Source organism: Arthrobacter sp. sptzw42 (assembly GCF_059089685.1).
In genome coordinates this window covers 113,004-226,544 of sequence record NZ_JBNHEX010000002.1, presented here as the reverse complement: position 1 = coordinate 226,544, position 113,541 = coordinate 113,004, and the positions used below count along the sequence as shown (strand labels likewise).

Here is a 113,541-nt window from a genome sequence, read left to right as displayed (position 1 = left end):
GGTACGAGGTCAGCAACTGGGCCCGCACCCCGGAGCAGGCGTGCCGGCACAACCTGGCCTACTGGCGCGGTGATGACTGGTGGGGGATCGGACCCGGCGCGCATTCGCACGTGGGGGGAGTCCGCTGGTGGAACGTCAAGCATCCCGCCGCGTATGCAGGCCGTCTGGCGCAGGGTCTTTCGCCTGCCGCCGGCAGGGAAACGCTTGACCCGGAAACCCGGAACGTGGAACGGGTGATGCTCGAGGCCCGCCTGCAGGCCGGCCTGGAGGTTTCCGCCCTCGGTGCCGAAGGCCGCCACCAGGTCGCAGGCCTGATCGCCGACGGCCTGGTGGAGCCGGCCGCAGCCTTCCGGGGACGCCTCGTCCTCACCCTCAAGGGCAGGCTGCTGGCCGACGCGGTGGTCCGCCGCGTACTGCCTGACTGATGCGCGGCCTCCCGCAGTCCGGGGGTTAAGCCTATGATGTGCACAGCAACGAAGAGTCTGGGGGAGGACGTGGGAAGCAAGAGGGCCATTTTGCTCGTGCCCGACCGGGAGGAATGGGAAAGTCAGTTCAGACGGTACGCGCAAAGGCGTAAGCGCGTGGGGGCCTGGATAGGAATTGCGATCGGTGGACCGCTTTTGGCAGGATCTCTCTACTTAACCGGGCTGCTCTACCCTCTGCTCCGGGGAGACATCGCGGCCGGCCACCCCAGCTACGACTCCTACAGGACTGCAGCGGCCACCGCACTCCTCGTTGTTGTTGCTGCTTTGGTGCTTTACGCGGGGTCCAGCATCATGTTCAGCCGCTGGCTCAGGAAAACCCACGTACTTCTGGGCTTCAACCCCGATGGTTCCTTCGCGGAAGTCCGCTGTGCCCTCACTCCCGACAGTACGAATTCCTAATCCGCAGGACGGCCGCCCAGGGACGTGATGGTACGGGTGGAACTGTCCCAAAGACGGGCCTCGACGCACTGACCCTCAGTCCTGGCCCCCAGGGCATCCAGGGCCGCCCCGAGCCGGTGCCCGGGTAACCTGCGGGCAAGGGTGACGTGCGGCGTCCAGGCATTCGGAAGGGTGTTTTCGTAGGCGCCGGTACACCGCTGATGCAGCCGGGCGTGAAGTTGGAGTAGATCCGCCGCCGGCACAACCAAGCGCGCCAGAACGTATTTGCCGGCCCCGGCAGGAAAGACCACCAGGCCTGAAAACCTGATACTGAACGGCAGCCCGCTCCACAGGTCATGGATGTCCGGCCCAACATCGAGCAGGTTGCCTGCGGCCAGTGTGATGTGTGGCCTGTTGCTGGGGGAGGTGTGCGAGGCGAGGCTCGGCAGGCCGGCTTCCGAGAGCGTGGCCCAATCAGTCCTGATGGAAGAATCCGTGGATTCCCCGAAGGTCAACTCGACGCTGCGCATTTCCCCATCATGCCTGACGGACGCAGATGCTATGGCTTTTACCCTGGCGCAGAGCCCGGTTGCGTTACTTGATCCAGCGCAGGTTGTACGGGTAGCGGTGCGGCTGGCCGCGGTTGACATGGATTCCGGCAGCCACCGAAAAGCAGGTCAGACCAATCCAGATCAGGGTGGCGATAACGGCAAAAATGTTGCCGATCACCGGCACGAAGACCAGGATGTTGGCAACCACTGCGGCGATGGTGGGCGGCAGGCTGAAGTTCAGCGCCTCCTTTGACTCCTGCGCAGTGAACGGGCCGCGGTCACGGAAGATCAGGTAGATCAGGAGCGAAGGAACGCAGCCCAAGATGCCGCCGAAGTGGGCCAGCGTGGCCCACTGGCGGTCTTCGCTGGCTGTCAGGGGCAGGGCATTCGCCGGAACGCCGTGGTACTCCGAACGGGCCTGGCCCACCGGGCTGTCCCTGTGATCGCGTGCATTTTCTGCCACAGTCTGTTCCTTCTGGAGTGCAATGGTGCTGACTAAGAATGCCATGCCTGCTGACGGTCCTGCGATCGGCAGGCACCGCAGTACCAAGAATACTGGGTGCAACGCCGATGCCCGACCCTATCCGCCTTCCGGCAGCGCGACAGCCCGGCCCGCGGCGGGCTCAGGGGACGGTGAGGAAATCGATGACTTCCTCCACCCTCCCCAGCAGCGACGCCTCCAGATCGGCGTAGCTGCGGACGGCGCCCAGCAGCTTCTGCCACCCGAGGCCGATGTCCTCTTTGGTCTCGTGAGGCCAGCCGAAGGCGGACAGGATGCCGGTTTTCCAGTCCTGCCCGCGCGGCACCACCGGCCATTTCTCGATTCCCAGCACAGCCGGGCGGATTGCCTGCCACACGTCAACGTAGGGGTGCCCCACAATCAGCACATTGCCTGCAGCGCCGGGACAGGACATCACGGATTCGGCAATGCGCGACTCCTTTGAGTCGGGCACCAGGTGGTCCACGAGCACCCCCAGGCGCCTGGCCGGGCCCGGCTTAAAATCGGCCACAGCGGCAGCGAGGTCATCAATGCCGTGGAGGGGTTCGACGACGATGCCCTCCACCCGAAGGTCATCGCCCCACACCTTCTCGACGAGCTCGGCGTCGTGCTTTCCCTCCACCCAGATGCGGCTCGCCTTGGCAACCTGGGCCCGCTGCCCAGCCACCCGGACAGAACCCGACGCCGTCCTGCCGGCCGCGGCCCCGGAGCCGGCGGCCGGCCGCGGGGACGGGGGCATCAGCCGGATTGCCTGCCCTTCAAGGAGGAACCCGAAACCCAGCCGGAAGGACCGGGACTTGCCGCGGCGGTCTTCCAGGGCCACCACATGCATCCCACCCGATTTCTCTACCCGGGTTACCGCGCCCACCCAGCCGGACTGGACATCCTCCAGCACCATGCCCCGCTCCACGGGTACTTCAGGCAGTTGCGTCCGGGCAGGTGCGGACAGGTCCTGGGCTCCCCAGTTCTGGTAATGCATGGAATCACTCGCCTCGTGCTGGATGGTGGCCCGAAATTTCGCCTGGAGCGGTACCAATGCTAACAACGGGGCGAGTCATAATAGACTGTTAGCACTTGGGCATGTCGAGTGCTAACCCCTGGAGAGATACGGTGCGGGCAGAACGTCTGCCCTGAACCTGGATGGAGGTGGAGTGTGAGCGAGCCGCGCAAACTGGAAGTATTGCGGGCCATAGTGGAGGACTACGTCCACTCCCGTGAGCCCGTCGGGTCCAAGGCCCTGGTGGAGCGGCACCATCTCGGTGTCTCCAGCGCAACCATCCGCAACGACATGGCAGCGCTTGAGGACGAAGGACTGATCACCGCACCGCACACCAGCGCAGGCCGTATCCCCACCGACAAGGGCTACCGGCTCTTCGTCGACCAGATTTCCGCAGTAAAGCCTTTGTCCCAGGCTGAGCGGCGTGCCATCCAGTCACTGCTCGAAGGCGCGGACGACCTTGACGACGTGCTGGAACGCACCGTCCGGCTCCTGTCCCAGCTGACAAACCAGGTGGCGGTGGTCCAGTACCCACACCTCAACCGGGCACTGGTCCGCCACATCGAATTCGTTCTCCTTGCCCCGCGGAAGGTGCTGGTGGTACTGATCGCCGACAGCGGCAAGGTTGAACAGCGGGTCATCGACGTCGGGCAGGACCTCGCGGATGATGCCATCGCTGCTTTGCGCGGCCGCTTCCTCGGATCGCTCGCCGGAACTCCCCTGGCGCAGCTCGGACAGTCCCTGCCCGCAGTGGTGTCCGGGGCTGCCCCCGGTCAACGCCAGGCAGCCCAGGCACTTGCGCACGGGCTGGAGGCCCTGGCCCACAGCAGCCGCGAAGACCGGATGGTGATGGCCGGCACAGCAAACCTTGCGCGGTCCAACGTTGATTTTCCGCTAAGCATCGGACCTGTGCTGGAGGCGCTCGAGGAGCAGGTGGTGATGCTGCGCCTGCTGAGCGAGATGGCGCAGGACCACCGCGGAGTTGCCGTGAGCATCGGGCGTGAAAACCCCTACGACGGCCTGGCGGAGGCATCCGTCGTGGCCACGGGCTACGGCCCGGACAGTGTCGCCAAAATCGGCGTGCTGGGTCCCACCAGGATGGATTACCCCACCACCATGGCGGCAGTGAGGGCTGTGGCCCGTTACCTGTCACGGATCCTGGGACCCTGACCGCAGTACAGCGCCCCTGGGCGCACAGCAGTGTATGCAGCACGACTGCAGGCAGAACAACAAGGAAGAGATACAAACTTTGAGCAGCCACTACGAAGTCCTTGGAGTCGCACCGGATGCCACCGGGGAAGAGATCAAGAAGGCCTACCGCAAGCTGGCCCGAACCCTTCACCCGGATGTGAATCCCGGTGAAGATGTTGCGGACCGCTTCAAGGCAGTAACCCACGCCTACGAGGTTCTCTCGGATCCCCAGAAGCGCCGGGTCTACGACACCACCGGCAACGAGAACGGCACGGACAACGGATTCGGCGGCGGGGCCTACGCCGGCCAGGGCTTCGCTTTCCAGGACATCTTCGACACCTTCTTCGGCGCAGGTGGCACCACGGGCCCCGCCTCAAGGGTCCGGCGCGGGCAGGATGCGCTCATCAGCGTCAGGATCGAGCTCCGCGACGCCGTATTTGGGGTCAACAAGAAGCTCGAAGTGGACACGGCAGTACTCTGCCCCACCTGTGAGGGCTCCTGCTGCCGGCCCGGAACCCATCCTGAGCGCTGCGATATCTGCGGCGGCAGCGGCCAGGTCCAGAGGGCTGTCCGCTCAATCCTGGGCCAGGTCATGACCGCCGCGCCCTGCGGCACCTGCGAAGGTTTTGGAACTGTTATCAAGGACCCCTGCAACGAGTGCAGCGGGCAGGGCCGGATTCGCAGCCGCCGTTCCCTGACCATCAAGGTTCCTGCCGGCGTCGCCACAGGGACACGCATCCAGCTGTCCGGCCAGGGCGAAGCCGGTCCCGCCGGCGGTCCCGCCGGCGACCTGTACGTGGAAATCCGCGTCAACAACGATGCCACCTATGTCCGGGAAGGCGACGACCTGCACGCCACCCTGAACATTCCCATGACGGCGGCTGCCCTGGGCACCGACGTAACCCTGGAAACCTTCGACGGGCCCCAGGAGATCGACGTGAAGGCCGGCACCCAGTCCGGCGAAATCATCACCCTGCGCGGACTGGGCGTCACCCATCTGCGCGGGTACGGCCGCGGCGACCTGAAGGTCCATCTCCAGGTGGAGACTCCCGCCAAGCTCGATGCGCAGCAGGAGGACCTGCTGCGGCAGTTGGCCAAACTTCGCGGCGAGCAGATCACCGATGGCAAACTTGCTGCCGGCGGCGGCATGTTCGCCAAGCTCCGGGACCGGCTCGGTAACCTGTAGCGGTGAGCAACCCCGTCTTTTTCACCGCGCCCGGGTCACTGGACCGGATGGTGCCGGCAGGGACTTTTGTCCTGGAAGGACCCGAGGCGCGGCACGCGGTCACCGTTAAGCGGCTGGCACCGGGTGAGCCGGTGGACATTGTGGACGGCGCCGGGACCCGGATGAGCGGCAAGGTCACAGCTGCTTCGCCTTCCATGCTCGAAGTGGCTTGTGACTCAGTGGTTGTTGAGCACCGGCCGGACATCCGGCTGGTGCTGGTCCAGGCGTTGGCCAAGGGCGACCGGGATGAGCTTGCCATTGAAACGGCCACCGAACTTGGCATCGACGCCGTCGTCCCCTGGCAGTCCGAGCGGTCCATCGTGCGCTGGAAAGGCGACCGTGCGGCCAAGGCGCACGCCAAGTGGCAGTCGGTTGTTTCCGCCGCCGCGAAACAGGCACGCCGCGCCTGGATCCCCGAGGTGCGGGCTGCCGTCGACACTGCCGGCCTTGCCAACGCCGTGGAGCAAGCGGGCCTTGCCGTTATCCTGCACGAAGATGCCGTGCGCCCCTTCCGGGCAGTCCTGGCGACGTGGCTCGAAACCGGGGCCGCGGACGGGGTGCGGGAAGTACTCCTGATCGTGGGGCCGGAGGGCGGCATCAGCCAGCGGGAAGTGACGAGGCTGTGCGGCCGGGGCGCCGTCACGGCTCTCCTGGGGCACCATGTGCTGCGTTCGTCAACTGCCGGACCCGCCGCCGTCGTCCTTGCCAGCGACGTCTTGGGCCGCTGGGCCGCGCCGGCTCTCTGAGCCGGGAACAACAGCAGGGCTAACGGACCTTGAAGCTCCGGGTGTCTTCGCTGCCGTCCTCTTGGCCTTCCGGGCTGGAGGTCTGGGCCACGCGCAACTCGAAGTCCCCCTCCGGCAGGTTAAGGGCCAGGGTGAATACGCCTGCCTGTGCCGGGTCCGCAGCTGCTGTTGTCTCACCGGTCAGGAAGGGGGTCTTGTTTCCATTATTTTCGGACCGCAGGATCTGCCAGCGCAGCTTGCCCCCCGGAACTGTGCTCCGGCCAGTGATCTTGACACTGCCGTTCGCCATCTCCACGTTCTCCTGGGGGTCGATGACCCACACGGGAGCCACCAGCCCCGCCGTCCGGGCCATCGGCGAGCCCAGCTGCACATGGTTAAAGGCGACGTAGTCGGTGTGGCCATCCACAAGAATCCGGACGCGGATCTGCTGCCCGGAATCAATTAACCCCGAACTCGCCGCCGCCGCGGTCGCGGTATAAACCAGCTGCTGAACCGCCCGGGCTGCCATATCGGCGTCAAGATTGCTGTTAAAGGCATCCTCCGACACATCCACGGTGATGACGTCCTTGCCGGAGATCGACGTAGCAAGCTCGCGGGGATTCTGCCACGGCGTAAAGAAGTCGGGATCCAGCGGTTTTTCGGACATCATGGCGCGGAGGGCGGCCGTCACCGGATTCTCCTGACCGGGAACCTCCCGGAATTCCCGATAGAGGAAGACGCTGCTGTTGCTGCGGCCGATCCAGTAGACGGGTGCTTTGTTGGAGGACTGTGTAGTCTCCAGGGGAGCGCTGGTGGATGGGGCACTGGATGTGGTTCCCGGGCTGGAGGACAGGAGGCCGGTGGGCGCTGGCCCCGGTTCGGCGATGCAGCCCGTCAGGGCAGGGACCACGAGCAGGAGACCGGCGAAGACCGTTGAACGGGCGCCGCTGAAGAGGTCACGGGCGCGGCGGGGCGCTGCGGTTTCCGGCACCTTGATTGCCCTGTCCTTTCCTGGTCGGATAGGCCGATCCCCGGTCGGCCATGGTGTTCCAGCAGCGGGCTGGATTTCCAGCATTGCACAGCCCCGGGGAGCAGATGCGCCGGGATGCGCCGGGCCGGCCAACTGCAACGGGAACGATATGAGGCCGATATGAAGTTGATACCTAATAACGGGAACAAGTGCTGTGCCCGTTCCGGAAAGCACCGGAAGCCCGGATGCGGTATGGGGCCAGGAGTGCCTGCTGGCGTAGGATGGAAGGTACTGCTGGAGGCAACGGCAACATCCGCCGCATACCAGCTGACAGCTACTGTTTCGACATCGAGGGGATCACAGGCCTGCGGGCCAGCACTATGACTGAATCAGCTAACGGAAAGCGCAGGCTTGTCACCGGCGAGGGCGCAGCGGGCGAATTTCCCCACACACTTCCCGGCGTCCGTACCGAAGTGGTCCTCTTCGACAATTCCGACCAGATGGTTCAATCGCTGGGCAGCCACGACGAGGCGCTGCGGTTCATCGAGGAGCAGTTCCCCGACGTCAATTTCCACGTCAGGGGAAACGAGCTCTCCATCAGCGGCCCGGCGGCGGATGTCCCGCGGATCATGCGGCTCCTGCACGAGGTCCGCGGACTCGTTGCCCGCGGTACTGTCATCAGCCCGGCCGTGCTGCAGCAGCTCGTCGCACTCCTGCGCACGCAGTCCATGCAGAACCCTGTGGATGTGCTGACCCACGACATCCTGTCCAGCCGCGGAAAGACCATCCGGCCGAAGACGCTGAACCAGAAGAACTACGTTGACGCCATCGACGCCAATACTGTCATCTTCGGAATCGGCCCCGCCGGAACGGGCAAGACCTACCTGGCCATGGCCAAAGCGGTGCAGGCACTGCAGCAGAAGGAAGTCAGCCGGATCATCCTGACCCGCCCGGCAGTCGAGGCGGGGGAGCGGCTTGGGTTCCTTCCCGGTACCTTGAGCGACAAGATCGATCCCTACCTGCGCCCGCTGTACGACGCCCTGCACGACATGATGGATCCGGAATCCATACCGCGGCTCATGGCAGCAGGCACCATCGAAGTGGCGCCGCTGGCCTATATGCGCGGCCGCACCCTCAACGATGCCTTCATCATCCTGGACGAGGCGCAGAACACCACGCCCGAGCAGATGAAGATGTTCCTCACCAGGCTTGGCTTCGGCTCCAAGATGGTGGTCACCGGCGACGTTACGCAGGTGGACCTGCCCTTCGGTACCCGGTCCGGGCTGCGCATCGTCGAAGAGATCCTGCAGGGCATCGAAGATGTGAACTTTTCGGTCCTGGACGCGGCCGACGTCGTCCGGCACCGCCTGGTGGGAGATATCGTGAACGCCTACAGCGTCTGGGATGACGTCCAGCGGAACCGGGTCAAGCATTCGGCAAACCGGGAAAAACGTGGGGAGCACGCGTGAGCATCGAGGTGAACAACGAGTCCGGCGTCCAGGTGGACGAATCGGAGCTCGTGGCCTTATCCCGGTACATCTTCGAGCAGCTTTACATTCACCCGCAGGCCGAACTGTCCATCCTCCTGGTGGACGAACCCGCAATGGAGAACCTGCACATCGAGCTGATGGACGAGCCCGGGTCCACTGACGTGCTGTCCGTGCCCATGGACGAGCTGACTCCGGGCACCCCGGACCGGCCCACGCCGCAGGGCATGCTGGGGGATATTGCTGTGTGCCCGCAGGTTGCTGAGGTTCAGGCCCGGAACGCCGGTCACTCGCTGCAGGACGAGATGCTGCTGCTGACCACGCACGGCATCCTGCACCTGCTCGGCTACGACCACGCCGAGCCTGAGGAGAAGGCGGAAATGTTTGGCCTCCAGCGCGAGCTCCTGTCCGGCTTCACCGGCAAAGAAGCGCCCGCCGAGACCATTCAGTGACCCCCCTGCTCCTGGTCGCAATGGCCCTGGCTTTCCTGGCCGTTGCGGCTGTACTGACCGCGGCTGAGGCCGCCTTCAATTTCCTTCCGCGCCACGACGCTGAAGAGGCGCTCCTTAAGAGCCGCGGCACTGCCATGCGCCGGATCCTGGCACAGCCCGTGGCGCACATCCGCGCGTTGCGTTTTTGGCGCATCTGGTTCGAATCGGCGTCCGCCGTTGCCGTCGCTGTCCTGCTGTACAGCCTGCTGGACAATATTTGGCTGGCCGGACTGGCCGCAACCGGCATCATGGCACTCCTGGGATTCGTCATCGTGGGTGTCTCTCCCCGCCAGCTTGGGCGTCTCCACTCGGCCGCCGTCGTGCGTTTCACGGCACCGATGATCCGTTTCCTGACCTGGGTGCTGGGGCCCATCCCGGCGTGGCTCGTGGCACTGGGAAGCGCCGTGGCTCCTGGTGCGCCCGTTGGTGATGATGCATTCTTCAGCGAGCAGGAATTCCGTGAGCTCGTGGAACGGGCCACTGAGTCGGACATGATCGAGGACACGGAGGCCGAGATGATCCAGTCGGTCTTTGATTTCGGCGACACCCTGGTCCGAGCCGTCATGGTTCCCCGCACAGACATCCTCAGCATCGAAGCAGGTTCCAGCCTCCGGCGTGCCATGTCGCTCTTCCTGCGGTCGGGGTACTCCCGGATTCCCGTGATCGGCGAGGATACCGACCACATCCTGGGCATCGTCTACCTCAAGGATGTCGCCGCCGTCCTGCACGGGTTGGGCCCGAACGAGGAGCCGCCCCTGGTGGATTCGCTGGTCCGGGAGGTGCGGTATGTGCCCGAATCGAAGCAGGTCAGCGACCTGCTGCGCGAGCTGCAGAAGGAATCCACGCACGTGGCCATCGTTATCGACGAGTACGGCGGTACCGCCGGGCTTGTCACCCTCGAGGACCTGATCGAGGAGATCGTCGGCGAAATTGTGGACGAATACGATACCGAAAGCGCTGAGGCCGTGGAACTTGGTGACGGCACCTACCGCGTGAGTGCCCGGATGAGCATCGATGACCTCGGTGAGCTTTTTGACATTGAGCTCGACGACGACGAGGTGGACACCGTGGGCGGCCTGCTCGCCAAGGCGCTGGGCAGGGTGCCCATCGTCGGCAGCAGCGTCGAAGTTGACGGCGTGTCGCTGCGCGCCGACAGGCTCGAAGGGCGCCGGAACCGGGTCAGCCACATCATTGCGTCCCAGGTTCCAAAAGTAGACACTGACCTTGAAGACCTCCTCCAGGAGGCGGAAGCAACCCAGCAGGGAGTTCCACGTGAGCAAGAAAAATAAGGCCGCCGACGCAGATGATTTCGGCGGCTTCCGCGCCGGGTTTTCCGTACTGGTGGGCCGTCCCAACGCCGGTAAATCGACGCTGACCAACGCGCTGGTGGGCAGGAAGGTGGCCATTACCTCCGCCAAGCCGCAGACTACCCGCCACACAATCCGCGGGATCGTCCACCGCGAGGACGCGCAGCTGATCCTTGTGGATACGCCGGGCCTGCACCGGCCCCGCACACTGCTGGGGAAACGCCTGAACGACCTCGTGGCGGACACACTTGCGGAAGTGGACGCCATCGGGTTCTGTCTGCCCGCCAACGAAAAGATCGGGCCAGGCGACAGGTACATCGCCGCCCAGCTTGCCGCTGTGGGCCGCCAGCCTGTCATCGCCATCGTCACCAAGGCAGACCTGGTGGACCGGCAGGCGCTTACCGAGCAGCTCCTTGCCGTTGCCGCGCTCGGGCGGGAAGTGCTGGGAGAAGAAGGTTGGAAGGACATTGTTCCGGTGTCCGCCGCCGACGGTTTCCAGGTCAAGACTGTAGCTGACGTACTGATCAGCCACATGCCGCCGTCGCCCCCGCTTTACCCTGATGGGGAGCTCACCGACGAGCCGGAGGCCGTGATGGTTGCGGAGCTGATCAGGGAAGCCGCGATTGAGGGCGTCCGTGATGAACTGCCGCATTCCCTTGCTGTAGTTGTTGAAGAGATCGTGCCGCGGGAAGACCGTCCTGAGGACAGCCCCCTGTTGGATGTCCGTGTAAATCTTTACGTTGAACGCCCGTCCCAGAAGGCCATCATCATCGGCAAAGGCGGTAGCCGACTGCGTGAAGTGGGCACGAACGCGCGCAAGGGCATTGAGGCGCTGCTGGGAACCCGCATCTACCTGGACCTGCACGTGAAGGTGGCCAAGGACTGGCAGCGGGATCCGAAACAGCTGGTAAAGCTCGGCTTCTGACGCTTTAATACGTTCGTCCGCCGGGCCGCCCGGGGATTTCCCAGCCTGGGCCACTAAAATGGACCGGATTCAGAATCTAGAGGAAGGTTCACCACGTGGGGCGAGGCCGCGACAAGCGCGAAAACGGAGCTGACGTATCAGCAGAGGGACCGGTGTCCCGCCACGCGGATGAAGGCACCGATGGAGCTGCCCGCCACCTTGGCTCTGTACGCAAGATGCCGCTGTGGCTGAAAATCATCACAGGCGTGCTGTCAGTGGCACTCATCGCCGCCATAGCGTTCGCCGGATTCTGGTTTGTGCGTCTCCAGAGCAACATCTCCAAGGCTCCGTTGAACGCCGGCGGCGGCAACGGAGCGGTGAGCGGTGCGACCGGGCGGATGCAGATCCTGATCCTCGGCTCTGATACCCGTGATGGCAAGAACGCCGGGTACGGCTCGGCGGACGATTCCAAGGGCCACGGGAAATCGGATGTCATGATGCTGATGGACATTTCCGAAGACAACAAGCGGGTCAGTGTCATCAGTTTCCCGCGGGACCTGCTGGTGGACATTCCTGAATGCACGGATGCGGAGTCCAAACAGACTTTTCCCGCCCGCAGCGGTGTGATGATCAACGAAGCGATGAATGAGGCCGGCATCGGCTGCGCCGTTGATACCGTCAACCAACTGACCGGCCTGGAAGTGGACCACTTCATGATGGCGGACTTCAACGCGGTGAAGGAACTGTCCAATGCGGTGGGCGGCGTGCAGGTGTGCATCAGCGACGCCGTGTTTGACCCCGACTCAGGGCTCCGGCTTCCCAAGGGCACGTCCGCGGTTGAGGGCGAGATGGCCCTCGCATACCTGCGGACCCGGCACGCATTTGCCGACGGCGGCGACCTGGGACGCATCAAAGCCCAGCAGGGGTTCCTCTCTTCGCTTACCCGGAAGATCAAGGATGAAGGCACTCTGTCCGACCCCGGCAAGATGCTCAGGATCGCCGATGTGGTCACCCAGAACCTGACGGTGGACGAGGGGCTGGCCTCAGTGCCCAGCCTGCTTTCCATTGGTAACAGGCTCAAGGACATCGACATCAGCAAGGTTGCCTTCGCAGCGGTTCCCACCGCCCCCGCCGATCTGGACCCGAACAGGCTGCAGATTGCCGAACCGGCCGGCTCCCAGTTGTTCGCCGCTATGCGGCAGGACATCGACCTGACCGACCCCACAGCGCCTGCCACACCGGCGCCCAGCGAAACCCCGGCACCGCCCACGGCCGCTCCCACTGAAACTGCTCCTCCGCAGCCTCCCTACGACAAGGCACTCCAGCCCGTCACCGTCGCCAACGGCAGTGGCGTGCCAGGGCGGGCACAGGAAATTGTGCAGGCCCTCATAGGCGGCGGATTCACCCAGGCAGCCCAGTTTGAGGCCACCGCCGCGGCACAGTCCGCTGTGTACTTCGGCGCAGGGTTCGAGGACGTGGCTGTTGACGTGGCCGCGCTGCTGGGGATTCCGGCCGCGCAGGTGCTGCCCGCTCCGGCGGTTTCGGGAGTCCAGGTCTACCTGGGCACCGACTTCACCTCGGGTGCCACGTACGGGAGCCCTGTAGCGCTGCCGGAAGACATCGTCAACCAGACAGCCGGGGACACCCTCTGCCAGCAGGCCAACCCATACCTCATCGTGAACAGTTAGCCGGCATCGCAGCTGAGCGTTAAACGCAACCGGGGCCCGCCGTCGAACATCCAACGGCAGGTCCCGGTTTTGTTTGTCACCAGATGCTGACCCGCTCCTCCGGCGGCATCCACATGCCGTCCTGGTCCGTGACGTCAAAGGCTTCATGGAAGGCGTCCAGGTTCTTCGCGATCGCATTGGTCCGGAACTCATTGGGCGAGTGCGGGTCCGTTGCCAGCCGGCGTATTGCTTCCTCGCTCCGGATCACCTGCCGCCAGCCCGCTGCCCAGGATGCGAAGAAGCGCTGCTGCCCGGTGAGGCCGTCAAGGACCTCCGGTTCCTTGCCGTCGAGGCTGATCAGGTAGGCCTTGTAGGCGATGGCAAGGCCGGCAAGGTCGCCGATGTTTTCGCCGAGCGTGAGGCGTCCGTTGACGTTGTGTCCCGGCGCGGCGTACGGGGAGAGCGCATCGTATTGGGCCACCAGCTTTGCGGTGAGCTTTTCGAAAGCCTGGCGGTCCTCGTCGGTCCACCAGTTCCGCAGGGCGCCGCCGCCGTCGAACTGCGAGCCCTGGTCATCAAAGCCGTGGCCGATTTCGTGCCCGATGACTGCCCCGATGCCGCCGTAGTTCACGGCATCATCGGCGTCCGCCGTGAAGAACGGAGGCTGGAGGATCGCCGCCGGGAAGACGATTTCATTCATCATGGGGTGGTAGTAGGCGTTGACCGTCTGCGGCGTCATCAGCCACTTGTTGCGGTCCACCGGCTTGCCCACCTCGTCAAGGTGCCGGTCGACATCGGCGTTGTGTGCCCTTTCCACGTTGCCCAGAAGATCCGCCGGGTCAATTTCTACGGCGGAGTAGTCAATCCATTCCTCCGGGTACCCGATTTTCGCCCGGAACCCCTCCAGCTTCCGTAACGCTTCGGCCTTGGTGTCCTCGCCCATCCAGGTAACGCCGGTGATGCTGCGGCGGTATGCCTCGATCAGGTTGGCGACGAGCGTGTCCATGCGCGCCTTGTGTGTCTCGGGGAAGTGCCGGGCAACGTAGATCTGTCCCACCGCTTCGCCGAGGCCGCCCTCCACGACGGCCACGCCGCGCTTCCAGCGGTCCTTGTTCCGCGGGGTGCCGCTGATGGTGGTCCCGTAAAAGGCGAAGTTGGCGTCAACGAATGCCGAGGAGAGGTAGGGGGCCGCGGCGCTGACAACCCTCATGGCCAGCCATTCCTGCCAGTGGGCCAGGGGCTCGGACTGAAGAAGGCCGGCGGCGCCCTCGAAGAACGGGGGAGTGCTCATGACGATCTCCTCCCGCTTCTCCTCGTCGATGCCTGCGGCGTTGAACCAGGCGGAAAGCAGCGGGAACAGGGCGGAGGCCTCGTCCGCGGACTTCAGGTTGTAGGTCTTCTGGGGGTTACGGAGCGTGACGTTGTCCCAATGGTGGGACGCCAGTTTGGTCTCCAGTGCTACTACCCGTGCGGCAGCACCGTCAGCATCCGGAACACCGGCCAGGTCAAGCATCGTCCTGACGTGTGCCCCGTAGGCAGCCACCATCGGGGCGAACTTCTCTTCCCGGTAGTAGGACTCATCGGGCAGTCCGAGGCCGCCCTGGCCGGTGTAGAGAAGGACGCGGTCGGGGTTGCCGGCGTCGGGCGCGGGGTAGATGTAGAAAAGCCCGCCGACATCGGCCCGGAACAGCCTGCCTGCCAGGGCAACCAGGTCGGCCACGGAGGTGGTGGCAAAGACGTCCGCCAGCCGCTGGCGGATCGGTTCCAGGCCCTTGGCTTCAATGGCAGCTTCATCCATGAAGCTGTTGTAGAGGTCGCCCACCTTCTGCTCAATGCCGCTGGCGGCCCCGCCCTTGGCCGCTGCTTCCTCGATGATGTCCCGCACGGCAATCTCAGAACCATCGCGCAGTGCCGTGAAGGTGCCTTCAAGGGGCCGGTCATCGGGAATTTCGGTAGTCTTCAACCACGCGCCGTTCACGTGCTGGTAGAGGTCATCCTGCGGCCGGACGGTGTTATCGAAGGTGGACAGGTCGATCCCCGAAATGGGCACGAGAGCTCCTTTTTATGCTGGCCGCGGCCGGCGGTATACCGGTCGGCGTCTGCATGGTGGACGTAACGGACGGGCAGTGCCCTTTCATCTTACGCACCCGTGTTACTCTCAAATGGTGCGTGCAGAGCTTCTCCTTCTTAGCTGCCGCGGCGAGGCCTCAGACGCGATCTAGCGCAAGGCCCACCCTCGCTGCGGAGTTTGTGTTGCCCGGCCACCCTTTCACAGAAGAACCACAGAAAAGGCCCGATAGTAATGCGAAACGCACAGAAGCCCTCCGGAATGCCCGCCCACCGCTACACGCCGTTCCAGGACCAGATCAAAGTTGAGCTGCCGGACCGCACCTGGCCGGACAAAGTGATCACCAAGGCCCCGCGCTGGTGCGCTGTAGACCTTCGTGACGGCAACCAGGCGCTGATTGATCCCATGAGCCCGGCGCGCAAGATGAAAATGTTCGATCTGCTGGTCCGCATGGGCTACAAGGAGATCGAGGTGGGTTTCCCGTCCGCATCCCAGACGGACTTCGACTTTGTCCGCCAGCTCATCGAGGGCAACCACATTCCGGACGACGTCACCATCCAGGTCCTGACCCAGGCACGCGAGCACCTGATTGAGCGCACGTACGAGTCCCTGGTAGGCGCCAAGCAGGCCATCGTGCACCTCTACAACTCCACTTCAGTGCTGCAGCGCCGCGTGGTCTTCAACCAGGATGAGGACGGAATCCTGGACATCGCGCTCCAGGGCGCACGGCTGTGCAAGAAGTACGAAGAAACCCTCGTGGACACCCACGTGACCTATGAGTACTCTCCGGAGTCCTTCACAGGCACTGAACTCGAATACGCAGCACGGGTCTGCAACGCCGTCGCGGACGTCTTCGAGGCTTCCGCGGACCGCCAGGTCATCATCAACCTCCCCGCCACGGTGGAAATGGCCACTCCCAACGTTTACGCAGACTCAATTGAGTGGATGAGCCGCCACCTGCACCCCCGTGAAGGCATCATCCTGTCCCTGCACCCCCACAATGACCGCGGAACGGGTGTTGCCGCTGCCGAGTTGGGCTACATGGCCGGAGCCGACCGGATCGAGGGCTGCCTTTTCGGCAACGGTGAGCGGACCGGCAACGTTGACCTGGTCACCCTGGGCCTGAACCTCTTTGTGCAGGGCATCGACCCCATGATCGACTTTTCCAACATCGACGACATCCGCCGGACCGTCGAGTACTGCAACCAGCTGCCCGTGGCCGAACGTTCACCCTATGGCGGCGACCTTGTGTTCACGGCGTTCTCTGGCTCGCACCAGGACGCCATCAAGAAAGGCTTCGAGGCCCTCGAGCGGGACGCGGCGGCCGCAGGCAAGAATGTTTCCGACTTCACCTGGCAGGTACCGTACCTGCCGGTTGATCCCAAGGACCTCGGCCGCAGCTACGAAGCGGTTATCCGGGTCAACTCGCAGTCCGGCAAGGGCGGAGTTGCCTACCTGCTCAAGAACGAACACAGCCTGGACCTCCCGCGCCGGGCGCAGATTGAATTCTCCGGCGTCATCCAGAAGCGTACTGACACGGTAGGCGGCGAAGTCAGCGGAGCCCAGCTGTGGCAGGTCTTCCAGGACGAGTACCTGCCCTCCGGCAAGACGGACGGACAATGGGGCCGTTACTCCCTCGGCTCCGTCAGCACCGAGACGGATAACGACGGCGGCATGACCCTTCACGCATCCCTCACCGTGGACGGTGTCCAGGTCCGCCGGACCGGCACTGGCAACGGCCCCATCGCCGCACTGCTGAGCATCCTCCGCGAGGACGGCGTGGATGTTCGCGTGCTGGATTACAGCGAGCACGCCCTTTCCGAAGGCGGCAACGCGATGGCGGCCGCGTACGTGGAGTGCGCGGTGGGAGAGCGCGTGTTGTGGGGCGTCGGCATCGACGCCAACACCAGCATGTCTTCCCTGAAGGCAGTTATTTCTGCCGTGAACCGCGCCATTCGGGACGCCCAGGCCTGACCTGCCGGCGCACGTGTGCCGTCGGGACTTCCCGGCGCCACACGTGCGCTCCGCCCGGGAACGCCGGAAGGGCAGTATCCCCAAAGATGGGAAGATAAAGGCGTGGCCCAACACTCTTTCGCTTCCCGCGCGTACCGGGACGACGCCGTCGTGCTCCGTACCCACAAGCTGGGTGAGGCGGACCGCATCATCACGCTGCTGACCAAGCATCACGGCCAGGTCCGGGCGGTTGCGAAAGGAGTCCGGCGCACCAGCAGCCGCTTCGGCGCCCGCCTTGAGCCCTTTATGGTGGCGGACCTGCAGCTTGTGTCCGGAAAGACCCTGGACATAGTGACCCAGGCGGTGGCCAAGGGTGCCTACGGTGGAAGCATTGCCGCGGACTACGGCCGCTACACGGTCGCTGCCGCAATGACGGAGACCGCGGAAAAACTGACAGACGTGGACGGTGAGTCCGGCACCGCGCAGTACAACCTGCTGGTCGGCGCCCTGGCGTCACTGAGCCGGAACGAACATGCAGCCGGGCTGATCCTGGATTCATACCTCTTGCGGGCACTCGCTACCGGCGGTTGGGCGCCGAGCTTCACCGACTGCGCCCGCTGCGGCCTGCCGGGTCCGCACAGCGCCTTTTCCGCTCCCGTGGGCGGCATGGTCTGCGGCGGATGCAGGCCGCCGGGGTCACCGGCACCGGCGCCGGAAACAGTAGTCCTGCTCGCAGCGCTGCTGACGGGAGACTGGGGTACCGCCGACGGCTCCATGCCCGTGCACCGCAGGGAAGCGGCCGGTTTGGTGGCCGCCTACCTGCAATGGCATCTTGAACGAGTATTGAAGTCCCTCAAACATGTGGAGCGCAGTTGACAGTGGCCCTGGGAAAAAAGAACAACGCACCCCCAAAGCGGAGCCACCCGGTGGTTGCCCCCTACCCGCACCCCTCCGGGGCGCTGGCACCTTCGATTCCGGCCGAGTTCATACCCCGGCATGTTGCCATCGTGATGGACGGCAACGGCCGGTGGGCCAACCAGCGCGGGCTGCCGCGGATCGAAGGCCACAAGGCCGGCGAGCCCGCCCTGCTGGACGTCATGGCAGGGGCTATCGAGCTGGGCATTGAGTACGTCAGTGTCTATGCCTTTTCCACCGAGAACTGGCGGCGCTCCCCGGAGGAAGTGCGGTTCCTCATGGGTTTTAACAAGGATGTGCTGCGGAGGCAGCGGAACCAGCTTGATGAATGGGGCGTGCGCGTCAGGTGGGCCGGCCGCCGGCCCCGGCTCTGGGGCTCGGTCATCCGCGAACTCGAAGAGGCTGAAAATTTCACCGCCGGCAACAGCACCTGCACGTTGACCATGTGTGTTAATTACGGCGGCCGCGCCGAAATCACGGACGCCGTGTCGGCCATCGCCGCCGAGGTGGCCGCCGGAAAGCTCAAGCCGGGCGCCATCACCGAACGCACCATCCAGAAATACCTTGACGAGCCGGACCTCCCGGACGTGGACCTCTTCCTGCGCAGCTCCGGGGAGCAGCGGCTGTCCAACTTCCTGCTCTGGCAGTCCGCCTACGCCGAGTTCGTGTTTATGGACACCCTGTGGCCCGACGTCGACCGCCGGACGCTGTGGGCCGCGGTGGAAGAGTACGCCCGGCGTGACCGCCGGTATGGCGGGGCAGTGGATGCGGCGAAACCTGCTGACGGGGAAGGCCCGGCCGCGTAGCCGGCCACCAGGATAGCCCGGCAGGCACGTCACGCCGTCACGGCTGCTGCGGCATGTCTCCCGTTGCCGGGTTTTCGTCCGCCGGGTACCCGTCCGCCTGGTCCCCGTACGCACGCAGCCAGCGCGCCAGCCGCGCATAGGCGTCAGCGCGCACGGCGGTGGGGGAGAGGAACACATCGTGCAGTGCACCCTCGATACGTTCGATCGTCACTGTGCGCCCGAGGGTGAGGGCACGGGCAGCAATGACGTTGACGTCAAGGACGGCGTCCGTGCGCCGCATCTCTTCGGACCAGAAGAGGCCGTTCGCGCTTCCCCGGGACAGGAGCACCAGGATGGGAACTTCGATATTGAGGCCGCGGGCCACCCTGGTGTGCCCGGCCAGCACGGCGCTGAGCCACCCCGCACGCACCGGGAACGCCATCGGGGGGCGATACCGTTCATCCAGCACCCATTCCCCGTCCGCCGAGCTGCTGATAGTGCGCCAATAAAAACCCCGCTCGGGAAGCCTCAAAACAGCCTCCGGCCGGAACCGGGCCACCGGTCCCACCATTCCTGAGGCAGCGCGCCGAACCAGGGCGCTTCCGTGCATCTCCAGCCACGGACTGTTCAGGATAAGTTGGGACACTGCTCCGGGATGCCCGCTGGCCCACAGCGCCGCCACCAGCCCTCCCGTTGAATGCCCCACCAGGGTCAGCGGCCGGGTAACACCTTCCTGGCGGATGAGGTGGCAGGCAATGTCTATTTCGGCATCATAGTCCGCGAGGTTCGAAACGTAGCCGCCCGGAAATTGGGGGCGCAGGCTCCGGCCGTGGTTATGCATGTCCAGGGCAAAGAAGTCGTAGCCGGCCGAGGACCAGAAGCGCGCAAAGTCCACGTTGAAGAAATAGTCACTCCAGCCGTGCAGGAAGAGAACTGCCCTGCGGTGCCCGGGCGGGGGGAGCACTTCGACCGCGGCAGGGCGGAACCGGACCAGGGTGGCGGTACGCTCCACACCGTCAGCTCCTGCGGCGGCGAAGGCATGGGACTCGAACCCCTCACCCAGGATGTCCCGCTGCCATTCCATGGCTTTATGCTATTCCGCTGCTGGAACAGTCGGCGCAGTTTTGGTCTTCACCCATTTTGGTCTGGGCCAGCCGAGGCGGAAGACTGGAGGCATGCGCGTTTATCCCACATTCTTCCGCCTGGCCTTTTCATGGATGGACGCCGAGCGCGCCCACAAAATCGGCTTCAAGGCCATCAGGCTGGCGCATCGCTCCGGTGCAGGCCGCGCCCTGGAGAAATTGACGGCGCCCGCACCGTCGCTGCAAACAGCGGCTTTCGGCCTGACTTTTCCCTCGCCGTTCGGCCTTGCCGCAGGTTTCGATAAGGAAGGCCACGGCATAGAAGCACTGAGCCAGCTCGGGTTCGGGCATATAGAGGTGGGCACCATCACCGGGCAGGCCCAGCCGGGCAATGAAAAGCCGCGGCTCTTCCGCCTGGTACAGGACCGGGCCGTTATCAACAGGATGGGATTTAATAACGACGGCGCCACCGCCGTTGCCCCGCGCCTCAAGGCAGCCCGCGCGGGGCTTCAGCGCAGGCACCCGTCGGTGCGCCCGATCATCGGCGTCAACATCGGCAAGACGAAGTCGGTTGAACTCGAAGATGCCGTTGAGGACTACCTGGTAAGCGCACGCAGCCTTGCGCCCGCCGCGGACTACCTCGTGGTCAACGTCAGCTCCCCCAACACCCCCGGCCTTCGTCTCCTGCAGGACGTGGAAAGCCTCCGGCCGCTGCTGACCGCCGTCGGCCGGGAAGCCGACCGGGCAGCAGGCCGCCACGTTCCGCTGCTGGTGAAGATCGCCCCGGACCTGAGCGACGAGGACATCGACGACGTCGCCCGGCTTGCCCTCGACCTCAAACTGGACGGCATTATCGCCACGAACACCACCATCGCCCGGACGGGCCTGGCTTCCCCGGCCGAACAGGTGGAAAAATGCGGCGCGGGCGGGCTTTCGGGCGCTCCACTCAAACACCGCTCCCTTGAAGTGCTTCGAAGGCTCCAGCAGGTCACCGGCGGCGCCCTGACCCTGGTGGCCGTGGGCGGCGTGGAAACGGCACAGGACGTCCAGGGCCGGCTGGATGCCGGAGCAACGCTGGTCCAGGGCTACACGGCCTTCCTCTACGAAGGACCGTTCTGGGCGGCCCGCATCAACCGGCAGCTGGCGAAGAACCGGCGCCTGTAGGGCGCAGATCCGCTTCTGTGGCTGTGGCGGCACCACAGGCCGGCGTTCCCCACCCTGCCCAGTTGCAAGGAAACCCCGGCGGAAAGTCTGCCGGGGTTTCTTTGTCTGTTGTAGGGGGACGCAGGAGGAAGGTCAGGCCGGGTACTGTCCGCGCTTAACCTGGGGCTTGGGCAGCCGCAGCTTCCGGAACTGCAGGGAGCGCATGGAGCCGTACCAGACGGTGCCGCGTTCCACCTCGCCGAACTTTTCGGTCAACCGCTTGCGGAGCTTGCGGGACAGGATAAAGACGTCAACGAAGACGGCCAGGAACATCAACCAAAAACCGCCCAGAACATAAATCATCAGGTCACTGGACGCCGGCACCACCAGGGACACCAGGACAAATACCAGGGCGCCGAACATCAGGTATTCCCCGAGGCTGAACCGGGCATCCACATAGTCACGGGTAAAGCGCTTCTGGGGGCCCTTGTCGCGCAGCGGCAGGAACTTTTCGTCCCCCGTGTCCAGCGCCTGGCGCATTTTAAGCCGCTGGTCCTGGATCACCTGGCGCTCGGCGGCCTTTGACGCTTTGCGGTCCTCCGGAACCAACGGGCGCTTGCGCGCAGCCTCCTGGGCCTTCCGCGTTGGGGTGGGGGCTCCCTTACCGGCTATGCCGTTCTGCCGGGCGGCAACTTCCGCTGCCTGCTGGTCTGATATTTCCTGCGCCGTAGGCGCTTCCTTTTTACGTCCGAACACCAGACCAGAATACCTTGCGGGGCGGCTCGGCCCTCTTGACCCCGGCGAGGGCTCCCGTAAGCAGAATGTGACGAGGGTAATGTTTTTTCCATGACTTCACCTGCAACGGCCACCCCCGACAACATTGATGGCCCCACACCTTTGGGCCTGAACCCCAACCCCGGCACGGCAGACCTTCGGGCGGCCATCGACCGCTCGTTTACCGCCACCCTTGCCCGCCTCAAGGAACTGGTTGCGATACCCGGCATCGCCTGGCCAAGCTTTGACCGGTCGCCGCTCGAACGCAGCGCCGAAGCCGTAGCAGAACTCCTGCGCGCGACCGGACTTGAGGAAGTGCAGATCCTGGCCTGCGACAAGCCGGACGGCACGCCCGGCGGCCCCGCCGTCGTCGCCCGTCGGCCGGCCGCGGAAGGCAAGCCGACCATCCTGCTGTACGCACACCACGACGTCCAGCCCGCGGGAGACGAGGGGCTGTGGGAGACGGCACCTTTCACCGCCGTTGAAAAGGACGGCCGTCTCTACGGTCGCGGGGCGGCCGATGACAAGGCCGGCATCATGGCCCACATCGCTGCTTACGCCGCCGCCTCCGAGGTACTGGGCGACGCCCTGGGCCTTGGTGTGACCTTCTTCTTCGAAGGCGAGGAAGAAGCGGGTTCTCCCACGTTCAGGCCATTCCTGGAGGCACACCGGGAACTGCTTCGTGCTGACGTCATAGTCGTTGCCGACTCCAGCAACTGGAAGGTGGGCGTTCCGGCGCTGACAACAAGCCTCCGCGGACTGGTGGACGGGACCATCGAAGTCCAGGTCCTGGAGCACGCGGTCCATTCAGGGATGTTCGGCGGGCCTGTCCTGGACGCCCCCACCCTCCTGTCCCGCCTGATCGCCACCCTCCATGACGCCGACGGGAATGTTGCCATCCAGGGGCTGGTCGCCTTCGACAATGCGGCGGTGGAGTTTCCGGAGGCCGACTACCGCGCGGACGCGTCAGTGCTCGACGGCGTCCGCCTCGCCGGTTCGGGCAGCATCGCCTCCCGGCTTTGGACCAAGCCGGCGCTGTCCATTATTGGTTTCGACGCACCTGCCGTGGACGTAGCCTCAAATACGCTGCTGCCGAGGGCGCGGGCCAAGTTCAGCCTCCGGCTGGCGCCGGGGCAGCTTCCCGAGGAAGCGATGGAGGCCGTACGGCGGCATGTCGAAGCGCACGCTCCCTTCGGCGCAAGGGTGACCTTCACACCGGGGGAGAGCGGCAACCCGTTCCAGACGGATACTTCTTCGGCCGCTGCCGGGCTCGCGATGTGGGCCTTGGGGGAGGCCTGGGGCGTCCAGGCGGTGGAGACGGGTATTGGTGGTTCCATCCCTTTTATCGCAGACCTCACGGAGCTGTACCCGGACGTACAGATCCTCGTTACGGGTGTCGAGGACCCGGACTCCAGGGCGCACAGCGCGAACGAGTCGCTGCACCTTGGTGACTTCCGAAAAGCCATCCTCGCCGAAGCGCTGTTGCTGTCCCGTTTGAACGCCGGACTGTAGGAGCCCCAGGCCCTTCCCGCGGTCCGCCTCCCGGACACCCGGTGCGGCTCCCCGGGAACAAGGAAGGGCTTCCCGTGGTTACGTCAGGAGTTAGAGCTACGGGTGCGCCCCGCGTAGCATGTAGCTATAGCCCATACCGTATCCGTAGGGGCAGGCACCGCTCCCGCGGAGCCGCCAGACCATCCTAAGAAGGTAGGCCAATGAGCACCGCAACCAATGAGAACAGCACCCAGACCACCAGCGCGCCCAGTGAGGAACTGCCCGTTCATGAGGTCAACCTCACCGACGTCGCAGCAGGAAAGGTCCGCAGCCTTCTCGAGCAGGAAGGCCGCACCGATCTTCGGCTCCGGGTTGCCGTGCAGCCTGGCGGCTGCTCAGGGCTGATCTACCAGCTCTACTTCGATGAGCGGCTCCTGGACGGAGATGCTGTCCGTGACTACGACGGCGTCGAAGTTGTTGTAGACAAGATGAGCGTTCCGTACCTCAGTGGTGCCAGCATCGACTTCGAGGACACCATCTCGAAGCAGGGTTTCACCATTGACAACCCGAACGCCGGCGGCTCCTGCGCCTGTGGAGACTCCTTCCACTAAGCCGGTTATTTCGCCCGATGCCGGCGCCGTGCCTCCAGCCGTTCACCACGGTAGGAGGCACGGCGCCGACATGTGGGCGAAACGCCCGGGGGAGCGGTAAGCTCTACACCGAGTAGTAAAACTTTCAGTGTGCCCGCGGCGCCGATGGCTGCCCGGACAACAGCAACAAGTAGGAAGGGCCGTCTGTGAGTTCGCAGAACCGAACCGGCAGCCGACGCAAAACGATCACCACGATCTCAGGCTTGGCAATTGCCGGCGCGTTGGTTTTGACCGGATGTTCGCCAGAGGTAGAGAAAGGGTGGCTGCCCACAGAACGTGGCACCACCAGCAACAGCGACCGCATCATGGACCTCTGGGTCAACTCATGGATCGCCGCCTTGGCCGTGGGCATCATTACCTGGGGCCTGATCGTCTGGTGCCTCGTGGCCTACAGGCGCCGCAAGGGCACCGTGGGCTTCCCGCGCCAGACGAGTTTCAACCTTCCCCTGGAAGTGTTCTACCTGACCATTCCGCTCTTTATGGTCCTGGTGTTCTTCTACTTCACCGACCGTGATCAGCAGGCCATTGATGACCGGTCACAGCCTGCCGACGTCGTTGTCGATGTCCGTGGCAAGCAGTGGGCCTGGGACTTCAACTACAAGGCCGGCGACGTCATCGAAGAAGACGTCTACGAGGCAGGCGTCCAGGCGCACCTGACCGGCAACGCGATCGACAAGGAACAGCTGCCTACGCTGTACTTGCCCGTCAACAAGTCCGTTGACCTTGAACTCAACTCACGCGACGTGATCCACTCCTTCTGGGTTCCCGCCTTCCTTCAGAAGCGCGACATGATCCCGGGCAAGACCAACTACATCCGGTTTACCCCCACTAAAGAGGGCACCTACGACGGCAAGTGCGCCGAGCTCTGCGGCGAATACCACTCGGAAATGCTGTTCCGCGTCAAGGTGGTTTCAGAAGCTGAATTCCAGGCACACCTGGATGAGCTTAAGGCCGCCGGCAACACGGGCCTCCTCGGTGTGGAGTACGACCGCAACCCGAACCTGAACGAAATTAAGTAAGGGGAGCGACGTGGCTACGTACACTCAATCCGCACCCACCGGAGTCCTCACAGCTCCAGTGGTTCCCAAATCTAAGGGACGCATCGTCGTCAACTGGATCACTTCCACCGACCACAAAACCATCGGGTACATGTACCTGATTGCTTCGTTTGTGTTCTTCTGCCTTGGCGGCGTGATGGCCCTGCTGATCCGCGCCGAACTGTTTGAACCCGGGATGCAGATCCTGCAGACCAAGGAGCAGTACAACCAGCTCTTCACGATGCACGGCACCGTGATGCTGCTGATGTTTGCCACCCCGCTGTTTGCGGGTTTCGCCAACGTGATCATGCCGCTCCAGATCGGCGCGCCTGACGTTGCCTTCCCCCGGCTGAACGCGCTGGCTTTCTGGTTTTTCCTCTTCGGCTCCACCATCGCCGTGTCCGGCTTCATCACCCCCCAGGGTGCTGCCTCCTTCGGCTGGTTCGCCTACGCGCCGCTGTCCAACACCACGTTCAGCCCCGGCATCGGCGGGGACCTGTGGGTCTTCGGCCTGGCACTGTCCGGCTTCGGAACCATCCTGGGTGCGGTCAACTTCATCACCACCATCATCTGCATGCGCGCCCCGGGCATGACCATGTGGCGGATGCCGATATTCACTTGGAACACCTTGGTCACCGCCATCCTGGTGCTCATGGCGTTCCCGCCGCTGGCCGCAGCACTGTTCGCCCTTGGTGCGGACCGCCGCTTCGGTGCCCACATCTTCGACCCGGAAAACGGCGGTGCCGTCCTGTGGCAGCACCTGTTCTGGTTCTTCGGCCACCCCGAGGTGTACATCATCGCGCTGCCGTTCTTCGGCATCGTCTCGGAGATCTTCCCGGTCTTCAGCCGCAAGCCGATCTTCGGCTACAAGGGCCTGGTCTACGCAACGATCGCCATCGCAGCCCTGTCGGTGACGGTGTGGGCGCACCACATGTACGTCACCGGCGCGGTGCTGCTGCCGTTCTTCGCGTTCATGACCATGCTCATCGCGGTTCCCACCGGTGTGAAGTTCTTCAACTGGATCGGCACCATGTGGCGCGGTTCGCTGACGTTCGAAACCCCCATGCTGTGGAGCCTCGGGTTCCTGATCACGTTCCTCTTCGGCGGCCTCACCGGCATCATCCTGGCCTCCCCGCCGCTGGACTTCCACGTCTCCGACTCCTACTTCGTGGTGGCGCACTTCCACTACGTGGTGTTCGGCACCGTGGTGTTCGCGATGTTCGCCGGCTTCTACTTCTGGTGGCCCAAGTTCACCGGCAAGATGCTGAACGAGCGCCTGGGCAAGATCCACTTCTGGCTCCTCTTCCTGGGCTTCCACGGCACCTTCCTCATCCAGCACTGGCTCGGTGTTGAGGGTATGCCCCGCCGGTACGCCGACTACCTGGTGGAGGACAACTTCACCTGGATGAACCAGTTCTCCACCGTTGCCTCCTTTGTCCTCGGAGCGTCCCTGATTCCGTTCTTCTGGAACGTTTACATCACCTGGCGCAGCGCCGAAAAGGTGCAGGTCGACGACCCCTGGGGCTTCGGTGCCTCGCTGGAGTGGGCCACGTCCTGCCCACCGCCGCGGCACAACTTCACGTCGCTTCCCCGGATCCGGTCCGAGCGCCCTGCCCTGGACCTGCACCACCCCGAGCTTCGACAGGTCCACACCGTCGAGTCACCGGCTCCCGCAGCCTCCATGCTCGGTAACGCCGACCAGAAGGACACTGCACAGTGAAAATTGAATCTTGGATCTTTGGTTCCGGAGTCTTCTTCTTTGTACCGGTCTCAGTAATCTATGGTTTCCTTACCGACTGGGGTGAATGGGTCGGTATTCTCGGAATCCTCCTGGTGGGCGGCCTCGCCGGCATGATCGGCGGCTACCTCGGATTCACCGGTAAGCGCGTCGGTATGCGTCCGGAGGACCGCAGCGACGCTGAAATCCACGAGGGCGCCGGCGAACAGGGGCACTTCAGTCCCTGGAGTTGGTGGCCGCTGGTGCTCGGCCTGGCCTGCGCCACTGGCTTCCTGGGCCTGGCGGTAGGCTTCTGGATTGTTTACATCGCTGCCGGCCTGGCAGTTGTGGCACTCATCGGCTGGGTTTACGAATACAGCCGCGGCGACCACGCCCACTAGGCACAAGAACAACGACGACGGGCCCCACCTTTTGGTGGGGCCCGTCGTCGTTGTTCTTGTCCTTGCGCTGGGCCTGCCGGGACAGTACAGCTTAGGCACCGACCAGTGCGCCTATTCTGCTCCCTGGGACTCCAGCAGCTCACCAAGCGTCCGAAGGGCCTCCTTGGCCCTTTCCTCGCTCAGGGCGCCACTGAGCAGTGAATCATCAATTTCCAGCTCCACTTCACAGCCATGGGGAAAGTCGGCAGTCATCACGTGAAGGAGAGACCGGGCATCCACGCCCCCGGTTCCCGGCTTCGTGATGGTCACAGGAAGCCCGGTAGCGGCCACCGCCCTGACAAATACAGCTGCCGGGCGCGCGTGCAGCCCGATCGTGGCTGTTACCACAGCCTTGTGTGTTGGCAACGGGACTCCTTCTTCATGACGGCCCCATCCGTCGGGTGTCGAAATTTTCCTGTCCAATATAGCGGGCCTCGAGCACCAACCCCGAATAGGCGCGGCCCAAGGCATGAGCTGGCCTAGACCTGACCTAAAATTGCAGAGTGAACTCGAACCCAGGGGAGACCCACCGTGGCAGCTAGCGCCGGGGCGATTGCCGGTGAAATCGACAGAAGCAGCGGCACTGCCATCTACGTCCAGCTGCGCGAGATCCTGCGCACCTACATTGCCGGGTCGTGCCGGCCGGGTTCTGCGCTGCCCTCGGAGCGTGACCTCGCGGAGCGCTTTGGGCTTGCCAGGATGACGGTGCGGCAGGCTATCGACGCACTGGTCGGTGAAGAAGTCATTGAACGAGTAGTGGGTCTCGGCACTTTCGTTCGCAGGCCGAAGCTGGACCTGCAGGTGAAGCTGACTTCCTACAGCGAGGAGATGCAGCGCCGGGGCATGGTTCCCGCAGCCAAAGTACTCAGCTTTGAACAGATTGGTGCCAGTGCATTTCTGGCCCGCGAGCTCCAGCTGGACGAGGGTACTCCTCTGGTCCGCTTCCGGCGCCTGCTCCTGGCAGATGGTGAACCCATGAGCGTGGACGAAAACTTCATCCCTGCCCACCGTGTTCCTGGTCTGTTGGACGGAGAGCCGCCCACCTCGCTGTACAACGTACTGAGCGAACAGTACGGCCTGGTGATGGAATGGGGCGAGGACATGATTGAGGCCACCGCAGCGTCTCCGTCCACGGCACGGCTGCTTAACGTCGAAGTAGCCTCACCGCTGCTCAAGATCCAGCGGCATGCTTTTGTTGCACGCACCATGGTGGACTATTCCGTTTCGTATTACCGCGCGGACCGGTACAAGTTGTGGGTCCCGCTGCAGCGGCCGGGCGCGCGCCGGTCCCGTAACCACTGACCAACCAAGCCCTGCAGCGCCCCTGTTCCTTTGTTTCTGCCAGCCGGTCAGGCCCGGCGGGCGAGCAGGAACACAAAAGGCCCGGTCCTGTTGGACCGGGCCTTTCATGTTGATACGGGCAGAGTGCCTAGTGGCTCAGGCTCTTCGCTGCCTCGGGAGCTTCCACTGCCGCGTGGCCGTGGCCGTGGGCGGCTTCCAGCTCTGCGGGGGTGGCCGGGGCAACGCGGTCCTCGAAGAACCACTTGGAGAGCAGCGCCCGGCGCTTCTCCTTGCGGGTTACCACACCGTGTTCGTTCGGCACTGCCGGAAGAACGTTCGGTGACTCGAAGCCCACCAGCTTGTAGCGCTTGTACTCATCCAGCGGTGCATGGACTTCGATGAACTCGCCGTGCGGGAGGCGGACAATACGCCCGGTCTCGCGGCCGTGGAGGGCGATCTCGCGGTCCTTGCGCTGGAGTGCGAGGGCTACGCGCTTGGTGACGAAGAAGGCAATAAACGGGCCGATGATGAACAGCGTCCGCAGCCAGTAGGTGACATCGTTGAGCGAAACACCGAAGTGGGTGGCGATGAGGTCGGACCCTGCTGCTGCCCACATGACGCAGTACCAGACGAACCCTGCCATGCCGATCGCGGTGCGGGTCGGGGCGTTGCGGGGGCGGTCAAGTACGTGGTGCTCACGGTCGTCCTTGGTGATCCAACGCTCAATCCACGGGTACATGAACATAATCGTGAACAGGATGCCGGCCGGCACAAGGGCGGGCAGCAGCACGTTGAAGCTGAAGACGTGGCCGAACCACACCTGCTCAACCTGCCAGTTACCCAGGGTGCCCGGCATCAGGCGCAGGGCGCCGTCAACAAAGCCGATGTACCAGTCGGGCTGGGTTCCGGCGGACACGGGGGAGGGGTCGTACGGACCGTAGTTCCAGATCGGGTTGATCGTGAAGAAACCGGCCATCAGGGCGAGGACACCAAAGACGATGAAGAAGAATCCACCGGCCTTCGCGGCGTAGACCGGGCCAAGCGGGTAACCGACAACGTTGTTGTCGTTGCGTCCGGGGCCGGGGTACTGGGTGTGCTTGTGGACGACCACCATGAAGAGGTGGAGGACGATCATCAGCAGGATCAGCGCCGGCACCAGCAGGATGTGCAGCATGTACAGGCGGCCGATGATGGCAGTACCCGGGAACTCCCCGCCAAAGAGGAAGAAGGAGATGTACGTTCCGACAATCGGGATGGACTTGATCACGCCGTCGATGATGCGCAGGCCGTTGCCGGACAGCAGGTCATCGGGGAGGGAGTAGCCGGTGAAGCCTGCAGCCATGGCCAGGATCAGCAGGACGCTGCCCACTACCCAGTTCATTTCGCGCGGCCTGCGGAAGGCTCCGGTGAAGAAAACCCTGAGCATGTGCACGGCGATGGACGCAACGAACAGCAGCGCTGCCCAGTGGTGGACCTGGCGCATGAAGAGGCCGCCGCGGACATCAAAGGAGATGTCCAGCGACGAGTTGTAGGCCACCGACATTTCGACGCCCTTGAGGGGGACGTAGGAACCGTCGTAGTGGGTTTCCGCCATGGACGGATCGAAGAAGAACGTCAGGAAGGTGCCGGAAAGCAGCAGGATGACGAACGAGTAGAGTGCCACTTCGCCGAACATAAAGGACCAGTGGTCGGGGAAGACTTTGCGGCCGAATTCGCGAAGGATTCCGGAACCGCCAACACGCGTATCGACGAAGTCGGTGAACCGGCCTGTCTTGGTTTTGGCGACGAAAGCGGGCTCAGCTGTTGATGCTGCGCTCATGCATATCACGCTCCCAGTAACTTGGTCCTACAGGTTCTTTGAAGTCGCTGGTGGCGACCAGGTAGCCCTCGTCATCAACTGCGATAGGCAGCTGGGGGAGAGGACGGCTGGCGGGGCCGAAGATCACTTTGCACTCTTGCGTGAGGTCAAAAGTGGACTGGTGGCACGGGCACAGCAGGTGGTGCGTCTGCTGCTCGTAGAGAGCAACCGGGCAACCGACGTGGGTGCAGATCTTGGAATACGCAACGATGCCGTTGTAGCCCCAGTCTTCGCGGCCCTCTGAGGGGTTGAGCGACTCGGGATCCAGGCGCATGAGCAGCACAACGGCTTTCGCCTTCTCGTTGAGCTTGCCCTCGTGAAGTTCGTTCAAGCCCTCGGGGATGACGTGGAAGGCTGAGCCGATTGTCACGTCGGAGGCCTTGATGGGCGTTCCGTCGGGGTCACGGGCAAGACGCTTGAGCTTGCCTTCCTGAGGGGCCCACATGGTGTGGGCGAGCTTGTTGTCCGGGCGGGGTCCGAGGTCGCCGAAAATGGCAACCGCCGGCAGCGGCGCGAGGGCAACGGCTCCCAGAAGGGTGTTCCGGATCAGCGGACGGCGCTTGATGCCCGTCTCTTCCACGATGTCATCCACGATACGGACGGCCGCCTGGCGGTCCTCTTCGTAGCGGATCGCGTGGCGCGATTCGGAGACCTCGTGATCCGGCATCAGGGCTTTGGCCCAGTGCACGATGCCGGTACCGATGCCAAGCATCGCGAAAGCGGTGCCCAGGCCCAGCAGCATGTTCTGGAGCCGGATGTTGGCAATGGTTGATTCTGAGCCACCCAGATCAATGGCGAAGTACGCCACCAGGAAGATCAGGGTTCCAACAACAGAGATGCCAAATAGTAAGGCGACCTGCCGTTCTGCCCGCTTTGCGGCCTTCGGGTCCGTGTCAGCCAGGCGCAAACGGTGCGGAGGAAGTCCAGGGTCCTGGAACTTCTCCACCTCATTCTGACCAGCCGTAGCTACGGTGCCCGAGTGGTTCGGACTGCCGTCACTATGGTTGCCCATAATTCGCCTCATCCTTCTCTCGTCCCGGCGGGTGCCGGGTTAGTTTTCCAATATCAAACTGCTGACGGATCAGCAGAAGTAGTTCAGTGGTCCGCAGAGGTCCTAGGACGTCCGGGAAGTCAGCCAGATGGTGAAGGCGATGATGACACCGAGGCCTGCAACCCAAACGAAGAGTCCTTCGGCCACGGGGCCAAGTGAACCCAGCTCAGCGCCGCCGGGGGAGCCGGTGGTTTCGATCTGCTTGAGGAAGGTGATGATGTCGCGCTTGCCTTCGGGCGTGATGTTGGAGTCGCTGAAGACCGGCATGTTCTGCGGGCCGGTGACCATTGCCTCGTAGATGTGCTTGCCTGAGGTGTCTTCCAGGGCGGGTGCGAACTTGCCGCGGGTCAGGGCGCCGCCTGCGGCGGCAGCGTTGTGGCACATGGCGCAGTTCGTGCGGAACAGTTCCCCGCCTGCGGCTGCATCGCCCTTTTCGTCAAGCAGGCCTTCTTCAGGAATTGCCGGGCCGGCACCAAGGGAAGCAACATAGGCTGCCAGCTGGTGGATCTGCTCGTCGTTGAACTGAACGGGCTTCTCCAGCGCCTGGGGGCCGTTCATCTGCATGGGCATGCGGCCCGTTCCGACCTGGAAATCAACGGATGCGGCGCCCACGCCAACGAGGGACGGGCCATCCGGTGAACCGCTGGCACCCATGCCGTGGCAGGTGGCGCAGTTGGCGGCGAACAGCTTGCCGCCTTCTTCTGCGTCATTTGCACTGAAAGTGGTGCTGGAGGCTTTGGCCTCATTGACGGTGGTGGCCACGGCGTACAGCCCACCAGTGATGAGGAGCCCCATCAGAAGCAGCGCGATTGCTGCCAGTGGGTGACGCCGCTTTTGCGAGAGTGCCTTCACGTGGTGGTTCCTTTATTCGATCCTGCGCCGGCTCCTGGAGCCGATACCTGAAATTCTGCCTCTTGTAGAAAAAGAATCAAAGTTGGCTACTTGAGTACGTAGATGACCAGGAAGAGGCCGATCCACACGACATCCACAAAGTGCCAGTAGTACGAGGTGACAATCGCGGACGTTGCTTCGAAGTGCCCGAACTTCTTTGCGGCGAAGGAGCGGCCCATGATCAGCAGGAAGGCCACCAGGCCACCGATCACGTGGAGGCCGTGGAACCCTGTGGTCATGTAGAACGCTGAACCGTAGGCGTTGGAGGAGAGCGAGACGTGCTCGGAAACCAGCATCGCGTACTCCGTGGCCTGGCCTGCGACGAAGAAGGCCCCCATAAGGAAGGTCAGGGTGAACCATTCGTTCATGCCCCAGCGGGCGAACTGGAAGACCCCGCCGGTACGGCGCGGCTGCAGCCGCTCAGCGGCGAAGACGCCCATCTGGCACGTGAAGGAACTGGCCACGAGGACGATCGTGTTGGCGAGCGCAAAGGGGAAGTTGAGCTTGGCCGTCTCAGCCGCCCACATTTCCCCGCTGGTGGAGCGCAGGGTGAAGTACATGGCGAAGAGACCGGCGAAGAACATCAACTCGCTGGAGAGCCACACGACGGTTCCAACGGAAACCATATTGGGGCGGTTCAGCGTGGGGTGCGCGGGGGAACTGGGGGCATGGGTCGCAGATGTCACATAGACATTATGTCTGCAAAACTCCGTGCTGCCCAACGCAAACCGCCTTTTCGGGGGACTTTTTCTACAAAGACGCGAAATCGCACCAAAAAGTTCCGCCGCCCGTTCACATTGGTCAGCCCCGGCCATCCCTCGATAGCATCAGCAGGTGACTTCACAGGCATCCGCAGCATCGGCAGGCAACACCTGGCCCCGGCTGATCTCGGCACTGATCAAAGGCAATGACCTCACGGCGGACAGCACCGCCTGGGCCATGGATACCATCATGTCCGGGGAGGCGACGCCCGCACAGATCGCAGGATTCCTGGTTGCCCTCAGTGCCAAGGGAGAAACCGTTGAGGAACTCGCTGGCCTGGTGGAGGCCATGCTTGCCCACGCCAACCCCGTCTCCATTTCCGGCGAGAAGCTGGACATTGTCGGAACCGGCGGTGACCAGTTGAACACTGTCAACATCTCCACCATGGCGGCGCTGGTGGCTGCCGGAGCAGGAGCAAAGGTGGTCAAGCACGGCAACCGTGCGGCGTCGTCGTCGTCCGGTTCTGCTGATGTGCTGGAAGCCTTGGGCGTCCGCCTCGACCTGTCCATCGAACAGGTGGCGCGCAATGCGGAGGAGGCGGGAATTACATTCTGCTTTGCGCAGGTCTTCCACCCGTCCTTCCGGCACACCGCGGTCCCGCGGAAGGAGCTGGCCATCCCGACGGCCTTCAATTTCCTCGGCCCGCTGACCAACCCTGCCAAAGTCCAGGCGTCCGCGGTAGGGGTTGCCAACGCGAGGATGGCGCCGCTGGTAGCGGGCGTCCTGGCCCAGCGGGGAAGCCGGGGCCTGGTATTCCGCGGCAATGACGGGCTCGATGAGCTGACCACCACGGGTCCTTCAACCGTGTGGGAAATACGCGACGGCGCTGTGTCTGAGCTGACGTTCTCGCCCGCGGACCTAGGCATCAAACCGGCAACCGTCGAGCAGTTGCGCGGCGGCGACGCCCAGGTCAACGCCGTCGTCGTACGGGAAGTCCTCGCAGGCAAGGAAGGGGCGGCCCGCGACGCCGTTCTCCTCAATGCTGCAGCGGGCCTCGTGGCTTTCGACACCAGTGCGGACGGTCCGTTCCTTGAGCGTATGCAACGGGCCTTCAGCCGGGCATCGGAATCGGTCGGGACGGGTGCCGCCGCGGCCGTCCTGGAAAAATGGGTTTCCCTGACCCGCAGGTGAATCCGGCTACTGCTCGAAGCCCAGGGCGAAAGCTGCGTCGAGGTCGTGCTGCGAGTAGGCACGGAACGCTATGTGCGTTGTCGTGTGCACCACCGCGGGCACCTTGGACAGTCGGTCTGCAATAACGTCCGCCAGGTCCTCGTGCCGGGGCACCCTTGCCACCGCAATCAAATCCCACTCTCCGGTGACGGAATATACCTCGCTGATGCCATCTATCGCTGAGATCTCCTCGGCTGTTTCAGGTATGCGGGCAGCGTCAGTCTTGATCAGAACGAATGCGGTGATCACGAGATGAATCCTTCCGGATCTGTTGCGCCGTAGCAGAGCCCGGCAAGCTTTTGGGTGCTGCCAGCCTATTACATCCGGCCGCGCTGCCGGCCGGACCCGCAACCACTTCAGGCGAAGTTCTTCAGGCTCTCCTCAGCCGCTTTGCGCCGGCCCACGCCAGTCGCCATCCCACCAGCAGGAGCCCCAGGCTCAGCAACGCCACGATGATGAAGGGCAGCACTACCGTCTGGCCGGTCAGCAGGCGGAGCACCATGCCGCCCACCAGGGCACCCAACCAGACCGCCACCCCGGTCCGGCGTACGGACAGCGGATTCCGCCACGCCCTCACGGCCAGCCATCCGAGGGCCGCCCCTGCCAAAAACGGCGAGGCAGTCAGCAGGACACCGGACAAGACCTCGCCGCGCTGGTGCGCGTCACGGCCAACGGCTGCAAACACCATTATCAGCACAGCATCGGCGGTGGCAGCGGCGGCTGCCTGCCGCCCTGTAGAGGAGCGGATGGGCCGCTGGATCTGAGGTGTCATACCTTCGAGCCTAGCAACGGCGGTTGTGCCCGTGCGCCCCTTGTCCTTACCTCCGTGATTGAGCAGGATAGACAAACCGGGAAGGGGAGGCGAAACCATGCGATTGTTGCAGGTGGCCCAGTACGCGGAAGACCTTGGGAGGGCATCTGCGTTCTATGCCGAACTGCTTGGGGTACAGCCCAGCGCAGTGTTTGACCCGCCCGGCCTGGTCTTCTTCGACCTCGAGGGCGTGCGGCTGCTGCTGGAACCAGGCGCCCTAAGGGCTCTTCTCTACCTCCAGGTTCCGGATGTCCGGGCTTCTGTGGAGCAGTTGGCAGCCAGGGGAGTGGACGTGGTGGACGCGCCCCGCGTGATTTACAGCCACACGGACGGAGTGCTTGGTCCTGCTGGTACGGACGAGTGGATGGCATTCATCCGGGACAGCGAGGGCAACACGCTGGGACTCGTCAGCCAGGTGGCCGCAGGATAACGGGCACCCGGAGAATCCGGAGGCTGATTTCGTTGCATTCGTTACTGACATGGGTGGCAGCTTTACCGGCTGACCAGCTCGCTGCCGTAACCGGTGTCGCATTTGCCATCGTGAAGGACGCCCTTCCCGGGGGCCACGGCATAGTTTTCGCCAGGGTTGAGGACGGCCGGCTGCACGCCAGTTGCTTCGGTTATGCAGCGGTGGACGAAGGGAGCGCTTTCGCCCTCGCCGCCCACCCACATGTCGATCCAGAGGGACGCGCCGTCATAGTCCTCCGACCCTGAGTGGCACGGACCATCCTGGGGAGTTGGGCCGTCCCCGCAGGTGTCTTCCACAATGAAATACCGCCGTACATCGGGCAGGTAGATCCGGGTGCCGGCGGGGATGTCGAGGACGCTCTCGCCCGTCTCGCGGGAGTGACCGACGGCGATGGTCACCGGGTCTTCGTAGGTTCCGGTTCCACCGGCCGTTTTGTGCAGTACCGGATGGCTGATGATGGGTGAGCCTTCCGGAGTGTTGTCGTACCAGGAATAGCCGGTGACGAACACCTTGGGCACAACCTCCTCACCTGGCTCAAGGGGAGGAGGGCCCCCGCAGGCTGCCGCTGTGAGGACTGAAGAAAGCACGCCGCCTGCCAGCACCGCCTTCCAGCGCATAGTTATTGGGCTCCCGCGGGCCCGGCGTCAGTGAAGGCGTGCCCCAGCACCTTCCCGAACATGCCTGGCTCCTGGTCAAGGCCGCTGCAGTTATTGGATACTGCGCCGGATGTCTGCCCCTGCTTGCCCGGGTCGCAGCCGGTGTCGCGGTTCAGCGACCACATGGACATGCGTCCGACACCCCGCTCCAACGCGAAAGCGTTCAGCCCTTCGGCGTCCTCCTGGGAAAACACCTGGCCTTCCACGTCATTGCGGCCAATCATCGGCGTGAGCCCGATCCTGTTCCAAAGGGCTGCATCGTCCAGCGGTGTGCCCGCCTGCTCATAGAGTGTTTTCAGGGTCCTGTGGGTTCCCTCGGCTGCGCTGACTGAGGCAGCGAGCATGGTTTGCCCCTGCTTGAGCGGCCCGAAGTTCATGGTCATGATGTTTACGCCGGCAAGTTCAACTCCTTCCTCGAGCATCGTTTCCACGGAGACTTTCGCCGCGGCAGTAAGACCGTCCGCGGAGACGGGAAGGGTCAGCCACACCTTCAAGGGGTTGTCAGCCGGGCGCTCCGATTGAAGGCGGGCCATGGCAGCTGCACGCCGCTGGGCTGCGGCAGGATCGCCGGCGCCGTTTCCCTCGACGTCGAGGTCCACTGTGTCCAGCCCGTATCTGGCGATGACCGCTGAGTAGGCATCAACCAGGGCGCCGCTGTCAGCACAGGCAACCGCCAGCTCCGTGCCGAGTTGCCCGCCGAAGGAGACAGCGACGTCGTTGCCGGCCTTCCTGAAGGCCTCCACCTGCGAGTCGAGGTCCAGTTTGCCCTTTGCCTGTTCAAGGTCATAGGAGCCTCCCCAGGAGGGTTCGCAGGGCCGGTCCGGATGGGAGGTGATAAAGGACAACACGGCAGTAACGGGTCCTTGTGGGGGCGAGTCCTGCAGGCGCAGGGGAGGAACCAGTGTTACGTCGAGGTATCCGCCGAACCACCTGGGATTCAGCTCTGCGCGGTTGACTTCCACCCCCGGACTATTGCCGCCCTGCTGCCCCGGGCCGCAGGCGGCAAGGGGCAGCAGGGCGGCAAGCACGGCCAGGCTTCTGCCCAACCAGGTCAGTGAAGGCATGTTCCGATGCCACCTTCCTGGTCGTCTGAAGCGTGGATAACAGGTTGCTCACTATATTCCAGGCGAAACTTTTGAGCTACAGCCAAGTCGGTGCCGGTTCAGGCGGAACTGGGGGAGAGCGGCCCGAACGTCTCTGGAAGGGCGGAATTGGGCGGCAAGGCGGACACCGTCACGCTGTTGGTGCGTTCGGGTTTGTACCATCCCACGGCGGAGCCCCGCAGGGCCTGGATGGCGGATCCGAAAACCACGTACGCGCGCAGAGGTTCGTAAATGAGCCGGTAGATGGGCACCATGAGCAGGTGCAGGAGACTCTCACGCACCATCAATACCGCCACTATGGAGATGAGCATATGGGTTGCGGCAACAAAGGCAGAGAAAAGCGCGATTGCCTGCCATTCTCCACGGGCCAGGCTGCTGATGGCCACGATGACGGTCAGCGGCATAAAGATCAGCGGCACAAGCACGGAGATCAGTGCGTACGGCATGGTGAGCAAGCCGAGTGCTCCGAACTTGGGGTTGAAAAGCATGCCACGGTGCTTGTACAGGGTCTGGATGTTGCCGTAGGTCCAGCGAAGCCGCTGCTTGAACAAACCGCGTACCGTCAGCGGCGCCTCGGTCCAGGCCACCGCTTCGTTCTCCTGGACGATGCTGTACCCCAGGCGCTGCAGGGAAAGGGTAAGGTCGGCGTCTTCTGCCAGGGTGTCATGGGAGTAACCGCCAGCCTTCAGCAGCGCTTCCCGCCGCCAGGCGGCACAGGCCCCGGGCACGATCGAGATTGCCCCCATAAGGCCCTCCGCCATCCGCGTCACACAAATCCCGGACAGGTATTCCAGGCTCTGCCAGGCAGTGATGAGGTTCCGCCGGTTGCCCACCTTGACATGCCCGGCGACAGCCCCCACCTCCTTGCCGTTTCGGGGAGCCATGAAGTGCCGCGCAAACATCTTGATGGTTTGGGGCTCGAACAACGTGTCGCCATCGAGCGTGATGATGATTTCTCCCCAGGACTCATTGATGCCGTGGTTACTCGCCACTGACTTCCCGCCGTTGGGCTGGTTGATGACACGGAGTTGGGGCCACGTCTTGGCATACTCCGTCAGAACTGCCAGCGTCCCGTCTGTTGAGCCGTCGTTCACCGCCACGACTTCCATCAGTGGATAGTCGCTGGCCCGGAGGGCATCAAGGGTTTTGGTCACCACCGGTTCTTCATTGAACACAGGCAGCACCACACTGACGAACGGCCATTCCGTTTCCTTGATGTTGTCCCAGCGGCGCCTCTTTTGCCGTGCGTTATTAATCAGGGCCAGGACAACGAACAGGAATGTGAGGATGGTCAGGGACCCGATGCCGAACCAGAACAGCCAGTTCAGCAGGACGTTAGGGGTGACCAGGTAGGTGGTCACCGCTGCGAGGGTGACGTTGTCCTCCAGCGTGGCAGGGGCAGAGCGCTGGGGTACAAAGTCCGCGGGCAAAAGTGGCTGGACTGTGGTGAAGGTGTAGCCCTGCGCTTTGGCGCGCGGGATGAATTCCTTCAGCATGTTGACAGTTGCGGTGCGGTCACCGCCGGCGTCGTGCATCAAAACGATGTGGCCCTGGCCGTCCAGTTCGGGGGCTTGAATCGGCACTCCGGGCGCGTACTCCCAGTCGCGGGTATCAATGTCCATGTTGACGTGCAGATACCCCAGTTGCTGCGCCTGCAGCAGGGCAAGGGCGTTGTTTTCCGGGTTGCCGGTGGGGATCCGGAACAGCCTTGTATCGTAGTGGTCCATCGCCCGCATCACACGGTCCGCCCCAATAATCTGCTGCCGGTTAAAGGCATCGTCATGTGCCCAAAAATCTATATGGGACATCGTGTGGTTGCCGATCATGTGCCCTTCGCGGATGGTCCGCTTGAAGAGGTCCGGGTACTTGACGATGTTGTCACCCACGGGGAAGAACGTTGCCGGTACTCCCTCCTTGGACAGCAGATCCAGGATTTCGGGCGTGAAGCGCGGGTCCGGCCCGTCGTCGAACGTCAGCATGATGGTCTTGGCCATCGGCTCGCCATAGGCTTCCATGACGTAAGGACTGTCACCGATCAGTGCGATTTCCGCCGGCGTGGCTTCCCGCCATACGGTGTCGCTGAAGGGGTCCTTGAGGAGCGTTTTACCGTCCCTGTGATCCACCAGTGCTATGCGGTGGTAGACCGAGGTGCGCTCCTGGTAACCGATCCTCGGGATGTTTTCGAGGTCCTGCAGCGCAAGCAGGTTCCGTGGATAGTCCGAGGCCTGGTTTTGTTGCCCCGGCCTCAACGGCGCGGTTGCGGCCGGGAGGATGCCCACCGCTGAGAGGACCACCAACAGCACGCCGGCCAGTAGGAGGCTGAGAACTCTCTGCCAGCGGTAGCCGGTGGCATCGAAAAAGACAGGGGCCCTGCCGATTGAGTGCGGAGGAGCTGGTTTCGTCATGATTACCTTAAGAGGGAATCTTGCCTGCAGGTGTCTTTACAGGGGCACGGAGAGATGACAACCGAAGGAGGGCGGATCGGGGTTTGATCTGCCCACTGCGTGGCCCCGGACCCAGCATTTCCCGGAGTGTCACCGTGTCAAGAAGACTATGAGCGCCCCCGCTGCGGCACATGCGTAGCTTGTACTCGTGTTTTCCACGGCAACGTACCTGTATGGATACTCATCAGTGCCAGGGCGGTACTCCCAGCATTTCTGCCGGTAGCATCAGGTCCAATGAATAAAGCGCTGTGGATCTGCTGCCTCGTAGGCGCCGCCGTCGGGATCACCCTGGGTCTCGCTGTCTTTGACAGCCCGTTTATCGGCTTTGCCGTGGGACTGGGCGTTGGAGCAATCGTAGGCGCCGGTATAGGACCGCGGCGCTAGTCTGCCGGCGCCTGGCTGAACGCCGGGAGAGACCAGGTGGAACGGTCACTCGTGCGGTCCGCTGTTGTTGCAGCCGTCCGCAGCGCACCCGTCAGGGGAGTGCTGCCGGGATAGGCAGAACCAGTGTGATAGCTGCCCCTGATCCGGCTCCGTTTCACCTGCCGGCCCTGTCCGCTCAACTGGGAGTTTTCCTGTCCGCTCAACTGGGAGTTTTCGGATGGAGCGGCCAGTCGCCGGCGTTCTCCGGCGCCGTGGTCCCAGGAGCCAGCCTCAAGCAGACGCGGCAGCACCCGCCACCAAGGCCCGCAAAAGGGCGCGGCATTGGGGAGGCCCTTCTCAACGCTACTTGACATAATGTAGATTATCGGCGTTTTGGAACGGAGTCGGAAGGGGCAGGAATTGGCCCTCGAGGATACGGAACAAACCATGCCACGACAGGATGTCTCCGCAGGTCATTGTCTTATTGCGGGCGCTCGTTAAGAATGAGTCAATGACGGTCTACGTGCGATCACTTGAAACTGCAGTTCCAAAAACGATGCTGATCCAAACAGAAGCACGTGACGTGTTTGCGGCCCAGCCCGGTTTGTCCAGGCTTGGCTCGCGGCTGGTCAGCACCTGTTTCGACTCTGCCGCCATTGATACCCGCTATTCCGCCGTGGAGGAACTGACCGCGGATTTCCGCTCGGACGATCCCCAGTTCTTTGACCCTGACACCGGCCTGCTGCTGAACCCCAGCACGAAGGTCCGTAATGACATCTTCGGCCGCGAGGCGACCAAGCTCTTCGTCCAGGCCGCCCGTGCTGCGGTGGACGCAGCCCCCGAAATTGACTTACTTGACATAACTCATCTCGTGACCGTGTCCTGTACGGGGTTCTTTAACCCTGGCCCGGACTACAAGATCGTCCGCGAACTAGGTTTGGATCCGGCCGTGCAGCGCTACCACCTGGGATTCATGGGCTGCTATGCAGCTTTTCCCGCACTTCGGGCTGCCAAGCTGTTCTGCGAAGCCGACCCGCAGGCAGTTGTCCTGGTGGTGTGCGCAGAGCTTTGCTCCCTGCACGTGCGTACCTCCAATGATCCGGACACCATCATGGGCTCAGCCCTTTTCGCCGATGGTGCCGCCGCCGCCGTCGTCACTGCACGCAGCGGTGCCGAGGATAAGTCCCTGCTCCAGCTTGACCATTTCGAAACGGTGCTCACACCGGTCGGCGAGGACTCGATGGCGTGGAACATCGGCGACCACGGCTTCGAAATGGTATTGGGAAATTACGTGCCGCACATCATTGACGACCACATCGTCGGTGCCCTGCAGCCCCTCCTCGCCCGCGACCCGGAGCTGGAGGCACTCCCCTACACGTCCATCCGGCACTGGGCCATCCACCCCGGCGGGCGGAGCATCCTGGACAAAGTCCAGTCCCGGCTGGAACTCACTGACGAACAGCTGGTCCCGGCGCGGGAGACGTTGCGGAACTACGGAAACATGAGCAGCGCCACGGTGCTGTTTGTCCTCAAACACATCTTGGAGCAGGATCCGCAGGACGGGGATGAACGGATCTGCTCCATGGCATTCGGCCCGGGACTTACGGTGGAAACCGCCCTGTTCACCAAGCTGCGGCAGGCTCCCGCGACGGCACTGGTGGACCAGGCCGCCGGGCACGCCGCCGCGGAAGTACCTGTCTCCTGAGCGCCTTGGACCTGCTGATGCGGCAGCGCGCCGTCGATGCCGTGGAATTGATGGATGCTCCTGATTGCGATGTCGGGCGCCTGCAGAACACCTACCGCCAGTTCGCGGTGATTAACCGCGCGCTGTCCGGATGGCGAAGGCTGTACGTCCGGGAGCTTCGTCCTCATCTGGCCCGCTGCACGGCTCCGGCCACCCTGCTGGACATCGGCTGCGGCGGAGGGGACCTCCCCTATCAGCTGGCGCGCTGGGCGGGCAGGGACGGACTTCCGCTGAAGGTCACCGGCATAGACCCTGATCCGCGAGCGGCGGCATATGCGAGGGGACGTCCGCTCCTTCCCGGCGTCGAGTTCCGGCAGGCGCACAGCGCTGATCTGGTCCGCGAGGGCAGGCGGTTCGACTTCGTCATTTCGAACCACGTCCTGCACCACCTGTCGGAGGCCGAACTGCAGCAGCTGCTCGCCGACTCGGCTGCCCTCTGCATCAGCAAAGCGCTGCACAATGACCTGAGGCGCAGCCCTGCGGCGTATGCCCTTTTCTCCGCCGCAGCCCTGCCGTTCCCGCATTCCTTCATTCGGGCGGACGGCCTGACATCCATCCGCAGGAGCTACACCCTTTCCGAACTTACCGCCCTCGCTCCCCTGGGCTGGCTGGTCGAAGCCACCACCACGTTCCATCAGGTTCTCGCCCTGCGCAGGACATGAAGTGGCACGGTCAACGGATGTCCTAATCGTCGGTGGCGGTCCGGTGGGTTTGTACCTGGCCGCCCTGCTGCTGCAGGAGGGTGTCCGTGTTCGAGTACTTGAACAGCGGCAGGCCAGGAACCTGCACTCACGGGCCATCGGCATCCACCCACCTGCACTGGAGGCACTGCAGGAAGTGGAAATTGCCGCTTCCGCGGTCCGCAACGGGGTGCGGATCCGGGAGGGCATGGCTGTCAGTGGCGGGAAAACGGTGGGCGTCATGCCGTTTGCCGGGGCGTCGGAAACTTATCCTTTCGTCCTGGCCCTGCCCCAGTACAGGACCGAGCAGCTCCTGGAGGAGCGCGTCCACCAACTCGACTCCGGCGCCCTGGTCAGGGGTGTGCGCGTCAGGGACATCGCGGACGACGCCGGATCAGTCACCGTGGTGGGCGAACCCGCAGACGGCGCCAAGGGACGAAGGGCGTCCTTCACCGCGTCCCTCGTGGTGGCGGCCGACGGCGCCCGGTCGCCGATGCGTGATCTCCTGGGAGTGCCGGTAAGCAGGAAGGACTACCCGGACCACTACCTCATGGGTGACTTCCGGGACTCCGGGCTCTACGGCGAGCGGGCGGTCCTGTTCCTCGAACCGGGCGGAATTGTCGAGTCCTTTCCGCTGCCGGGCACAGTGCGCCGGTGGGTCGTCCGGCTGGAAAGCCCTGCCCGTACCACCGCGCCGGAGGATCTGGCACAACTGGTCCTGCGCCGGACCGGGATTCTTCCGGACGCGGGCACCAACACCATGGTGAGCGCGTTCAGCGTCAGGTCCACCGTGGCCCGGAGCATGCTGGCCGGCAGAGTGTTCCTGCTCGGCGATGCCGCGCACGAGATCAGTCCCATTGGTGGCCAGGGCATGAACCTCGGCTGGCTGGATGCCCAGGACCTCTCCCCCATCATTCAGGCAGCGTTGGCACACGGAATCCGCCACCAGGACGTGGAATGGCGGCTCCGGGAATTCCAGGTTCGACGCCGGCGGGCCGCCGCGGCGGCCAAGCGGCAGTCTGAGATCAACATGATGCTGGGACGGCCGCTGCCCAGGCCGTTGCTGGACCTGCGGAACCTGGGGATGAGCGCCGCTGCCGCCACTCCCGCTGTCAACCGTTGGGTGGCGAGGCGCTTCACGATGCAGCAGTGGTAGCTGTCCTGGCTGACAGTAAGTCCGTTTCCGGCTTTGGTCAGCTCAGCATGGCCAACAGCCGAGCGGAAGGACGGTCTGCCGGCCGGCGGTTAGGCTTTCCCCATGAGCCAAAGCTTGCCCGAGACCACGCACACCGCAGAGCAGCTCCGTGAAGCAGTGGAGCGGATGCTTGCGGCCGGTTCCCTCCCGCCGATCGTGCAGGCAGGCCATCCCGCACTCCGGCAGCGCGCTGCCGCCTTTGACGGGCAGTTGTCCGATGACCAGCTCGGGCGCCTGATATCGCTGATGCGCGAGGTAATGCACGAGGCTCCTGGTGTTGGGCTGGCAGCGCCCCAACTCGGGATACCGCTGCAGCTGGCCGTCATGGAGGACCAGTACGACGTCGATCCCGACGCTGCTGCCCTCCGTCACCGGAACCCTCTGGACTTCCTCGCCGTCCTGAACCCCCGCTACACACCGCTGGCTTCCGGCCTCGCGTCCTTTTACGAGGGTTGCCTTTCACTCAACGGACTCCAGGCCGTGGTGGCCCGGCACGAAAAGGTGCTTCTTGAGTTCCAGACACCGGAGGGAAGCGCCGTGGAGCGGGAGTTTTCCGGCTGGCAGGCCAGGATTGTGCAGCACGAAACTGACCACCTGAACGGTGTGCTGTACCTTGACCGCGCACAGCTCCGGTCCCTGAGCAGCAACGCCGAATACGCCGCCCATTGGGCCGAGCCGGGCATCGGCAAGGCGCAGCAGGGCCTCGGTTTCGACGCCGGTCCTGCCGGTATCAGCATCCGCTGACGCCGGCGCCCCGAGTGCCGCAGGAATCGGCTGCGGCAGCCCTAGGATGGTTCCATGCCCTCCACCACGGACCTTCCTCTACTGTGCCCGGTGTGCCGGAACCTGCTGGAACTCTTGGCCGCAGGTCCAGCCGGGCAGGGCCGGCTGGTCTGTCCTTCAGGCCATAGTTACGACGCCGCGCGGCAGGGCTATTTCAACCTGCTGGTGGGAAAGGGCACTGCCTTCGAGGCTGACTCTGCTGACATGGTCCAGGCGCGCTGCGACTTCCTGGATGCGGGGCACTACCGGCCGCTGGCAGCTGCGGTGGCCGCCGCCGTCGTACCCTGCCTGCCCGGGGAACGCGGCGCTGTCCTTGATGCAGGAACGGGAACCGGTCACTACCTAAGGTCCGTTCTTGATGAAGCGGCATCCCATTACCGCGGCAAAGTGGCTGCGCTTGGCCTGGATATCTCCAAATTCGCCCTCCGCCGGGCGGCCCGGCTCAACCCCGAGGCTTGGAACCTGGTTTCGGACGTCTGGCAGCCGCTGCCGCTGGCAGACGCGTCAGTAGATGCCATTACGGTCATTTTTGCCCCGCGCAATGCGGCCGAGTTTGCCCGCGTCCTCCGGCCCACAGGCCGCCTGGTGGTGGTCACGCCCCGGAGCGGCCATCTCGCCGCCATCGCTGCAATAACCGGGATGCTCGGCATCGAGGAAGGCAAGGAAGCCAGGCTTACCGAAACGATGGGAAGCCACTTCCACCCCGAAAAAAGCATTGACGTCGACGTACCCCTGGCGCTGACACGGCGGCAGGCTGCTGACCTGGCCTTCATGGGGCCGGCTGGCCACCACCTTGATCAGGGGCACCTCGCTGAACGGCTGGCAGGCATGTCCGAGCCGATTGCAGCAGAAGCGAAGTTCCGACTGACAGTCTTTAGAGGCAGCAAACCGGCTGCGGAGTAACGACTTGGCCACTATCCCCCCACCACCGGTGGAAGCCCGCCCACCGCTGGCCAGGCCGCACTAATATTAAGAGGACAGTCACTGGCGGTGACCCCGTTCGGCTCCCCGTCGGAAAGGGGAAACATTGTTCGAATGGCTCGGGGAAAACTGGTGGGCATTATGGCTCACCGCCTTCCTGGCGTTTGCAGTGATCGAGATGATCACCCTTGACCTGTTTTTCATTATGCTCGGTGGCGGAACCCTCGCCGCGCTGGCAGCAGACTTCGCGGGCGCTGACCTCTGGCTGCAGATCGTCGTTTTTTGTGTGGTGTCCCTGCTCATGATTGCCTTCGTCCGGCCCGTCGCACTGGCCCATCTGAAAAACGGCCCCTCCGAGCAGCGCACGAATGTCGACCGTCTCATCGGTGAGACGGCCACTGTGATGGAGCCGGTCACGTCCGAGGGCGGCCTCGTTAAAATCGGCGGAGACATTTGGACCGCACGTTCCGCAGGCGGTGTCCTACCCGCCGGCCAAAAAGTAGTGGTATCCGCCATCGATGGAGCCACGGCGCTGGTGGCCGTGCCGCCGGAAGCAGCAAGCCCGTCCTGATACAGCCTGAACACATGGGGAACAAGGAGATGTATGGATAACGCAGGAGGAACTGCATTGGCTATTGTGCTGGTGGTCCTGATCGTGTTTGTGATAATCGTTCTGGTCCGGGCGGTGCGGATCATTCCGCAGGCCCGTGCAGGCGTGGTTGAACGGCTGGGCAAGTACCAGCGGACGCTCAACCCAGGGCTGACCATCCTGATTCCGTTCGTGGACCGGCTTCTGCCGTTGCTGGATCTGCGCGAACAGGTTGTTTCGTTCCCTCCGCAGCCGGTGATCACCGAGGATAACCTGGTGGTCTCCATCGACACCGTTGTCTATTTCCAGGTCACGGACCCGAGGGCCGCAACGTACGAGATCGCCAACTACATCCAGGCAGTGGAACAGCTGACAACCACCACTCTCCGCAACGTTGTGGGCGGCCTGAACCTCGAAGAAGCATTGACCTCCCGTGACCAGATTAACGGGCAGTTGCGCGGGGTGCTGGACGAGGCCACCGGGCGCTGGGGCATTCGTGTCTCCCGCGTCGAGCTCAAGGCCATCGATCCGCCGCACTCCATCCAGGACTCCATGGAGAAGCAGATGCGCGCGGAGCGGGACCGCCGCGCCGCAATCCTTACTGCCGAAGGTACCAAGCAGTCAGCCATCCTGACCGCCGAAGGCCAGCGCCAGGCGTCCATCCTGGCGGCGGAAGGCGACGCCAAGGCCGCGATCCTGCGGGCCGACGGCGAGGCTCAGGCAATCCAGAAGGTTTTCGACGCCATCCACAAGGGCAACCCGGACCAGAAACTGCTGGCATACCAATACCTGCAGACCCTTCCAAAGCTTGCGGAAGGATCCTCCAACAAGTTGTGGATCATCCCCAGCGAAGTCGGCGAGGCCCTCAAGGGGATCGGCAACGCACTGGGCGGAACAAACCCGGATCCTGCCGTAGCCGGGCTGTTCGACGAAGTGGGAGCCAAACCCTCCGAGCATTAGGAGCAGGAAAGGCACGGCGAGGGGCTGGCAGCGGATGCGGGTCCCCCTTGGTTTTGGTTGCCATGGCCCGCACCCGTATAATTGGGTATTTGTCCGGCAGGAGCAGATCCGCTGGAACAACCAAGCTTCGCAATGCGTTGAATCTTAAGATGCAGCACAGAGCACACAGTAGTCCGGCGGTGTTTTTCAGCCGCCGGCTAGCGCGGGTTTTTACTCCGCGAACCGACCAGAGGGAGAAAACATGAGCGATCGCAGCCTGCGGGGCATGCGCCTTGGCGCGCAGAGCATGGAGACCGAGTCCGGAGTTGAGCCGGCTCCGCGTCAGCGCGTCGAGTACCGGTGCGAGGACGGCGAGCAGGTTTTTGTGACGTTCTCCTCCGAGGCGGAGATTCCCCCGGTTTGGGTTTCCAAGACCGGCAAGGAAGCGCTCCTGGTCGACGGCGAACGCCCGGACACCAGCAATGACAAAGCCGTCCGCACGCACTGGGACATGCTGCTGGAACGCCGCTCCCTCCCCGAGCTGGAGCAGATCCTTGAGGACCGGCTGACCATCCTGCGCGAACGCCGGGGAGAGCGCCGCTCCGCATAGTACCTTGATTGAAAGCAAGGGCCGTCCCCACATTGTGGGAGACGGCCCTTGCTGTTTGCCACTCTGCTTTTTGGCGGCAAGCGGGTGCGCGCTTACCGCTGTGCCGGCAACTTCTTCCGCGTAAGGGTGTTCCAACGGGCCTGGAGTCCCCATTTGGTGACGTTGATCATGGCTTCAACCACGATGTTGCCGCTCATTTTGGAGGCTCCAAGTTCCCGCTCCACAAAGGTGATGGGCCGTTCCTCGATCCGTAGACCCATGCGGGCAACCCGCCAGGCAAGGTCCACCTGGAAGCCGTAGCCCACCGAGTCCACCTGGTCCAGGTTGAGCTTTTCCAACGTGGTCCTGCGGAACGCGCGGTATCCGCCGGTTACGTCTTTGATCTTCAGGCCCAGCATGAGGCGTGCGTAGGTGCTTCCCACCCTTGAGATAGCCTGCCGGTACAGCGGCCAGTTCACGACGCTTCCGCCGGGAACCCAGCGGGATCCCATGGCAAGGTCGGCGCCCTGGTCGATGGCCTCAAGGAGCTGGGGAAGCTGTTCGGGCTGATGGGAACCGTCAGCGTCCATCTCCACCAGGACGTCATAGCCGGCATCAAGGCCCCACTTGAAGCCGGCGATGTAGGCAGCCCCCAGGCCTTCCTTGCCCTTGCGGTGCAGTACATGCACCTGCGAGTCCTCGGCAGCGATGCCATCGGCGAGCCGGCCAGTGCCGTCAGGGCTGTTGTCATCCACCACCAGCACGTCCGAAGCCGGGACGGCTGCGCGGAGCCGCTGCAGCGTAATAGGCAGCGATTCCAGCTCGTTGTAGGTGGGGATGATGGTAAGGACGCGCACAGAAGGCCTTCCTGAAGGGAACGGTCGGTGCACCCGCGGGCGAGCGAATTCGCTGGCAGGCGCAGCTACCCATTATAGGGCGGAGACTGGAGGGGTCAGGAACGCAGCGCAGGGCTGGTGTGCAGTTCCACGCCGTCCCTGACGGTCTGCAGGCACACGGGATCCGAGCCGGTGTCCAGTGCCGGCAGCAAGGGTGTCCGGGCCCGGGGATCGGTGCTCCACGACTGGACCCTTCCGTCGGCCACCTGCACCATCAACTCCTCGACTTCCCAGACCGCGAAACTGGCCGGCGCTCCGGGGACAAGCTGGCCCGCCATGGGGTTGTGGTACTTGGCTGCCCTCCAGCCTGCCCGGGTGTGGCCAAGGAAAGCGGCCCGTGCCGAAATCCGTTCAGCCTGGTTGTGGTGCTCAAGGCAGGCCCTGACGCTGGACCAGGGGCGCAGCGGCGTTACGGGGCTGTCGCTGCCAAAGCAGACCGGAACCCCTGCAGAAAACAGGCTGGCAAAGGGATTCATGGATCTGCTCCGCTCCCCCAGGCGTGTCTCGTAAAGCCCGCCTGGACCGCCCCAGGCAGCGTCAAATGCGGGTTGGGCACTGACTGTAACGGAGTATCGGGCCAATGTGGCAACAGCGGCCGGTTCCACCATCTCCACGTGCTCAAACCGGTGGCCTGCCGCCCGAATCCTCTGCTCCCCCACCTCGGCCGCTGCCAGCTCCAACGCTTCCAAAGCTGCATCCATCCCGGCGTCGCCAATGACGTGGAAACCACCCTGGATCCCGGCCAGGGAACAAGCAGCAAGATGGGCCGCTGCCTCCCCGACGCTCAGGTAGAGGCTGCCGGACTCGTTGGGGGCGTCGCTGTAGCCGGACCGCAGGGCTGCTGTCCGTGACCCTATGGAACCGTCGATGTTCAGGTCGCCGGCCAGTCCCCGGACGCTGACATCCAGCTTGTCAAGAATGCTGCGGGCATGCTCTTCCGATGAAGCCAGCTCGCCCCAGTAAGCCAGGACTTCCGGCGTCGCCGTGCCGCCGTTGCTGTTCCAGTTCGCCGCCAGTCGAAGATCAAGGGCACCGCCGATGTGTGGAGCGCCAATCTCCGCCACTGCCACGTAGCCATTGGCCGCGGCCTCGGCGAGGGCGCGGCCCTGGTGCCTTGCGAGCACCTCGGCCGGGAGCCGCCGCGTTGCCTGCCGGGCTGCTGCGTGCGCCGCCAGCCGAACCCTTGGGCCGCCGTCGAAACCATCAAGCCCGCGGAGGCCGGCCGATGCGGCCAGGGACGCCGAGACCAGGGCCGAATGGACGTCAACGCGGGAGAGGTAGACAGGGCGGCCCCTTGCGGCCCTTTCCAGTTGCTCAGCCGTGGGGAGGGTGCCGTCCGTCCAGGTGGTGTCGTCCCAGCCATGCCCCAGGACCGGGCCTTCACCGGGCGCAGCAGCCACAGCGTCCAGGAGCTCCCTGGCCGACCTCACGTCCTGCAGTGACAGAGAGTCCAAGGCAATTCCTGTCTCTGTGAGATGCATGTGGGAGTCTACGAAGCCGGGGGCAACCAGGGCTCCGCGGAGGTCAATGACCTCCATTGAACTGTCCGCGATCGAAGATGCTGCCTGTTCCGATCCAACCCACGCCACCGTGTCACCATCCACCAGCATGGCCGACGCAAAGGGGTCAGCGGCCGTATACACCGAGCCGTTGCGGTAAAGGACAGGCTTGCTCTTGGGGCGGAATCCGGGCTGGTCTTCGGGACGGGGCATAGGAAAGCGAAACTCCTGGAAGTAGGACGGCCGGCAACAGCAGGCGGTGGGGGGGTCAGAGGACGGACGAGTAGGCTACAACGCCACGGCGGATCAGTGCGATGGCGTCGGAACAAAGGCGTGCGAGGCGCGGGTCCAGGCCGGGAATCTTCGCCAGTTGGTCCAGCAGGTCAACCACCTGCTTCACCCAGCGGACAAAGTCGCCGGCGGCAAGGTCCGTTCCACTCAGGACGTCCTGCAGGTGCCGGCCGCGGGCCCACTTGTAGATGGGCCATACCAGGCCCAGTTCCGGTTCGCCGGTCAACGGAAGTTTGTTTTCCTCTTCCGTATCTTCCAGGGCGGACCACTCCCGCACAACGGTGTCCACCGAGGTCTCCAGTGAGACACTTGGCATCCTCGGCCGCATGCCGCGGTCCTCGCGCTTGGCCTGGTACACCAGGACACTGGCCAGGGCGGCGACTTCCACGGCGTCAAGGTCATCGAAGGCGCCAAGACGGAGGGACTGGGAAATCAGAAGGTCCTTTTCCCCGTAAATCCGCCTTAGCCTCTGTCCGTCAGGGCTGATGTTCAGCCTGCCGTCCGGTGTCGGCTCCAGGTATCCGTAGGAGGAAAGGACGTCGCAGACCCGGTCAAAAGTCTTGGCAATGGTGTTGGTGCGGCCTTGGATCTGCCGGACCAGCCCGTCCGTCTCCCGCCGCAGCTTCCACCAGCGTTCTGACCAGCGGGCGTGGTCCTCCCGTTCGCTGCATCCGTGGCACGGGTGCGCGCGGAGGGCGCGTCGCAGGTCAGCGATGCGCTTTTCCTGGTTCGGCAGGGCGGTGGCGAGGCCGAAGTCGTTGTTGCGGTTGTTGCCCGGGGCCGGCGGGCGGTTCTCCCGCAGCGCGTTCCGTGCTGATGATGCCAGGTCGCGCCGCGATTTGGGCACCTTCGCATTGAAGGACTTGGGTATTCGGATGCGCGTTACCGGAGCAATGGGACCTTCGAGATCGTCGGTCCCGATGCGGCGCAGCTGGTTGTCCAGCGTCAGCACGGCGGGCCGGGGCTCGCGGCTGCTGTGGTCCGAGCTCAGCACAATCGCCGGTCCGGGGGCCCGCCCGCCGGGGACATTCACCACGTCTCCCGGGAGCAGGCGCGCCAATGAATCATCGCTAAGTGACTTCCGGGCGCGTGACTTGGTCCGGGAAGTGACGTTTTCGGCGTCGGACAGTTCCCGGCGCAACCGCGCGTACTCTGTGAAGTCGCCGAGATGGCAGGTCATCGATTTCGCATAGCCCGCCAGCGATTCCTCGCGGCTGCGGACCTGCTTTGCCAGGCCCACCACCGAGCGGTCCGCCTGGAACTGCGCGAAAGAGGATTCCAGGATTTCGCGCGCCCTGGCCCGCCCGAACTGGGCCAGGAGGTTGATGCTCATGTTGTAGGTGGGCCGGAAACTGGAGTTCAAGGGATAAGTGCGCCGTGAAGCCAGGCCGGCCACCGCCGTCGGGTCTGTACCAGGCTGCCAGAGCACCACGGCGTGGCCTTCGACGTCGATGCCCCGCCGCCCGGCGCGCCCGGTCAGCTGCGTGTATTCCCCTGCGGTGATGTCCACGTGCGCTTCGCCGTTGAATTTGTCCAGCTTTTCGAGCACAACGGAGCGGGCAGGCATGTTGACGCCCAGGGCGAGGGTTTCGGTGGCGAAGACGGCCTTCACCAGTCCGTCCGCGAAGAGCTTCTCCACCACTTCCTTGAAGGTGGGCAGCATGCCGGCGTGGTGGGCGGCGAAGCCGCGCAGCAGGCCATCACGCCAGGTCCAGAAGCCCAGAACTTCGAGGTCGTCCGGGGGGATGTCGCGGCCGGCCTCGTCCACGCGCTCCGCGATGATCCGCTGCTCTTTTTCGGTGGTGAGCCACAGGCCCGAACCGACGCATTGGGCAACGGCAGCATCACAGCCGGCCCGGGAGAAGATGAAGGTAATGGCCGGGAGGAGGTCCATGCGGTCCAGGCTTGCGATGACCTGCGGCCGGCTCGCCGGGCGGACGCCGCGTTCGTCGCCGCCCCTGCCTGGCCGGTCGTTCCCTCGCCTGCCGCGTTGGCCCCGGCCGGGGGCAGACCTGGCACGGAAGCTTTGCATGCTTTCGCTGCGGGCAACCGTGAGGAGATCGGGGTTTACATCAAAACCACGGCTCGCGGCAGTGTCCTTGCGGGAGTCCGGCTGCGCTTCGTCAGCATCCACGGGCGGAGCTATCTCGTCGAAGGTTGTCTCGCCGGCAAAAAGGTCCATGATCTGGCGGCCCACCATGACGTGCTGCCACAGCGGCACGGGCCGGTGCTCGGACACAATGATGTCCGTGTCGCCGCGCACCGTATCAAGCCACGCACCGAACTCCTCGGCATTGGAGACCGTGGCGCTGAGGGAGGCCACCTGCACTTCGCTGGGGAGATGGATGATGACTTCTTCCCAGACGGCACCGCGGAAGCGGTCGGCAAGGTAGTGCACCTCGTCCATGACCACGTAGCCCAGGTCGCCCAGGGTTGCTGAATCGGCGTAGAGCATGTTGCGGAGGACTTCAGTGGTCATCACCACCACTGGAGCGTCACCGTTGATGCTGGTGTCACCGGTCAGGAGGCCCACGCTGTCGGAGCCGTACTTGTCGCTGAGCTCGGTGAACTTCTGGTTGCTCAGTGCCTTGATGGGTGTGGTGTAAAAAGCCTTCAGGCCCCGTTCGAGGGCAAGGTAGATGGCGAATTCGCCGACAATCGTTTTGCCGGCCCCGGTAGGCGCCGCAACCAGCACTCCCCTGCCCTCCTGCAGCGAACGGCAGGCCTGGCGCTGAAAATCATCGAGTTCAAACTCGAGGGTGCGGGAGAAAGCGCCGAGGTAGGTGGCTGCCTCGGCCCGCTGCTCGGCGCTGAGGCGGTACTTCTCCGCCGGTGAAAGCTCTTCGGGCTCGCCCGGACCGGTAGGAAACTGCCTGGGCTGGAACGAACCGTCGTTGGAGGACATACCCCAAGCCTAATGGGCGCTTAGAGGTTCTTCAGCTCACTGCCCGGGGTGGCGACGTCGGCTGTGGCCTCGGTCTCGGCCATCCGTTTGGCCTCACGGCGGGCCCTGCGCTTGTCGTTCATCAGGCAGACACCGATGGCTGCGAAGAAGAGCACCAGCAGCGGGCCGGCCAGCATGAACATGGAAATGGCGTCAGCACCGGGGGCAGCGATGGCTGCCAGAACAAATACCAGGAACACGGTGATGCGCCAGGCCTTGAGGATGGTTTGGCCGGAGATAACGCCGGCCATGTTGATACCGACCAGCACCACCGGAACCAGGAACGCAATTCCCAGCACCAGGACCATGCGCGTGACGAACTCAATATATGTGCGGGCATCAATGACGCTGGACGAGCCCTCCGGCGTGAACTGTGTCAGGGCATGGACCACCTGCGGCACCACCAGCCAGCCCATCCAGATGCCGGCAAGGAACAGGGGGACAGCTGCAGCCATGTAGCCCAGGGTGTAGCGGCGTTCCTTGGAGGTAAGGCCCGGGGTGATGAACGCCCACAACTGGTAGATCCAGATGGGGCTCGAGATGACCGCCCCTATCAGCAGTGACATCTGAAGCTTGAAATCGAACGGGGAGGCGATGCTCCCGAAGTTGATCGCGGCGAGCCCGCCGGTTTGTGCCGAGATGCGGTTGACCGGCTCGGCCAGCGCCTTCAGCAGCGGATCGTAAAGTATCCATCCTCCAATGCCGCCAATGACGACGCCGATGGCCGACTTGATCAGCCGGTTCTTCAGCTCCTTGAGGTGGTCCCAAAGAGCCATCCGCCCCTCGGGGTTGGCTTTACGGGCCCTCGACAGTGCCACTGGGGGTTAGGCGCGGTTCGACGGCGGAACGTCAGTGCCGTCGGTTGGCTCGCCGTGCTGCGCCTTGGGGTGGTTGACGATGGTGCCTTCCACGGGGCCTGAGGCGTCAGTGGAGTCGGTCTTGCCGTCGTTCTTCATTTCCTTGACTTCGGATTTGATGATCCGCATGGACTGTCCAAGGCTGCGCGCCATGGCCGGAAGTTTGGGCGCGGCAAAAAGAAGCAAAGCAACAACAATGATGATTACGATGGGCCAGGGGCCATCAAAGAGTCTTCCCACGGGAATTCCTTTCGTCTAAGTACATTTTACTTCCAGGTGAAGTCCAGATCGCCGAGCGCCTGTGGCTGGCCCCGGTCCGTCTTGCGCTGCACCCGTTTGAGGCGGCGTTCTTCCCGTCGGGATGACTTGGATGCCTCGTAATCATGTCGCATGACGGTCGGCGAGGCAAAAACTGCCGAACCGGGCTGCGGCCTTGCCGGGTCCGCGCCCATGGCCGGCTGCTCCATGGGGCCAAGGTGCCCCAGCTTCTCGCCTGCCGCCCCCAGATCCCGGAGGGTGGCCATGAACTGGCGGAACAGCCGGATGCCCAAAAAGACATAGAGGAGCAGTGACAGCGCAACGAGCGCCACCCATATGAGAATCCAGGACCACCAAGGCATGTTTTGAAGTCTAGCCGCCGTATCTGGCCAGCGACGCCGCCAGCCACGCCCGGGCAGCGTCGGCAAGCTCCGCCGGAGCCACGATACGGGCGGAACCCCCGTGCTGGGCCACGAACATCGGTAGCCACGCTGTGTTCCCGAACCGTATCTCAGCCACCAGCCCGCCGTCGTCGAGTTCTGCTATGCGTTCCGCGTAGTAGTCGTCCGCCAGGCCCCTCCCCTGCCGGGTGAGCTGGACGGTGACGAGGGTATCGTCCTCCTTGGCGGTGAAAAGTTTTGCCGGAACCCCCTTAGCCGGTGTGGTCCCTGCCGGGACGGGCCGCCCGTTCGGTTGAACGTCCTGTATGCGGTCCAGGCGGAAATTCCTCAGCCCCTCCACCGAATGGCAATAGGCCTCGAAGTACCAGGTGCTGTCCAGCGAGTAGAGGCGCAGCGGGTCCACATCCCGTTCCGACACGCTGTCCCGCTGCGGAGCCAGGTAGTGAAGGCGCAGTTGGGAACCCGACTCGATGGCCTGCCGGATGGTGGCGTGCGTCGCCGCATCAGCCGGTGCCACTTCCGGCCCGGCAAGGGAGGCTGCCCGCAGGCCTTCCTCGCCGGCCGCCGCCAGGAGCTTGAGGGTTACTGATTGCAGGGCGCCGTCCTCAGCTACCTCCGGCAGCCCGTTCAGTGTCTCCAGCCCGGTCAGGAGGGCGCAGGCTTCCTCCGCGGTGAAGCGTACGGGCTGGGTCAGGTCCAGGTCCTGGGTGATGTAAACGTGGTCATCCTCCCACTGGATGTCCAGCAGGTCGTCCGGGTATCCCTCCGGCAGCCCTGAACAAATGAGGATTTGCAGATCATCCTCCAGTTCCTTCCTGCTGATGCCGAAGTGCCGGGCGACGTCCTGGATGTGCAGGCCCTGGTTGTGCACCAGGAAGGGGACCAGTTGAAGCATCCGTTTGAGCTGGTCCTCGGAAGTGCGCGCCCGGACGGAACGGGCGGGCACACTGGCGAACTGGAACTGGGGAACGGGGGCTGCGCTGAACTCCGCGGCGGCGTGAAGTCTTCGCCGGACGGCGTCGGCAAGTTCGGCGGGAGCCACGGCCAAGGCGTCAGGGCCGTAGGAAGCGAGCTCTTCCGCCAGGGCCTCCGGGTCCCTGTACTGCAGGCTGATCCTTTCGTACCCGGCTTCGGGTTGATCGCCGCGAGGGCTGTCCTGGATGGTTTCCCGTGCAGACTCCGGCGCGGTACTGCGGCGTCGCAGTGCCAGCAGCCGCCCTTCCCGGACGTCCACGACGGCGGGGCGCAGCGGCAGTTCCGGCAGGCGGTCCAGTTCCTGCCGGATGTTGAACCCGAGCGGTGGCGCAAACTGCTCCCGTTCGAGCGTGGTCACCGCGCTGGTGAAGCGGGAGAGCCGGAAATGGCGGGGGGCTTTCCGGGCGCGGTCGTAACCGGCGAGGTACCAGTTCCCGAACCGGCTTCCCAGGCCCCAGGGCTCAACGGTCCGCTGTTCCTCTGTTCCGGTGCTGCCCGCAAGGTAGGTGAACGTGACGGGGTGTTTGGCATGCATTGCCGCAACGAGGTCGTCGAAGGCCTGCCCCGCGGGTTTGATCCTGGGCTGGACACCGGCGGGAAGCTGGACGTCCGCCATCGCGCCGGACGCCTGTAGCTTGCGCAGCGCGCTTTGGGCGGCCGTGCCCAGCGCTGCCCGCTCCCAGAGTTGGGAGGCCAGGAGGAGTACTGTCCACTCCCCCGGTCCCAGTTGGACTTCCGGCAGGCGGTTGGATTCCTTGCCGATGCGGTAGCGGGTGGTGGCGGGATCGTCTTCGCTCCAGCCAAGGTCGGTCAGTGTTTCGACCTCGAACCCGAACTTGCGGAGATCGCTTTTGTCGCGTTCAAACATCCGTCCGAAGGAGGCCTCATTGCCCGGGGTGTCCCGGTAGATCGTGTCACGCAGTTCACTGCGGCGCAGGCCGTACCTCGTGTTGAGCAGGGCGATCAGGAGGTTCAGGAGGCGTTCAGTACGGGATGCGGACACCCTCGTTACGTTACTAAACTCCGTGCCGGAACGCAGGAAGCGCGGCAGCAGCAGGATGTGATGGTCCTGTTGCTGCCGCGCTCCTGACGGCTTGCCGGTTCCTGGTTAGCGAACGCCCACGAGGTCAACCACGAAGATCAAGGCTTCGTTGGGTGCAATTGCGCCACCGGCGCCACGGGAGCCGTAGGCCAGCTCGGAGGGAATTTCGAGGCGGCGGCGGCCGCCTACCTTCATGCCCAGGAGGCCCTGGTCCCAGCCCTGGATGACCTGTCCGACTCCCACGCGGAAGTCGAGCGGTGCGCCACGGCCCCAGGAGGCGTCGAATTCCTCGCCGGTGGACCAGGCTACGCCCACGTAGTGGGTGGAGACGGTGTCTCCGGCCTTGGCTTCGCGGCCGTCACCTTCGATGAGGTCGGTGATGACGAGTTCCGTGGGGACATCGCCCTCGGGGAAGTCGATTTCGGGCTTCTGGCGGTCAAAATCGCGCTGTCCAAAAGACATGGTTGCTCCTTGGTGTTTGGCAGATGATGTGCTGCTGGTGGATGCCGCGGCGAGGGCCGGGCCTGTTGCCATTGTTGCTACTTGGCTCCGAGGATGTCCACTACGAAGACGAGGTCGCCCTTGGCTTCGCCCTGGCCGGCGTCGCCGTAGGCCAGGTCCTTGGGGATCACCAGAAGGACGCGCGAGCCTACGGTTTTGCCTGCGAGGCCCTGCGTCCAGCCCTTGATAACGCCGGTAAGCGGGAAGCTTGCCGGTTCGCCGCGGTCGAAGCTTGAGTCAAATTTCGTGCCGCCCACAAGGGTGACGCCAACGTAGTTCACCGTCAGGGTGTCAGATTCCTTAACGGTGGCGCCCTTACCCTTGATCAGGTCCTGGGAGATAAGCGCGGCAGGCGCGGCAACACCTTCAGCGTTAATCTCGGGGATGCCGTCCTTCTCGGTGACTGTAGGCAGGCCGGCCGGCGGGGTCACTGTCTCGCCTTCGGGCTTCTCCAGGACAGGGGTTACGTCAGAAGCGGAGAGGACCTTGATGATCAGGAGCTGCGTGGGCTGCGCTGCGGGTGACGGGCTCGGGCTGGCGCCGTCGGAGGGGCTGGGGGCGGCTGCACTCTGCTGCCCGGGCACGGCGAGGGCAAGGCTGGAGCCGACCTTGGCGCCAACAAAGGCGTTGTAGATCACTTCGCTGCCGGTCTTCAACTCCTCGTTGAGTTCCAGCGGCTCGGGCTCACTGGGGAACGTGTCCTCCAGCGTCGAGCCATCCGCGCCGTTCAGGGCAAGGATGGAGATGTTGGCGATCTGGTTCGCCTTCACGGTGTCGCCGTCACCCTCGGTGACCACTTTGATGGTGGGTTCAGTGACTTCGAGCGGCTTGGCGAATTCCACGCCGGGAGCTTTTTTGTCCCCGTTGTCGGTCAGTTTGAGGGAGTCGAACTTCGCAGTCTCACCAGCGGACTTGCTGGTGAGTTCCGGCTCCGCAGTTGAACCACCGCAGGCGGTCAACAGCAGCAAAGCGGGAAGAAGGAGTGCTAATAGTCGGCGCACGTGAAAGAACTTTCGTCGGGGCAAGGTGGAGGCGGTGATCCGCAACTCGGCGGGCGGCACCGCGGCAGGCCCTCAAAAGGGGCTTTATCCAGAATAGCCCCTGAAGCTGGGTGTCAGCCCATAGAGTCGAGAAGGGCATCCACTCGATCGTCGACGCTGCGGAACGGGTCCTTGCACAGGATGGTCTGGTGGGCGCGGTCGTTCAGTTTCAGGTGAACCCAGTCCACGGTGTAATCGCGGCCCAACTCCTGCGCCCGCCGGACAAAGTCACCACGAAGCTTAGCGCGGGTGGTTTGGGGCGGCGCGTCAACTGCATCCTTGACTACTGTTTCGTCCACAATGCGCCGTGCCGCCCCCCGGGACTGCAGCAGGTAGAAGAGCCCGCGGCCGCGGGAGATGTCGTGGTAGGTCAGGTCGAGCTGGGCTATCCGGGGTGCGTCCAGGCCAAGGCCGTGCCGTTCCCGGTAGTTGTCCATCAGCTTCTTTTTGATGGCCCAGTCAATCTCCGTGTCGATGCTTCGGGTGTCGCCGCTTTCGATCGCCTTCAGCGTTCGCTCCCAAAGGTCGAGGATCACAGGAACGTGGGGGTTGTGGGCGCCGTTTTCCCTGACGAACGCTGTTACTTTTGTCAGGTACTCCTGCTGGATCTCCAAAGCTGTGAGCTGGCGCCCGTTGGCGAGCCGGACCAGTGCACGGCCGCTGAGGTCGTGGGAGATTTCGCGGATGCTGCGGATGGGATTTTCCATCCGCATGTCCCGCATGATGACCCCGGCCTCGATCATTCTCAGCACCAGATCCACTGTGCCCACCTTCATCAGGGCGGTGGCTTCAGACATGTTGGAGTCGCCAACGATCACATGGAGGCGGCGATAAAACTCGGCATCCGCGTGCGGCTCATCACGGGTGTTGATGATGGGCCGGGACCGGGTGGTGGCTGAAGAAACCCCTTCCCAGATGTGGTCTGCACGCTGGGAAAAAGCGAAGGTTGCCCCGTGGGGGGTCTTCAGGATCTTTCCCGCACCGGCGACGAGTTGCCTGGTGACCAGGAAGGGGATCAGGATTTCGGCCAGCCGGGAAAACTCACCTCTGCGGGGAATGAGGTAGTTTTCGTGGCTGCCGTAGGAGTTCCCGGCGGAGTCCGTGTTGTTCTTGAACAGGTAGACGGTGCCGTTGAAACCTTCAGCTGCCAGGCGTGCCTGTGCCTCGTCCACGAGGTCGTCGAGGATCAGCTCTCCGGCACGGTCGTGGGCGATCAACTGCGCAAGGTCGTCACACTCGGCCGTGGCGTACTCGGGATGGGATCCCACGTCGAGGTACAGCCTGGAGCCGTTCGTGAGGAAAACGTTGGATGAACGGCCCCAGCTGACCACCTTCCGGAAGAGATAGCGGGCCACCTCCTCCGGGGCAAGAGGCCTCGAGTCGGGGCTGGAATAGGAGATTCCGAATTCCGTTTCGATGCCGAAGATTCTCTTGTCCATCTCTCCTCCTAGGCCAGCAGTGCAGTGATATCTGCGTCGTCAAGCCGGCGGAAGGCGCGCCGCGAGCCCCGCGAGTTCTCCGACGACCTGTCCAGGACGGCCACTTCCACAGCCTTCGCGGGCAGTGCCTTCGGCTGCTCACCGGATTCGGCGGCCGGAACCAGCGCGCCCATGGCCAGGCGCAGGGCGTCGGCAAAGCTCAACGAACTGCGCCAGCCTTCCTCGATGGCCGCGGACACCTTGTCTGCCTGCCCGCCCATCACTACAAACTGGTGTTCGTCGGCGATTGAACCGTCGAAGGTAAGGCGGTAAAGGTGGTCCTCCGCCTGGGTGGGGCCTACCTCGGCTACTGCGAGTTCAACCTCGAACGGCTTCTGCTCGGCAGTGAAAACAGCGCCGAGGCTTTGTGCGTAGACGCTGGCGAGGCCACGGGCCGTGACATCCTCGCGGTCATAGGAGTAACCCCGGACGTCGGCGTACCGGACGCCTGCCTGCCGAAGGCTTTCGAATTCGTTGTATTTTCCGACGGCGGCGAACGCGATTTTGTCGTAAATTTCGCCGATTTTATGCAGGGATGGCGATGGGTTCTCGGCCACGAGCGCAATGCCGTCGGCGCAACTGATGACGGCAACGGACCTGCCCCGGGCTATCCCTTTCCGTGCGAAATCCGCGCGGTCCTTCATCAGCTGTTCGGGCGATACGTAAAACTGCTGCGTCATCTCAGGCCTCCCGTCCGGCGCTGGTGCGGGCCTCGATGACATCAGTGGCAGCCGCAGCCAGCACGTTCTCAGCCACCCGCCGTGCCCCGGCGCGGTCCACGGTGTAGATGACTGGCCACAACCGCCGGACCGTGTCCGGTCCTCCGGTGGCCGAATCGTCGTCGGCCGCGTCATAGAGCGCCTCGACGGCGACAGAGACTGCTTCCGCCTCACTGAGGTTTGGCCGCCACAGCTTCTTCAGGGCTCCCCTGGCGAAGACGGACCCGGAGCCGACTGTATGGTGTTCGTGTTCCTCGTACCTGCCGCCGGTGACGTCGTAGGAGAAAAGCCTTCCCACCCCGGCGCTGGTGTCGAACCCGGCGAAGAGCGGCACGACGGCGAGTCCCTGCATGGCGAGGGGGAGGTTGCCGCGGATCATCGCTCCGAGCCTGTTGGCTTTGCCTTCCAGGCTGAGGAGGGTGCCCTCGATTTTTTCGTAGTGTTCCAGTTCCACCTGGAACAGGCGGGTGAGGTCAATCGCTATCCCGGCAGTGCCGGCGATGCCCAGAACCGAGTACCGGTCAGCGGGGAAGACTTTTTCGATGTGCCTGCTGGCAATCACGTTGCCCATGGTGGCCCGCCGGTCCCCGGCCATCAGCACACCGCCGGCGTAGCTCATGGCCACAATGGTGGTGGCATGCGGAACCTGCAGCGGTGCGCCGCCTGGCGCACCGGCCTGGACTCCCCTGTTGTAGGGCAGGAGTTCGGGCCGGTCCCGCTGCAGATGTTCCGTAAAGGACGAGGTGGCGTTGGCGGCTACCTGGTGGGCGGTTGATTCCTGCACTCATGCACTCCTTGAACGTAATTCTTCAACGTCGGTACAGATTCCGGCCGTCCGCGGCTTCCGCCACCTGCCGGGTCCGGGTTACTGACCGCCTTTTTGTACGAATGCGCGCACGAACTCCTCGGCGTTCGATTCGAGCACTCCGTCGATCTCGTCGAGGAGGTCGTCCACGCCTTCGGTTGATGCTGATGCCTGCGCTTCGGGCGGCGCGGGCGGGGCCTCGGGAATGTCCTCGTCGACCTGGCTGTCGCGCGATTGCGGCTGCTGCTGCTCCTGGCCTGCCATCGTTACCTCTCCCTTTCCTGCCGCCGGATCCGGCGGATCCTCCGATATGCCCATCCTGCCACGATGCAGGCCGTCCGGCGCGGTTTACGCCGCAGGCGGAGCCGTATTGTGTCCCAGGAGTTCCGCGAGGAACGGGCCTGCTTCCCGGTAGCGCTGGAACAACGCTCCGGTCAGGGCTTTGGTTCCCCGGAGCGGTTCCCTGGTGGGCACCCGTTGAAGCCTTCCGTATCCGGGGACGTCGAAGATCACGGAGTCCCAGCTGGCCCCCACCACATCCTTGCCGAAGGTGCTGATGCACTTTCCCCGGAAGAACGCACGGGTGTCCGCCGGTGGCTCGCCCACGGCAGCGGCGATGGCGGCGTCGTCGACAATCCTGTCCATCCGGTTCCTGGCGAGGAACCTGTAGTACAGGCCCTTCTCCGGCCTGATGTCAGCCCACTGCAGGTCAATAAGGCCAAGCCGGGCATCATTCCACTCCAGCGAGTCGCGGTCCCGGTAACCCTCAAGGAGTGAAAGCTTGGCCAGCCACTCCACCGAACTGGCCGCCGCGGCCCTGTCGTTGTCCAGTTGCGTGAGGACAGTGGCCCAGCGCTCCAGGACGTGATGGGTGTGTCCGTCCCCGTCGACGGCATCGCCAACACCGGTGTCCTGCGCCAGCTTTGCCGCCGCTTCGTGGTAGATCCACTGGAGGTCCAAGGCCGTCACCCGCCGGCCGTCCAGCAGCCGCATCGTCGCGGTGAGGGACGTATCGTGGCTCACTGCCTGCAGGGCGGCAACCGGCTCGTAGACCTCGATTTTCGGGGCGAGCCCCGCTTCGATCAGGCTGAGGACCATCGCCGTAGTTCCGAACTTGAGGTAGTTGGAGACCTGGCTGAGGTTGGCGTCGCCAATGATGACGTGCAGGCGCCGGTATTTATCTGCCGTGGAGTGCGGCTCATCCCTGGTGTTGATGATGGGGCGCCGGATGGTGGTTTCCAAACCCACTTCGGCTTCGAAGAAGTCGGCGCGCTGGCTGATCTGGTAGCCGGGAGTGGAAGCGTCCTGGCCAATTCCCACCCTGCCGGACCCGCAGAGGATCTGGCGGCTGATGAAAAAGGGCGTCAGCCCGCGGACAATGTCTCCGAAGGGAACCGAGCGGGGCATGAGGTAGTTCTCATGGGACCCGTAGGACACCGATTTGTTGTCGGTGTTGTTCTTGTAGAGATTCACCGGCGGCAGGTCCGGGTCAGCTGCCAGGCGACGGACGGTGGCCAGGGCAACGAGGTCACCGGCGGCGTCCCACGTGACGGCGTCCCGGGGATTTGTCACCTCGGGGCTTGAATACTCCGGATGGGCGTGGTCAACGTACAGCCTGGCACCATTGCCCAACACCATGTTCATCAGGAGAGTGCCGGACTCGTCCTGCCCGTCGAGCTCCAGTTCCTCCCTGCCATAGGCCAGCGCCACTGCCTCCGCGTCCAGCACTGGCGGCTGGTCAGTCAGCTGGCTGGGGTGGGCAGAGCTCCGGTCCACGGTCCAGCCCCTCGCGTCATGGAGGGGCTCCTCGTCCGTATAGTCCCACCGCGTTTCCGCTCCGCCCGCCGCGCGCTGGCGGGTCACCTGGGCGTATGCCTGGACCACCCGTGCGCTCATCATGGTGGCGTTGGCCGTCGGGGCGGACGGTGCATGGATGCCGTATTCGGTTTCTGCTCCCATCACCCGCATGGCCCCGCCCGCGGGGAGGGCGCCCCCGGCGGCCGGCTCCGGCGCAGCCGTCACAGATACTGCCCTGTGGTCGGCATTGTTTCAATGGACTTTCCGGGCTCCTGGCCGGCCTTGCCCTGGACGATGGTGCGGATGTAGGTGATCCGTTCGCCCTTCTTGCCGGAGATCCTGGCCCAGTCGTCCGGGTTTGTGGTGTTGGGCATGTCCTCATGTTCGCGGAATTCATCCACCACTGCCCTGAGCAGGTGCTCGATCCGCAGCCCCTTTTGCTGCGTAGTCAGCAGGTCCTTGATGGCGTACTTCTTGGCGCGGTCCACCACGTTCTGCACCACGGCACCGGAGTTAAAGTCCTTGAAGTAGAGCATTTCGGTGTCACCGTTGGCATAGGTGACTTCCAGGAACTCGTTGGACTTGTCCGTGGAGTACATGGCTTCCACCGTGCGCTGGACCATGGCATCCACCGTGGCCTGCACGTCGCCATCGTGCTCGGCGAGGTCAGACTCGTGGAACGGCAGATCGGTAGTGATGTACTTGTTGAAGATGTCCGCAGCGGCCTCGGCGTCCGGGCGGTGGATTTTGACCTTGACGTCCAGCCGGCCGGGGCGAAGGATGGCCGGGTCAATCATGTCCTCGCGGTTGGACGCGCCGATCACGATGACGTTGTCCAGCCGCTCCACGCCGTCGATCTCGCTCAGCAGCTGGGGCACGATGGTTGTTTCGACGTCGGAGGAGATTCCGGTGCCGCGGGTGCGGAACAGCGAATCCATTTCGTCGAAAAACACCACGACGGGGCTGCCATCTGACGCCTTTTCACGGGCGCGGGAGAAGATGAGACGGATGTGGCGCTCTGTCTCGCCGACGTACTTATCCAGCAGTTCCGGGCCTTTGATGTTCAGGAAGTAGCTTTTCAGGTCCACGTTTCCGGAACGTTCGGCGGCGCGGGCAGCGAGGGAGTTGGCGACAGCCTTGGCAATGAGGGTCTTACCGCAGCCGGGCGGGCCGTACAGCAGGATGCCCTTGGGCGCCTTCAGGCCATGTTCCCGGTAGAGGTCCGGGTGCAGGAACGGCAGTTCGACGGCGTCGCGGATTTGCTCGATCTGAGGTCCCAGCCCGCCGATGTCCTCATAGGTGATATCCGGGACTTCCTCCAGAACCAGGTTTTCAACCTCGGACCGGGGCACCTTTTCGAGTGCGTACCCGGTTCTTGAGTCGATGGAGAGGGCGTCGCCTACGCGCAGCTTTTCGGCCAGGAGCGCACCGGACAGCCGGACCACACGCTCCTCATCGGCACGTCCCACCACGAGGACACGGTCGGAGCCGAGCATCTCCTTCAGGGTGGCCAGCTCGCCTGCCCGCTCGTAGCCGAGTCCGGCCACGATGAGGAGCGCCTCGTTAAGAAGGACCTCCTGGCCCACGGCCAGCTGGTTGATGTTCACCAGCGGGCTGATGCCAACACGCATTTTCCTGCCGGCGTTGAAGATGTCCGCTGATTCTTCCGTGGCCGCCTGACCGCTGCTGCCCGGGGAGGGCTGCCTGCGCGGGTTCAGCTGAAGGATGGTGCCGAAGCTGTAAGGAGGTTGTCCTTCCTGGTCCAAGGCGTTCTTGAGCCGGAGAATCTCGGCCTTCGCGGCTTCGAGCATCGTGACCAGCTTGGAATTGTTCTGCGTCGCCGCAGCCAATTGGCGGTCAATGTGCCTGAGCTTGTCCCGGAGGATGTTGACCTGGCGGTCCGCAACCGAGAGGTCGTTGGCGGCAGACTGCTCTGCCGGTGTACGTCCGGAGTCCTGGTTTGGCGTCTCCATGATGTATCAGCCCCTTCCTGCGCTTCTATTAAGACCTTAGTCCCAAGATGGCAGGTAAGGAGGGAGACTCCCGAAATATGGACTAGTTCGTGACCTCCGGTGTGTCCTTGACGTTCGTGCCCGCGATGGCATCGCGGGCGGCGCGCCGAAGCTTCTTGTCCGAAACCAGCCGCTCCCCCACGGCACCCGGCGTCCAGGCGTTGACGTCCTCGTCGTTGAAGTCTGTCTTTGATGGGCGCCGCTTGGTGGAGATGCCGGTGACGCCGTCGGCCAGCCGGCGTGTGACCAGCAGGAAGCCGGTGTGGGCCACCATGCGGTGGTCGGGGCGGACGGCGAGGCCCTCCAGGTGCCAGCCGCGGACCATGGATTCCCAGGCGTCGGGCTCCGTGAACCGGCCGTCGGCGCGGATGGCCTCCGCCGTCCGGGAGAGCTGGGTGACAGTTGCCACGTAGTTGATCCACACGCCGCCCGGCGCAAGGACCGTGGCCACAGCATCGAGGCACTCCCAGGGTGCGAGCATGTCAAGGACCACGCGGTCTACCGAACCGGGGGCCTCAGTGCGTACAACTTCCTCCTGGAAGTCCCCCAGGGAAATCTGCCATGCAGGGTGCGGGCCGCCAAAGATCGTCTCGACGTTTCCGCGGGCGATGTCGGCGAACTCTTCACGCCGTTCGAAGGAGTGCAGGTAGCCGTTGTCGCCCACGGCCCGCAGCAGCGAGATGGACAGTGCGCCGGAGCCGACGCCCGCTTCCACTACCCGGGCGCCGGGAAAGATGTCCGCCATGGTGACGATCTGCCCGGCGTCCTTTGGGTACACCACAGCAGCGCCGCGGGGCATTGACAGGACGAAATCCGAGAGCAGGGGGCGCAGGGTCTGGTACTGCTGGCCGACGTTGTTCACCACTACCGAACCGTCGGGCTTGCCGATGATCTCATCGTGGTTCAGGAAGCCACGGTGGGTATGGAAGGCGCCGCCGCTTTCGAGGGTGACCGTGTTCATGCGTCCCCGCTCATCGGTCAATTGGACACGTTCGCCCTCACGGAAGGGTCCACGGCGACGGGCAGCGCCCACCGGCTGCGAGCCGCTGGCGGCAACACCGGACTGGGCTGCTGCTGTGGCTTCGTTGACGGCAGTTTCGCTGCTCATGATTTTCCTCGCTCCTGTAAAACTGTTGTGCCCCGCGGAAACGTCCCTTAGGACAGTGTGGCTTCTGCGGCGGCAATGCACGACCGGCAGGTAACTCTACCGGTTCCGGCCCTGCGGTTGCCTACCGGGTTGCCGGCTCTTGCCGGTTATGGCTGACAGCACTGCGTCCTGGGAGAGCAGCCCGGTGACCCTGCCGTTGTGGTCCACCACGGCGTAGTCCCGCCCTTCGAGCTGGGAGAGGAAGTGGAGGAGTTCCTGTCCTTTGGACCACTCCGGCACGTAAGCGCCCGCGGCAAGGGCATAGGAAACAGCGGTAATGGGAGTTGCCGCGGCCGCCGCAGCTGGAACCGATGCCAGGGCGGAAGGATCAACCACGGCCTCCGGGCGTCCGTCAAGGCCGCAGACCACCACCGCTGTTGTGCCCGGAGCGCCGAGGCGAAGGGCGTCCTGGACTGAGGAGGTGGCAGGCAGCCCGGTGGCCGGCGTTGACAACCCTGCGGCGCTTACCAGGTGAAGCCGCCCGCGCAGCGTGCCCTGCTGGATGGAAGCCGAGGCGCCCATCCATAGGAATCCGGCCACCAGGACAGTGATCATGAGCAGGCTGAAGTCGGGCGCGTCACCGGCCAGCAGCGGCCGCAGGATAAACCAGTAGCCGATGGCAACGACGATCAGGCGTCCGCCCCATCCTGCTGCCACGGTTCCCTTGGCCTGGCTGCCGGTGGCTTTCCACACGGCGGATTCCACCAGCCTGCCCCCGTCCAGCGGAAGACCCGGCAGTACGTTGAAGATGGCGATGAGGAAGTTTGCCCACATGAAGATGTTTGTGAGGATTTCGGCGACGCTGCCCAGTGCGGCGCCGCTCAGCAGCAGCCAGGCACCTGCGGCGAGGATGAAATTCGCGGCCGGGCCGGCAAGGGCCACCAGGACGGACCGTCCGGGGGTGGCGGTGAAGCTTTCGAACTGGGTGTGCCCGCCCCAAAGGTTGAGCACAATTTTTTGGGTTGGCCACCCGTAAATTTTGGCGGTCAGGGCGTGGGCGAGTTCGTGCACCAGGACCGAGATGAGCAGCAGGACCGCATAAGCGAAAGCGACGACGTAGGCGCTGGCACCCAGGGCCGGGTTGCTCCGGTCAAGGACTGGTCCGTAAACGATCACCGTGAAGGCGGCGATGAGGAACCACGAATAAGCGAGGATTACAGGGACACCGGCAATCCTGCCCAAGGGAATTCCTTCACGGCGGGCCGGAGGTGCTGCCTCAGTCATGGGCAGCCACCGGAATTCCCGCCGGTACTGCAGCAGACGCTACTGCCGCGCGGGCCGTCACCAGGTCCTCCAAATCAGCCAGGGAGCGTCCCGCCAGGGATTCCCACAGCGTGTACCGGCTGTCCTCAGGCAGCGGAACAATGTGGGGAATGGCAATGGTTGCCACCCCGGACGCCACTGCCGCCGCCACGCCCGGTTCCGAATCTTCCAGCGCCACACAGTGGTGGATGGCAAGGTCCGGGTCCTCTTCCTGAAGGAGGTCCACCGCTTTCAGGTAGGCCTCGGGGTGCGGCTTTCCCTGCGACACGGTATCCCCCGTGACCACCACCTCGAAGTACGGCCGCGGCAGGCTGGCCACCACCTCCCGGGCGAGCGGCCCTTCAGACATGGTGACAAGGGCGCACCTGACACCAGCCAGGTGAAGGTCTTCCAGGAGCTCCCGGGCACCCGGACGCCACGGCACACTCTTCCTGACGCTGGCCACCACTTCAGCGGTGAGGGTGTCGATGATCTGGCGGATCTCCAGATCGACGCCGGCCTGCTGGAGGAGGCCGGCAGAGAATGTCAGGGATTGTCCTACCAGCTGCATGGCCTGTTCTTGGGACCAGGTGCCCCCATGGGCCTCCACCAGGGCGTGCTCAGCCGCTATCCAGTAGGGCTCCGTATCCACGATAGTGCCATCCATGTCCCAGAGGACGGCTTTGAGCGGGGTACTGGAGGCTGGCAGTCGCATGCCCCCAGTCTACGGGGACAGTCTGGACGGGGGTTGTGGCTACGCCGTCGGCGAATACGGCGGGTTTGCTGCCGTCCGGCGGGATTAAGCCGCACTTTTCGGCGCTTCATTCAATGCAACACCCCGCTCCTTGGACGTAGGGTGAAGAAATGAATAGCTTCGAGGGAGACACCACCGAACCGGGTGCCGGACCTGCCCGTGAGCGGTTCCTGCAGCCGGTGGCTGAGGGGCAGCGAGTCACAGTGATGCTGGCCGCCTTTGAAGGCTGGAACGACGCCGGGGAGGCAGCAAGCGACTCACTTCGGTACCTTAACAAGCTGTGGGGCGGCAAGAAGGTTGCCTCCATAGACGCCGACGAGTACTACGATTTCCAGTTCACCCGCCCCACAGTGCGGAGGAACGCGGCAGGTGAGCGCAAGATCAAGTGGCCCTCCACCAGGATCTACAAGGCCAGCGCCCCGGGTTCAAACGTGGACGTCATTTTTGTCCAGGGAACCGAGCCGTCCTATAAATGGCGCGCGTACACTGCCGAACTCCTGGTGCATGCAGAAGCACTCAACGTGGACTACGTGGTGCTGGTGGGGGCCCTGCTGGCAGATGTTCCGCACAGCAGGCCCATTCCGGTGAGCACGTCCTCCGACGATGCGCCGCTGCGGGAACGCATGAACCTGGAAGCTTCTCAGTACGAAGGCCCGGTGGGAATTGTCGGAGTACTTTCTGAGGTCTCGCTCCTGGCAGGCATCCCCACGGTCTCACTCTGGGCCGCGGTTCCGCACTACGTGGCCCAGGCGCCGTCGCCCAAAGCGCAACTTGCCCTCCTGCACCGGATAGAGGAGCTGCTCCAGGTTCCGCTGGACACCCACGAGCTGGCTGAGGAAGCCGACGCGTGGGAGCGGGGCGTGGACGAATTGGCCACTGAGGATCCCGAGATCGCCGCCTACGTCCGCCAGCTTGAAGAGGCAAAGGACACGGCAGACCTTCCGGAAGCGACAGGCGAGTCCATTGCCCGCGAGTTTGAGCGTTACCTCAAGCGTCGCGGGCAGGACAGGCCGTAAGGCCCCGCCGCTGTGGCTGCCCGGTAAGGTTGGCCGCTGGAGCGGCCCCGGCAGGCGGCTTCGTCAGATGCGGATGCCAAGAAGGGCATCGACGGCGTCACGCACCAGTACCTGGTCCTCGCCGCTCGCGGGGCCAGCTGTCGAGTTGGCCTTGCCTGCCCAGCAAGAAACAGCCGCGACAGCCGCGGGAGCGTCAAGATCTCCAGCCAGCGCGGCGCGCATTTCCGCGATGAGGGCAGGGGCCGAACCGGCGGGAGCCTGGCTGAGTGCCTTGCGCCATTCGGCAAGGGCCGCTTTGGCAGCCTCAAATCCCTCGTCGGTCCAGGACCAGTCCGAACGGTAGTGGTGGGCCAGGATGGCGAGGCGGATGGCTGCCGGGTCCTCCCCTGCTGCGCGCAGCTTCGAAACCAGCACCAGGTTGCCCTTGGATTTGCTCATCTTTTCGCCGTCCAGTCCCACCATTCCGGCGTGGGCGTAGTGCCTGGCCAGCGGAACCCCGGCCAGTGAGAAGGCGTGGCCGGCACCCATCTCGTGGTGCGGGAAGATCAGGTCCGAACCGCCACCCTGCACGGTGAACGGCGCGGGCAGGTACTTCTGGGCAATGACGGTACACTCAATGTGCCAGCCCGGCCTGCCGGGTCCCAGGCTTTCGCCGGGCCAGCTCGGTTCGCCTTCGCGCTCCACCCGCCACAGCAGCGGGTCCAGCGCCTGGCGCTTCCCGGACCTCCCCGGATCACCACCGCGTTCAGCGAAGAGCTCCAGCATCTCGCTCTCCGAAAGGCCGGAAATCGATCCCAGGGACCACGCATCCGGCGAGGAGGATTGCTTGCCCGCCGCTTCGACGTCGTAATAAACGTCGCCGTCCGGCTCGCCGTTGATGCCCTGCACCTTGTACGCCAGCCCCAGGCTGACGAGCCGTTCCACCTCAGGCACGATCAGGGAGATGGATTCGACGGCGCCGATGTAGTGGTCAGGGGCGAGGACGTTCAGCGCTTCCATGTCCGTTTGGAAAAGCTCGATCTGGCTCGCCGCCAGGTCCCGCCAGTCAACCCCGGTGGCCGTGGCGCGTTCCAGCAGAGGATCATCAACATCGGTGACGTTCTGCACATAGGACACGTCATGGCCGCCGTCCCGCCAAACCCGGTTGAGGAGGTCGAACGCCACGTAGCTGGCGGCATGGCCCATATGCGTGGCGTCGTACGGTGTGATGCCGCAGACGTACATGGAAGGCTGGCCGTCTGTTTCCAGGGCAACCTCCCGGCCCACAGCGGTATCGAACAACCGGACGGCCGGCATGCTGCCGGGCACGTCGGGAACAGGGCGGGAGATCCAGGATTTCACAGGTCAAGCCTAGTGCTAGGCACTGATGACATTGAAACCGAGAAGAAGGTACAGGGCCAGGCCCAGCAAGATCCGGTACCAGACAAACAGGCGGTAGCTGCGGGTGGAGACAAACTTCAGGAACCAGCCGATGATGATGTAGCCCACCACCAGGGCGATCCCGGTGGCCAGCGCTGTTTCCGGCAAGCCATAGGGGCCGCTGATGCCTTCCCTGGACACAGTTTTGTAGAGCTGGAAGAGCCCGCTGCCGAATACCGCGGGTATGGCAAGCAGGAAGGAGTACCGTGCGGCGGCTTCGCGGGTGTAGCCCATCAGGAGGCCTGCAGTGATGGTGCCGCCGGACCTGGAAACGCCCGGGATGAGCGCCATGGCCTGAGCGAAGCCGTAGAGGATGCCGTGTTTGTACGTCAGCTTGCTGAGGTCCCGTTCCTGCTTGCCTACTGCGTCCGCGACGGCAAGGAACAGGCCGAACACGATCAGCATGGTGGCGACGATCCACATGCTGCGGAGCACTGATTCGATCTGGTCCTGGAACAGCAAACCCAGGACCACGATGGGCAGGCTGCCAAGGATCACGAGCCAACCCATCCTGGCATCTGGATCTTGCCTGGAAACTTTCCCGGCCAGGGAACCGGCCCAAGCCTTAACAATCCGGACAATATCCCGCCAGAAGTAGATGACTACTGCTGTTTCAGTGCCCAGCTGGGTGATGGCAGTGAAGGCTGCGCCAGGGTCCGCGGCGTTGGGCAGAAACTGCCCCACGATCCGCAGATGGGCGCTTGATGAAATCGGTAGAAATTCGGTCAGTCCCTGCACAAGGCCCAGCAGGGCCGCCTCAAACCAGTTCACGCTAAGACCCTACGGCATGGGCAGTGCCGGTTCTGCCCGTAAGCTTGCTGCTATGCAGCAGCGTTACGTCGGCAACAGTGGATTGCGAGTTTCCGCCCTGTCCCTTGGCACCATGTCCTGGGCCGGCGACACCGACGAACAGGACGCCTCGGAGCTGCTGCGAACCTTCCTGAATGCAGGCGGCCGGCACGTCGATACTGCTGCGTCCTATGCCGGCGGACGGTCGGAGGCAATGATCGGGTCCATGCTGGGCGATGTGGTTGCCCGCACGGAGATTTCCATTTCCACCAAAGCCGGATTGACCACGCCCGATGGCCGGCGCGGCGTGGACACGTCACGGAACGCAATGCTCACCGGTCTGGAGGCCAGCCTGGCAAGGCTGGGTACGGACTACGTTGACATTTGGTTTGCCCAGGCCTGGGACGGCAACGTTCCACTGGAGGAAACCTTGTCTGCGTTGGAGTACGCCGTCAGGACCGGCAGGGCGAGGTACGCCGGCGTGTCGAATTTCAACGGCTGGCAGGCGGCAAAAGCTGCGGCCGTCGCAGGGTTTCCCCTTGTGGCTGCCCAGGCCGAGTACTCGTTCCTGCAGCGCTGGCCCGAAGCAGAGCTGATCCCGGCCATCGAGGACGCAGGGCTGGGTTTGATGGCGTGGGCACCGTTGGGCCGTGGCGTGCTGACCGGTAAGTACCGTGGGAGTATTCCTGTCGGTTCCCGTGGAGCATCTGCCGGCGAAGCGGGTTACGTCGAGCCGTACCTTGACGGAAGAGCTTCCAGGACGGTTGAGGCTGTGTGCATGGCGGCAAAAGGACTGGGCCGGACCCCGCAGGATGTATCGCTGAGCTGGCTGCTGTCCCAGCACGGTGTGGCCACGGCGATTGTAGGCCCGCGCACGCCGGCGCAGCTGAAGGAAATTCTGGATGCCCAGCTGACGCCGCTGCCCCCGGAGATCGCTTGTGCCCTTGAGGACGCTTCAGCCCCTTACTAGGGGTTGGCCCGCGGCTCCGCGCCTGAGGCCCGCCGGGTCCGCGCGTTCAGTCAGACGTTGCGGTCCTCGACAATTTCGAGATCCTCGTCATCAACTTCGGCTTCCTCTTCTTCGTCGTCCTCGTCATCAAAGACCTGGAGCGGCGTGACCTCGTTGTAGGCCTCATAAAGTGCGTCCTCGTAGACTTCGAAAGCATCGGCGACTGCGAAAAACGCCGCCTCCACGGTGGGGTCCCCATCTCCGCGGCGGTTCGAAGCTGCTATAAGGTGTTCTTCCAAAGCGGTTGTCAAGGACTGAAGCGCGACACGCGGATCGATGCTCATGCCTTCACGTTAGCCGGAAAAGGACGAAAATGGAGAGCAAATGAAGGAACAATTTCTCACCAGCTCGGTCCAGCGGGAACGGGATTATGCCAGGCAGTACGAGTACCTTGTACTGACGGTCAGCCCTGTCGATTCACTGCACGAGGCCAGGCGGCGGCTGGTGGAACACTCCGAATACGGAAAGTGGGAGCTGCAGCGCAGCAAGCTGTACGTCGGCGGCGGCCGGCGGTTCTGGCTCCGCCGGCGTGTCATCCAGGTCCAGCGGACCGTCTAGGAAGTCAAGGCTCCCGCGGACCGTCCCCAACGGGATCCGGCCTGACACCTCTACTCCTCCAGCGGCCCAAGCCAGGCTGTGGCCACCGTGTTGTGGGCCGATTCGTCGTCCGAGGGATGGAACATGCCGGCGAGGACGTCCCGGTAAAGCCGTTCCAGTTCAGAGCCACTGAAATAGCTTGATCCGCCGCTAACGCGGATTGCGAGGTCAACAACGCGGCGGGCCGTTCCTGTTGCATTGACCTTCAGGCCCACGAGCTTCGGAAACCACTGCGGGCCATGGTCGGCGAGGGCATCGACGTCCGCAGTTACCGAGGAAAGCTGCGGATACAGGTTGTCCATAGCCATTGCGGCTTCCGCCACCTTCCAGCGGATGTCCGGGTCCTGGGCGTAGCTCCGCCCGCCGTTTTTGAAGGACGTCCGGCGCTTCACAGTTTCGACTCCTACTGCCAGCGCCCGCTCCCCCAGCCCGGTGTAGACGGCGGCCAGCAACGTCTCGAAGCACGCGAAGATAGCGAAGATCAGAGGATCGCGGTTTGGCCCCACAGGAAGCTTGCGGAAGATGCGGTCGCCGGGCACGTGGACGCCCTCCAGCACTGTCGTACTGGACTGGCTGGCCCGCATACCCAGGGTGTCCCAGTCGTCCAGGACGCGGTAGCCGGATGTTTCCCTGGAAATGAAGCCATGCACAAGTTCCCCGTCACCGCCTCTGGCCAACGGGTCTTTGCCGAAGATTCCCAGCCTGGTCCACGCGGGCGACAGGCTGGTGAAGATCTTCGTTCCCGTGAAGGTGTAGCCGCCGCCGGGCTGCGGCTCTGCCACCGTGCGGGAATCAAACAGGACCGAATCGTTCCCTGCTTCGGAGTTACCGAACGCGAAGACTTCGCCCTGGGCGGCTTCCTTGAGGACAAAGTCGAGGGAATCATCGCCACGTGCCTGAAGGACATGCGCGACGCCGGTCCACACCAGGTGCATGTTGACCGCCAACGCGGTAGCAGGCGCAGCCGTTGCCAGCCTCCGCTGGCACTGCGCCGCCGCTTCGAGCCCAAGTCCCTTGCCGCCGTCGGCCGCGGGGACGAAAAGCTTCAGGTACCCTGCGTCGGTGAGTTCCTGCAGGTCCTCGTGGAAGAACGCATTGTCCCTGTCGTATCCTGCGGCGCGGTCACGGATCCGTTCCAGAAGGGCGTCCGGCAATACGTCTTCCGGGGTCATGGTCCGGCCTCTCAGTAGTTGGTGAGCAGGGTATTGAGCACCCTGGCGCCGAATTTGAGGGAATCGGCTGGAACGCGCTCGTCCACGCCGTGGAACATGCCGGTGAAGTCCAGATCATCCGGCAGCATCAGCGGCGCGAAACCGTAACCGATAATGCCGAGCCTGCTGAGGGACTTGTTGTCCGTGCCGCCGGAGAGCGTGTAGGGCAGCACCTTCGCGCCTGGGTCCTCGGAGTGCAGGGCGTCGATCATGGAGTCCACCAGGTTTCCGGCAAAGGGCACCTCGAGGGACACGTCGTTGTGGACATAACTGACGTCCACCCCGGTTCCGGCCAGCTCCTTCACCTTTTCCAGGACGTGTTCCTCCTGCCCGGGCAGCGTACGGCAGTCAATGAGGGCCTCTGCGGATTCGGGGATGACGTTGTGCTTGTAGCCGCCCTTGACGAGCGTGGGATTGGTGGTGTTCTGCAGGGTTGCACCGACAAACCGGGCCACGGTTCCCAGCTGGTTCAGCAGGAGGTCGGGATTATCGGCGTCGAACTCCACCCCCGTGAGTTCGGTCACGCCGTCCAGGAACTGCCGGGTGGTGGGTGTCAGCTCAATCGGCCAGTTGTATTCGCCGATGCGGGTCACAGCAGCTGCGAGGCGGGTAACCGCGTTGTCGGTGTTAATCTGGGAACCGTGGCCGGCCCTGCCGTGGGCTACCAGGCGCAGCCAGGAGATGCCCTTCTCCGCGGTCTGGAGCAGATAGGTGCGCTGCCCGCCGATGGTTGCCGAAAATCCGCCCACCTCCGAGATGGCTTCGGTTGCCCCGTCGAAGAGCTCCGGCCGCTTGTCCACGGCGTAACGGGCACCGTATACGCCCCCGGCTTCCTCGTCAGCGAAAAAGGCAAAGACAATATCCCGCTTGGGCTTCCTGCCCGTGCGGGCAAAGCCCCGCAGGACGGCGAGGATCATGGCGTCCATGTCTTTCATGTCGACGGCGCCGCGGCCCCAGATGAGGCCATCCTTCAGTTCTGCTCCGAACGGGTCCACCGACCACTGGTCGCGGAGGGCGGGAACCACGTCAAGGTGGCCGTGCACCACGAGTGCGCTGGCGGAAGGGTCCTCGCCGGCCAGCCGGGTGACCACATTTGCCCGGCCCGGAGCGGACTCGAAGATCTCGGCCTCCATGCCCACTTCCTCGATGAGTCCGGCAGCGTATTCTGCCGCGGCCCGCTCCCCCGGCCCGGAACCGTCGCCGAAGTTGGAAGTATCGATGCGGATGAGTTCCTGGCAGATACGGACGACTTCATCCTCGGGCAGGACATCAGGCATTGAGGGCTCCTCACTGGAACAAGCAGTTTGCAGGGCTGAATAGCTGCCCTCAGCCTACCCACTTGGCCCGATTCGTTGTTCCCGGAAAGTTCGTGTTAGAGTTTTTCTCGCTGCTTCGGAGAAACGCGAAACGCTGAAAGGCGGAACGGTTCCCGAAATACCACCTGCGCGGGTGGCGGAATGGCAGACGCGCTAGCTTGAGGTGCTAGTCCTCGAAAGGGGGTGGGGGTTCAAGTCCCCCTCCGCGCACAAACGGAAGCCCCGGGAAATCACTGATTTTCCGGGGCTTCTTTGTGTCCCCACTAAGATTGACGTCTCCAAGGCTTTGGGCTGATGATTGAGGCCTAGGTTCAAGGCACAGTTACCCACTCATCTGTGAAATCGGAGAAGGGCGGTTCAGCGGGGCAGTTAATGGACGTGGCAGTTATCGTGCCTGTCTCTGTCTCGTACCGGACGCAGGCACTAACGGTACGTTGCTTGCCCCGCCAACCGCCGCTGGTCGTCAGATGCTTCCGGTAGTAGTGCTCCGTGTAGAAGTCGCCGTCGGAGTCCCAGCCGTGGGCGTAGTTACCGAAGATCGGTCTTTCAAGTAGCGAAGCGACCAAGCCCGTGTCGGCCGTATCCGTAGCCGCTGTGAACTTGGTGAACCAGCCCTTGCCCTCAACGGCCTGTTCCCGGATAGCACTACGGCCCATTTCCTCGATGCTCGGCGCGGCACATGCGGACACGGACAGCAACAGAGTGCCCGCTGCGGCGAGCTTCACGACACGTACCATTCTTCCCCCAACGAAGAGTGGGGCCCAGCCTACCTGTCATTGTTATGAGGGAGCCTGCGAGGTAGTTCAGTCCCTCTTGGTGGGCAACGTCATTTTCTCGTCCTACCGGAACGTGCCTTTCCCACCTGAAGCTGGGTCCCTCCCGGCTCTGGGGTTTCTTGACCTACATCTTCAAGTACCGGCAGAGCGTCGCCCTGGACCAGAACGGTCTTAGAAGTCAGAGGCCAGTAGAGTCGGTTCATGACATGGCGGTTGCCACATGAGTCTTAGCTACCCTCCGTGGACGTTGGCCGCGGTTTGCGTCATGGTCCCCGGACTGACACTGCTGGTGTTCAACCTGGCCGACCCTATAGTCCAGCTGCTGCCTTGGTACGCGGCTATTTACCTGTTGGTCGGGGCATGCATTTTCGGGCTCACGAGAAAGGCTCCCTCACTTCGGCAGGCCGTGGCGTTCCTGCTTCCCGGCACCCTGCTCGTGCCGCTGGCGCTGACGAACGTCGACTTCTGGGCTGGGGGCTGGCTGCTCGGACTCCCGGCTTGGGGGCTGCTGTTGACCCGGTGGACTCGGGAGAGCCCGCTCTCGGCAGTTCAGGTGCTTAAGTTCCTGGGGCTGCTGTTGCTGGGTATGACGATCTACACGCTGAACATCATGTACCCCTTCCCCAGCTTTGGCCTGTTCCTGCTACCCCTCATTCCCCTCATCAGACTGGCCACCGCGGAGTACCGGGCCAGGCCGCTGCAGGTCGGCGTTGAAATTCTCCTGGCTACCGCTGCAGTCGCATTCGCTATTCCCGCCCCGGAGGGTTCGTGGTCCTCGCCGTGGGTATACGCCGGAGGGGCTGCGACGGCAGGTCTCATGATCGCCTACTGGGCCTGGCGCCTCCCCCGGGGACCCCGGCATATGCAACTCAATAATGGTGCAGTCGTCTAGGTTCACCGATGCAGTTAAACACCCACACATTGGCGGCGAGTCCGCTACGAATACCCCACGGACTTGCGCACCCGATCCTAAGCCGGCTTCGTATTGGTCCAGCCCCTGCGAATGGCTATGAACGGGATGTAAGGCCGCGCTCAGCGAACGGGGCGCGCCATTCCGATGCCCGGTCGCCGGTCGCCGGATGAAGTGGCTGCTCGTAGTGGCTCACCCAAAACTTCGCCCGGAGGATGCGGAGTTTCAGCCGGGCCTTTTAGCGGCACGGTCCTAAGCTGTCGCCATGCACCCCTTAGTGGCGGTCGGCTTGGTGTTTTTTACCGCACTTGCCTGGATGGGCACAATACTCACCATGCTCGTGTTCCTTTCGAAAGCCCGACGGCGACCGCCGGCTGTAATCCGGAACGTGGAGATCCAAAGCTTCAAAAATAAAAGTGCCGCCTAGACACTGGTTGATGCCACCTGACGCAGGTCAGCCAAGGGCCACTGGTACTGTGTAGCCCGCCGCCGCGGACACACTCGCCGGCTCGCGTAGCCTAGGTCCAACGACTATTGGCGGTAGCAGTGAATTTAAGTCCGGCCTTTGGTGTTCTCGGTGCTCTATAAGCGGTCTTCACGATCATCATGGCCGTCCTGGCGGTGTACGCCCTCGTCCGGGCCATTGTGTTCCTGCGGCTGCGGATTGCCGAGCTGAAGAGGTCCGTCCCCGGGTACGGACAGTTCCATGGAGCGACGCGCAGACTTTAGCGTGAAGGCATGAGTTTCGCGAGTGCCGCGGCCGCTGGGCGCGAGGCGCGGTGCCTATTTGCTCGTAGGTTTTCAGTAAAACGGACAGTGCGCTTGTTCAACCGCAAATGCGGCCGCGCCCCTTCTATGCACGAGCACGATTTGGCGTGGTTGAGCCAGTGGAGTCTTGGCATCTTGGGTGAGACAAAACGGTAAGAAGAAGTGCGAAAATTTAGCGGTTTTCCCTTAGGACGACGCGCTGGGACCGGGGTTCAAGTCCCCCTCCGCGCACAGAAAGAAGCCCCGGAACATCACTGGTTCTCCGGGGCTTCTTTGTGTCTCCGTAACTGGGTGCCGGGGCCCCAGACGACTCAGCCGCTGATGAGCTCCTTGACCGGCCCTTCGTGCACCGCAAGATAGACCGCGTCCCGAATCTGGTTAGCCTGGACGTCTGTCATCGTCCCGCTGAGGCTGCGCAGGACAAGCCTTACCAATGCGTTGGCCTGCCCATCGCCGATCTGCAGCCGGTCCTGGACTCGCTTGGGGAGCTCCTGGCACTGGGTCAGGGCCAACAGGTCTACCGATTCCAGGTTTTCGGCCTGATCACCAAGTGCTGTCCGCACCTGATCACCGAGCAACTCGGCGTCGGTGTCCGCCGGAACAACAACGGAAATATCCCTACGGATAGCGGGCATCCGCGACACCGGCCTCCATCGGGACAGGTCCAACATCTGCTGTTGAATCCGCTCGTCCTCCGCCCTCAGCAGCCTGATGTCCGGGATGCCTTTGCGAAGCATCAGGGCCCGGTCCAGGCCCATGCCCAGGGCCAGCCCCGCCCACCGCGCAGGATCCAAACCGGCTTCCGAAAGGAGGTGCGGTGCCATCAGCCCGCACTCGGCGAGCTCGAGCCAATGGCCGTCCAACAGGACGTCTACCTGCAGCCCACGTGTGGTGTACGGGTGGACAGCCGGCGAGGCGCGCCAATGTGCTCCCGGAAGTACCGCCTGGACCAAGGACGCGATCATGTCCTGCAGGTCGCGCGGGGTCAGTCGTTTGCCCGATTTCACGCGCCACAGGTCAACCTGATGAGGCGTTCCCACATGGGTGTGGTCAATGGCATCGCGACGGTAAACCAGTCCCGGTATGACCCAGAGTTCGTCCAATTGCGCGTCGGGATCCAGCGACCGCAGGAGTGACGGTATGGAAGCGGAAGTGTGGCTTCGGAGCATAACGGTGGGGCTGACGTAACGGGAGTACCGCTGGTCCCGGGTGACATCCAGGGGGCTGAACCCCAACAGATCGTAGTTGTGTGCCACGCTCACCAGAGGGCTGTGGCGAACCACACGCTCGGGCACTTTCCAGCGAGAGGAGAGCGCTGCGGTCACTCCTTGAAGGAGGTCCTGCATCGCGTGAGGTTGATGAGCGGAGTTAGTGAGATCCCGGATAGTCAGGGCTTGATGAAGTTCAGCGGGAGTGAGATAAGTGGGCACTGTTGGTCCTTGGGTTTTGGCTGGAAAGGGTTTCTTCTCCCCCGACCGTGCCAGCGCCAGGACCTAGGCGCGCGCCTGTAAGCCCTCGCGACCGGTGAACGGCCGGGGGCACAGAAATTGACGCGCACAAAGCATGGGGCGACTATACCGCAAGGAGACGGACCCGCCCATGGGTAGCGGACGGGCACGCAAGGGTGGAACATGACCCGTATGGACGTTGCGGCAGATGAGGTACAGAGTACTGGCCACGTGGTCCTTCTGGGCGATTCCATATTCGACAACGCCGCCTATGTGGACGGCGGCCCCGACGTCGTCAGCCAACTGCGGCAGGAACTCCCGGGCTGGAAGTGTTCACTCCTGGCCATCGACGGGGACGTGATCACCGGCGTCGCCCGCCAGCTCCGCGGCCTCCCTATGGATGCCACCCATCTGGTGGTGAGCGTTGGCGGAAACGACGCCCTGGGTTACGCACCGTTGTTGCAGGAGCGGCCGGGCTCAGTTGCCGAGGCCCTGCTTTTGCTTGGGGCGGGAAGGGACAGGTTCGACGCCGACTACCGGACCATGCTGCCTGCCGTCCTGGCGCAGGGACTGCCCACTGCCGTGTGCACCATTTACGACACTCTCCCATCGGAGCCGAACCAAAAAATCATCAAAGCAGCGCTCGCCCTCTTCAACGACTCCATCACCAGGGCCGCCTTTGCCAGCGGAACAGCACTGATCGACCTTCGGCTCATCTGCAGCGAAGACGGGGACTACGCGAACCCCATCGAGCCCTCAACCCAGGGCGGACGAAAAATTGCGCGGGCCATTACTGCCCTCGTCCGGGGCGGGCAGCCTTACCCGCGCTCGGTTGTTGTTGGCGGGGCGGCGCCGAAAGATTTTGCCGCCCCGCCAATCCAGCCAAAAGGCTGAGCCTGCGCCCCCGTCAGTGCGGGCGTAGGCTGCGGATCCGCGGATGCTTGATCCGCTTTGGCGGCCGGGAGTCAGCTGTGGCTGGCCGGTACTGGACCCGCCGCCTGCCCGCACGGGTGGCTTTCCGCTCCTGCCGCCGGGCCTTTCTTTCCGGCCGGTCAATGCCGGACAAAACAGCAAGGGATCCTGCGATCCAGAGGAACGCCATCGTCAACACCAAGGTAATTTCCATCTCAGCGCCCATGGCTAATCTTAGAACTTTCGAACCCCGGGAAGAGCCCCCATTTCCCGCGGCCTCCTTCTGATCTCCGGCCTACAACACCCCCAGCCCCCGCACCGCAGCCAGGACGTCCTGCACCGTGACTGCCAGTAGCGCCGGATCCGGCTGCTCCGCGAAGGTATCGCCCCGCCGCAGTTCAGCGCGGGTCAGGACAACGTGGGGACCTGGGGGCGGACCCCAGATCTCGGGGGGTGCAGGCCCGAACAACACCACCGACGGGGTGCCGTATGCAGAAGCCAGATGCGCGGCCCCTGTGTCCGCCGAAACCAGCAGACGGGCCGCGGCGATGGTCGCAGCGAACTCCGCGAGGCCGAGCCTGCCTGCCAGAACTGTGTCCTCTGCAAGCCCCGACCGGCGGCACACATCCAGGGCCCGGTCCCTTTCGCTGCTGCCACCGGTGAAGACGACGTTGTGCCCGGCCTGGTCAAGGGCCGAGGCAACTGCTGCAAACCGCTCTGCCGGCCAAAGGCGGCTGCCGTAGGCGGCCCCGACGTGCAACACGGTTGCACCAGGAACGGGGCTGGGCACGTGCGGCGTGTTCAGCTGGATGTCCAAAGGATCAGCCTCGATCCCGTGCCATTCCAGGAGCTTCGTCCAGCGCTCCCTCTCATGCAGCTCGCCGTGCCACGGCGGCCCGTCCCGGTACTGGCTCCGGTGGCCTATGGTTTGCCGTGCCTGCAAAGCCTCGATCCGGCCCTGGCTTTCCGGTCCGCTGCCATGGAGGTTAACGGCAACATCCACGATGCCGGGCTCCATGGCCAGTGGTTCGTCCAGGCCGTGTGTGGGAAAAAGTTCATAACCACCAACGAGCCCAAGCGCCTCCGACAGCCAGCCCTGGGCCGCGTACCGCAGCCGGTGTTCCGGGAAGGTGCGCCGGAGAGCCTTCAAGGCCGGTACTGCGACGAGCAGGTCCCCCAACTTGAGGGCCCTAAGTACCAGGAGCTCGGGTTTTCCGTCGTAGGCGTCCACGGCGTTCCGTGCCGCAGCATTAGGAGCGCTCATGCCCGGTGCCCGGCCAGCTCGGTTGCCGCCAGACTGCGGACGTCCTCGTGCACATCCCGCACTTCAATGCCGGCCACCACCGAGTCGTCGTGGGGGCAGCGCGGAGCCGTCCAGCCAACCTGGGTAACGTCTATGCCGCAGGTGGGACAGACCGTCACCCAGGAAGCGTGGATCCGGTGCAGGCTCCGCCCCAACGCGCCGGCATTAATAACGTTGCCGGCCCAGAAGATTCCAACTGTGGGTACCCCCAGCGCCTGGGCGAGATGCCGCGGGCCGCTGTCATTTCCCACTACCACCGCTGCGCCGGCCAGCACCGCCACCAAACCCGCCATGTCCAGCTCGCCGGCCAGCGAGCGGACGTCGCACGACGCCGCCAGTTCGACGATGCGGTCGGCGATGTCCTTCTCGCTGCCGTCCCCCACTACCACCACCTGGAAGCCGTCACCGGCACAGGCTACGGCGAGCTCAGCGAACCGCTCAGCTGGCCAGCGGCGGCGCGGATCCGTGGCCCCGGGATGCATGACCACCAAAGGCTGGCTGTCGCCGTCGGCCGCTTGGAAAGGAGCCTGCAGCCCTTCGGCGGGCGCCAGGCGCGCCTCAAGATCAACAGGATAGGCACCGGCGAACCCGGCCACCTCAAGCGCCCGCAGGGGCTCGTGCTGGTAGTAGAGGTACGGTACTGTGCGTTCCAGGCTTGCCGCGTCAGGGGTGCGCGTACCCACTGTATGCCTGGCACCCAACCGAAGCAGGAATGGGTTGGAATACCGTCCGCCGCCATGGACCTGCACTGCGAGGTCAAACTGCCGGGCACGCATCTCCCCGAAGAACCGGTCCAGTTCCTCCTCGTCCTCATCCCCTGGCCGGACGCCTTCGGAAAAGGGCAGCACCTGAACTTCGTCTATTGGGCTCTTGGTGGCACTGATCAGGGCTTTGTGCGCCGGGGTGCCGAGAAGTGTGATGGAAGCCTCAGGATAGGCGGCTTTCAAGGCCGCAATGGCGGGAATGGCAAAAATCAGGTCACCGAGACCACCACCGCGCAGGACGGCTATCCTTGATACTGAGTTAAACTTATCGAGGACCGGACCAACGCCTGTGCCGGCCCGCCCGGCGCCTCCGAACTCTGCAGTCAACTGCTCCATATGTACCCCTTTGAATAGTGCGGAGACCGCAGCGTCCACCGCGGCCTCCCCTGCCTTGCAGCCACAGTAGGGTGATGAACCTTGAGGCCGCTTCCTTTAAACCTCTACCCAAACGGCAGTCAATATACTCCCGCTATTGGGGAATACCCGGATGATGCTGTACGTTTCATACGCGACAGACGAACCAAAGAAAAGAGAAGCACCTAAATTGGCAACCGATTACGATGAACTGCGTTCCGACGTCAAGGAATCGCAGGACAACTCTCTCGAGCAGCTCCAGTCAGCCAACGCTCCCGACGCGCGCAGCGTTGTCCTGGAGCTGGACGAAGCTGACGGCCTCGACGGCGCGGGCGTACCCGGCGGCGAGTTTGTCGCTGAGGAGCTCGTGGTGCAGGTCATCCCGCAGGCAGAGGACGAATTCACCTGCTACTCCTGCTTCCTGGTCCGCCACCGCTCGCAGATTGCGCGCCAGAAGGACGGCCACACCTACTGCACAGAGTGCGAAGGCTGATCAGGCAACCAGACGGTACGGCTGCTGCAGCCGCTCCCACAACTGAGCGAAAGGCACGCCCGCCAATTGGTGGACGTGCCTTTCGCTTTTAAGCGAGCTTCTGCCGCACCAGCTGGCTGACTTCCTTGCCGTCGAAGCGCCCTGCAACCTCAGCTGTCACAGGCTTCATGACTTCGCCCATCTGGCGGGCCGTCAGCTCGCGGCCCCCGGCGCGGAGCCCCTCGATGACCTCATCGACAATTGCCTCCACCTCCGCCAAAGTCAGCGGCTTGGGCAGGTAAGACTCGATCACTTCCGCTTCGGCAATTTCCGCCGCCGCACGGTCCGGCTGTCCGGCTTCTGCATAAATCCCGGCCGTGTCCCGCCGCTTCGCGGCTTCCTTCTGGAGCAGGGTTGTTACTTGCGCGTCATCGAGCTGGACGGGTGTCTTTCCCGATTTTTCACGGGTCTCAATCTCGCCCAGGACGTTCCTGACGGTGGTCAGTGCGGTCTTGTTGCGCTCCTTCATATGGATGACGACGTCGGCCTGCAGCCGTTCCTTTAGAGATGACACGTTTCCTCTGTTCCTATGTTTACTGTTGCCTTTGGACGGGGCGGGGGCGGCGCAGGGCGCCGCGGCAGCGTCTTCCCATCCCTAGTACCGTAGGGGCTTATGGCCGCACATGACCACCCGATTCCCGACACCAATCAATGAACCTTCCGGACAACCCCTGGAACACGATCCTTGCCGCCTTCAGCCACACGGATGTCCCGGCCATCTCCTTTGTTGAGCTGCTGGTGGCCCTCGCCATTGTTACCGCCTTGTCAGTGCCCCGCCGGTCATGGAAATACGTTGGCCTGCTGTCGACTGCCACCCATGAATTGGGCCATGCCTTCGCTGCCGTCACGAGCGGGCAGCGGTTATCCGGCATAAGGCTGCGTTTCGACCATTCAGGCGCCACCACTACGTACAGCCGGAGCAGGCTTGCCACCGTGTGGTCCTGCTTCTGGGGCTACCCCGTGCCTGCCGTTGTTGGCGCTGCGCTCGTTTGGTGCGGCTTCAACGGGTGGGGTCCGGCAGCTTTAGCGGCCAGCACCGTTGCCCTGGCTGCCACGTTGCTCTTCCTCCGCAACCCCGCGGGTTTCCTGATTACTGCCGCCGCCATTGCCGCCAACACGGCCCTCATTTTCCTGGTGCCGGACCGGTTCGTGGGTCACGTGACCGTCATTCTGGGCCTGGTGCTGCTGGTGGGTGCCGTCCGCGACCTTATCAAGCTCACCCACGTGCACCTGCGGCGGAGGGACCGGCTCGCCAGCTCGGACGCTTACCTGCTGTACCGCGCTACCGCCATCCCCTCTGGTGTCTGGATCGTCCTGTTCATGGTCTTCATTGTGGGGTCCTGGCTTGCCGCGTGGCAGCCGATCTCCGCAGTCCTGCCGGCGGGCGCATAGGGTGGATCCATGAGCCAGGAAACGGAAAGCACCCAGCAGGCAATAAACGGCAGTACCTCTGAGCACAGCACCCGTGGCGCCTACGTCACCGGCGGAGCGGAGTTCAACCGCGACACCAACTACATCGAGGATCGGATTACCTCAGACGGCAGGCCGGGCCTTAACGGCGAACCTGGCTGGCCCGCGGAGCCGGGGCGCTACCGCCTCATTGCTGCCAGGGCCTGCCCCTGGGCCAACCGGACAGTTATCGTCCGCCGCCTCCTGGGGCTCGAAGACGCCATTTCCCTCGGCCAGCCCGGCCCCACACACGACGCACGGTCTTGGACGTTTGACCTGGACCCCGACGGCGTTGACCCGGTCCTGCGGATCGAGCGCCTTCAGGAGGCGTACTTCAGGCGCTTCCCCGGCTACCCGCGCGGCATCACCGTCCCGGCGATTGTCGAGGTCGCTACAGGCGCCGTTGTCACCAACAACTTTCCGCAGATTACCCTGGACTTCTCGACCGAGTGGGCGAGATACCACCGCCCCGGCGCGCCCCAGCTGTACCCCGAGCATCTTCGCGAGGAAATCGACGCGGTCAACAAGCGGGTTTTCACTGAAGTCAACAACGGGGTTTACCGTTGCGGCTTCGCCGGCTCGCAGGAAGCCTACGACTCCGCCTACGCCCGGCTCTGGTCTGCCATGGACTGGCTGGAAGAACGGCTCTCCCGGCAGCGGTACCTGGTAGGCGACACCATTACAGAAGCCGACGTACGGCTGTTCACCACCCTGGCCCGCTTCGACGCCGTCTACCACGGCCACTTCAAGTGCAACAGGCAAAAACTGAGCGAGATGCCGGCACTATGGGGCTACGCACGCGACCTGTTCCAGACTCCCGGCTTCGGCGACACCACAGACTTCGTGCAGATCAAGCAGCACTACTACATCGTGCACGAGGACATCAATCCCACCGGTATTGTCCCGGCCGGCCCTGCCCTGAACGGATGGCTGGAGGACCACGGGCGGGAAGCCTTGGGCGGCCGTCCCTTCGGGGACGGGACTCCACCGGGGCCGGTAAAGCAAGGGGAAGAAGTTGCCCCCGGACACGGAGCGCACTCCTGACGGAAATCGCTTTCTGGCTAAACTTGCCGGATGCAGATATCCCAATGCCACATAACGCCCGGCTACGAAAACGTACTGGAGCTCTTCGAATCATTCCTGGACGCGGATCCTGAGTACAGTGCCCAACTCGCCGCCTACCACCAGGGGAAGCAGGTGGTGGCACTCACGGGTGGACCGGACATGGACGCGGACACGATAACCGGCGCCTACTCCTGCTCCAAGGGAGTGGCAGCGATGGTGATGGCACTACTCGTCCAGGACGGACTGCTTGACCTCGACGCTACGGTGGCCCACTACTGGCCCGAGTTTGCGGTCCATGGCAAGGACAGGTTGCTGGTGCGGGAAGCCTTGTCACACCAGGCCGGGCTTCCAGGTGTGGAGGGCGGGTTCGCGCTGGATGAGTTCACCACCCCCGGTGCTGCCGCCCGCCTGGCCGCCGCACGGCCGTCCTGGCAGCCGGGGCGGCAGTTCGGCTACCACGCCCTGACCATCGGGATCCTGATGGAGGAGCTGTGCCGCCGGACCGCCGGAGAACCGCTTCAGGGAATTTATGACCGGAGGATCCGGACCGCCCGGGACATCGACTTCTTCCTTGGCCTGCCCCAGGAGTTGGAGACCCGGTACAGGGACGTGCTCTACACCGGCGACCCGCAGGAGCCTTGGCTGGACCCCCTTAGCCTTGACGGCCTGAACAGCAACGCGGCTGTCAGCACCATCATGGAGCTCCCGAACATCCGCGCAGTGCGGGCCGCCGGCATGTCGGCGGCGGGCGGAGTGGGATCCGCCGATGGCCTGGCCAGGCTTTACGCCGCGGCCACCACCGGAATCGACGGCGGAGAGGCCTTCCTGCGCCCCGCAACAGTGGAGCTGATGTCCCAGGAGCAGGTGTGGGGCCTTGACCGGTCCTCCGGGCTGGACAACGCCTTTGCCGTGGTGTTCATGAAGCCCCACCCCTCCCGGAACTTCGGCAGCCACCGTGCCTTCGGCCACGAGGGCGCCAATGCGGCCCTGGGGTTCGCTGACCCCGCTTACGGGCTCGGGTTTGGCTACATTCCCCGGCGGGCTGAGGACGGACGAACGCCGGGCAAAGCCCACCAACTTGGCGCCGCCGTGCGCCGTTCAGTGGCAGCCTTGTCCTGAAAACGGCCACACCGGATGCCCCGGTCCCCGGCCTGACCAGCGGCTTTGTCCCCGCCCTGGCGGGCGCCCTAGGGTTAATTGAATGGCCAAATCTCAAGCACGTCCGGCAGTCCGGTGGGCCTGGGGCACCCAGTACCTGAAGCAGGCAGTGGAAGGACTGTCCGCTGCGTTCGCTGCACAGCGCCTGCAGTTGGCGGCGAAGGCCGCCCTGGCCGCGGGCCTGGCCTTCCTGATCGCCCCGCTGATGCCGGGGGCAGCAGCCAACTACCCCTACTACGCGCCGCTGGGAGCACTGGTGGCGATGTACCACAACGTCGCAGGCTCAGTGCGCCAGGGCTTCCAGGCCCTTGCCGGGCTCGCCGTCGGCATAGGCCTCGCTGTCATCCTCGTGACCATTGCGGATCCCTCACCCCTGACGGTGGCCTTGTTCATGGGGATAGGTGTGCTGCTGGGCGGGGTTCGGGGCATAGGTTCCGGCAGCGACTGGATTCCGACGGCGGCCCTGCTGGTCCTCCTTGTGGGAGGCAACAATGCAGACGAATTTTCTTTCGGATACCTAATGCAGATGGGCGTGGGCGTGGGTGTGGGCATCGCCGTGAACTTCCTGGTTTTTCCCCCGCTGCACCTGAAGGCGGCCGCGGCCAGCCTGGATGACTTACGCCTTGCCCTGGGCAAGCAGTTGACAGACATGGGTGCAGCGCTGAAGGAAGAGTGGCCGCCTGAACACGAGGAATGGTCGCGCCGCTCCGAGGAGCTCGCATCGGCCGCGCGCTCCGTCCGGCACCTCGTTCAAGAAGCTGACGCCAGCCGGCGCGCCAACCCCCGGCGCAGGCTCCACCCCCGTGATATCGACGACGACTACCGCAACCTTCGACAACTGGAGCGGGTGACGTTCCACGTCCAGGACATGACGGACGTGCTCTCGGACGTCATCTGGGAAAGCGACGTGCCCTACACCGTTCCGCTGCAGGACAGCGGACCGCTTGCCGACGCGATCACCGCAGCCGGCAATTTGCTTTCCTCAATCACCGGTGCGGACACAGCGGAGCAGGAGGTGCTTTTCGCCGCCGCCACGACGGCTGTAAACGCCGCCGCGGCAGCCACCGCCGCCCGGGAGCTGCAAGAGGGCGCCCTCCCCGCGTCCGAGTCGATCCTCCTCAGCCTTCACCGGATCCTGCGTGCCGTCCGTCCCGGCGGCGAGGCAACGCCGTCGTAGGAAAGGAAGACTAAAGGGCCTTGACCGAGCCGCTGAAATGCCTGCGGCCGGACCGCGGGTTCCACGCTGAAAAGTCGGAGCGCTCCCAGTTTCCCGCGGCGCCCTGCACCGTACTGATATCCAGCGCCACCCGGCAGGGAAGGAAGACCGGAGCCTCGAAGTCCACGTCCCAGGAGAAAGAATCACCACGGACAGCACCGACGTCGGCGAGCGCCCTGGCCGCAAGGTACATGCCGTGGGCGATGGAGCGCCGCATCCCAAGCGCCTTGGCTGACAGCACGCTGAGGTGGATGGGGTTGAAGTCCCCGGATACGGCCGCGTAGGCCCTTCCGGTGTCTACCCCCAACTGCCAGAGCCCCGTGGGGTCCGGGGCCGTGAACCCGGTGTGTGCCGGAGCCGCTGATGGTTTGTCGATGCCGGGGAGGAAAACCCCCTTGGCGAGGTAGGTTGACGTACCCTGCCAGGAAGTGTCTTCTTTGCCGGCCAGACGCACCTCGGTTACCACGTCCACTTGAGTCCCCGCACGGTGGCCGCGCAGGTTTTCGACGTGCGCAGTAATGTCCAGGGCGTCCGTGAACAGCACCGGCGCTCTGTGTTCCACGCTGTTTCGAAGGTGGATCATGCCCAGCAGCGGGAGCGGAAAGTCGTCCCGGTTCATGACGCTCATGGCGAGGGGGAACGCCAGGGCATGGATGAAGCCGGCGGGCAGGACATCACTGGCAGTTTCGCCGACCAGGTGCTGGTATGCAGTGAGGTTTTGAACGTTCACCGTGACCCTGCGGACCTCGTGGCCTTCCCCCGGGAGAACGGAGCCGTCATGCGTTCCAAGCAACCTGCGCCGGGCCGCCTGGGCTGCGGCATTTACGTACAGCTTCGACAGCGACGGCATCTCGCCCAGGATCACTGGTTGAGCGGGCATCATGCTCCCATCACATACTGCCCACAGACCCGCAGAACTTCACCGTTAATACCGCCGGCGGCGTCGCTGGCAAGGAAGGCGATGGTTTCGGCCACGTCGGTTGGTTGTCCGCCCTGCTGCAGCGAGTTGAGGCGGCGCCCCATCTCCCGCAGAACCAGCGGCACCCGGGCCGTCATCTCGGTTTCGATAAAGCCGGGCGCCACGGCATTGATGCTTCCCCCGTGGGCACTGATCAGCGGCGCGGTGGCACGGACCATGCCCATGACACCGCCCTTGGATGCCGCGTAGTTGGTCTGTCCCCGGTTTCCCGCAATGCCGCTGGTGGAGGCGACGGAGACGATTCGCGGAGAAGCGCGGAAGTGTTCGGACCCAAGGAGTGCCTCGTTAATCCGGAGCTGGGCCGCAATGTTGATGTCGATTACCAAGTTCCAGCGGGCTTCATCCATATTGGCCAGGAGCTTGTCCCGGGTAATGCCGGCGTTGTGGACCATGATGTCCAGCCGCCCGTGCCGCTGGACTGCGTGCCCAAGGATCCTTTTCCCGGCGTCGTTCCTGCTGATGTCCAGCTGGAGCGCAGTCCCCCGCACCTCGTTGGCTACCGCTGCCAACTGGTCGCCGGCTGCCGGGATGTCCACCAGGACCAGGGTGGCGCCGTCCCGGTGCAGGGTCCTGGCGATTGCCGCGCCGATGCCCCGGGCTGCTCCGGTGACGACGGCGACCCTGCCTTTCAATGGCTTTCCCACGTCCTGCGGAGGTTCTCCCGCGGCTGTCGAGACCGTGATGAACTGGCCGTCCACAAAGGCGGAACGGCCCGAAAGGAAGAAGCGGATTGCTGCCAGTGCGCCCGGGCTGGTGGTCTGCACGTCCGGTGCCAGCAGAATACCGTTGCCGGTGGCGCCGGCCCGCAGTTCCTTCGCCAGGGAACGCAGGAAGCCGTCCACGCCCTGCCGCGCTGCTGCCGCCGCCGGGGTGGTTGCGTCCGACGCCAGCCGGGACACGGTAATGACACGGCCTCCCGCAGCCAGGTCCCGGAGGGAAGCTGCAGCGGAGAGGACGGGCTTTCCCAGGTCTTCCGGCTGGGCCACGTCATCCAGTACCAGGATGATGGCTCCAAGCTTTTCCCGCGGAACGGCGTGGCGCCGGACATCCAGGTCCCAGGAGAGCAGTTCGGCGGCCAGGGTGTCAGCGCCTGCCGTGCTTCCCTGGACCAGGACGGGTCCCGTGATCAGCGGTTCCCCGGGCTCGTACCGGCGCAGGACTGCCGGCTGGGGAAGCCCGAGCTTTTTGGCTACATTCCTGCCCAGGCCCTGGTTTACCAGTTGTGCGTATGTATCCGTCATCCGTGCCCCCTACAGTGATTCCAGGATTGCAACAACGCCCAGGCCGCCGGCTGCGCAGATCGAGACGAGGCCGCGGGCGGGGCGCCCGTCAGTAAGCGCCTTTTCATGCAGTGTTTTGGCGAGCGAAGCAACAATTCGGCCGCCGGTCGCGGCGAAGGGGTGGCCTGCAGCAAGTGAGGACCCATTGATGTTCAGCTTTGACCGGTCCACCTTGCCGAAGGCACCTGGCAATCCGAGCCGGGTCCGGCCGAATTCCTCGTCCTCCCAGGCGGCCAGCATGCTGAGGACTGTGGCCGCGAAGGCCTCGTGGATTTCGATGAAGTCGATGTCGTCCAGAGTGAGGCCCTGGCGGGAGAGCAGCCTGGGCACGGCGAACACCGGTGCCATCAGGAGTCCGTCCTTGCCGTGCACGAAATCCACCGCAGCTGCTTCCCCATCCACCACGGCTGCGAGCTTGGGCAGGTCGCGGGCATCGGCCCATTCTTCGGAAGCCAGCAGCACGGTGGAGGCGCCGTCGGTCAGCGGGGTGGAGTTTCCAGCGGTCATGGTGGCGTCCGCGCCGAGGTTCTTGCCGAAGACGGGTTTGAGGGCTGCGAGCTTTTCCAGGGAGGTGTCAGGACGCAGGTTTCCGTCCCGGGTCAGGCCGCGGTAAGGGGTGAGCAGGTCATCAAAGAAGCCTGTCTCGTAGGCCGCCGCGAGGTTCCGGTGGCTGTTCAGGGCGATTTCATCCTGCGCCTCACGCGAGATCTTCCATTGGGCTGTGGTCAGCGCCTGGTGCTCCCCCATGGACAGTCCCGTCCTGGGCTCGGAGGTTCCCGGGGCAAGCGGCGCCAGGTCCTTGGGCCGCAGGCGGCTCAGGATCTGCAGCCGCTGCGGAAGGCTCTTGGCCCGGTTGAGGTCGAGGATCACTTCGCGCAGTCCCTCGCTGACCACTACAGGGGCGTCGGACGCTGAGTCCACCCCGCCTGCGATCGCTGAGTCAATCTGGCCCAGCTTGATCTTATTGGCCAGGCCTACCACCGTTTCAAGGCCCGTGGCGCAGGCCTGCTGGAGGTCGTAGGCCGGTGTCTCCGGGGAGAGGGCGGAACCGAGCACCGCCTCACGGGTGAGGTTAAAATCCCGTGAGTGCTTCAGGACCGCCCCGGCAGCCACTTCCCCGATGCGTTCGTCCTGCAGACCAAACCGTGCGATGAGCCCGTCCAGGGCGGCTGTAAGCATGTCCTGGTTGGACGACTTGGCGTAGGCGCCGCCCGACCGCGCGAACGGGATGCGGTTGCCTCCAACAATGACTGCGCGGCGATGAGCAGGGGCGGAGCTTGCGGCGGGAGTTCCGGCAGCGTCTTGTCCGGTGGTGGGCTGTCCGTCGATGGACATGGGTATCTCCTCGGGTCACGTTCGGTTACCGATACCCAGCGTACCTGATACGCTGGGTATCGTGAACACCCGGCAACGCCCCGCACCAGTCGCTGTGATCGCGCCCGAAGACGGGCGCTCGTCCCGCTGGCAGAGCCACCGGGAGGAGCGGCGCAGGGAGCTGATCAAGTCAGCCCGACGGGCAGTGCACGCCCTTGGCAGCGACGCTTCCATGGAGGACATTGCCGCCGCAGCAGGAACCTCGAAATCCGTCTTTTACCGCTATTTCGGGGACAAAGCCGGACTTCAGCAGGCTGTAGGCGAAGTTGTCCTCAGCCAGATGCAGCGTCGGATCCAGGAAGCCGCGCAGAGCGCCGTTACGCCACGCGAAGGTCTGCTTGCCATGGTGACTGCCTACCTGCAGATGGCCAGTACGAGCCCGAACGTCTACACCTTCGTCACACAGCATGCGGCTGCTGAACAGGACCCTTCCAGGGACTCGGCCGCCGGGTCCGCTGCCTTGGGGCACTTCTTTGACGCCGTGGCAGACATGATTGCCACTCCCATGCGCTCACACCTGGGCGATGGCAAGGAGGCCGTCATCGGCTACTGGCCCAAAGCGGCCATCGGGCTGGTGCGGAACGCGGGAGAACAATGGCTCAGTACCCCGGACTCCGCAACGAAACCCGGGCAGGAAGCGATGGCACGGCAGATAACGGCCTGGCTGTGCGTTGGGATTGCTCCTGAACTGCCCAAGTTGTCCGGCCCCGACGCCTGATCGCCATGATCCCCCGCAGCACCACCACCCCACCTGTCAGCACCAATAAAGGACATCGACATGACTGAACTAGTGGACCGTCCCGCCCGAAACCGGCAAAGTCCCGAAGCAACGGCCGCCCCGGGCACCGCCTCCGCCCAGCCCGCCGTCGACGTCGACGCGCTGGGTGAGCAACTGTTGGGCAAGTGGGCCGCCACCCGCCGCCAGGCCAGGAACCTGGCCGCGCAACCGGAACTGCACAAGATTGAAGGCCTGACCCACACGGAACACCGTGCCCGCGTGTTCGGGCAGCTGAAGTACCTCGTGGACAACAGGGCAGTGCACCGGGCGTTTCCCGAGTCGCTGGGCGGCTCCGATGACCACGGCGGGAACATCGCAGGCTTTGAGGAACTGGTGGTGGCGGACCCCTCGCTGCAGATCAAGGCCGGCGTCCAGTGGGGGCTTTTCGGTTCCGCGGTGATGCACCTCGGCACCGCCGAACACCACGCAAAGTGGCTTCCGGGCATCATGAACCTTCAGATTCCTGGCTGCTTTGCCATGACGGAAACCGGTCATGGCTCTGACGTGGCCAGCATCGCCACCACCGCGACCTACGACCCTTCCACCGATGAATTCGTCGTGCACACGCCCTTCCGGGCAGCCTGGAAGGACTACATCGGCAACGCGGCCACGGACGGCCTCGCCGCGGTGGTGTTCGCCCAGTTGGTCACCCGGGGCGTCAACCACGGGGTGCACGCCTTCTACGTGGATCTCCGTGACCCGGACACCAAGGACTTCCTGCCCAGCATCGGCGGCGAGGACGACGGCATCAAGGGCGGCCTCAACGGCATCGACAACGGCCGGCTTCACTTCACGCACCTCCGAATCCCGCGGACCAACCTGCTCAACCGCTACGGCGACGTGGACGCCGACGGACGGTACAGCTCCCCCATCGCCAGCCCGGGACGCCGCTTCTTCACCATGCTGGGCACCCTGGTGCAGGGCCGGGTGTCGCTGGACGGCGCTGCTGTTGCCGCATCCAAGGTCGCTCTGAAGGCGGCCATCCAATACGCCACCGAACGCCGGCAGTTCAACGCCTCCTCCCACACCGAAGAGGAAGTGCTCCTGGACTACCAGCGGCACCAGAAACGCCTGCTGACAAGGCTGGCCACCACGTACGCGGCCAGCTTCGCCCACGAGCAGCTGCTGGAAAAGTTCGACGACGTGTTCTCCGGGGCCCACGATACGGACGAAGACCGCCAGGACCTGGAGACCCTGGCTGCCGCACTGAAACCGCTCAGCACCTGGCATGCGCTGGGCACCCTGCAGGAGTGCCGCGAAGCATCCGGCGGCGCCGGGTTCCTAATCGAGAACCGGTTTGCATCACTGCGGGCCGACCTGGACGTCTACGCCACCTTCGAAGGCGACAACACGGTGTTGTTGCAGCTGGTCGCCAAGCGGCTCCTGGCTGATTACGCCAAGGAATTCCGGAGCGTGGACTTCGGGGTGCTGGCACGCTACGTTGTCGGCCAGGCGACCGGAGCGGCCATCCACCGCACCGGCCTGCGCCAGGTGGCCCAGTTCGTGGCCGACACCGGCTCCGTGCAAAAAGCGGCCATTGCCCTCCGCGACGAGGAGGGCCAGCGCGCGCTCCTCACCGACCGCGTGCAGACCATGGTGGCCGAGGCGGCTGCGGCTCTAAAGGGGGCGGGACGGCTGTCGCAGGAGAAGGGGGCAGCCCTGTTCAACAGGCACCAGAATGAACTCATCGACGCAGCCCAGGCGCATGCAGAATTGCTTCAGTGGGAGGCGTTCACGGATGCGCTGCGCGATGTTGCTGATCCCGGCACGAAGACCGTGCTGACCTGGCTGCGGGACCTGTTCGGGCTTTCGCTGATCGAAAAGAACCTGTCCTGGTACCTCATGAACGGCCGCCTTTCCATGCAGCGGGGCCGCACCGTGGGCGGGTACATCAACCGGTTGCTGGTAAGGCTCCGTCCCCATGCCGTGGACCTCGTGGACGCCTTCGGCTACGGCGAACAGCACGTCAGGGCAAGGATCGCCACCGGCGCCGAGAAAGAGCGGCAGGACGAGGCGCGCGCCTACTTCCGCAACCAGCGGGCCAGCGGCCAGGCACCCGTGGATGAGAAGGTGCTCCTCGCCCGCACCGTGGCGGGGAAGCGGAACTGACATCACCCGGGCGCAGGAAAACGACGACGGCGCCGCTCCCCTGGCGAGGGGGCGGCGCCGTCGTCGTTTGTGCTGGAAAGAGCTGCTAACTCTGTGCCGGCAGCACTGAGCGGTACACCTCAAGGGTTGTTTCGGTGATCGATTCCCAGGAGAAGTGCTGTTCCGCGCGCAGCCGGCCGGCCTGTCCCATGGCGCGGGCACGGTCGGGGTCGGAGACCACATCGGTGAGGGCGGCGGCGAATTCGGTGACGAACTTTTCCGGGTCAAGGGGCGTGCCGGTGCCGTCGGTGACCTGTTCCAGATCCACGAGGAGCCCCGTGCGGCCGTGGTCCACCACCTCGGGAATACCGCCGGTGGCGCTGGCCACCACAGCTGCGCCGCAGGCCATGGCTTCGAGGTTGACGATGCCGAGCGGTTCGTAGATGGAGGGGCAGGCGAAGGCGGTGGCGTGGCTGAGCACCTGGATGAGCTCATGGCGGGGCAGCATGCGTTCAATCAGGACAACGCCGGTCCGCTCCCGCTGAAGGTCCTCGATCAGGCGGGCCGTCTCCGCAGCCAGTTCCGGAGTGTCGGCAGCGCCCAGGCAGAGGACCAGCTGGACGTCGGCCGGAAGCTTGGCGGCGGCTCTCAGAAGGTAGGGAACGCCCTTCTGGCGCGTGTTTCTCCCCACAAAAACGACACTCGGCTTGTCCGGATCAATGCCCAGGGCGCGGACCGCGTCGGTGTTCTCATCGCGGTTCCAGAGCCCCACGTCGATGCCGTTGTGGACCACCCGCACCTTGGCCGGGTCCACGTCGGGGTAGCTGCGCAGGATGTCCTGCCGCATGCCTTCCGATACGGCGATGATGGCCGCAGCGGCCTCGTAAGCTGTCTTCTCCACCCAGGAGGACAAAGCGTAGCCCCCGCCAAGCTGCTCCGCCTTCCAGGGACGAAGCGGTTCGAGGCTGTGGGCGCTCAGAACGTGCGGAATCCCGTGGAGCAGGGACGCAAGGTGCCCTGCCATGTTGGCGTACCAGGTGTGTGAATGGACCAGGTCCGCGCCCTCGATGTCAGGGACGATCCGCAGGTCCACCCCAAGGGTCTGGACAGCGGCGTTGGCTGATCCCAGGTCCTCCGGGACCGCGTAGGAGGTCACTCCGGCACCGTGGTAGTCAGCGTCGCGGGGAGCCCCGAAAGCACGAACCTGCAGGTCAACGTGCTTACTAAGCACCCTGCTCAATTCGGCCACGTGGACCCCGGCGCCACCATAGATCTCCGGCGGGAACTCTTTAGTCACAATGTCTATTCGCACAAGCACCAAGGTAGTCCTTCACGCTTAACTGTTCTAGTGTGAAGGAGTCCGGGCATGCCGGACTGTCTTGGGGAGTTACGAAGGCGTACAGGAGCGACCAAATATGCCGTTGAACAAAAGAGTCCTGGCCATTGTCCTCGCAGGCGGCGAGGGAAACAGACTGATGCCACTGACGGCAGACCGTGCGAAGCCCGCGGTACCGTTCGCGGGAAGCTACCGCCTGATTGACTTCGCCCTGTCCAACCTGGTGAATTCCCGCTACCTTCAGATCGTCGTTCTCACCCAGTACAAGTCCCACAGCCTTGACCGCCACATCTCTGAGACCTGGCGCATGTCCACGCAGCTGGGCAACTACGTGGCCTCCGTTCCGGCCCAGCAGCGTGTGGGCAAGAGCTGGTTCCTCGGCAGCGCCAATGCCATCTACCAGTCCTTAAACCTTATCCACGATGCCAACCCGGACATCGTGGTGGTAGTAGGCGCTGACCACGTCTACCGGATGGATTTCGCCCAGATGGTGGCGCAGCACGTCAACAGCGGCGCCAAGGCGACTGTCGCCGCGGTACGGCAGCCGCTGCACATGGCCGACCAGTTCGGCGTGATCGAAGTGGACCAGAACGATCCCCAGAAGATCGCGGCCTTCGTGGAAAAGCCCGCCACCACCCCCGGACTGGCCGCAGACCCCTCCCAGTTCCTGGCCTCAATGGGCAACTATGTGTTCGACGCCGACGCACTCGTCGCAGCCCTGCACGTGGACGCCGAGCGGCTGGACACCAAGCACGACATGGGCGGAGACATCATCCCCTACTTCGTGAACCAGGGCGAAGCCGGTGTCTACGACTTCACCCTCAACGACATCCCCGGCTCAACCGAGCGGGACCGTACGTACTGGCGCGACGTCGGCACCATCGATTCGTTCTACGACGCCCACATGGACCTCATCTCCCCGCTGCCGGTCTTCAACCTGTACAACTCCGAATGGCCCATCTACACCCGGCAGAGCATTTCCCCGCCGGCCAAGTTCGTCCGCGGCCAGAACAACACTGTGGGCGCCGCCCTGGACTCGATTGTCTCCAATGGCGTGGTGATCTCCGGCGGCGTGGTGGAAGGCTCGGTCCTCTCCAACGATGTCTACGTGGCCACCAGCAGCCGGATCATCGATTCGGTCCTGATGGACAAGGTGCAGATCGGTGAGGGCGCCGTCATCAACCGGGCCATCATCGACAAAAACGTCAAGGTGCCGGCGGGAGCCGCAATCGGACTCGACCCGGACCTGGACCGCGCCCGCGGCTTCAAGGTCACCGACTCCGGAATCACCGTCCTGGCCAAGGGCCAGGAAGTTCCCGAGCCCGGAGACGAAGAGCGCAAGCTTGCTGCCGCCAACCTGCATCTTGTGCCGAACGCGATTAAGGCAGCAGCGGAGCAGTACCCGGATCTTCGGGAATCCGTGGACAAGGTCGCCAAGACGCACGCTGCCGCAGCAGCAGAAACAGCTTCCGGCGCCCGCATCTCCTGATCGCTTCGAAGAAGCGCTCCCCGCTTCTGCCAGGGACCGCTCCCCTGCTGCCCGCCCCGTTGACTGCGGGGCGGGCAGGGGGGCCGGAGGCTGTAAAATCGGTACAATGAGCTCCCCCGATTTGACGCCTGAGGAAATCCAGGCCTGCCTCAAGGTCCTCAACACGATCCACGCCTATGACGAGGAGCATCCGGACTACATCTCGGTGCGCCGAGCCACCGGCAAAATGTTCAAGGCCGTCAAGAGGCACCGCCGCGTCACCAAGCGGGACCTGATTTCCGAGGCTGACCGGGCCGTGATCGCCCAGACGGCAACCGCAGCCCCGGACCGGATCGACGACGAAACCCGTGGAAACAAGCTGGCCCCCTCGGCTACCGGCAAGGTGGCGGGTCACCTGATCCGCTCCCGCCCCTGCTACATCTGCAAGCAGCACTACACCCAGGTTGACGCCTTCTACCATCAGCTCTGCCCGGAGTGTGCCGCGTTCAACCACGGCAAGCGGGACGCCCGCACTGACCTGACCGGACGCCGCGCCCTGCTCACCGGCGGCCGGGCCAAGATCGGGATGTACATCGCGCTCCGGCTGCTCCGGGATGGCGCCCACACCACCATCACCACCCGGTTCCCCAAGGACGCGGCCCGCCGGTTCGCTGCCATGGAGGACAGCGGCGAGTGGCTTCACCGGCTCCGCATCGTGGGCATCGACCTGCGCGACCCCGCCCAGGTAATGGCCCTGACCGACTCGCTCAACGAGGCCGGCCCGCTGGACATTATCATCAACAACGCGGCCCAGACAGTGCGCCGGTCCGGTAACGCCTACAAGCCGCTGGTGGACGCGGAGGACGAACCGCTTCCCGCGGCCCTTGAGCAGGCCAACGGCGGCCCCGAGCTCGTGACCTTCGGCCATGCGCATGACAAGCACCCCCTGGCTCTGGCCAGCAGCGTCACGGAGCATCCGGTCCTCGCCGGTGACGCCATCACCTCACTGGCGCTCTCCACCGGTTCCGCTTCACTGGAGCGCATCGCCTCAGGAACGGCCATCGACGCCGGCGGGCTGGTTCCGGACCTTGCTACCATCAACAGCTGGACGCAGGTGGTCGATGAGGTGGACCCGCTCGAAATGCTCGAGGTCCAGCTCTGCAACGTCACCGCCCCGTTCCTGCTGGTCAGCAGGCTCCGGCCCGCGATGAAACGGTCCACCGCGAACCGGAAGTACATCGTCAACGTCTCCGCCATGGAGGGCCAGTTCTCGCGCGCCTACAAGGGCCCCGGGCACCCGCACACCAACATGGCCAAGGCGGCCCTGAACATGATGACCCGGACCAGCGCGCAGGAAATGCTGGACACGGACGGCATCCTGATGACCGCCGTCGACACCGGCTGGATCACTGACGAACGGCCCCACTTCACCAAAGTCCGGCTCATGGAGGAGGGCTTCCACGCACCCCTGGACCTAGTGGACGGGGCGGCGCGGGTCTACGACCCCATCGTGATGGGCGAGCACGGCGAGGACCAGTACGGGGTGTTCCTGAAGGACTACAAGCCGAGCCCATGGTAGGCGTATGCTCAGCGGCATGAGCCCTGAGACCCCTCCTGACGTACAGAACCTGGAACGCCACGAATGCTGGGCCATGCTGCGGACGGTGTCCGTGGCAGGCTCGCGGTCCTGGCTGACGGGCGTCCAGATATCTTCCCCATCAACTACACGGTGGACGGCGGTACCCTCGTCTTCAGGACCGGCGAAGGGACCAAGCTGGCCGGCGCGTCAGGGAGCGCCCCGGTGGCCCTGGAGGCGGACGGCGTGGACCCGGACACGGGGCTCGTGTGGAGCGTCGTGGCGAAGGGCACTGCGGACGTCGTCACTGCAACCGACGAGGTTTTGGGGACCACGGAGCTGTACCTCTTCCCCTGGCAGGCAGGCAAGAAGGACGCGTTCGTCCGCATCACCCCGGACAGTCTCACCGGCCGGCGGTTCAAGGTGACGGAACCGCTCACCTGGTGGACCCAGCTCAGCGGCGTTGGCAGGACGGTCCCTGAGTAAAGCCTCAGGCGTCCGCATCCGCGGACGCCTGAGGCGGAACGGTGCCGTCGAACGGCAGGCAGCATCAGGCCAGCTGGGTGATCTCCACACTCACGTTCAGCGCAGACCCGCCACCGCCGGACAGGATGCCTTTCAGCGGGGACACGTCCCGGTAGTCCCTCCCCCGGGCCACGGTGACATGGAAGTCGCCGGCAGGTTTATGGTTGGTCGGATCCCAGCTCCGCCAGTCGCCGTCCCAAAATTCCAGCCACGCATGGGACTGGCCGGCCACCGTTTCGCCGATGCCGGCACTGGACCGGGGGTGCAGGTATCCCGAAACGTACCGGGCAGGGATGCCGCAGCTCCGCAGCGCACCGATGGCGAGGTGCGCCAGGTCCTGGCACACACCCTGCCGTTGGTTCCAAGCCTCTTCAGCGTTGGTGGTGACGGCAGTGGAGCCGGACATATAGGTCATCTCACCGCGCATCCACTCGAAGACGGCCATGGCGGCGTCGTGCGGGTTTTTGTCCGCCACCACCCCGGGGACGATGCCCAGGACCTCGTCACCGGGACCGCTCAGCCTGGACTGCGGAAGCCAGTCGCTGAACGTATTGAGGGTCTCGGGTGAGGCGAGGACGTCCCAGCCCACAATGTCCTGCTCGGAAGGGATCTTCTCGGCACGGTGCACTTCCACCGTGATGTTGGAAACCACTTCGAGGTGCTCGTGCGGCATCTGCATGTCAAAGGCAGTGACCCTGGTCCCCCAGTAGTCGCGGTAGGTGCTCACGGCAGCCTGCGACGGCGAAACCTTGACCACCGATTCCAGCACCACCTGCTGGGAATCGGTCAGGGGCGTCATCCTCGCCTCGTTATAGGACAGCGTGACGCGCTTGTTGTACTTGTAGGCCGTCTTGTGGACGATGCTCAGCCGGGTCATGAAACTTCTCCCACCCAGGCCAGTTCGTCCGCCTGATTGAAGTACTTACGGGAAATGGCGTCCGAGGCCTGGGACACTGCCTTCTGCACGCGTTCCATGTGTTCAGGCAGTTCGGACATGAGGTCGTCCGTGCGGTGGAACTCCAGGAACGTGCGGGCCTGGCCCACAATCCGGCGGGCGTCGTTGATGAAGCCCACGCGCTGGGCGGAGGGATCAAGTTTGGCGAGGCACTCGTCGGCGTCCCGGAGCGCGTACACAATGGACCGCGGGAACAGCCGGTCCAGGAGCAGGAACTCTGCGGCGTGCTGGTCGCCGAACGCCGCCCTGCGGGTGCGCAGGAAGGACTCGTAGGCACCGGCGCACCGGAGCATGTTGACCCAGGACATCCCGGCTGACAGGACGTCCCGGGTGGAAAGCATGCGGGCGGTCATGTCAGCCCGCTCCAGGGACCGGCCCAGCACCAGGAACAGCCAGCTTTCGTCGTGGCTCACCGTGGTGTCCGCCAGGCCGCTCACCATGGCTGTGCGTTCCAGCGTCCAGTTGCAGAACCGGTAGGTGCCCACCACGTCCTTGCGGTGCTGGCTTAACCCGTAGTAGGTGGTGTTGAGGCTCTCCCACAGTCCCGATGACACTGTCTCGCGGGCGCGGCGGGCGTTTTCCCGTGCTGCTCCCAGGGACCCTGCAATGGAGGTGGCGCTGGTTTTGTCGTATGCCAGGGCGTGGAGCAGTTCCGGCAGCCCGAAGTCCTCGCTCTGTGGTCGTGCGCCCATCACGGCCAGGAGTTCCTGCGCCACGCTCTTGCGTTCGTCCATAGGCAGGTGGTTCAGCCGCTCCAGATGCACATCAAGGATGCGCGCGGTGCCATCGGCACGCTCCACATAACGGCCGATCCAGAATAGGGACTCGGCAATACGGCTAAGCATTCGCGGCTACCTCCTGCGGGCCCGACACTGGAAAAGACAATGGTTCGATCATGGCCCGGGTCACTGCTGCTGCTCCGACTGGCGGTCGCGCCAGTTGCTCTCCACCGGCCATACGGAGACACGCTCGCGGACTGAAATGGAGGGCCGCGGCAGAGTTTCCACCGGCACCTGGGGCGAATCCGCAAGGACCCAGGTGTCCTTGGAACCGCCGCCCTGGCTGGAGTTCACAATCAGCGACCCCTCTTTGAGCGCCACGCGGGTAAGGCCGCCGGGCAGTACCCAGACGTTGTCGCCGTCGTTCACCGCGAAAGGCCGCAGGTCCACGTGGCGGGGTCCGAACTTGTCGCCGCCCAGGGTCGGGACGGTGGAGAGCTGCAGCACCGGCTGGGCAATCCAGCCGCGGGGGTCGGCAATGACCCGCTGGCGGAGGGCGTCGAGTTCATCCTTGGAAGCGTCCGGGCCTATGACCAGGCCCTTGCCGCCCGAGCCGTCCACCGGCTTGACCACAAGCTCTGACAGGTTGTCCAGGGTGTACTCGCGGGCTTCCTTCTCCTCCAGGCGGAAGGTGTCCACGTTCGCGATGATGGGTTCCTCGTTGAGGTAGTAGCGGATGAGGTCCGGGACGTAACTGTAGACCAGTTTGTCATCCGCGACGCCGTTGCCCACCGCGTTGGCGATGGTCACCCCGCCGGCCCGGGCGGCGTTGACGAGCCCGGGGCAGCCGAGCATGGAATCGGCCCGGAACTGCAGCGGGTCCAGGAAGTCGTCGTCGATCCGTTTATAAATGACATCCACGCGCTGCTCCCCGGCGGTGGTGCGCATGTACACGCGGTTTCCGCGGCAGATGAGGTCCCGGCCCTCCACCAGTTCCACACCCATCAGGCCCGCGAGCAGGGTGTGCTCGAAGTAGGCGCTGTTGAACACCCCGGGGGTCAGGACGACGACCGTGGGATCGTCCACACCGGCGGGCGCGGTTTTGCGCAGGGCCGAGAGGAGCCGGCGGGGGTATTCCTCCACCGGGCGGATGAGCTGCTGGCCGAACGCTTCGGGCAGGCCCTTGGCCATGGCGCGCCTGTTCTCCAGGACGTAGCTCACGCCGGAGGGTACGCGGACGTTGTCCTCCAGCACGCGGAAGGTTCCGGCTGCATCACGTACGACGTCGATGCCTGAAACGTGCACGCGGACGCCGCCGGCCGGTTCGAAACCGTGGACCTGGCGGTGGAAGTGTGCGCTGGTGGTCACCAGCTGCCGGGGTATCACGCCGTCGGACACCACGTTCATCTTGTCGTACACGTCGTTGAGGAACGCCTCGAGCGCGTGCACGCGCTGGGCGACGCCGCGTTCCAACACGTCCCATTCGGCAGCGGGAATGACCCTGGGAACGATGTCCAGCGGGAAGGGCCGTTCCTCCCCTGCGAAGTCGAAGGTGACGCCACGGTCCAGGAAGGTACGCGCCATCGAGTCCGCACGGGCGCTGACATCGGCGAGGGAGAGCTTGCGAAGGGCGTCCGCCACCTGCCCATAGGAGCCCCGGGCCTGTTGCCCGGGGGCGAACATCTCGTCGTAGGCTCCGGTCCGGCCGGCGGCCACGGAGTAATCCTGGAATAGGTCTGACATGTCCAATAGCCAACCATCTTTTTGTTTCGAATTCATTACTGCCATCCATTGTGGCGTGTTGGCTGAGGTGGTCTGGTTCGTGCATCCTGCGTCTTTTCCGGCACAGTAGGTGAGTGCCAGTCCGCAGAAGCCTCCCCAGCCCCGGCCCGGGCGTCTCCGGCGGTGCCGACCGGTTGCTTCCCGGCCTTGCCACGGCGGCTGTTGCACTCGCCGCAGCTTTCCTGGTCCACCGGTTCGTTCCCGTACTCCCGGCCATGACCCTGGCCGTGGTCCTGGGTGTCCTGGCGGCCAACCTCCCGGCAACGGGCGTCTGGACTGCCGGAAGGGCCCGACCGGGACTGGACTTCGCCGGAAAGCACCTGATGCGCGGCGGCATCGTCCTGCTGGGTTTGAAAGTGAGCGTCATGGACGTCCTGGGACTGGGCTGGCTGGCGCTGGTGCTGATAGCGGCAGTGGTGGCCGCGGGCTTCGGCGGAACCTACCTCATCTCCCGGCTGTTCCGGCTTCCGCCGGTGACGTCACTCCTGGTGGCCACAGGCTTTTCGATCTGCGGTGCTTCCGCCATCGGTGCCATGGCTGCCGTCCGTCGGATCCGGCACGTGGACACCGTCCTGCCGGTGGCGCTCGTGACGCTCTGCGGCACGCTGGCAATCGGGGTCATGCCGCTCCTGGTCCATCCACTGCAGCTCAGCGCACCGGTTTTCGGCGCCTGGACCGGGGCTTCTGTGCACGACGTGGGCCAGGTCGTGGCCACGGCGCAAACTGCCGGGTCCGCCGCGCTGGGCATCGCCGTCGTCGTCAAGCTCACCCGGGTGCTGCTGCTGGCCCCCGTGGCCGCCATCGCCGGCGCGCACCAGCGCCTCGCTGCCAGACCCGGTCCGGACACGGACGGCGGGGACGTGAAACTGCCGCCGGTGGTGCCCCTGTTTGTCCTCGGCTTCGTGGCCATGGTGGGCCTCCGGTCCACTGGCTGGCTCCCGGCGGGCTGGCTGGAGGCAGGGGCCGCGCTGCAGGACATCCTGCTCGGCGCCGCGCTGTTCGGCCTGGGCTCCGCTGTGCGGATCCGCCTGCTCCTTCACACCGGCGGACGTGCGCTCCTGGCAGCCCTCGCGTCCTGGCTCCTGATTGCCCTGCTGGGGCTCGCGGCTGCCCTGCTGATCGCCGGGTGAACGAAGAACAGCCCCGTGATTAGATAGCTGAGTGTCAAATGAGAATCTGCAGCGCAACGAAGCCGCCGAACGTTCAGCCCTGATCAGCACCACCAGCTACGACGTTTCGCTGGACGTTCGCCAGGCCGCGGACCCGCAGGTGGCCGGTTACCCAAGCCGCAGCATCATCTCGTTCACCGCTTCAGAGCCGGGGGCCTCCACGTTCCTGGATTTCATTGGCGACGTCCACAGCGTGTTTCTTAACGGTGAGGAACTCCGCGTTGAGGATGTGGTGGAAGGTGCCAGGATCAGGCTTGACCACCTGCAGGCCGAGAACCAGGTGACTGTCAGCGCTACCGCGCTGTACAGCCGTTCCGGTGAGGGCATGCACCGGTTCGTGGACCCCGCCGACGGCCAGTGCTACCTCTATACGCAGTACGAGCCCGCCGACGCCCGCCAAGTCTTCGCCAATTTCGAACAGCCCGACCTCAAAGCCACCTTCACGTTCCATGTGACCGCACCCGCTCAGTGGCACGTTGCCTCCAACGGCACGGAGGTCAACCGGACCGCACTTGCCGGGGACCCGGCTGCGGCGTGCTGGGACTTCGCCCCCACCAAACCCTTGTCCACGTACATCACCACCGTGCTGGCCGGGCCCTACTTCAAGGCAGAGGACCGGTGGCAGGCAACGCTCGACGACGGCACGTTCCTGGACGTGCCGCTCGCCCTGTATTGCCGGGCATCCATGGCAGAATCCTTTGACACCCACGAGCTGTTCCAGCTCACCAGGAACGGCCTGGACTTCTTCAACCGGCTCTTCGACTATCCCTACCCCTGGGGCAAGTACGATCAGGCCTTTGTGCCTGAATACAACCTTGGTGCGATGGAGAATCCCGGCCTGGTGACCTTTACCGAGAGCTACGTCTTCACCTCGCGCACCACCGACGCGCAGTACCAGGGCCGGGCCAACACCCTGATGCACGAGATGGCGCACATGTGGTTCGGGGACCTGGTGACCATGCACTGGTGGGATGACCTGTGGCTGAAGGAGTCCTTCGCCGATTACATGGGCACCCTGGGCGTGGACCGCGCCACCGAATGGGACACCGCCTGGGTGAACTTCGCCAATAAGCGCAAGGCCTGGGCCTACGTACAGGACCAGTTGCCCACCACCCATCCGATCGTGGCGGACATTCCGGACCTCGAGGCGGCCAAGCAGAACTTCGACGGCATCACCTACGCCAAGGGCGCGTCAGTGCTCAAGCAGCTCGTGGCATACGTGGGATTCGAGGCGTTCATCGCCGGCTCCCGCGAATACTTCCGGCAGCATGCGTACGGGAACACGTCCCTGTCCGATCTCCTGGCGGCCCTCAGCGCGTCCTCCGGGCGGGACTTGGCGGGGTGGGCGCAGCAGTGGCTTCAGACCTCCGGCATCTCCACCCTGTCGCTGGAGCTCCCTTCCGCGGACGCCACCGGGGATGCCCGCGACGGCGGCCTCCCGGGCACGGTGACCATCGTCCAGGAGGCTGTGGACCCGGTCACCGGACGGGTGGAACTGCGTCCGCACCGGCTGCGCGTCGGTTCTTACGGTTTTGACGCCGAAGGCTCCCTGGTGCGGACCGGGAGTATCGAAACCGACGTGGCGGGTGCACGGACAGAGCTCCCCCAGCTCACGGGCCGGCCGCGGCCCGCGCTCCTGCTGGTGAATGACGATGACCTGACCTACGCGAAAGTCCGGCTTGATCCGGCGTCCGAGGCCACGGTCCTGGCCTCCCTTGACCGGATGGTTGACCCGATGGCCCGCGCCTTGTGCTGGACGGCGCTCTGGAACTCGGTACGGGACGGCGAAAGCCCGGCTGCCCGCTACATTGACGCCGTGGCTGGGTTCGCACCTGCTGAAACAGTAATCGGCGTTTTGCTGAACCTCCTGGACAACGCAAGCACCGCCGTCGAACGCTACACACCGGCGGCTGCCCGGAAAGCGGCGCGGACCTCGTTCCTGGCCGCCGCCGCGGCGGAACTGGACCGCGCCACGCCCGGCTCGGACCAGCAGCTGGCGTGGGCCAGGACGCTTGCCACCCTCAGCAGGCACGACGAAGCCATGCTGCCCCGGCTCAAAGGCCTGCTGCACGGCACGGCGCCGGTGGAGGGCCTTGCAGTGGACGCCGAGCTGCGCTGGCACCTCTGGCACGCCCTGGCGGCGAACGGCCAGGCGACCGTGGCGGAACTGGACGCCGAATTGGGCCGCGACACCACCGCCTCCGGCCGCGCCGGGCACGCCACCGCGCTCGCCTCCCGGCCTGATCCGGACGTGAAGGCAGCAGCGTGGCACGCGGCGGTGCAGGGAAACGAACTGTCCAACCAACTGCTGACCGCCACAATCAGCGGTTTCATGACCGCCCCTCCAGTCCTGCTTGAACCGTACGTGGAGCCGTACTTCGAGTGTCTACGAGGGGTTTGGGACGGGAGGAGCATCGAGATCGCAAGCCGGATTGTGCGGGGCCTGTACCCACTGGCACAGGACCTCACGGAGGGAGCTGAACCTGCAGGTCATCCGGTTATCCTGCGGACGGATCAGTGGCTGGCCGGGAACACGGATGCTCCCCGCGCCCTGCGCCGGATCATCATCGAGCAGCGCAGCCACCTGCTGCGTGCTCTGACAGCCCAGGCCGCAGTAGTCAAAACCCCCTCGGCTGCTCCGTAACGGCGGCGCCTGTCGGGCCAACCGTCGTCAGGGTCAGGGGACCCGGTGGAGCCACTCCCGGGTGCCGAACTTCGTGCCCACGCGCTCGCTGGCAGCGGCGAGTTCAGTTTCAGTGAGTTCGGAGACTGCAGCGCCGTACCGCTCGCTGAAGACCTCCATCATGGCCGCAATGATCTCGGTCCGCGCCAGGCCCGTCTGGCGGCGCAGCGGGTCCACCCGCTTCTTCGCGCTGCGGGTGCCCTTGTCCGAGAGTTTCTCTTTGCCGATCCGCAACACCTCCACCATCTTGTCCGCGTCAATGTCGTAGCTCATGGTGACGTGGTGCAGCATGCCGCCGTTGGCAAGGCGCTTCTGCGCAGCACCGCCGATCTTGCCCTGGTCAGTCGCGATGTCATTAAGCGGTACGTAGAACGCGGTGATGCCCAGCTTTTCCAGGGCGGCCATGACCCACGCGTCCAGGAAGGGGTAGGAGTCGGCGAAGCTGAGCCCGTCCACCAGTGTCTGCGGCAGGTACAGGGAGTACGTGATGCAGTTGCCCGCCTCCATGAACATCGCTCCCCCGCCGCTGATGCGCCGGACCACGTTGATGCCGTGCCTGGCCACGCCCTCGGGGTCCACCTCGTTGCGGTAGGACTGGAAGCTGCCGATCACCGTGGACGGCTCCTGCCAGTCCCAGAACCGAAGGGTGGGGTTGCGGCGGCCGGCGCCTACTTCCTCGGTGAGGACCTCGTCGAGGGCGACATTGATTTCGGTAGGAAGGACCGTGGGCGGAATCAGATCCCAGTGGTGGTCAGCCCAGGACGTCGCCTTCGCCAAGGCGCGCCTGACGGCGATGGCCACGGCGTCGGCAGAGAAGCCGAACAGGGCGGCTCCCTCCGGCAGCGAAGCCGTGACCTCCGCGGAAAGCTCGGACGCCGTCGTCGTGTCCGGCAGGCCGGTCAGCCCGCGGTTGATGTCCAGGAGCGCCTCGTCGGGCTCCAGGAAGAAGTCCCCGCTGACGGAGACATCGGCGAGCCGGCCGTCCACAACGTCGAGGTCCACCACCACGAGTTTGCCGCCCGGCACTTTGTACTCGCCATGCCGGCGGGAGGCGGAATCAGCAGCTGGAACGGGCGTAGCAGTCATGTGTTCCATCCTGCCCCAGAAAGGGCCGGGGCCCGAAAACAGGCCTGCCATTAACGCGAAAAGCCCGCACCGTTTCCGATGCGGGCTTTCACTTGAAGCTTGGAAGACAGAAAATTACTTCTTGCCGCCGAAGCCCTTGAAGCGAGCGTTGAAGCGCTCGACGCGGCCTGCGGAGTCCATGATGCGCTGCTTGCCCGTGTAGAACGGGTGGGACTCAGAGGAGATTTCGACGTCGATAACCGGGTAGGTGTTTCCGTCTTCCCACTCGATGGTCTTCTTGGAAGACACGGTGGACTTGGTCAGGAACTTCGTGCCGGAGGCCAGGTCGTTGAAAACAACAGCTTCGTACTTCGGGTGGATTTCAGACTTCATAATGGGACCTTTGTTCGCACAACTGGATTTTGCCAGCTGCCAGGTATGAATGGGATGGCCGCATGTGCCCGGAGGACGCAGGACAGCCAGCTATCAATAATAGCTGAAACCCGGGGTCTCCGCGAACCACCTGAACGGCTTAGTCGCGGTGCCGCAGCTCCCAGAAAGCAACGGCCGAGGCTGCGGCAACATTCAGCGAATCCACGCCGTTGCGCATGGGAATCTTGACGGCGAGGTCGACGGCGGCGAGCGTTCCGGCGCTCATGCCGGCGCCTTCGGTGCCGAGCACCAGGGCGAGGCGTCCGGGGTTCTGCGCCGCGACCTTGTCCACGTCCTGTGCATCATCCGTCAGTTCCAGGGCAGCAACGGTGAATCCCTGCTCCTTGAGCGTATGGAGGTCTTCCGGCCAACTGGTCAGCCGGGCCCACGGAACCTGGAAGACGGTGCCCATGCTGACGCGGACGCTCCGGCGGTACAGGGGGTCACCACAGCGGGGCGAGACCAGGACGGCATCGATGTCCAGGGCGGCGGCGGACCGGAAGATGGCACCGACGTTGGTGTGGTCCACGATGTCCTCCAGCACCGCCACCCTGCGGGCGCCGGCCAGGAGCTCCGGCAGCGGTACCGGCACGGGGCGCTGCATGGCCGCCATGGCGCCGCGGTGAAGGTGGAAGCCGGTGATTTCCTCCAGCAGGGCCGCGCTGCCGATGAAGGCCGGAACCTGCGGGTAGGCACTGAGGACGTCCTGCAGGTCACCAAGCCACTTTTCCGCGAGGAAGAAGGAGCGGGGCTGATGCCCGGCCGCCAAGGCGCGGCGCAGCACTCGGGAGGACTCGGCGATGTACATGCCTTCAGCCGGCTCGCGGAGCTTCCGCAGGTGCACGTCCGTGAGCTGGGTATAGTCGGAAACCCGGGGGTCCGCTGCCGATTCGAGATAGTGGATTGTCACCGGGTGATTATTTCAGCAGATTCGCGATCATGAATCCCAGCGCCACGAGGCCCAGGATGAAGATCACGGCGCGCAGCACCTTCGGGGACAGCCGCCGGCCCACTTTGGAGCCCAGGATGCCGCCGATGCTCGAGCTGACGGCGATGAGCAGCACCACCAGCCAGTTGATGCGGTCGAACGCGAAGAGCAGGTAGGAGACAGCCGCCACCAGGTTAACGCCCAGCACCAGGATGTTCTTCATGGCGTTGGCGTTCTGGATGGTGCCGGTGAGGAAGACGCCCAGGATGCCCACCAGCAGGATCCCTTGTGCCGCGACGAAGTACCCGCCGTATACGCCGGCCAGGTAGACCAGCACCACCAGGAGGACACCGTGCCGTTTATCCCGCACGGCATGCTCAGGGTTTTCCTCCCGGTTGCGGACCCAGGCCTGCATGCGGGGCTGGAACACCACCATCAGGAGAGCCAGCACCAGAAGGACGGGCGCAACGTAGTGGAAGACCTTTTCGGGCAGGTGCAGGAGCAGCCAGGCGCCGGAAATGCCGCCCAGGAGCGAGGCGGGGAGCAGCCGCATCAGCTGACGGCCGCGGCCCTTCAGTTCGCGCCGGTAGCCGAAAGCGCCGGCCGCCGTACCGAAGACGAGCCCCATGGCGTTGCTCATGGAAGCCACCACCGGGGTGACGCCCAGGGCGATGAGCACGGGGAACGTTACCAGTGTCCCGGAACCAACGACGGCGTTGATGGTGCCGGCCCAGAGGCCGGCGATGGACACAAAGATGCTGCCGAGAAGGTCCATGGTGCTGCGCTGCCGCTTAGCGGCTGGCGACGGCGGTGTACCGGCCCTCGTTGACGGACACGTCCAGAGCGAGGCCGAAGGTCGCACTCAGGTTCTCGGCGGTCAGCACTTCCGTGATGGGGCCTGCGGCGACCACGCCGCCGTCGCGCAGCAGCATGGCGTGGGTGAACCCGGGCGGGACTTCCTCGAGGTGGTGGGTGACCAGGACCATGGCGGGTGCGGCCTCGTCGCGTGCCAGTTCGCCGAGCTTGTGGACCAGCTCCTCGCGGCCGCCGAGGTCCAGGCCGGCTGCCGGTTCATCCAGCAGCAGCAGCTCGGGGTCGGTCATGAGGGCCCGGGCAATCTGGACCCGCTTGCGCTCCCCTTCGGACAGGGTGGCGAAGGTCCTGTTCAGGAGCGGGCCCATCCCCCAGTCGTTGAGCAGGCGGAAAGCGCGGCGCTCGTCGTCGCGTTCGTATCCTTCACGCCAGCGGCCGGTGATGCCGTAGGCGGCGGTGACCACGACGTTGAGGACGTTTTCGTGTTCCGGGATCTGGGTGGCGAGGGCCGCGGAGGAGAGACCGATGCGGGGGCGGAGTTCGAAAACGTCCACGTGCCCGAGGATTTCGTCGAGGATGCCGGCCTTGCCGCTGCTGGGGTGCATCCGGGCGGCTGCGATCTGGAGAAGAGTGGTTTTGCCTGCGCCGTTGGGACCCAGGATTACCCAGCGTTCGCCTTCATTGACTTCCCAGTCCACCTTGTCCAGAAGGGTCTTTTTACCTCGGACAACGCTGACGGAAGCCAATTCCAGAACATCACTCATAGGAGTAGACACTAGGACAAAAAGGAGGCTGACTGATAACTGGCGAACGGCCGCAGAATCGCGCTATCAGCCAAAGCAATCCGGCCGGTGCTGAAGCATGCGCAATGAATTCAAGGGGAGCCGCGCCCGCTGACTAAGATTGCAGGCATGACTTCGAACGTGACTGCCGTCAGCTATGGCCTGAGTGTGACCCCGACTGCGCTGGAGCAGCTGCGTTCCGTCCTCACCGCGCACGGAGCCGCCGTCCTTTCCGAAAACGAACGTGGCGACGCACGGTACCAGGTCCACGTGGCTGAGCTTCAGCTTCCGGACGCAACCGAGGCAGGTCTTGCCCCGCTCCGCCGCGCCGTCACGCAGGCGTCCATCAGCGGCCTGGACACTGCGATCGTTCCCGCCGGCCTCCGCTCGGCCGGCCGCAAGCTCCTGATCATGGACGTGGATTCCACCCTGATCCAGCAGGAGGTCATCGAACTCCTTGCCGCGTATGCGGGGAGACGGGAAGAGGTGGCCGCCGTTACCGAAGCTGCCATGCGCGGGGAATTGGACTTCACCCAAAGTCTTCACGCCCGGGTGCAAGTACTCGCCGGGCTGCCGGCCGACGTCGTCCATTCCGTCCGTGAAGAGGTGAAACTCAGCGAGGGTGCCGCTGAGCTCGTGGCAGCTTTCAAGGCTGCCGGCCACGTGGTGGCGGTGGTGTCCGGCGGGTTCAACCAGATCCTGGAGCCGATTGCCGGCGAGCTGGGACTGGACTACTGGCAGGCAAATGAGCTGGAAATTGTCGGCGGCGTCCTGACCGGTAAGGTGCTCGGCGCAGTGGTGGACCGCGCCGCAAAGGAAAAGTACCTGCGCGAATGGGCCGCTGCCGAAGGCATCGCCCTGGAACACACGCTCGCGGTGGGCGACGGCGCCAACGACCTGGACATGCTCGGCGCGGCGGGGATAGGCGTCGCGTTTAATGCCAAGCCGGCGGTGCGGGCCGTTGCCGACGCCGCCGTCAACATGCCGTACCTCGACGCTGTCCGCCACGTCGCAGACGTCTAACGCCCCTTTCCGGTTAAGCGGAAATGACATGTCGCGGCAGCGTCCGTCAGGAACATTGCCGCGACATGTCATTCCGATAGGAAGGCGAAGCCTAACTGGCCGGCTGGTCCGCGCCCTTGCCGAAGTAGTCTGCGCCGCCGGCGTATTCTGTGTGGCCGGACTCGACGTCGGCGGTGACCATGCCGGCCACCACCTCCGCGAACTCTTCGACCGAGTACAGCTTGCCTGCTTCAGCGCGGCGCGCTTCGATGGCTCCGGGGGTGGAGCGGTCCAGCAGGGTTGCAGTGACGGTGCCCTCGATCATGTCGCCGGAGACCACCACCAGGGTGACGCCCTTCTCAGCAAGGCTGGGGATAAGCTCGCGCAGCGCATCCTCCCCGGCACGCTTGCTGCGGGCCACGGGCTCGTAAGCCTCCATGGTGGGTACAGTGTTGATGAAGTGAGCCTGGTGGCTGGTAACGAAAACCACGCGGGAGCCTTCCTTCATCAGGGGCGCGGCCGCGTTGAGCATGTTGACCTGGGCGTCGCGGTTCAGTTTGAGCGCGTAGTCCTCGCCCATGCCGGTTTCCATTCCACCGGAGGCGTTCAGCACCAGGATGTCCAGCGTTCCAAAGTTTTCCATGGCGGCGGAGGCAAGCGCCTGGACGCCTTCCTGCGTGGTGAGGTCCGCGCCCACGGCTACGGCGCGGCCACCGGCAGCTTCAATACCCTGCACCACCTTGTTGGCCCGCGGAGCCTTCTGGCGGTAGTTCACCACGACGGCGGCACCCTGGCCGGCGAGGATCTTGGCTACCTCAGCGCCAATGCCGCGCGATGATCCGGTGACGACGGCGGTTTTGTTGTCCAGCAGTCCCATACGAGTTCCCTTTGTTCAAAACGTCTAAATTCCTGATGGTCTGGAGTCCATCATGCCAGCGGGCAACGCGGATTCCCTTGTCCGGGTTCCACAAAGAAGCACCGGGCGCCTAGTGTGCGGGACGTCAGTGGCCCATGCCCAGTCCGCCGTCAACAGGGATTACGGCGCCTGAGATGTAGGCTGCTTCCTCGCTGGAGATCCAGCGCACCACGTTGGCAACCTCCGTTGCCTCGGCAAAACGCCCTGCCGGAATGCTGGACAGGTAGTCCTTCTGCGTGGCTTCGGGCAGCTCAGCGGTCATATCCGTGTTGATGAACCCGGGGGCCACCACGTTCGCGGTGATGCCGCGGGAACCCAGCTCGCGGGTCAGCGAACGCGCGATGCCCACCAGGCCGGCCTTGGAAGCGGAGTAGTTGATCTGGCCGGGAGCGCCGTACAGGCCGGACACGGACGAAATCAAGACCACGCGGCCCTTGCGGAGGCGGATCATGCCTTTGGAGGCGCGCTTGATGACGCGGAACGCGCCGGTGAGGTTGGTGTCGATGACCGAGGTGAAATCGTCTTCGCTCATGCGCAGCAGCAGGGTGTCCTTGGTGATGCCGGCGTTGGCCACCAGGACTTCCACGGGCCCGTGCGCAGCCTCGACTTCCTTGAAGGCTGCGTCCACCGAGGCTTCGTCTGTGACGTCGGCCTTGACGCCCAGAATCCCCTCCGGCAGCTTCGACTCGCTGCGGTACGTCACGGCCACTTTGTCCCCGTTGGCCAGGAACGCTTCGGCAATGGCCAGGCCGATGCCGCGGTTGCCGCCGGTGATGAGGACGCTGCGGGGGGAGGTGGCTGCTTCAGTCATGTATAAGCTCCAGGTTTCTGCGGCGTGCTGCGCCGCGGTGGAAGGGGTGATTTGGCTGCCTTCGATCTTAGCCTTCGGCCAGGGTGTGGTTTGGGTGCCACTGCTGTTGGTGAGAGAATTAATGCCAAGCCTTTGGAGCGTGATATTCGCCGTGACCCTTGAAAACCATGCGGGACAAA

General features: G+C 64.3%; 108 protein-coding genes, 1 tRNA gene and 1 pseudogene (2 of these 110 running past the window's edge). 51 read left to right on the top strand and 59 right to left on the bottom strand.

Going from position 1 to position 113,541, the window contains the following annotated elements:
* Both hemW and AC5RT4_RS03130 read left to right on the top strand, forming a co-directional pair.
* Positions 1–425: the end of a radical SAM family heme chaperone HemW gene (hemW, locus tag AC5RT4_RS03135; protein WP_494104826.1), read on the top strand. 805 nt of this gene lie to the left of the window's left edge; only the last 425 of its 1,230 coding nucleotides appear in the window; its start codon lies beyond the left edge, outside the window; the stop codon is at positions 423–425.
* Between the two features lie 156 nt (positions 426–581).
* A complete protein-coding gene (locus AC5RT4_RS03130; RefSeq protein ID WP_494104825.1) occupies positions 582–884 on the top strand; it encodes a hypothetical protein in 303 nt (100 codons plus the stop codon).
* On the opposite strand, the gene AC5RT4_RS03125 is transcribed toward AC5RT4_RS03130, so the two are convergent.
* The 3 genes from AC5RT4_RS03125 to AC5RT4_RS03115 all read right to left on the bottom strand — a co-directional run bounded on the left by AC5RT4_RS03125 (position 881) and on the right by AC5RT4_RS03115 (position 2,892).
* Positions 881–1,393: a 2'-5' RNA ligase family protein gene (locus AC5RT4_RS03125; protein ID WP_494104824.1), complete on the bottom strand. Its 513-nt coding sequence runs from the start codon at positions 1,391–1,393 to the stop codon at positions 881–883. The two genes, AC5RT4_RS03130 and AC5RT4_RS03125, sit on opposite strands and share 4 nt — an antisense overlap.
* A gap of 64 nt (positions 1,394–1,457) precedes the next feature.
* The gene (locus AC5RT4_RS03120; RefSeq protein ID WP_494039754.1) at positions 1,458–1,877 is read right to left on the bottom strand and encodes a DUF4870 domain-containing protein; all 420 of its coding nucleotides are present in this window, start codon (positions 1,875–1,877) and stop codon (positions 1,458–1,460) included.
* Positions 1,878–2,037: 160 nt separating this feature from the next.
* Entirely contained in the window at positions 2,038–2,892 is an 855-nt protein-coding gene (locus tag AC5RT4_RS03115) for a DUF3097 domain-containing protein (RefSeq protein WP_494104823.1), read from the bottom strand.
* Positions 2,893–3,066: 174 nt separating this feature from the next.
* On the opposite strand from AC5RT4_RS03115, the gene hrcA reads away from it, so the two are divergent.
* The 3 genes from hrcA to AC5RT4_RS03100 all read left to right on the top strand — a co-directional run bounded on the left by hrcA (position 3,067) and on the right by AC5RT4_RS03100 (position 6,072).
* Positions 3,067–4,080, top strand: a complete 1,014-nt coding sequence (gene hrcA / locus AC5RT4_RS03110) for a heat-inducible transcriptional repressor HrcA (RefSeq protein ID WP_494039752.1) — start codon at positions 3,067–3,069, stop codon at positions 4,078–4,080.
* A 79-nt stretch (positions 4,081–4,159) separates the two neighbouring features.
* On the top strand, positions 4,160–5,287 hold the full coding sequence (dnaJ, locus tag AC5RT4_RS03105; RefSeq protein WP_494039751.1) for a molecular chaperone DnaJ: 1,128 nt from the start codon (positions 4,160–4,162) through the stop codon (positions 5,285–5,287).
* Between the two features lie 2 nt (positions 5,288–5,289).
* Positions 5,290–6,072 (top strand): 16S rRNA (uracil(1498)-N(3))-methyltransferase, encoded by a 783-nt coding sequence (locus AC5RT4_RS03100; RefSeq protein ID WP_494039750.1) that lies wholly within the window; start codon positions 5,290–5,292, stop codon positions 6,070–6,072.
* A gap of 19 nt (positions 6,073–6,091) precedes the next feature.
* Here AC5RT4_RS03100 and AC5RT4_RS03095 read toward each other — a convergent pair whose 3' ends face one another.
* Positions 6,092–7,042, bottom strand: coding sequence for a GerMN domain-containing protein (locus tag AC5RT4_RS03095; RefSeq protein ID WP_494039749.1), 951 nt, complete (start codon positions 7,040–7,042; stop codon positions 6,092–6,094).
* A gap of 359 nt (positions 7,043–7,401) precedes the next feature.
* Between AC5RT4_RS03095 and AC5RT4_RS03090 the strand changes: the two genes are divergently transcribed.
* The 5 genes from AC5RT4_RS03090 to AC5RT4_RS03070 all read left to right on the top strand — a co-directional run bounded on the left by AC5RT4_RS03090 (position 7,402) and on the right by AC5RT4_RS03070 (position 12,898).
* The gene (locus AC5RT4_RS03090; protein WP_494039748.1) at positions 7,402–8,490 is read left to right on the top strand and encodes a PhoH family protein; all 1,089 of its coding nucleotides are present in this window, start codon (positions 7,402–7,404) and stop codon (positions 8,488–8,490) included.
* Positions 8,487–8,960 (top strand): rRNA maturation RNase YbeY, encoded by a 474-nt coding sequence (gene ybeY, locus AC5RT4_RS03085; protein WP_494104822.1) that lies wholly within the window; start codon positions 8,487–8,489, stop codon positions 8,958–8,960. The genes AC5RT4_RS03090 and ybeY overlap by 4 nt, the downstream gene beginning before the upstream one ends.
* Positions 8,957–10,288 carry a hemolysin family protein gene (locus AC5RT4_RS03080; protein WP_494104821.1) on the top strand — a complete coding sequence of 444 codons (1,332 nt, stop codon included), beginning with the start codon at positions 8,957–8,959 and terminating at the stop codon, positions 10,286–10,288. Before ybeY ends, AC5RT4_RS03080 begins: the two co-directional genes overlap by 4 nt.
* Positions 10,272–11,231 (top strand): GTPase Era, encoded by a 960-nt coding sequence (era, locus tag AC5RT4_RS03075; RefSeq protein ID WP_494039745.1) that lies wholly within the window; start codon positions 10,272–10,274, stop codon positions 11,229–11,231. The genes AC5RT4_RS03080 and era overlap by 17 nt, the downstream gene beginning before the upstream one ends.
* 95 nt (positions 11,232–11,326) lie before the next feature.
* Entirely contained in the window at positions 11,327–12,898 is a 1,572-nt protein-coding gene (locus AC5RT4_RS03070; protein ID WP_494104820.1) for an LCP family protein, read from the top strand.
* Between the two features lie 76 nt (positions 12,899–12,974).
* Here AC5RT4_RS03070 and AC5RT4_RS03065 read toward each other — a convergent pair whose 3' ends face one another.
* Entirely contained in the window at positions 12,975–14,927 is a 1,953-nt protein-coding gene (locus tag AC5RT4_RS03065; RefSeq protein ID WP_494039743.1) for a M13 family metallopeptidase, read from the bottom strand.
* Between the two features lie 252 nt (positions 14,928–15,179).
* Here AC5RT4_RS03065 and leuA point away from each other — a divergent pair, with 252 nt between their 5' ends.
* The 3 genes from leuA to AC5RT4_RS03050 all read left to right on the top strand — a co-directional run bounded on the left by leuA (position 15,180) and on the right by AC5RT4_RS03050 (position 18,619).
* Entirely contained in the window at positions 15,180–16,919 is a 1,740-nt protein-coding gene (gene leuA / locus AC5RT4_RS03060) for a 2-isopropylmalate synthase (protein ID WP_494039742.1), read from the top strand.
* A gap of 102 nt (positions 16,920–17,021) precedes the next feature.
* Positions 17,022–17,774 carry a DNA repair protein RecO gene (recO, locus tag AC5RT4_RS03055; protein WP_494104819.1) on the top strand — a complete coding sequence of 251 codons (753 nt, stop codon included), beginning with the start codon at positions 17,022–17,024 and terminating at the stop codon, positions 17,772–17,774.
* Positions 17,775–17,776: 2 nt separating this feature from the next.
* Positions 17,777–18,619 (top strand): isoprenyl transferase, encoded by an 843-nt coding sequence (locus AC5RT4_RS03050; RefSeq protein ID WP_494039740.1) that lies wholly within the window; start codon positions 17,777–17,779, stop codon positions 18,617–18,619.
* Between the two features lie 37 nt (positions 18,620–18,656).
* On the opposite strand, the gene AC5RT4_RS03045 is transcribed toward AC5RT4_RS03050, so the two are convergent.
* The gene (locus AC5RT4_RS03045) at positions 18,657–19,682 is read right to left on the bottom strand and encodes an alpha/beta hydrolase (protein ID WP_494104818.1); all 1,026 of its coding nucleotides are present in this window, start codon (positions 19,680–19,682) and stop codon (positions 18,657–18,659) included.
* Between the two features lie 91 nt (positions 19,683–19,773).
* On the opposite strand from AC5RT4_RS03045, the gene AC5RT4_RS03040 reads away from it, so the two are divergent.
* Positions 19,774–20,844 carry a quinone-dependent dihydroorotate dehydrogenase gene (locus AC5RT4_RS03040; RefSeq protein ID WP_494104817.1) on the top strand — a complete coding sequence of 357 codons (1,071 nt, stop codon included), beginning with the start codon at positions 19,774–19,776 and terminating at the stop codon, positions 20,842–20,844.
* A 132-nt stretch (positions 20,845–20,976) separates the two neighbouring features.
* Here AC5RT4_RS03040 and AC5RT4_RS03035 read toward each other — a convergent pair whose 3' ends face one another.
* Positions 20,977–21,579, bottom strand: a complete 603-nt coding sequence (locus tag AC5RT4_RS03035; protein ID WP_494104816.1) for a DUF3043 domain-containing protein — start codon at positions 21,577–21,579, stop codon at positions 20,977–20,979.
* A gap of 90 nt (positions 21,580–21,669) precedes the next feature.
* Here AC5RT4_RS03035 and AC5RT4_RS03030 point away from each other — a divergent pair, with 90 nt between their 5' ends.
* The 5 genes from AC5RT4_RS03030 (at position 21,670) to AC5RT4_RS03010 (ending at position 26,893) form a co-directional block, all read left to right on the top strand.
* Positions 21,670–23,109 (top strand): dipeptidase, encoded by a 1,440-nt coding sequence (locus tag AC5RT4_RS03030; protein ID WP_494104815.1) that lies wholly within the window; start codon positions 21,670–21,672, stop codon positions 23,107–23,109.
* A 200-nt stretch (positions 23,110–23,309) separates the two neighbouring features.
* Positions 23,310–23,699, top strand: a complete 390-nt coding sequence (locus AC5RT4_RS03025) for a HesB/IscA family protein (protein ID WP_387554394.1) — start codon at positions 23,310–23,312, stop codon at positions 23,697–23,699.
* Between the two features lie 185 nt (positions 23,700–23,884).
* Entirely contained in the window at positions 23,885–24,757 is an 873-nt protein-coding gene (gene ctaC / locus AC5RT4_RS03020; RefSeq protein ID WP_494104814.1) for an aa3-type cytochrome oxidase subunit II, read from the top strand.
* A 10-nt stretch (positions 24,758–24,767) separates the two neighbouring features.
* Positions 24,768–26,495 (top strand): aa3-type cytochrome oxidase subunit I, encoded by a 1,728-nt coding sequence (gene ctaD / locus AC5RT4_RS03015; RefSeq protein ID WP_494039734.1) that lies wholly within the window; start codon positions 24,768–24,770, stop codon positions 26,493–26,495.
* Positions 26,492–26,893 carry a cytochrome c oxidase subunit 4 gene (locus AC5RT4_RS03010; RefSeq protein WP_494039733.1) on the top strand — a complete coding sequence of 134 codons (402 nt, stop codon included), beginning with the start codon at positions 26,492–26,494 and terminating at the stop codon, positions 26,891–26,893. Before ctaD ends, AC5RT4_RS03010 begins: the two co-directional genes overlap by 4 nt.
* 111 nt (positions 26,894–27,004) lie before the next feature.
* Here the strand turns inward: AC5RT4_RS03010 and AC5RT4_RS03005 are convergent, their stop codons facing one another.
* Positions 27,005–27,298, bottom strand: a complete 294-nt coding sequence (locus tag AC5RT4_RS03005) for an HPr family phosphocarrier protein (RefSeq protein WP_494104813.1) — start codon at positions 27,296–27,298, stop codon at positions 27,005–27,007.
* A gap of 165 nt (positions 27,299–27,463) precedes the next feature.
* Between AC5RT4_RS03005 and AC5RT4_RS03000 the strand changes: the two genes are divergently transcribed.
* Positions 27,464–28,234 carry a GntR family transcriptional regulator gene (locus AC5RT4_RS03000; RefSeq protein ID WP_494104812.1) on the top strand — a complete coding sequence of 257 codons (771 nt, stop codon included), beginning with the start codon at positions 27,464–27,466 and terminating at the stop codon, positions 28,232–28,234.
* A 127-nt stretch (positions 28,235–28,361) separates the two neighbouring features.
* On the opposite strand, the gene qcrB is transcribed toward AC5RT4_RS03000, so the two are convergent.
* The 4 genes from qcrB to ctaE all read right to left on the bottom strand — a co-directional run bounded on the left by qcrB (position 28,362) and on the right by ctaE (position 32,699).
* Positions 28,362–30,032, bottom strand: a complete 1,671-nt coding sequence (gene qcrB, locus AC5RT4_RS02995; protein ID WP_494039730.1) for a cytochrome bc1 complex cytochrome b subunit — start codon at positions 30,030–30,032, stop codon at positions 28,362–28,364.
* Positions 30,010–31,083, bottom strand: coding sequence for a cytochrome bc1 complex Rieske iron-sulfur subunit (qcrA, locus tag AC5RT4_RS02990; RefSeq protein WP_494039729.1), 1,074 nt, complete (start codon positions 31,081–31,083; stop codon positions 30,010–30,012). Before qcrA ends, qcrB begins: the two co-directional genes overlap by 23 nt.
* A gap of 102 nt (positions 31,084–31,185) precedes the next feature.
* On the bottom strand, positions 31,186–31,974 hold the full coding sequence (gene qcrC, locus AC5RT4_RS02985) for a cytochrome bc1 complex diheme cytochrome c subunit (RefSeq protein ID WP_494039728.1): 789 nt from the start codon (positions 31,972–31,974) through the stop codon (positions 31,186–31,188).
* Positions 31,975–32,060: 86 nt separating this feature from the next.
* Positions 32,061–32,699, bottom strand: coding sequence for an aa3-type cytochrome oxidase subunit III (gene ctaE / locus AC5RT4_RS02980; protein WP_494039727.1), 639 nt, complete (start codon positions 32,697–32,699; stop codon positions 32,061–32,063).
* Between the two features lie 148 nt (positions 32,700–32,847).
* Between ctaE and trpD the strand changes: the two genes are divergently transcribed.
* Positions 32,848–33,906, top strand: coding sequence for an anthranilate phosphoribosyltransferase (trpD, locus tag AC5RT4_RS02975; RefSeq protein WP_494039726.1), 1,059 nt, complete (start codon positions 32,848–32,850; stop codon positions 33,904–33,906).
* 6 nt (positions 33,907–33,912) lie between these two features.
* Here trpD and AC5RT4_RS02970 read toward each other — a convergent pair whose 3' ends face one another.
* Both AC5RT4_RS02970 and AC5RT4_RS02965 read right to left on the bottom strand, forming a co-directional pair.
* A complete protein-coding gene (locus tag AC5RT4_RS02970) occupies positions 33,913–34,194 on the bottom strand; it encodes an Lrp/AsnC family transcriptional regulator (RefSeq protein ID WP_494039725.1) in 282 nt (93 codons plus the stop codon).
* 121 nt (positions 34,195–34,315) lie between these two features.
* Positions 34,316–34,717, bottom strand: a complete 402-nt coding sequence (locus tag AC5RT4_RS02965) for a DUF3054 domain-containing protein (protein WP_494104811.1) — start codon at positions 34,715–34,717, stop codon at positions 34,316–34,318.
* Positions 34,718–34,814: 97 nt separating this feature from the next.
* On the opposite strand from AC5RT4_RS02965, the gene AC5RT4_RS02960 reads away from it, so the two are divergent.
* Positions 34,815–35,186: a VOC family protein gene (locus AC5RT4_RS02960; protein ID WP_494104810.1), complete on the top strand. Its 372-nt coding sequence runs from the start codon at positions 34,815–34,817 to the stop codon at positions 35,184–35,186.
* Between the two features lie 62 nt (positions 35,187–35,248).
* Here AC5RT4_RS02960 and AC5RT4_RS02955 read toward each other — a convergent pair whose 3' ends face one another.
* From AC5RT4_RS02955 to AC5RT4_RS02945, 3 genes are all read right to left on the bottom strand, one after another.
* Complete coding sequence (locus AC5RT4_RS02955; RefSeq protein WP_494039722.1) at positions 35,249–35,743, bottom strand: hypothetical protein; 495 nt, start codon at positions 35,741–35,743, stop codon at positions 35,249–35,251.
* 101 nt (positions 35,744–35,844) lie between these two features.
* Complete coding sequence (locus AC5RT4_RS02950) at positions 35,845–36,945, bottom strand: chitinase (protein WP_494039721.1); 1,101 nt, start codon at positions 36,943–36,945, stop codon at positions 35,845–35,847.
* 98 nt (positions 36,946–37,043) lie between these two features.
* Positions 37,044–39,389 carry a bifunctional polysaccharide deacetylase/glycosyltransferase family 2 protein gene (locus tag AC5RT4_RS02945; protein ID WP_494039720.1) on the bottom strand — a complete coding sequence of 782 codons (2,346 nt, stop codon included), beginning with the start codon at positions 39,387–39,389 and terminating at the stop codon, positions 37,044–37,046.
* 273 nt (positions 39,390–39,662) lie between these two features.
* Between AC5RT4_RS02945 and AC5RT4_RS02940 the strand changes: the two genes are divergently transcribed.
* The 9 genes from AC5RT4_RS02940 (at position 39,663) to AC5RT4_RS02900 (ending at position 47,252) form a co-directional block, all read left to right on the top strand.
* Positions 39,663–39,812, top strand: coding sequence for a hypothetical protein (locus AC5RT4_RS02940; RefSeq protein WP_494039719.1), 150 nt, complete (start codon positions 39,663–39,665; stop codon positions 39,810–39,812).
* Between the two features lie 490 nt (positions 39,813–40,302).
* Positions 40,303–41,496 carry a type III polyketide synthase gene (locus AC5RT4_RS02935; RefSeq protein WP_494039718.1) on the top strand — a complete coding sequence of 398 codons (1,194 nt, stop codon included), beginning with the start codon at positions 40,303–40,305 and terminating at the stop codon, positions 41,494–41,496.
* Between the two features lie 17 nt (positions 41,497–41,513).
* Positions 41,514–42,197, top strand: a complete 684-nt coding sequence (locus tag AC5RT4_RS02930; protein ID WP_494039717.1) for a methyltransferase domain-containing protein — start codon at positions 41,514–41,516, stop codon at positions 42,195–42,197.
* Position 42,198: 1 nt separating this feature from the next.
* Complete coding sequence (locus tag AC5RT4_RS02925; RefSeq protein WP_494104809.1) at positions 42,199–43,371, top strand: FAD-dependent oxidoreductase; 1,173 nt, start codon at positions 42,199–42,201, stop codon at positions 43,369–43,371.
* Positions 43,372–43,473: 102 nt separating this feature from the next.
* Positions 43,474–44,154 (top strand): peptide deformylase, encoded by a 681-nt coding sequence (locus AC5RT4_RS02920; RefSeq protein WP_494039715.1) that lies wholly within the window; start codon positions 43,474–43,476, stop codon positions 44,152–44,154.
* A gap of 54 nt (positions 44,155–44,208) precedes the next feature.
* On the top strand, positions 44,209–45,096 hold the full coding sequence (locus AC5RT4_RS02915; protein WP_494104808.1) for a methyltransferase domain-containing protein: 888 nt from the start codon (positions 44,209–44,211) through the stop codon (positions 45,094–45,096).
* A 124-nt stretch (positions 45,097–45,220) separates the two neighbouring features.
* Positions 45,221–45,685, top strand: coding sequence for an NfeD family protein (locus AC5RT4_RS02910; protein WP_494039713.1), 465 nt, complete (start codon positions 45,221–45,223; stop codon positions 45,683–45,685).
* A 33-nt stretch (positions 45,686–45,718) separates the two neighbouring features.
* Positions 45,719–46,663, top strand: a complete 945-nt coding sequence (locus AC5RT4_RS02905) for an SPFH domain-containing protein (protein WP_494039712.1) — start codon at positions 45,719–45,721, stop codon at positions 46,661–46,663.
* 241 nt (positions 46,664–46,904) lie between these two features.
* Complete coding sequence (locus AC5RT4_RS02900) at positions 46,905–47,252, top strand: RNA polymerase-binding protein RbpA (RefSeq protein ID WP_013600997.1); 348 nt, start codon at positions 46,905–46,907, stop codon at positions 47,250–47,252.
* Between the two features lie 92 nt (positions 47,253–47,344).
* On the opposite strand, the gene AC5RT4_RS02895 is transcribed toward AC5RT4_RS02900, so the two are convergent.
* The 18 genes from AC5RT4_RS02895 to AC5RT4_RS02810 all read right to left on the bottom strand — a co-directional run bounded on the left by AC5RT4_RS02895 (position 47,345) and on the right by AC5RT4_RS02810 (position 67,850).
* A complete protein-coding gene (locus AC5RT4_RS02895) occupies positions 47,345–48,088 on the bottom strand; it encodes a polyprenol monophosphomannose synthase (protein ID WP_494039711.1) in 744 nt (247 codons plus the stop codon).
* Positions 48,089–48,183: 95 nt separating this feature from the next.
* Positions 48,184–49,839 carry an amidohydrolase gene (locus AC5RT4_RS02890; RefSeq protein ID WP_494104807.1) on the bottom strand — a complete coding sequence of 552 codons (1,656 nt, stop codon included), beginning with the start codon at positions 49,837–49,839 and terminating at the stop codon, positions 48,184–48,186.
* Positions 49,840–49,894: 55 nt separating this feature from the next.
* The gene (locus tag AC5RT4_RS02885) at positions 49,895–52,822 is read right to left on the bottom strand and encodes a DEAD/DEAH box helicase (RefSeq protein ID WP_494104806.1); all 2,928 of its coding nucleotides are present in this window, start codon (positions 52,820–52,822) and stop codon (positions 49,895–49,897) included.
* A gap of 20 nt (positions 52,823–52,842) precedes the next feature.
* A complete protein-coding gene (gene tatC / locus AC5RT4_RS02880) occupies positions 52,843–53,637 on the bottom strand; it encodes a twin-arginine translocase subunit TatC (protein WP_494039708.1) in 795 nt (264 codons plus the stop codon).
* 48 nt (positions 53,638–53,685) lie between these two features.
* Positions 53,686–53,958 (bottom strand): Sec-independent protein translocase subunit TatA, encoded by a 273-nt coding sequence (gene tatA, locus AC5RT4_RS02875; RefSeq protein WP_494039707.1) that lies wholly within the window; start codon positions 53,956–53,958, stop codon positions 53,686–53,688.
* 26 nt (positions 53,959–53,984) lie between these two features.
* Positions 53,985–54,338 carry a hypothetical protein gene (locus tag AC5RT4_RS02870; RefSeq protein WP_494039706.1) on the bottom strand — a complete coding sequence of 118 codons (354 nt, stop codon included), beginning with the start codon at positions 54,336–54,338 and terminating at the stop codon, positions 53,985–53,987.
* Positions 54,339–54,348: 10 nt separating this feature from the next.
* Positions 54,349–56,355 carry a helix-turn-helix transcriptional regulator gene (locus tag AC5RT4_RS02865; RefSeq protein ID WP_494104805.1) on the bottom strand — a complete coding sequence of 669 codons (2,007 nt, stop codon included), beginning with the start codon at positions 56,353–56,355 and terminating at the stop codon, positions 54,349–54,351.
* Between the two features lie 105 nt (positions 56,356–56,460).
* On the bottom strand, positions 56,461–56,856 hold the full coding sequence (locus AC5RT4_RS02860) for an FKBP-type peptidyl-prolyl cis-trans isomerase (protein ID WP_104997974.1): 396 nt from the start codon (positions 56,854–56,856) through the stop codon (positions 56,461–56,463).
* Between the two features lie 77 nt (positions 56,857–56,933).
* Entirely contained in the window at positions 56,934–57,896 is a 963-nt protein-coding gene (locus AC5RT4_RS02855; RefSeq protein WP_494104804.1) for an FKBP-type peptidyl-prolyl cis-trans isomerase, read from the bottom strand.
* A 113-nt stretch (positions 57,897–58,009) separates the two neighbouring features.
* Positions 58,010–59,374, bottom strand: a complete 1,365-nt coding sequence (gene pafA, locus AC5RT4_RS02850; protein ID WP_494104803.1) for a Pup--protein ligase — start codon at positions 59,372–59,374, stop codon at positions 58,010–58,012.
* 8 nt (positions 59,375–59,382) lie between these two features.
* Positions 59,383–60,093 (bottom strand): proteasome subunit alpha, encoded by a 711-nt coding sequence (gene prcA / locus AC5RT4_RS02845; RefSeq protein WP_494039702.1) that lies wholly within the window; start codon positions 60,091–60,093, stop codon positions 59,383–59,385.
* A 1-nt stretch (position 60,094) separates the two neighbouring features.
* Complete coding sequence (gene prcB / locus AC5RT4_RS02840) at positions 60,095–60,916, bottom strand: proteasome subunit beta (protein WP_494039701.1); 822 nt, start codon at positions 60,914–60,916, stop codon at positions 60,095–60,097.
* 81 nt (positions 60,917–60,997) lie between these two features.
* Positions 60,998–61,201, bottom strand: coding sequence for a ubiquitin-like protein Pup (locus AC5RT4_RS02835; RefSeq protein ID WP_015937113.1), 204 nt, complete (start codon positions 61,199–61,201; stop codon positions 60,998–61,000).
* Between the two features lie 84 nt (positions 61,202–61,285).
* The gene (dop, locus tag AC5RT4_RS02830; RefSeq protein ID WP_494039700.1) at positions 61,286–62,959 is read right to left on the bottom strand and encodes a depupylase/deamidase Dop; all 1,674 of its coding nucleotides are present in this window, start codon (positions 62,957–62,959) and stop codon (positions 61,286–61,288) included.
* A complete protein-coding gene (arc, locus tag AC5RT4_RS02825) occupies positions 62,956–64,707 on the bottom strand; it encodes a proteasome ATPase (protein ID WP_494039699.1) in 1,752 nt (583 codons plus the stop codon). Before arc ends, dop begins: the two co-directional genes overlap by 4 nt.
* 82 nt (positions 64,708–64,789) lie before the next feature.
* A complete protein-coding gene (locus AC5RT4_RS02820; protein ID WP_494039698.1) occupies positions 64,790–65,854 on the bottom strand; it encodes a tRNA (adenine-N1)-methyltransferase in 1,065 nt (354 codons plus the stop codon).
* Positions 65,855–65,950: 96 nt separating this feature from the next.
* Positions 65,951–67,117: a site-2 protease family protein gene (locus AC5RT4_RS02815; protein ID WP_494039697.1), complete on the bottom strand. Its 1,167-nt coding sequence runs from the start codon at positions 67,115–67,117 to the stop codon at positions 65,951–65,953.
* A complete protein-coding gene (locus AC5RT4_RS02810; RefSeq protein ID WP_494104802.1) occupies positions 67,110–67,850 on the bottom strand; it encodes an HAD family hydrolase in 741 nt (246 codons plus the stop codon). The genes AC5RT4_RS02815 and AC5RT4_RS02810 overlap by 8 nt, the downstream gene beginning before the upstream one ends.
* Before the next feature lie 149 nt (positions 67,851–67,999).
* Here AC5RT4_RS02810 and AC5RT4_RS02805 point away from each other — a divergent pair, with 149 nt between their 5' ends.
* Entirely contained in the window at positions 68,000–68,905 is a 906-nt protein-coding gene (locus AC5RT4_RS02805) for a PAC2 family protein (RefSeq protein WP_494039695.1), read from the top strand.
* Positions 68,906–68,968: 63 nt separating this feature from the next.
* Here AC5RT4_RS02805 and mshC read toward each other — a convergent pair whose 3' ends face one another.
* Together mshC and AC5RT4_RS02795 are read right to left on the bottom strand one after the other, a co-directional pair.
* Positions 68,969–70,246, bottom strand: coding sequence for a cysteine--1-D-myo-inosityl 2-amino-2-deoxy-alpha-D-glucopyranoside ligase (gene mshC / locus AC5RT4_RS02800; RefSeq protein ID WP_494039694.1), 1,278 nt, complete (start codon positions 70,244–70,246; stop codon positions 68,969–68,971).
* 15 nt (positions 70,247–70,261) lie between these two features.
* The gene (locus AC5RT4_RS02795) at positions 70,262–71,095 is read right to left on the bottom strand and encodes an undecaprenyl-diphosphate phosphatase (RefSeq protein WP_494039693.1); all 834 of its coding nucleotides are present in this window, start codon (positions 71,093–71,095) and stop codon (positions 70,262–70,264) included.
* A 52-nt stretch (positions 71,096–71,147) separates the two neighbouring features.
* Here AC5RT4_RS02795 and AC5RT4_RS02790 point away from each other — a divergent pair, with 52 nt between their 5' ends.
* Complete coding sequence (locus tag AC5RT4_RS02790) at positions 71,148–72,083, top strand: aldo/keto reductase (RefSeq protein ID WP_494039692.1); 936 nt, start codon at positions 71,148–71,150, stop codon at positions 72,081–72,083.
* A gap of 50 nt (positions 72,084–72,133) precedes the next feature.
* On the opposite strand, the gene AC5RT4_RS02785 is transcribed toward AC5RT4_RS02790, so the two are convergent.
* The gene (locus tag AC5RT4_RS02785; protein WP_494039691.1) at positions 72,134–72,406 is read right to left on the bottom strand and encodes a hypothetical protein; all 273 of its coding nucleotides are present in this window, start codon (positions 72,404–72,406) and stop codon (positions 72,134–72,136) included.
* A gap of 40 nt (positions 72,407–72,446) precedes the next feature.
* Between AC5RT4_RS02785 and AC5RT4_RS02780 the strand changes: the two genes are divergently transcribed.
* The gene (locus AC5RT4_RS02780; protein ID WP_494039690.1) at positions 72,447–72,680 is read left to right on the top strand and encodes a DUF5703 family protein; all 234 of its coding nucleotides are present in this window, start codon (positions 72,447–72,449) and stop codon (positions 72,678–72,680) included.
* A 50-nt stretch (positions 72,681–72,730) separates the two neighbouring features.
* Here AC5RT4_RS02780 and AC5RT4_RS02775 read toward each other — a convergent pair whose 3' ends face one another.
* Positions 72,731–73,891 (bottom strand): acyl-CoA dehydrogenase family protein, encoded by a 1,161-nt coding sequence (locus tag AC5RT4_RS02775; RefSeq protein ID WP_494104801.1) that lies wholly within the window; start codon positions 73,889–73,891, stop codon positions 72,731–72,733.
* A gap of 11 nt (positions 73,892–73,902) precedes the next feature.
* Positions 73,903–75,207 (bottom strand): M20/M25/M40 family metallo-hydrolase, encoded by a 1,305-nt coding sequence (locus tag AC5RT4_RS02770; protein ID WP_494104800.1) that lies wholly within the window; start codon positions 75,205–75,207, stop codon positions 73,903–73,905.
* Between the two features lie 166 nt (positions 75,208–75,373).
* Between AC5RT4_RS02770 and AC5RT4_RS02765 the strand changes: the two genes are divergently transcribed.
* Positions 75,374–75,456 (top strand) — tRNA-Leu (locus tag AC5RT4_RS02765).
* 101 nt (positions 75,457–75,557) lie between these two features.
* Here the strand turns inward: AC5RT4_RS02765 and AC5RT4_RS02760 are convergent.
* Positions 75,558–75,983: a hypothetical protein gene (locus AC5RT4_RS02760; protein ID WP_494039687.1), complete on the bottom strand. Its 426-nt coding sequence runs from the start codon at positions 75,981–75,983 to the stop codon at positions 75,558–75,560.
* Positions 75,984–76,287: 304 nt separating this feature from the next.
* Between AC5RT4_RS02760 and AC5RT4_RS02755 the strand changes: the two genes are divergently transcribed.
* Entirely contained in the window at positions 76,288–76,914 is a 627-nt protein-coding gene (locus AC5RT4_RS02755; RefSeq protein WP_494104799.1) for a hypothetical protein, read from the top strand.
* A gap of 1,097 nt (positions 76,915–78,011) precedes the next feature.
* Here the strand turns inward: AC5RT4_RS02755 and srmL are convergent.
* Positions 78,012–79,130: a PheS-related mystery ligase SrmL gene (gene srmL, locus AC5RT4_RS02750; RefSeq protein WP_494104798.1), complete on the bottom strand. Its 1,119-nt coding sequence runs from the start codon at positions 79,128–79,130 to the stop codon at positions 78,012–78,014.
* Positions 79,131–79,331: 201 nt separating this feature from the next.
* Between srmL and AC5RT4_RS02745 the strand changes: the two genes are divergently transcribed.
* Positions 79,332–80,042, top strand: coding sequence for an SGNH/GDSL hydrolase family protein (locus AC5RT4_RS02745; protein WP_494104797.1), 711 nt, complete (start codon positions 79,332–79,334; stop codon positions 80,040–80,042).
* Between the two features lie 313 nt (positions 80,043–80,355).
* Here the strand turns inward: AC5RT4_RS02745 and AC5RT4_RS02740 are convergent, their stop codons facing one another.
* Both AC5RT4_RS02740 and AC5RT4_RS02735 read right to left on the bottom strand, forming a co-directional pair.
* Positions 80,356–81,324: a glycosyltransferase family 9 protein gene (locus tag AC5RT4_RS02740; protein WP_494039683.1), complete on the bottom strand. Its 969-nt coding sequence runs from the start codon at positions 81,322–81,324 to the stop codon at positions 80,356–80,358.
* Positions 81,321–82,463, bottom strand: a complete 1,143-nt coding sequence (locus tag AC5RT4_RS02735) for a glycosyltransferase family 9 protein (protein ID WP_494039682.1) — start codon at positions 82,461–82,463, stop codon at positions 81,321–81,323. The genes AC5RT4_RS02740 and AC5RT4_RS02735 overlap by 4 nt, the downstream gene beginning before the upstream one ends.
* Positions 82,464–82,671: 208 nt before the next feature.
* On the opposite strand from AC5RT4_RS02735, the gene AC5RT4_RS02730 reads away from it, so the two are divergent.
* A complete protein-coding gene (locus tag AC5RT4_RS02730; RefSeq protein WP_104043953.1) occupies positions 82,672–82,974 on the top strand; it encodes a DUF4193 domain-containing protein in 303 nt (100 codons plus the stop codon).
* An 88-nt stretch (positions 82,975–83,062) separates the two neighbouring features.
* Here AC5RT4_RS02730 and AC5RT4_RS02725 read toward each other — a convergent pair whose 3' ends face one another.
* Positions 83,063–83,527 carry a GatB/YqeY domain-containing protein gene (locus AC5RT4_RS02725; protein ID WP_494104796.1) on the bottom strand — a complete coding sequence of 155 codons (465 nt, stop codon included), beginning with the start codon at positions 83,525–83,527 and terminating at the stop codon, positions 83,063–83,065.
* A gap of 137 nt (positions 83,528–83,664) precedes the next feature.
* Here AC5RT4_RS02725 and AC5RT4_RS02720 point away from each other — a divergent pair, with 137 nt between their 5' ends.
* From AC5RT4_RS02720 to AC5RT4_RS02705, 4 genes are all read left to right on the top strand, one after another.
* Positions 83,665–84,405, top strand: a complete 741-nt coding sequence (locus AC5RT4_RS02720; protein ID WP_494039680.1) for a M50 family metallopeptidase — start codon at positions 83,665–83,667, stop codon at positions 84,403–84,405.
* 9 nt (positions 84,406–84,414) lie between these two features.
* Positions 84,415–85,506 carry a glutathione S-transferase family protein gene (locus AC5RT4_RS02715; protein ID WP_494039679.1) on the top strand — a complete coding sequence of 364 codons (1,092 nt, stop codon included), beginning with the start codon at positions 84,415–84,417 and terminating at the stop codon, positions 85,504–85,506.
* Between the two features lie 30 nt (positions 85,507–85,536).
* Complete coding sequence (locus AC5RT4_RS02710; RefSeq protein WP_494039678.1) at positions 85,537–86,646, top strand: serine hydrolase domain-containing protein; 1,110 nt, start codon at positions 85,537–85,539, stop codon at positions 86,644–86,646.
* 148 nt (positions 86,647–86,794) lie between these two features.
* Positions 86,795–87,862, top strand: a complete 1,068-nt coding sequence (locus AC5RT4_RS02705; protein ID WP_494040135.1) for an FUSC family protein — start codon at positions 86,795–86,797, stop codon at positions 87,860–87,862.
* 10 nt (positions 87,863–87,872) lie between these two features.
* Here AC5RT4_RS02705 and AC5RT4_RS02700 read toward each other — a convergent pair whose 3' ends face one another.
* From AC5RT4_RS02700 to AC5RT4_RS02690, 3 genes are read right to left on the bottom strand one after another with little or no spacing between them, the layout of a single operon-like run.
* Positions 87,873–88,784: a MaoC family dehydratase gene (locus AC5RT4_RS02700; RefSeq protein WP_494104795.1), complete on the bottom strand. Its 912-nt coding sequence runs from the start codon at positions 88,782–88,784 to the stop codon at positions 87,873–87,875.
* Entirely contained in the window at positions 88,781–90,121 is a 1,341-nt protein-coding gene (locus AC5RT4_RS02695) for a 3-oxoacyl-ACP reductase (RefSeq protein ID WP_494104794.1), read from the bottom strand. Before AC5RT4_RS02695 ends, AC5RT4_RS02700 begins: the two co-directional genes overlap by 4 nt.
* A 9-nt stretch (positions 90,122–90,130) precedes the next feature.
* Positions 90,131–91,495, bottom strand: a complete 1,365-nt coding sequence (locus AC5RT4_RS02690; protein ID WP_494039675.1) for an acetyl-CoA C-acetyltransferase — start codon at positions 91,493–91,495, stop codon at positions 90,131–90,133.
* A 61-nt stretch (positions 91,496–91,556) separates the two neighbouring features.
* On the opposite strand from AC5RT4_RS02690, the gene AC5RT4_RS02685 reads away from it, so the two are divergent.
* Entirely contained in the window at positions 91,557–92,252 is a 696-nt protein-coding gene (locus AC5RT4_RS02685; protein ID WP_494104793.1) for a TetR/AcrR family transcriptional regulator, read from the top strand.
* A 60-nt stretch (positions 92,253–92,312) separates the two neighbouring features.
* Positions 92,313–94,421 carry an acyl-CoA dehydrogenase family protein gene (locus AC5RT4_RS02680; RefSeq protein WP_494104792.1) on the top strand — a complete coding sequence of 703 codons (2,109 nt, stop codon included), beginning with the start codon at positions 92,313–92,315 and terminating at the stop codon, positions 94,419–94,421.
* Positions 94,422–94,506: 85 nt separating this feature from the next.
* Here the strand turns inward: AC5RT4_RS02680 and glgA are convergent, their stop codons facing one another.
* On the bottom strand, positions 94,507–95,712 hold the full coding sequence (gene glgA, locus AC5RT4_RS02675) for a glycogen synthase (RefSeq protein WP_494039673.1): 1,206 nt from the start codon (positions 95,710–95,712) through the stop codon (positions 94,507–94,509).
* A gap of 103 nt (positions 95,713–95,815) precedes the next feature.
* Between glgA and glgC the strand changes: the two genes are divergently transcribed.
* The 3 genes and pseudogenes from glgC (at position 95,816) to AC5RT4_RS02660 (ending at position 99,266) form a co-directional block, all read left to right on the top strand.
* A complete protein-coding gene (gene glgC, locus AC5RT4_RS02670) occupies positions 95,816–97,225 on the top strand; it encodes a glucose-1-phosphate adenylyltransferase (protein WP_494104791.1) in 1,410 nt (469 codons plus the stop codon).
* Positions 97,226–97,331: 106 nt separating this feature from the next.
* Positions 97,332–98,783 carry an SDR family NAD(P)-dependent oxidoreductase gene (locus AC5RT4_RS02665; protein WP_494104790.1) on the top strand — a complete coding sequence of 484 codons (1,452 nt, stop codon included), beginning with the start codon at positions 97,332–97,334 and terminating at the stop codon, positions 98,781–98,783.
* 16 nt (positions 98,784–98,799) lie between these two features.
* Positions 98,800–99,266: pseudogene (locus tag AC5RT4_RS02660) on the top strand (pyridoxamine 5'-phosphate oxidase family protein).
* A gap of 64 nt (positions 99,267–99,330) precedes the next feature.
* On the opposite strand, the gene AC5RT4_RS02655 reads toward AC5RT4_RS02660, so the two are convergent.
* The 3 genes from AC5RT4_RS02655 to AC5RT4_RS02645 are packed head-to-tail and all read right to left on the bottom strand — an operon-like array spanning position 99,331 to position 102,722.
* Complete coding sequence (locus tag AC5RT4_RS02655; protein WP_494104789.1) at positions 99,331–100,182, bottom strand: transglutaminase family protein; 852 nt, start codon at positions 100,180–100,182, stop codon at positions 99,331–99,333.
* Positions 100,179–101,105, bottom strand: coding sequence for an alpha-E domain-containing protein (locus AC5RT4_RS02650; protein ID WP_102975536.1), 927 nt, complete (start codon positions 101,103–101,105; stop codon positions 100,179–100,181). The genes AC5RT4_RS02655 and AC5RT4_RS02650 overlap by 4 nt, the downstream gene beginning before the upstream one ends.
* Before the next feature lie 60 nt (positions 101,106–101,165).
* Entirely contained in the window at positions 101,166–102,722 is a 1,557-nt protein-coding gene (locus AC5RT4_RS02645; RefSeq protein WP_494039668.1) for a circularly permuted type 2 ATP-grasp protein, read from the bottom strand.
* Between the two features lie 113 nt (positions 102,723–102,835).
* On the opposite strand from AC5RT4_RS02645, the gene AC5RT4_RS02640 reads away from it, so the two are divergent.
* Positions 102,836–103,891, top strand: coding sequence for a YeiH family protein (locus AC5RT4_RS02640; protein WP_494039667.1), 1,056 nt, complete (start codon positions 102,836–102,838; stop codon positions 103,889–103,891).
* A gap of 31 nt (positions 103,892–103,922) precedes the next feature.
* Positions 103,923–106,574, top strand: coding sequence for an aminopeptidase N (pepN, locus tag AC5RT4_RS02635; protein ID WP_494104788.1), 2,652 nt, complete (start codon positions 103,923–103,925; stop codon positions 106,572–106,574).
* A 33-nt stretch (positions 106,575–106,607) separates the two neighbouring features.
* Here pepN and lplAB read toward each other — a convergent pair whose 3' ends face one another.
* The 5 genes from lplAB to AC5RT4_RS02610 all read right to left on the bottom strand — a co-directional run bounded on the left by lplAB (position 106,608) and on the right by AC5RT4_RS02610 (position 110,615).
* Complete coding sequence (gene lplAB / locus AC5RT4_RS02630) at positions 106,608–107,699, bottom strand: lipoate-protein ligase LplAB (protein ID WP_494104787.1); 1,092 nt, start codon at positions 107,697–107,699, stop codon at positions 106,608–106,610.
* 114 nt (positions 107,700–107,813) lie between these two features.
* Positions 107,814–108,071 carry a type B 50S ribosomal protein L31 gene (locus AC5RT4_RS02625; protein WP_387552515.1) on the bottom strand — a complete coding sequence of 86 codons (258 nt, stop codon included), beginning with the start codon at positions 108,069–108,071 and terminating at the stop codon, positions 107,814–107,816.
* Positions 108,072–108,210: 139 nt separating this feature from the next.
* The gene (locus AC5RT4_RS02620) at positions 108,211–109,020 is read right to left on the bottom strand and encodes a TrmH family RNA methyltransferase (protein WP_494039664.1); all 810 of its coding nucleotides are present in this window, start codon (positions 109,018–109,020) and stop codon (positions 108,211–108,213) included.
* A 7-nt stretch (positions 109,021–109,027) separates the two neighbouring features.
* Positions 109,028–109,813, bottom strand: coding sequence for a sulfite exporter TauE/SafE family protein (locus tag AC5RT4_RS02615; protein WP_494104786.1), 786 nt, complete (start codon positions 109,811–109,813; stop codon positions 109,028–109,030).
* A 16-nt stretch (positions 109,814–109,829) separates the two neighbouring features.
* A complete protein-coding gene (locus AC5RT4_RS02610; RefSeq protein ID WP_494104785.1) occupies positions 109,830–110,615 on the bottom strand; it encodes an ABC transporter ATP-binding protein in 786 nt (261 codons plus the stop codon).
* Between the two features lie 147 nt (positions 110,616–110,762).
* Here AC5RT4_RS02610 and serB point away from each other — a divergent pair, with 147 nt between their 5' ends.
* Complete coding sequence (gene serB, locus AC5RT4_RS02605; RefSeq protein ID WP_494104784.1) at positions 110,763–111,656, top strand: phosphoserine phosphatase SerB; 894 nt, start codon at positions 110,763–110,765, stop codon at positions 111,654–111,656.
* Positions 111,657–111,747: 91 nt separating this feature from the next.
* Here the strand turns inward: serB and AC5RT4_RS02600 are convergent, their stop codons facing one another.
* Entirely contained in the window at positions 111,748–112,512 is a 765-nt protein-coding gene (locus AC5RT4_RS02600; protein ID WP_494104783.1) for an SDR family oxidoreductase, read from the bottom strand.
* 124 nt (positions 112,513–112,636) lie between these two features.
* Positions 112,637–113,362: a beta-ketoacyl-ACP reductase gene (locus tag AC5RT4_RS02595; protein WP_494104782.1), complete on the bottom strand. Its 726-nt coding sequence runs from the start codon at positions 113,360–113,362 to the stop codon at positions 112,637–112,639.
* 151 nt (positions 113,363–113,513) lie between these two features.
* Here AC5RT4_RS02595 and AC5RT4_RS02590 point away from each other — a divergent pair, with 151 nt between their 5' ends.
* Positions 113,514–113,541, top strand: the beginning of a protein-coding gene (locus tag AC5RT4_RS02590; RefSeq protein WP_494040133.1) for a DUF3099 domain-containing protein. Its footprint extends 410 nt past the window's final position; 28 of the gene's 438 nt are visible here — the first part of the coding sequence; the start codon lies at positions 113,514–113,516; the stop codon falls past the right edge of the window.

Coding starts and splice junctions, on each gene's coding strand:
- AC5RT4_RS02645 (WP_494039668.1), bottom strand. CDS start 102,722: ATGTCAGACCTATTCCAGGATTACTCCGTGGCCGCCGGCCGGACCGGA.
- AC5RT4_RS03125 (WP_494104824.1), bottom strand. CDS start 1,393: ATGCGCAGCGTCGAGTTGACCTTCGGGGAATCCACGGATTCTTCCATC.
- AC5RT4_RS02950 (WP_494039721.1), bottom strand. CDS start 36,945: ATGCCTTCACTGACCTGGTTGGGCAGAAGCCTGGCCGTGCTTGCCGCC.
- AC5RT4_RS02710 (WP_494039678.1), top strand. CDS start 85,537: ATGCAGATATCCCAATGCCACATAACGCCCGGCTACGAAAACGTACTG.
- AC5RT4_RS02700 (WP_494104795.1), bottom strand. CDS start 88,784: ATGATGCCCGCTCAACCAGTGATCCTGGGCGAGATGCCGTCGCTGTCG.
- AC5RT4_RS02860 (WP_104997974.1), bottom strand. CDS start 56,856: ATGTCTTTTGGACAGCGCGATTTTGACCGCCAGAAGCCCGAAATCGAC.
- AC5RT4_RS02810 (WP_494104802.1), bottom strand. CDS start 67,850: ATGCGACTGCCAGCCTCCAGTACCCCGCTCAAAGCCGTCCTCTGGGAC.
- AC5RT4_RS02655 (WP_494104789.1), bottom strand. CDS start 100,182: ATGACCCGGCTGAGCATCGTCCACAAGACGGCCTACAAGTACAACAAG.
- AC5RT4_RS02625 (WP_387552515.1), bottom strand. CDS start 108,071: ATGAAGTCTGAAATCCACCCGAAGTACGAAGCTGTTGTTTTCAACGAC.
- qcrA (WP_494039729.1), bottom strand. CDS start 31,083: ATGGGCAACCATAGTGACGGCAGTCCGAACCACTCGGGCACCGTAGCT.
- AC5RT4_RS03115 (WP_494104823.1), bottom strand. CDS start 2,892: ATGCATTACCAGAACTGGGGAGCCCAGGACCTGTCCGCACCTGCCCGG.
- pafA (WP_494104803.1), bottom strand. CDS start 59,374: ATGGACAAGAGAATCTTCGGCATCGAAACGGAATTCGGAATCTCCTAT.
- AC5RT4_RS02595 (WP_494104782.1), bottom strand. CDS start 113,362: ATGACTGAAGCAGCCACCTCCCCCCGCAGCGTCCTCATCACCGGCGGC.
- AC5RT4_RS02900 (WP_013600997.1), top strand. CDS start 46,905: ATGAGCGATCGCAGCCTGCGGGGCATGCGCCTTGGCGCGCAGAGCATG.
- AC5RT4_RS02665 (WP_494104790.1), top strand. CDS start 97,332: ATGAGCTCCCCCGATTTGACGCCTGAGGAAATCCAGGCCTGCCTCAAG.
- AC5RT4_RS02760 (WP_494039687.1), bottom strand. CDS start 75,983: ATGGTACGTGTCGTGAAGCTCGCCGCAGCGGGCACTCTGTTGCTGTCC.
- glgC (WP_494104791.1), top strand. CDS start 95,816: ATGCCGTTGAACAAAAGAGTCCTGGCCATTGTCCTCGCAGGCGGCGAG.
- AC5RT4_RS02650 (WP_102975536.1), bottom strand. CDS start 101,105: ATGCTTAGCCGTATTGCCGAGTCCCTATTCTGGATCGGCCGTTATGTG.
- lplAB (WP_494104787.1), bottom strand. CDS start 107,699: ATGACTGCTACGCCCGTTCCAGCTGCTGATTCCGCCTCCCGCCGGCAT.
- AC5RT4_RS02945 (WP_494039720.1), bottom strand. CDS start 39,389: ATGACGAAACCAGCTCCTCCGCACTCAATCGGCAGGGCCCCTGTCTTT.
- AC5RT4_RS02870 (WP_494039706.1), bottom strand. CDS start 54,338: ATGCCTTGGTGGTCCTGGATTCTCATATGGGTGGCGCTCGTTGCGCTG.
- tatC (WP_494039708.1), bottom strand. CDS start 53,637: ATGGCTCTTTGGGACCACCTCAAGGAGCTGAAGAACCGGCTGATCAAG.
- AC5RT4_RS02785 (WP_494039691.1), bottom strand. CDS start 72,406: ATGAGCATCGATCCGCGTGTCGCGCTTCAGTCCTTGACAACCGCTTTG.
- AC5RT4_RS02680 (WP_494104792.1), top strand. CDS start 92,313: ATGACTGAACTAGTGGACCGTCCCGCCCGAAACCGGCAAAGTCCCGAA.
- arc (WP_494039699.1), bottom strand. CDS start 64,707: ATGGAGACGCCAAACCAGGACTCCGGACGTACACCGGCAGAGCAGTCT.
- AC5RT4_RS02780 (WP_494039690.1), top strand. CDS start 72,447: ATGAAGGAACAATTTCTCACCAGCTCGGTCCAGCGGGAACGGGATTAT.
- AC5RT4_RS02930 (WP_494039717.1), top strand. CDS start 41,514: ATGCGGCAGCGCGCCGTCGATGCCGTGGAATTGATGGATGCTCCTGAT.
- AC5RT4_RS02835 (WP_015937113.1), bottom strand. CDS start 61,201: ATGGCAGGCCAGGAGCAGCAGCAGCCGCAATCGCGCGACAGCCAGGTC.
- AC5RT4_RS02915 (WP_494104808.1), top strand. CDS start 44,209: ATGCCCTCCACCACGGACCTTCCTCTACTGTGCCCGGTGTGCCGGAAC.
- AC5RT4_RS03090 (WP_494039748.1), top strand. CDS start 7,402: ATGACTGAATCAGCTAACGGAAAGCGCAGGCTTGTCACCGGCGAGGGC.
- AC5RT4_RS02935 (WP_494039718.1), top strand. CDS start 40,303: ATGACGGTCTACGTGCGATCACTTGAAACTGCAGTTCCAAAAACGATG.
- AC5RT4_RS02755 (WP_494104799.1), top strand. CDS start 76,288: ATGGTCCCCGGACTGACACTGCTGGTGTTCAACCTGGCCGACCCTATA.
- AC5RT4_RS02815 (WP_494039697.1), bottom strand. CDS start 67,117: ATGACTGAGGCAGCACCTCCGGCCCGCCGTGAAGGAATTCCCTTGGGC.
- AC5RT4_RS02695 (WP_494104794.1), bottom strand. CDS start 90,121: ATGACGGATACATACGCACAACTGGTAAACCAGGGCCTGGGCAGGAAT.
- AC5RT4_RS02820 (WP_494039698.1), bottom strand. CDS start 65,854: ATGAGCAGCGAAACTGCCGTCAACGAAGCCACAGCAGCAGCCCAGTCC.
- AC5RT4_RS02890 (WP_494104807.1), bottom strand. CDS start 49,839: ATGCCCCGTCCCGAAGACCAGCCCGGATTCCGCCCCAAGAGCAAGCCT.
- AC5RT4_RS02920 (WP_494039715.1), top strand. CDS start 43,474: ATGAGCCAAAGCTTGCCCGAGACCACGCACACCGCAGAGCAGCTCCGT.
- AC5RT4_RS02690 (WP_494039675.1), bottom strand. CDS start 91,495: ATGTCCATCGACGGACAGCCCACCACCGGACAAGACGCTGCCGGAACT.
- AC5RT4_RS02960 (WP_494104810.1), top strand. CDS start 34,815: ATGCGATTGTTGCAGGTGGCCCAGTACGCGGAAGACCTTGGGAGGGCA.
- AC5RT4_RS02600 (WP_494104783.1), bottom strand. CDS start 112,512: ATGGGACTGCTGGACAACAAAACCGCCGTCGTCACCGGATCATCGCGC.
- serB (WP_494104784.1), top strand. CDS start 110,763: ATGACTTCGAACGTGACTGCCGTCAGCTATGGCCTGAGTGTGACCCCG.
- AC5RT4_RS02905 (WP_494039712.1), top strand. CDS start 45,719: ATGGATAACGCAGGAGGAACTGCATTGGCTATTGTGCTGGTGGTCCTG.
- AC5RT4_RS02715 (WP_494039679.1), top strand. CDS start 84,415: ATGAGCCAGGAAACGGAAAGCACCCAGCAGGCAATAAACGGCAGTACC.
- leuA (WP_494039742.1), top strand. CDS start 15,180: ATGCGAAACGCACAGAAGCCCTCCGGAATGCCCGCCCACCGCTACACG.
- AC5RT4_RS02720 (WP_494039680.1), top strand. CDS start 83,665: ATGAACCTTCCGGACAACCCCTGGAACACGATCCTTGCCGCCTTCAGC.
- AC5RT4_RS02610 (WP_494104785.1), bottom strand. CDS start 110,615: ATGAGTGATGTTCTGGAATTGGCTTCCGTCAGCGTTGTCCGAGGTAAA.
- AC5RT4_RS02770 (WP_494104800.1), bottom strand. CDS start 75,207: ATGCCTGATGTCCTGCCCGAGGATGAAGTCGTCCGTATCTGCCAGGAA.
- AC5RT4_RS02745 (WP_494104797.1), top strand. CDS start 79,332: ATGACCCGTATGGACGTTGCGGCAGATGAGGTACAGAGTACTGGCCAC.
- AC5RT4_RS02740 (WP_494039683.1), bottom strand. CDS start 81,324: ATGAGCGCTCCTAATGCTGCGGCACGGAACGCCGTGGACGCCTACGAC.
- AC5RT4_RS02805 (WP_494039695.1), top strand. CDS start 68,000: ATGAATAGCTTCGAGGGAGACACCACCGAACCGGGTGCCGGACCTGCC.
- qcrB (WP_494039730.1), bottom strand. CDS start 30,032: ATGAGCGCAGCATCAACAGCTGAGCCCGCTTTCGTCGCCAAAACCAAG.
- AC5RT4_RS02965 (WP_494104811.1), bottom strand. CDS start 34,717: ATGACACCTCAGATCCAGCGGCCCATCCGCTCCTCTACAGGGCGGCAG.
- AC5RT4_RS02615 (WP_494104786.1), bottom strand. CDS start 109,813: ATGGACCTTCTCGGCAGCATCTTTGTGTCCATCGCCGGCCTCTGGGCC.
- AC5RT4_RS02775 (WP_494104801.1), bottom strand. CDS start 73,891: ATGACCCCGGAAGACGTATTGCCGGACGCCCTTCTGGAACGGATCCGT.
- AC5RT4_RS02790 (WP_494039692.1), top strand. CDS start 71,148: ATGCAGCAGCGTTACGTCGGCAACAGTGGATTGCGAGTTTCCGCCCTG.
- AC5RT4_RS03040 (WP_494104817.1), top strand. CDS start 19,774: ATGCGCGTTTATCCCACATTCTTCCGCCTGGCCTTTTCATGGATGGAC.
- AC5RT4_RS03025 (WP_387554394.1), top strand. CDS start 23,310: ATGAGCACCGCAACCAATGAGAACAGCACCCAGACCACCAGCGCGCCC.
- AC5RT4_RS02940 (WP_494039719.1), top strand. CDS start 39,663: ATGAATAAAGCGCTGTGGATCTGCTGCCTCGTAGGCGCCGCCGTCGGG.
- prcA (WP_494039702.1), bottom strand. CDS start 60,093: ATGACGCAGCAGTTTTACGTATCGCCCGAACAGCTGATGAAGGACCGC.
- AC5RT4_RS03045 (WP_494104818.1), bottom strand. CDS start 19,682: ATGGAATGGCAGCGGGACATCCTGGGTGAGGGGTTCGAGTCCCATGCC.
- AC5RT4_RS02735 (WP_494039682.1), bottom strand. CDS start 82,463: ATGGAGCAGTTGACTGCAGAGTTCGGAGGCGCCGGGCGGGCCGGCACA.
- AC5RT4_RS03030 (WP_494104815.1), top strand. CDS start 21,670: ATGACTTCACCTGCAACGGCCACCCCCGACAACATTGATGGCCCCACA.
- AC5RT4_RS02885 (WP_494104806.1), bottom strand. CDS start 52,822: ATGTCCTCCAACGACGGTTCGTTCCAGCCCAGGCAGTTTCCTACCGGT.